This window comes from Aeromonas sp., from assembly GCF_051657805.1.
Lineage (GTDB): Bacteria > Pseudomonadota > Gammaproteobacteria > Enterobacterales > Aeromonadaceae > Aeromonas.
This window is the reverse complement of record NZ_JBOFLJ010000036.1, coordinates 56208-160327: the sequence shown is the minus strand read 5'-3', so window position 1 is coordinate 160327 and position 104120 is coordinate 56208. Positions and strand designations below refer to the sequence as shown.

At 60.4% G+C, this 104120-nt stretch carries 118 protein-coding genes (1 of these 118 only partly in view); 64 read left to right on the top strand and 54 right to left on the bottom strand.

Annotated elements, in window-relative coordinates; genetic code table 11:
* A partial coding sequence (locus ACRCYW_RS14460; protein ID WP_438550760.1) for a GPO family capsid scaffolding protein occupies positions 1 to 778 on the bottom strand: 778 nt, incomplete at its 3' end.
* A gap of 148 nt (positions 779 to 926) precedes the next feature.
* On the opposite strand from ACRCYW_RS14460, the gene ACRCYW_RS14455 reads away from it, so the two are divergent.
* Positions 927 to 2693 (top strand): terminase ATPase subunit family protein, encoded by a 1767-nt coding sequence (locus tag ACRCYW_RS14455; RefSeq protein ID WP_438550759.1) that lies wholly within the window; start codon positions 927 to 929, stop codon positions 2691 to 2693.
* A complete protein-coding gene (locus ACRCYW_RS14450) occupies positions 2693 to 3748 on the top strand; it encodes a phage portal protein (protein ID WP_438550758.1) in 1056 nt (351 codons plus the stop codon). The genes ACRCYW_RS14455 and ACRCYW_RS14450 overlap by 1 nt, the downstream gene beginning before the upstream one ends.
* A gap of 555 nt (positions 3749 to 4303) precedes the next feature.
* Here ACRCYW_RS14450 and ACRCYW_RS14445 read toward each other — a convergent pair.
* The 22 genes from ACRCYW_RS14445 to ACRCYW_RS14340 form a co-directional block, all read right to left on the bottom strand.
* A complete protein-coding gene (locus ACRCYW_RS14445) occupies positions 4304 to 4999 on the bottom strand; it encodes a hypothetical protein (protein ID WP_438550757.1) in 696 nt (231 codons plus the stop codon).
* Positions 5000 to 5141: 142 nt separating this feature from the next.
* Positions 5142 to 5513, bottom strand: coding sequence for a hypothetical protein (locus ACRCYW_RS14440; RefSeq protein WP_438550756.1), 372 nt, complete (start codon positions 5511 to 5513; stop codon positions 5142 to 5144).
* 143 nt (positions 5514 to 5656) lie between these two features.
* Positions 5657 to 6487, bottom strand: a complete 831-nt coding sequence (locus tag ACRCYW_RS14435; RefSeq protein ID WP_438550755.1) for a hypothetical protein — start codon at positions 6485 to 6487, stop codon at positions 5657 to 5659.
* 406 nt (positions 6488 to 6893) lie between these two features.
* Positions 6894 to 7502, bottom strand: coding sequence for a P22AR C-terminal domain-containing protein (locus ACRCYW_RS14430; protein ID WP_438550754.1), 609 nt, complete (start codon positions 7500 to 7502; stop codon positions 6894 to 6896).
* Positions 7503 to 7918: 416 nt separating this feature from the next.
* Positions 7919 to 8185: a hypothetical protein gene (locus ACRCYW_RS14425; protein WP_438550753.1), complete on the bottom strand. Its 267-nt coding sequence runs from the start codon at positions 8183 to 8185 to the stop codon at positions 7919 to 7921.
* 198 nt (positions 8186 to 8383) lie between these two features.
* Positions 8384 to 8707 (bottom strand): type II toxin-antitoxin system RelE/ParE family toxin, encoded by a 324-nt coding sequence (locus ACRCYW_RS14420; protein ID WP_438550752.1) that lies wholly within the window; start codon positions 8705 to 8707, stop codon positions 8384 to 8386.
* Positions 8682 to 8912, bottom strand: coding sequence for a TA system antitoxin ParD family protein (locus ACRCYW_RS14415; RefSeq protein ID WP_005308760.1), 231 nt, complete (start codon positions 8910 to 8912; stop codon positions 8682 to 8684). The genes ACRCYW_RS14420 and ACRCYW_RS14415 overlap by 26 nt, the downstream gene beginning before the upstream one ends.
* A 406-nt stretch (positions 8913 to 9318) precedes the next feature.
* Positions 9319 to 9660: a hypothetical protein gene (locus tag ACRCYW_RS14410; RefSeq protein WP_438550751.1), complete on the bottom strand. Its 342-nt coding sequence runs from the start codon at positions 9658 to 9660 to the stop codon at positions 9319 to 9321.
* Entirely contained in the window at positions 9657 to 10004 is a 348-nt protein-coding gene (locus tag ACRCYW_RS14405; RefSeq protein WP_438550750.1) for a hypothetical protein, read from the bottom strand. The genes ACRCYW_RS14410 and ACRCYW_RS14405 overlap by 4 nt, the downstream gene beginning before the upstream one ends.
* A gap of 1 nt (position 10005) precedes the next feature.
* Positions 10006 to 10218, bottom strand: coding sequence for a hypothetical protein (locus tag ACRCYW_RS14400; protein WP_438550749.1), 213 nt, complete (start codon positions 10216 to 10218; stop codon positions 10006 to 10008).
* Positions 10215 to 12752, bottom strand: coding sequence for a replication endonuclease (locus ACRCYW_RS14395; protein ID WP_438550748.1), 2538 nt, complete (start codon positions 12750 to 12752; stop codon positions 10215 to 10217). The genes ACRCYW_RS14400 and ACRCYW_RS14395 overlap by 4 nt, the downstream gene beginning before the upstream one ends.
* Positions 12753 to 12981: 229 nt before the next feature.
* Positions 12982 to 13350, bottom strand: a complete 369-nt coding sequence (locus tag ACRCYW_RS14390) for a hypothetical protein (RefSeq protein ID WP_438550747.1) — start codon at positions 13348 to 13350, stop codon at positions 12982 to 12984.
* A 77-nt stretch (positions 13351 to 13427) separates the two neighbouring features.
* Positions 13428 to 13685, bottom strand: coding sequence for a hypothetical protein (locus ACRCYW_RS14385; protein ID WP_438550746.1), 258 nt, complete (start codon positions 13683 to 13685; stop codon positions 13428 to 13430).
* Positions 13682 to 13903 carry a hypothetical protein gene (locus ACRCYW_RS14380; protein ID WP_438550745.1) on the bottom strand — a complete coding sequence of 74 codons (222 nt, stop codon included), beginning with the start codon at positions 13901 to 13903 and terminating at the stop codon, positions 13682 to 13684. The genes ACRCYW_RS14385 and ACRCYW_RS14380 overlap by 4 nt, the downstream gene beginning before the upstream one ends.
* Complete coding sequence (locus ACRCYW_RS14375; RefSeq protein WP_438550744.1) at positions 13900 to 14217, bottom strand: hypothetical protein; 318 nt, start codon at positions 14215 to 14217, stop codon at positions 13900 to 13902. Before ACRCYW_RS14375 ends, ACRCYW_RS14380 begins: the two co-directional genes overlap by 4 nt.
* Positions 14214 to 14399: a hypothetical protein gene (locus tag ACRCYW_RS14370; protein WP_438550743.1), complete on the bottom strand. Its 186-nt coding sequence runs from the start codon at positions 14397 to 14399 to the stop codon at positions 14214 to 14216. Before ACRCYW_RS14370 ends, ACRCYW_RS14375 begins: the two co-directional genes overlap by 4 nt.
* A gap of 63 nt (positions 14400 to 14462) precedes the next feature.
* On the bottom strand, positions 14463 to 14906 hold the full coding sequence (locus ACRCYW_RS14365; protein ID WP_438550742.1) for a hypothetical protein: 444 nt from the start codon (positions 14904 to 14906) through the stop codon (positions 14463 to 14465).
* Between the two features lie 15 nt (positions 14907 to 14921).
* Entirely contained in the window at positions 14922 to 15143 is a 222-nt protein-coding gene (locus ACRCYW_RS14360; protein WP_438550741.1) for a hypothetical protein, read from the bottom strand.
* Positions 15140 to 15364 carry an ogr/Delta-like zinc finger family protein gene (locus tag ACRCYW_RS14355; protein WP_438550740.1) on the bottom strand — a complete coding sequence of 75 codons (225 nt, stop codon included), beginning with the start codon at positions 15362 to 15364 and terminating at the stop codon, positions 15140 to 15142. The genes ACRCYW_RS14360 and ACRCYW_RS14355 overlap by 4 nt, the downstream gene beginning before the upstream one ends.
* 11 nt (positions 15365 to 15375) lie before the next feature.
* On the bottom strand, positions 15376 to 15885 hold the full coding sequence (locus tag ACRCYW_RS14350; protein ID WP_438550739.1) for a phage regulatory CII family protein: 510 nt from the start codon (positions 15883 to 15885) through the stop codon (positions 15376 to 15378).
* 28 nt (positions 15886 to 15913) lie between these two features.
* Entirely contained in the window at positions 15914 to 16132 is a 219-nt protein-coding gene (locus ACRCYW_RS14345; protein WP_438550738.1) for a hypothetical protein, read from the bottom strand.
* Between the two features lie 80 nt (positions 16133 to 16212).
* Positions 16213 to 16398: a Cro/CI family transcriptional regulator gene (locus ACRCYW_RS14340; protein WP_438550737.1), complete on the bottom strand. Its 186-nt coding sequence runs from the start codon at positions 16396 to 16398 to the stop codon at positions 16213 to 16215.
* 121 nt (positions 16399 to 16519) lie between these two features.
* Here ACRCYW_RS14340 and ACRCYW_RS14335 point away from each other — a divergent pair, with 121 nt between their 5' ends.
* From ACRCYW_RS14335 to ACRCYW_RS14320, 4 genes are all read left to right on the top strand, one after another.
* The gene (locus ACRCYW_RS14335; protein WP_438550736.1) at positions 16520 to 17170 is read left to right on the top strand and encodes a LexA family protein; all 651 of its coding nucleotides are present in this window, start codon (positions 16520 to 16522) and stop codon (positions 17168 to 17170) included.
* 41 nt (positions 17171 to 17211) lie between these two features.
* Entirely contained in the window at positions 17212 to 18789 is a 1578-nt protein-coding gene (locus ACRCYW_RS14330; RefSeq protein WP_438550735.1) for a KAP family P-loop NTPase fold protein, read from the top strand.
* 226 nt (positions 18790 to 19015) lie between these two features.
* The gene (locus tag ACRCYW_RS14325) at positions 19016 to 20065 is read left to right on the top strand and encodes a putative phage abortive infection protein (RefSeq protein ID WP_438550734.1); all 1050 of its coding nucleotides are present in this window, start codon (positions 19016 to 19018) and stop codon (positions 20063 to 20065) included.
* Positions 20066 to 20138: 73 nt separating this feature from the next.
* Positions 20139 to 21191 (top strand): site-specific integrase, encoded by a 1053-nt coding sequence (locus tag ACRCYW_RS14320; protein ID WP_438550733.1) that lies wholly within the window; start codon positions 20139 to 20141, stop codon positions 21189 to 21191.
* A 183-nt stretch (positions 21192 to 21374) separates the two neighbouring features.
* On the opposite strand, the gene ACRCYW_RS14315 is transcribed toward ACRCYW_RS14320, so the two are convergent.
* A complete protein-coding gene (locus ACRCYW_RS14315; RefSeq protein ID WP_438550732.1) occupies positions 21375 to 21743 on the bottom strand; it encodes a VOC family protein in 369 nt (122 codons plus the stop codon).
* Between the two features lie 484 nt (positions 21744 to 22227).
* Between ACRCYW_RS14315 and amt the strand changes: the two genes are divergently transcribed.
* The 3 genes from amt (at position 22228) to ACRCYW_RS14300 (ending at position 25985) form a co-directional block, all read left to right on the top strand.
* The gene (gene amt, locus ACRCYW_RS14310; RefSeq protein WP_438550731.1) at positions 22228 to 23652 is read left to right on the top strand and encodes an ammonium transporter; all 1425 of its coding nucleotides are present in this window, start codon (positions 22228 to 22230) and stop codon (positions 23650 to 23652) included.
* A 292-nt stretch (positions 23653 to 23944) separates the two neighbouring features.
* On the top strand, positions 23945 to 25297 hold the full coding sequence (gene rlmD, locus ACRCYW_RS14305) for a 23S rRNA (uracil(1939)-C(5))-methyltransferase RlmD (RefSeq protein WP_438550730.1): 1353 nt from the start codon (positions 23945 to 23947) through the stop codon (positions 25295 to 25297).
* Between the two features lie 175 nt (positions 25298 to 25472).
* On the top strand, positions 25473 to 25985 hold the full coding sequence (locus ACRCYW_RS14300) for a GNAT family N-acetyltransferase (RefSeq protein WP_438550729.1): 513 nt from the start codon (positions 25473 to 25475) through the stop codon (positions 25983 to 25985).
* A 224-nt stretch (positions 25986 to 26209) separates the two neighbouring features.
* Here the strand turns inward: ACRCYW_RS14300 and tppF are convergent, their stop codons facing one another.
* A complete protein-coding gene (gene tppF / locus ACRCYW_RS14295; protein WP_438550728.1) occupies positions 26210 to 26824 on the bottom strand; it encodes a type IVa pilus pseudopilin TppF in 615 nt (204 codons plus the stop codon).
* Positions 26825 to 26864: 40 nt separating this feature from the next.
* Here tppF and ACRCYW_RS14290 point away from each other — a divergent pair, with 40 nt between their 5' ends.
* From ACRCYW_RS14290 to deoD, 7 genes are all read left to right on the top strand, one after another.
* The gene (locus tag ACRCYW_RS14290) at positions 26865 to 27653 is read left to right on the top strand and encodes a TatD family hydrolase (RefSeq protein ID WP_438550727.1); all 789 of its coding nucleotides are present in this window, start codon (positions 26865 to 26867) and stop codon (positions 27651 to 27653) included.
* Positions 27654 to 27866: 213 nt separating this feature from the next.
* On the top strand, positions 27867 to 29141 hold the full coding sequence (locus ACRCYW_RS14285; protein ID WP_438550726.1) for a NupC/NupG family nucleoside CNT transporter: 1275 nt from the start codon (positions 27867 to 27869) through the stop codon (positions 29139 to 29141).
* A gap of 123 nt (positions 29142 to 29264) precedes the next feature.
* Positions 29265 to 29435, top strand: coding sequence for a XapX domain-containing protein (locus tag ACRCYW_RS14280; RefSeq protein WP_349919750.1), 171 nt, complete (start codon positions 29265 to 29267; stop codon positions 29433 to 29435).
* Positions 29436 to 29826: 391 nt separating this feature from the next.
* Positions 29827 to 30600 carry a deoxyribose-phosphate aldolase gene (gene deoC / locus ACRCYW_RS14275; protein ID WP_438550725.1) on the top strand — a complete coding sequence of 258 codons (774 nt, stop codon included), beginning with the start codon at positions 29827 to 29829 and terminating at the stop codon, positions 30598 to 30600.
* Positions 30601 to 30673: 73 nt separating this feature from the next.
* Positions 30674 to 32005 carry a thymidine phosphorylase gene (deoA, locus tag ACRCYW_RS14270; RefSeq protein WP_438550724.1) on the top strand — a complete coding sequence of 444 codons (1332 nt, stop codon included), beginning with the start codon at positions 30674 to 30676 and terminating at the stop codon, positions 32003 to 32005.
* A gap of 14 nt (positions 32006 to 32019) precedes the next feature.
* Positions 32020 to 33228, top strand: coding sequence for a phosphopentomutase (locus tag ACRCYW_RS14265; RefSeq protein ID WP_438550723.1), 1209 nt, complete (start codon positions 32020 to 32022; stop codon positions 33226 to 33228).
* Between the two features lie 143 nt (positions 33229 to 33371).
* Positions 33372 to 34085, top strand: coding sequence for a purine-nucleoside phosphorylase (deoD, locus tag ACRCYW_RS14260; protein WP_100858606.1), 714 nt, complete (start codon positions 33372 to 33374; stop codon positions 34083 to 34085).
* A gap of 98 nt (positions 34086 to 34183) precedes the next feature.
* Here the strand turns inward: deoD and ACRCYW_RS14255 are convergent, their stop codons facing one another.
* Positions 34184 to 35125, bottom strand: a complete 942-nt coding sequence (locus ACRCYW_RS14255; RefSeq protein ID WP_438550722.1) for a DUF2950 domain-containing protein — start codon at positions 35123 to 35125, stop codon at positions 34184 to 34186.
* The gene (locus ACRCYW_RS14250) at positions 35125 to 36822 is read right to left on the bottom strand and encodes a DUF3300 domain-containing protein (protein ID WP_438550721.1); all 1698 of its coding nucleotides are present in this window, start codon (positions 36820 to 36822) and stop codon (positions 35125 to 35127) included. The genes ACRCYW_RS14255 and ACRCYW_RS14250 overlap by 1 nt, the downstream gene beginning before the upstream one ends.
* Before the next feature lie 58 nt (positions 36823 to 36880).
* Between ACRCYW_RS14250 and ACRCYW_RS14245 the strand changes: the two genes are divergently transcribed.
* Positions 36881 to 37174: a hypothetical protein gene (locus ACRCYW_RS14245; protein WP_438550720.1), complete on the top strand. Its 294-nt coding sequence runs from the start codon at positions 36881 to 36883 to the stop codon at positions 37172 to 37174.
* Positions 37175 to 37274: 100 nt separating this feature from the next.
* Here ACRCYW_RS14245 and ACRCYW_RS14240 read toward each other — a convergent pair whose 3' ends face one another.
* Positions 37275 to 39530, bottom strand: coding sequence for a PAS domain S-box protein (locus tag ACRCYW_RS14240; protein ID WP_438550719.1), 2256 nt, complete (start codon positions 39528 to 39530; stop codon positions 37275 to 37277).
* A gap of 65 nt (positions 39531 to 39595) precedes the next feature.
* On the bottom strand, positions 39596 to 40204 hold the full coding sequence (locus ACRCYW_RS14235; protein ID WP_438550718.1) for an AhpA/YtjB family protein: 609 nt from the start codon (positions 40202 to 40204) through the stop codon (positions 39596 to 39598).
* Positions 40205 to 40381: 177 nt separating this feature from the next.
* On the opposite strand from ACRCYW_RS14235, the gene serB reads away from it, so the two are divergent.
* A complete protein-coding gene (serB, locus tag ACRCYW_RS14230) occupies positions 40382 to 41386 on the top strand; it encodes a phosphoserine phosphatase SerB (RefSeq protein WP_438550717.1) in 1005 nt (334 codons plus the stop codon).
* A 28-nt stretch (positions 41387 to 41414) separates the two neighbouring features.
* Positions 41415 to 42320: an alpha/beta hydrolase family protein gene (locus tag ACRCYW_RS14225; RefSeq protein ID WP_438550716.1), complete on the top strand. Its 906-nt coding sequence runs from the start codon at positions 41415 to 41417 to the stop codon at positions 42318 to 42320.
* 71 nt (positions 42321 to 42391) lie between these two features.
* On the opposite strand, the gene ACRCYW_RS14220 is transcribed toward ACRCYW_RS14225, so the two are convergent.
* On the bottom strand, positions 42392 to 44764 hold the full coding sequence (locus ACRCYW_RS14220; protein WP_438550715.1) for a PilZ domain-containing protein: 2373 nt from the start codon (positions 44762 to 44764) through the stop codon (positions 42392 to 42394).
* Positions 44765 to 44864: 100 nt separating this feature from the next.
* Here ACRCYW_RS14220 and radA point away from each other — a divergent pair, with 100 nt between their 5' ends.
* The gene (radA, locus tag ACRCYW_RS14215; RefSeq protein WP_438550714.1) at positions 44865 to 46232 is read left to right on the top strand and encodes a DNA repair protein RadA; all 1368 of its coding nucleotides are present in this window, start codon (positions 44865 to 44867) and stop codon (positions 46230 to 46232) included.
* Between the two features lie 74 nt (positions 46233 to 46306).
* Here radA and ACRCYW_RS14210 read toward each other — a convergent pair whose 3' ends face one another.
* Positions 46307 to 46687 carry a PilZ domain-containing protein gene (locus ACRCYW_RS14210; protein ID WP_438550713.1) on the bottom strand — a complete coding sequence of 127 codons (381 nt, stop codon included), beginning with the start codon at positions 46685 to 46687 and terminating at the stop codon, positions 46307 to 46309.
* Positions 46688 to 46788: 101 nt separating this feature from the next.
* The gene (gene rsd, locus ACRCYW_RS14205) at positions 46789 to 47271 is read right to left on the bottom strand and encodes a sigma D regulator (protein ID WP_438550712.1); all 483 of its coding nucleotides are present in this window, start codon (positions 47269 to 47271) and stop codon (positions 46789 to 46791) included.
* Between the two features lie 339 nt (positions 47272 to 47610).
* On the opposite strand from rsd, the gene hupA reads away from it, so the two are divergent.
* Together hupA and ACRCYW_RS14195 are read left to right on the top strand one after the other, a co-directional pair.
* Positions 47611 to 47883, top strand: a complete 273-nt coding sequence (hupA, locus tag ACRCYW_RS14200; protein WP_005305063.1) for a nucleoid-associated protein HU-alpha — start codon at positions 47611 to 47613, stop codon at positions 47881 to 47883.
* A 112-nt stretch (positions 47884 to 47995) separates the two neighbouring features.
* Entirely contained in the window at positions 47996 to 48421 is a 426-nt protein-coding gene (locus ACRCYW_RS14195; protein WP_438550711.1) for a hypothetical protein, read from the top strand.
* A gap of 69 nt (positions 48422 to 48490) precedes the next feature.
* Here ACRCYW_RS14195 and ACRCYW_RS14190 read toward each other — a convergent pair whose 3' ends face one another.
* From ACRCYW_RS14190 to ACRCYW_RS14170, 5 genes are all read right to left on the bottom strand, one after another.
* Positions 48491 to 48640: a hypothetical protein gene (locus ACRCYW_RS14190; protein ID WP_438550710.1), complete on the bottom strand. Its 150-nt coding sequence runs from the start codon at positions 48638 to 48640 to the stop codon at positions 48491 to 48493.
* A gap of 2 nt (positions 48641 to 48642) precedes the next feature.
* Positions 48643 to 49695 (bottom strand): tRNA dihydrouridine(20/20a) synthase DusA, encoded by a 1053-nt coding sequence (gene dusA / locus ACRCYW_RS14185; RefSeq protein WP_438550709.1) that lies wholly within the window; start codon positions 49693 to 49695, stop codon positions 48643 to 48645.
* Positions 49696 to 50111: 416 nt separating this feature from the next.
* Complete coding sequence (locus ACRCYW_RS14180) at positions 50112 to 51026, bottom strand: LysR substrate-binding domain-containing protein (RefSeq protein WP_438550708.1); 915 nt, start codon at positions 51024 to 51026, stop codon at positions 50112 to 50114.
* Positions 51027 to 51106: 80 nt separating this feature from the next.
* On the bottom strand, positions 51107 to 51313 hold the full coding sequence (locus tag ACRCYW_RS14175; protein ID WP_438550707.1) for a 2-hydroxymuconate tautomerase family protein: 207 nt from the start codon (positions 51311 to 51313) through the stop codon (positions 51107 to 51109).
* A gap of 10 nt (positions 51314 to 51323) precedes the next feature.
* The gene (locus ACRCYW_RS14170) at positions 51324 to 52061 is read right to left on the bottom strand and encodes an SDR family NAD(P)-dependent oxidoreductase (RefSeq protein ID WP_438550706.1); all 738 of its coding nucleotides are present in this window, start codon (positions 52059 to 52061) and stop codon (positions 51324 to 51326) included.
* A gap of 372 nt (positions 52062 to 52433) precedes the next feature.
* Here ACRCYW_RS14170 and zur point away from each other — a divergent pair, with 372 nt between their 5' ends.
* From zur to ACRCYW_RS14155, 3 genes are read left to right on the top strand one after another with little or no spacing between them, the layout of a single operon-like run.
* Positions 52434 to 52892 (top strand): zinc uptake transcriptional repressor Zur, encoded by a 459-nt coding sequence (gene zur / locus ACRCYW_RS14165; protein ID WP_438550768.1) that lies wholly within the window; start codon positions 52434 to 52436, stop codon positions 52890 to 52892.
* Positions 52882 to 53343 carry a chemotaxis protein CheX gene (locus tag ACRCYW_RS14160; RefSeq protein ID WP_438550705.1) on the top strand — a complete coding sequence of 154 codons (462 nt, stop codon included), beginning with the start codon at positions 52882 to 52884 and terminating at the stop codon, positions 53341 to 53343. Before zur ends, ACRCYW_RS14160 begins: the two co-directional genes overlap by 11 nt.
* 6 nt (positions 53344 to 53349) lie before the next feature.
* Positions 53350 to 53577, top strand: a complete 228-nt coding sequence (locus ACRCYW_RS14155) for a hypothetical protein (protein ID WP_438550704.1) — start codon at positions 53350 to 53352, stop codon at positions 53575 to 53577.
* A gap of 83 nt (positions 53578 to 53660) precedes the next feature.
* On the opposite strand, the gene brnQ is transcribed toward ACRCYW_RS14155, so the two are convergent.
* Both brnQ and ACRCYW_RS14145 read right to left on the bottom strand, forming a co-directional pair.
* Positions 53661 to 54923 carry a branched-chain amino acid transport system II carrier protein gene (gene brnQ, locus ACRCYW_RS14150; RefSeq protein ID WP_438550767.1) on the bottom strand — a complete coding sequence of 421 codons (1263 nt, stop codon included), beginning with the start codon at positions 54921 to 54923 and terminating at the stop codon, positions 53661 to 53663.
* 236 nt (positions 54924 to 55159) lie between these two features.
* Positions 55160 to 55870 (bottom strand): tRNA1(Val) (adenine(37)-N6)-methyltransferase, encoded by a 711-nt coding sequence (locus ACRCYW_RS14145; RefSeq protein WP_438550703.1) that lies wholly within the window; start codon positions 55868 to 55870, stop codon positions 55160 to 55162.
* Positions 55871 to 55997: 127 nt separating this feature from the next.
* Between ACRCYW_RS14145 and srmB the strand changes: the two genes are divergently transcribed.
* A complete protein-coding gene (srmB, locus tag ACRCYW_RS14140; protein WP_438550702.1) occupies positions 55998 to 57221 on the top strand; it encodes an ATP-dependent RNA helicase SrmB in 1224 nt (407 codons plus the stop codon).
* Between the two features lie 181 nt (positions 57222 to 57402).
* On the opposite strand, the gene yaaA is transcribed toward srmB, so the two are convergent.
* Genes yaaA through tapT form a run of 3 tightly spaced genes read right to left on the bottom strand, consistent with a single transcriptional unit; the run spans position 57403 to position 60379 of the window.
* Complete coding sequence (gene yaaA, locus ACRCYW_RS14135) at positions 57403 to 58176, bottom strand: peroxide stress protein YaaA (RefSeq protein WP_438550701.1); 774 nt, start codon at positions 58174 to 58176, stop codon at positions 57403 to 57405.
* 32 nt (positions 58177 to 58208) lie between these two features.
* A complete protein-coding gene (locus tag ACRCYW_RS14130) occupies positions 58209 to 59318 on the bottom strand; it encodes a PilT/PilU family type 4a pilus ATPase (RefSeq protein ID WP_438550700.1) in 1110 nt (369 codons plus the stop codon).
* A gap of 26 nt (positions 59319 to 59344) precedes the next feature.
* The gene (tapT, locus tag ACRCYW_RS14125; protein WP_438550699.1) at positions 59345 to 60379 is read right to left on the bottom strand and encodes a type IVa pilus ATPase TapT; all 1035 of its coding nucleotides are present in this window, start codon (positions 60377 to 60379) and stop codon (positions 59345 to 59347) included.
* Between the two features lie 39 nt (positions 60380 to 60418).
* Between tapT and ACRCYW_RS14120 the strand changes: the two genes are divergently transcribed.
* The 5 genes from ACRCYW_RS14120 to ACRCYW_RS14100 all read left to right on the top strand — a co-directional run bounded on the left by ACRCYW_RS14120 (position 60419) and on the right by ACRCYW_RS14100 (position 63481).
* The gene (locus ACRCYW_RS14120) at positions 60419 to 61138 is read left to right on the top strand and encodes a YggS family pyridoxal phosphate-dependent enzyme (RefSeq protein ID WP_438550698.1); all 720 of its coding nucleotides are present in this window, start codon (positions 60419 to 60421) and stop codon (positions 61136 to 61138) included.
* Positions 61139 to 61347: 209 nt separating this feature from the next.
* Positions 61348 to 62172, top strand: a complete 825-nt coding sequence (gene proC / locus ACRCYW_RS14115) for a pyrroline-5-carboxylate reductase (RefSeq protein ID WP_438550697.1) — start codon at positions 61348 to 61350, stop codon at positions 62170 to 62172.
* Between the two features lie 25 nt (positions 62173 to 62197).
* A complete protein-coding gene (locus tag ACRCYW_RS14110) occupies positions 62198 to 62749 on the top strand; it encodes a YggT family protein (protein WP_438550696.1) in 552 nt (183 codons plus the stop codon).
* Complete coding sequence (yggU, locus tag ACRCYW_RS14105) at positions 62749 to 63042, top strand: DUF167 family protein YggU (RefSeq protein ID WP_438550695.1); 294 nt, start codon at positions 62749 to 62751, stop codon at positions 63040 to 63042. The genes ACRCYW_RS14110 and yggU overlap by 1 nt, the downstream gene beginning before the upstream one ends.
* A gap of 19 nt (positions 63043 to 63061) precedes the next feature.
* Positions 63062 to 63481 (top strand): DUF4426 domain-containing protein, encoded by a 420-nt coding sequence (locus tag ACRCYW_RS14100; RefSeq protein WP_438550694.1) that lies wholly within the window; start codon positions 63062 to 63064, stop codon positions 63479 to 63481.
* A gap of 75 nt (positions 63482 to 63556) precedes the next feature.
* Here ACRCYW_RS14100 and ACRCYW_RS14095 read toward each other — a convergent pair whose 3' ends face one another.
* From ACRCYW_RS14095 to ACRCYW_RS14085, 3 genes are all read right to left on the bottom strand, one after another.
* On the bottom strand, positions 63557 to 64387 hold the full coding sequence (locus ACRCYW_RS14095) for a lysostaphin resistance A-like protein (RefSeq protein WP_438550693.1): 831 nt from the start codon (positions 64385 to 64387) through the stop codon (positions 63557 to 63559).
* 173 nt (positions 64388 to 64560) lie between these two features.
* Positions 64561 to 64851 (bottom strand): hypothetical protein, encoded by a 291-nt coding sequence (locus ACRCYW_RS14090; RefSeq protein ID WP_349919708.1) that lies wholly within the window; start codon positions 64849 to 64851, stop codon positions 64561 to 64563.
* Positions 64852 to 64902: 51 nt separating this feature from the next.
* Positions 64903 to 65277 (bottom strand): YacL family protein, encoded by a 375-nt coding sequence (locus ACRCYW_RS14085; protein WP_438550692.1) that lies wholly within the window; start codon positions 65275 to 65277, stop codon positions 64903 to 64905.
* 213 nt (positions 65278 to 65490) lie between these two features.
* On the opposite strand from ACRCYW_RS14085, the gene ACRCYW_RS14080 reads away from it, so the two are divergent.
* From ACRCYW_RS14080 to ACRCYW_RS14050, 7 genes are all read left to right on the top strand, one after another.
* Entirely contained in the window at positions 65491 to 66606 is a 1116-nt protein-coding gene (locus ACRCYW_RS14080) for a sugar diacid recognition domain-containing protein (protein WP_438550691.1), read from the top strand.
* A 119-nt stretch (positions 66607 to 66725) separates the two neighbouring features.
* Positions 66726 to 67988, top strand: coding sequence for a GntP family permease (locus ACRCYW_RS14075; protein WP_438550690.1), 1263 nt, complete (start codon positions 66726 to 66728; stop codon positions 67986 to 67988).
* A gap of 9 nt (positions 67989 to 67997) precedes the next feature.
* Complete coding sequence (locus ACRCYW_RS14070) at positions 67998 to 69131, top strand: glycerate kinase (protein ID WP_438550689.1); 1134 nt, start codon at positions 67998 to 68000, stop codon at positions 69129 to 69131.
* Between the two features lie 210 nt (positions 69132 to 69341).
* Positions 69342 to 69905 carry an NnrU family protein gene (locus tag ACRCYW_RS14065; RefSeq protein ID WP_438550688.1) on the top strand — a complete coding sequence of 188 codons (564 nt, stop codon included), beginning with the start codon at positions 69342 to 69344 and terminating at the stop codon, positions 69903 to 69905.
* Between the two features lie 66 nt (positions 69906 to 69971).
* The gene (locus ACRCYW_RS14060; RefSeq protein WP_438550687.1) at positions 69972 to 70508 is read left to right on the top strand and encodes a glutathione peroxidase; all 537 of its coding nucleotides are present in this window, start codon (positions 69972 to 69974) and stop codon (positions 70506 to 70508) included.
* A gap of 76 nt (positions 70509 to 70584) precedes the next feature.
* Complete coding sequence (locus tag ACRCYW_RS14055; protein WP_438550766.1) at positions 70585 to 71520, top strand: LysR family transcriptional regulator; 936 nt, start codon at positions 70585 to 70587, stop codon at positions 71518 to 71520.
* Between the two features lie 182 nt (positions 71521 to 71702).
* Positions 71703 to 72899: a NupC/NupG family nucleoside CNT transporter gene (locus tag ACRCYW_RS14050; RefSeq protein ID WP_438550686.1), complete on the top strand. Its 1197-nt coding sequence runs from the start codon at positions 71703 to 71705 to the stop codon at positions 72897 to 72899.
* A 425-nt stretch (positions 72900 to 73324) separates the two neighbouring features.
* On the opposite strand, the gene ACRCYW_RS14045 is transcribed toward ACRCYW_RS14050, so the two are convergent.
* Together ACRCYW_RS14045 and arfB are read right to left on the bottom strand one after the other, a co-directional pair.
* The gene (locus tag ACRCYW_RS14045) at positions 73325 to 73810 is read right to left on the bottom strand and encodes a methylated-DNA--[protein]-cysteine S-methyltransferase (RefSeq protein ID WP_438550765.1); all 486 of its coding nucleotides are present in this window, start codon (positions 73808 to 73810) and stop codon (positions 73325 to 73327) included.
* 31 nt (positions 73811 to 73841) lie between these two features.
* Positions 73842 to 74258: an alternative ribosome rescue aminoacyl-tRNA hydrolase ArfB gene (arfB, locus tag ACRCYW_RS14040; RefSeq protein WP_438550685.1), complete on the bottom strand. Its 417-nt coding sequence runs from the start codon at positions 74256 to 74258 to the stop codon at positions 73842 to 73844.
* Positions 74259 to 74459: 201 nt separating this feature from the next.
* Here arfB and glnK point away from each other — a divergent pair, with 201 nt between their 5' ends.
* From glnK to ACRCYW_RS14015, 5 genes are all read left to right on the top strand, one after another.
* Positions 74460 to 74798, top strand: coding sequence for a P-II family nitrogen regulator (gene glnK, locus ACRCYW_RS14035; protein ID WP_011704615.1), 339 nt, complete (start codon positions 74460 to 74462; stop codon positions 74796 to 74798).
* 247 nt (positions 74799 to 75045) lie between these two features.
* On the top strand, positions 75046 to 76053 hold the full coding sequence (locus tag ACRCYW_RS14030; protein WP_438550684.1) for a Fe(3+) ABC transporter substrate-binding protein: 1008 nt from the start codon (positions 75046 to 75048) through the stop codon (positions 76051 to 76053).
* A 39-nt stretch (positions 76054 to 76092) separates the two neighbouring features.
* Positions 76093 to 77718: an ABC transporter permease gene (locus tag ACRCYW_RS14025; RefSeq protein ID WP_438550683.1), complete on the top strand. Its 1626-nt coding sequence runs from the start codon at positions 76093 to 76095 to the stop codon at positions 77716 to 77718.
* A gap of 42 nt (positions 77719 to 77760) precedes the next feature.
* Positions 77761 to 78795 (top strand): ABC transporter ATP-binding protein, encoded by a 1035-nt coding sequence (locus tag ACRCYW_RS14020; protein WP_438550682.1) that lies wholly within the window; start codon positions 77761 to 77763, stop codon positions 78793 to 78795.
* A 348-nt stretch (positions 78796 to 79143) separates the two neighbouring features.
* Complete coding sequence (locus ACRCYW_RS14015; protein WP_438550681.1) at positions 79144 to 80049, top strand: Dyp-type peroxidase; 906 nt, start codon at positions 79144 to 79146, stop codon at positions 80047 to 80049.
* Positions 80050 to 80240: 191 nt separating this feature from the next.
* Here the strand turns inward: ACRCYW_RS14015 and argR are convergent, their stop codons facing one another.
* Entirely contained in the window at positions 80241 to 80711 is a 471-nt protein-coding gene (gene argR, locus ACRCYW_RS14010) for a transcriptional regulator ArgR (RefSeq protein WP_005308670.1), read from the bottom strand.
* Positions 80712 to 80911: 200 nt separating this feature from the next.
* Between argR and ACRCYW_RS14005 the strand changes: the two genes are divergently transcribed.
* The 6 genes from ACRCYW_RS14005 to ACRCYW_RS13980 all read left to right on the top strand — a co-directional run bounded on the left by ACRCYW_RS14005 (position 80912) and on the right by ACRCYW_RS13980 (position 85928).
* On the top strand, positions 80912 to 81652 hold the full coding sequence (locus ACRCYW_RS14005) for an ATP-binding cassette domain-containing protein (protein ID WP_438550680.1): 741 nt from the start codon (positions 80912 to 80914) through the stop codon (positions 81650 to 81652).
* Positions 81653 to 81676: 24 nt separating this feature from the next.
* Positions 81677 to 82417 (top strand): transporter substrate-binding domain-containing protein, encoded by a 741-nt coding sequence (locus ACRCYW_RS14000; RefSeq protein ID WP_438550679.1) that lies wholly within the window; start codon positions 81677 to 81679, stop codon positions 82415 to 82417.
* A 3-nt stretch (positions 82418 to 82420) separates the two neighbouring features.
* Positions 82421 to 83071, top strand: coding sequence for an arginine ABC transporter permease ArtQ (gene artQ / locus ACRCYW_RS13995; RefSeq protein ID WP_438550678.1), 651 nt, complete (start codon positions 82421 to 82423; stop codon positions 83069 to 83071).
* Between the two features lie 2 nt (positions 83072 to 83073).
* Positions 83074 to 83736 carry an arginine ABC transporter permease ArtM gene (gene artM, locus ACRCYW_RS13990; RefSeq protein ID WP_438550677.1) on the top strand — a complete coding sequence of 221 codons (663 nt, stop codon included), beginning with the start codon at positions 83074 to 83076 and terminating at the stop codon, positions 83734 to 83736.
* A 242-nt stretch (positions 83737 to 83978) separates the two neighbouring features.
* Entirely contained in the window at positions 83979 to 84914 is a 936-nt protein-coding gene (gene mdh / locus ACRCYW_RS13985) for a malate dehydrogenase (protein ID WP_438550676.1), read from the top strand.
* A 369-nt stretch (positions 84915 to 85283) separates the two neighbouring features.
* Positions 85284 to 85928, top strand: a complete 645-nt coding sequence (locus ACRCYW_RS13980) for a tetratricopeptide repeat protein (RefSeq protein ID WP_438550675.1) — start codon at positions 85284 to 85286, stop codon at positions 85926 to 85928.
* 70 nt (positions 85929 to 85998) lie between these two features.
* On the opposite strand, the gene hmpA is transcribed toward ACRCYW_RS13980, so the two are convergent.
* Positions 85999 to 87192, bottom strand: a complete 1194-nt coding sequence (gene hmpA / locus ACRCYW_RS13975; protein WP_438550674.1) for an NO-inducible flavohemoprotein — start codon at positions 87190 to 87192, stop codon at positions 85999 to 86001.
* A 111-nt stretch (positions 87193 to 87303) separates the two neighbouring features.
* On the opposite strand from hmpA, the gene ACRCYW_RS13970 reads away from it, so the two are divergent.
* A complete protein-coding gene (locus ACRCYW_RS13970; protein ID WP_349919680.1) occupies positions 87304 to 87771 on the top strand; it encodes an Rrf2 family transcriptional regulator in 468 nt (155 codons plus the stop codon).
* A 31-nt stretch (positions 87772 to 87802) separates the two neighbouring features.
* Here the strand turns inward: ACRCYW_RS13970 and ACRCYW_RS13965 are convergent, their stop codons facing one another.
* Positions 87803 to 89083, bottom strand: a complete 1281-nt coding sequence (locus ACRCYW_RS13965) for an HlyC/CorC family transporter (RefSeq protein WP_438550673.1) — start codon at positions 89081 to 89083, stop codon at positions 87803 to 87805.
* Between the two features lie 39 nt (positions 89084 to 89122).
* Positions 89123 to 89914, bottom strand: coding sequence for a cytochrome C assembly family protein (locus tag ACRCYW_RS13960; RefSeq protein WP_438550672.1), 792 nt, complete (start codon positions 89912 to 89914; stop codon positions 89123 to 89125).
* A 325-nt stretch (positions 89915 to 90239) separates the two neighbouring features.
* Between ACRCYW_RS13960 and ffh the strand changes: the two genes are divergently transcribed.
* The 5 genes from ffh (at position 90240) to rplS (ending at position 93759) form a co-directional block, all read left to right on the top strand.
* On the top strand, positions 90240 to 91616 hold the full coding sequence (gene ffh / locus ACRCYW_RS13955; protein WP_438550671.1) for a signal recognition particle protein: 1377 nt from the start codon (positions 90240 to 90242) through the stop codon (positions 91614 to 91616).
* 184 nt (positions 91617 to 91800) lie between these two features.
* Positions 91801 to 92049, top strand: a complete 249-nt coding sequence (rpsP, locus tag ACRCYW_RS13950; protein WP_010673084.1) for a 30S ribosomal protein S16 — start codon at positions 91801 to 91803, stop codon at positions 92047 to 92049.
* 24 nt (positions 92050 to 92073) lie between these two features.
* On the top strand, positions 92074 to 92595 hold the full coding sequence (rimM, locus tag ACRCYW_RS13945) for a ribosome maturation factor RimM (protein WP_438550670.1): 522 nt from the start codon (positions 92074 to 92076) through the stop codon (positions 92593 to 92595).
* A gap of 34 nt (positions 92596 to 92629) precedes the next feature.
* A complete protein-coding gene (trmD, locus tag ACRCYW_RS13940; protein WP_438550669.1) occupies positions 92630 to 93376 on the top strand; it encodes a tRNA (guanosine(37)-N1)-methyltransferase TrmD in 747 nt (248 codons plus the stop codon).
* 35 nt (positions 93377 to 93411) lie between these two features.
* On the top strand, positions 93412 to 93759 hold the full coding sequence (gene rplS / locus ACRCYW_RS13935) for a 50S ribosomal protein L19 (RefSeq protein ID WP_005313505.1): 348 nt from the start codon (positions 93412 to 93414) through the stop codon (positions 93757 to 93759).
* A gap of 105 nt (positions 93760 to 93864) precedes the next feature.
* Here the strand turns inward: rplS and ACRCYW_RS13930 are convergent, their stop codons facing one another.
* On the bottom strand, positions 93865 to 94194 hold the full coding sequence (locus ACRCYW_RS13930) for an isoamylase early set domain-containing protein (protein ID WP_438550668.1): 330 nt from the start codon (positions 94192 to 94194) through the stop codon (positions 93865 to 93867).
* Between the two features lie 83 nt (positions 94195 to 94277).
* A complete protein-coding gene (mutH, locus tag ACRCYW_RS13925; RefSeq protein WP_438550667.1) occupies positions 94278 to 94952 on the bottom strand; it encodes a DNA mismatch repair endonuclease MutH in 675 nt (224 codons plus the stop codon).
* A gap of 734 nt (positions 94953 to 95686) precedes the next feature.
* Here mutH and rppH point away from each other — a divergent pair.
* The 8 genes from rppH (at position 95687) to ACRCYW_RS13885 (ending at position 103391) form a co-directional block, all read left to right on the top strand.
* Positions 95687 to 96214, top strand: coding sequence for an RNA pyrophosphohydrolase (gene rppH, locus ACRCYW_RS13920; protein WP_438550666.1), 528 nt, complete (start codon positions 95687 to 95689; stop codon positions 96212 to 96214).
* Positions 96215 to 96227: 13 nt separating this feature from the next.
* Entirely contained in the window at positions 96228 to 98498 is a 2271-nt protein-coding gene (ptsP, locus tag ACRCYW_RS13915; protein ID WP_438550665.1) for a phosphoenolpyruvate--protein phosphotransferase, read from the top strand.
* A gap of 77 nt (positions 98499 to 98575) precedes the next feature.
* On the top strand, positions 98576 to 99403 hold the full coding sequence (gene lgt / locus ACRCYW_RS13910; RefSeq protein ID WP_438550664.1) for a prolipoprotein diacylglyceryl transferase: 828 nt from the start codon (positions 98576 to 98578) through the stop codon (positions 99401 to 99403).
* Between the two features lie 91 nt (positions 99404 to 99494).
* A complete protein-coding gene (gene thyA / locus ACRCYW_RS13905) occupies positions 99495 to 100289 on the top strand; it encodes a thymidylate synthase (RefSeq protein ID WP_438550663.1) in 795 nt (264 codons plus the stop codon).
* Between the two features lie 248 nt (positions 100290 to 100537).
* Positions 100538 to 101728 carry a Na+/H+ antiporter NhaA gene (nhaA, locus tag ACRCYW_RS13900; RefSeq protein WP_438550662.1) on the top strand — a complete coding sequence of 397 codons (1191 nt, stop codon included), beginning with the start codon at positions 100538 to 100540 and terminating at the stop codon, positions 101726 to 101728.
* The gene (locus ACRCYW_RS13895) at positions 101725 to 102129 is read left to right on the top strand and encodes a hypothetical protein (protein WP_438550661.1); all 405 of its coding nucleotides are present in this window, start codon (positions 101725 to 101727) and stop codon (positions 102127 to 102129) included. Before nhaA ends, ACRCYW_RS13895 begins: the two co-directional genes overlap by 4 nt.
* Entirely contained in the window at positions 102116 to 103048 is a 933-nt protein-coding gene (nhaR, locus tag ACRCYW_RS13890; RefSeq protein WP_438550660.1) for a transcriptional activator NhaR, read from the top strand. The genes ACRCYW_RS13895 and nhaR overlap by 14 nt, the downstream gene beginning before the upstream one ends.
* Before the next feature lie 40 nt (positions 103049 to 103088).
* Complete coding sequence (locus tag ACRCYW_RS13885) at positions 103089 to 103391, top strand: ArsR/SmtB family transcription factor (protein WP_438550764.1); 303 nt, start codon at positions 103089 to 103091, stop codon at positions 103389 to 103391.
* A gap of 49 nt (positions 103392 to 103440) precedes the next feature.
* On the opposite strand, the gene rpsT is transcribed toward ACRCYW_RS13885, so the two are convergent.
* A complete protein-coding gene (rpsT, locus tag ACRCYW_RS13880) occupies positions 103441 to 103704 on the bottom strand; it encodes a 30S ribosomal protein S20 (RefSeq protein WP_005308808.1) in 264 nt (87 codons plus the stop codon).
* A gap of 191 nt (positions 103705 to 103895) precedes the next feature.
* On the opposite strand from rpsT, the gene murJ reads away from it, so the two are divergent.
* Positions 103896 to 104120 carry the 5' portion of a murein biosynthesis integral membrane protein MurJ gene (murJ, locus tag ACRCYW_RS13875; RefSeq protein WP_438550659.1) on the top strand. Its footprint extends 1338 nt past the window's final position, so only the first 225 of its 1563 coding nucleotides appear in the window; the start codon lies at positions 103896 to 103898; its stop codon lies beyond the right edge, outside the window.

Sequence of the window (104120 nt, the reverse complement as noted above, 5' to 3'; positions counted from 1 at the left end):
TGTGGCTGAAATCTTCCTGGCCTTCCAGTTGGGTGGTGATGTCTGCCAGCGCCTTGGCTGTGGCGTCCAGCTTGCTGGTCAGCTCGGTGATGGTCTGGGCCTGTTCGGCAAATTTCTTCTGCATGCCAGCATCGAGGCTGGTGACCTCTTTTGCCACCGCTTCGACGGCTTGGTGTACATCGCTGAAATCGGCGTTGGATTTCTTCTTGTGGGTGGATAACAGCGCGGTGACCCGTTCCAGAATGCCGGGGCCTTTGTCGCCCTCTTCTGAGAGCTCAATTTCGGTCTCGATTGCCGAGCTGAACAAATTCGCCGGTTTTTGCTTGCGGGATGCCAGCGGGCTTTTGTCGCCAGCACCTGCGCAGAACTGCAGGTATTCGGTACCCAAACTGGCCGGACTGTCGGTGACGGCCAGACCGACCAGGTAGGCTTCGCCGGTGCCAGCAAAGTCGAGATCCAGCTCGATGGAGGTGTAAACCTTCTGGCGGGCTTTGGTCAGTTTGATCAGGTCGTCGGTGGGGTCTATTTCGGCAAACAGGGCCATTTTCTTTTCGCCGTCGATCTCGACTTCTTCGGCGTAGACGCTGCGCACGTCGCCATAGGCACGAAATGCGCTGTCGGGATAGAGACTGCGGAAGTGTTCGAGGTTGACGCGTGCGCCGTACTTTTCCTGGTTGTAGTTCTTGGCGGCCTGGGTGAGCCATTCCGGCGCGATAGTGCGGCCGTCGGTGGTTTGGCCTGCCACCGCGACGCGCTTGAATTTTGCTTTCTTCGCCATGAGCTGGGATCCCTTTGGTGATTAGGTGGTGATGTCGCGTTATGGTCTGGGTGACAGGCGGGATCGTGCAATCAACCGCCATTGTGTAATGGAGTTACACAATGGCGGCGGGGCGTTTGGTGTTGCCTGAGCTTGGTAGACTGGCGCCATGACGACAGCACCCTTAGTTTTTCCCCATATCGAGCCCCGCAGGCAGGCCATGCACCTGTTCTTCCAGGGCTACCTGCTCCGCACCATTGCTGAATTGCTGCAGACGCCGGAGGGGACAGTTTCGACCTGGAAGAAGCGCGATGGCTGGGATGACATCAAACCGATTGACCGGGTCGATTTCGCGCTGGAGGCGCGGTTGTGCCAGCTGATCGCCAAGGAGATGAAAACCGGCGGCGATTTCAAGGAGATTGACCTGCTTGGCCGCCAGTTGGAGCGGGTTGCCCGGGTCAACAAGTACAGCAACGGCGGCAACGAGGCCGACCTCAATCCGAAGGTGGCGAACCGCAACAAGGGGCCGAAGAAGGCCCCCGATCGGAATGTGGTGGATCCCGAGCAGCAAGAACGGCTGATCGAGCGGTTCGAGTCGACTATGTTCGGTTACCAGCGCACCTGGTACGAGGCCGGCAAGCATCACCGGATCCGCGACCTGCTCAAGTCGCGCCAGATAGGCGCCACCTACTTCTTCGCCTTCGAGGCCTTCATCGACGCCCTGGTCACCGGGCGCAACCAGATCTTCCTGTCGGCCAGTAAGGCGCAGGCCCATGTGTTCAAGCAGTACATCATCCAGTTTGCCAAGGATGAGGGAGTCGAGCTCAAGGGCGACCCCATGGTGCTGCCGAATGGGGCGCACCTCTACTTCCTCGGTACCAACGCCCGCACCGCCCAGAGCTACCACGGCAACATCTACATGGATGAGTACTTCTGGATCCACGGCTTCCTGGAGTTCCGCAAGGTGGCTTCCGGCATGGCGATGCACAAGAAATGGCGCCAGACCTACATCTCCACCCCGTCCAGCCTCTCCCATCCCGCCTATGCGTTTTGGTCCGGTGCCAACTTCAACCGCGGCAAGCCCAAGGCAGAGCGGGTCGAGATTGATCTGAGCCACACAAACCTGGCCAGCGGCAAGCTGTGCGCCGATGGCCAGTGGCGGCAGATCGTCACGGTCGAGGATGCGGTACTCGGTGGCTGCGACCTGTTCGACCTGGCCCAGTTGCGCGGCGAGTACTCCGAGGAGGAGTACCGCAACCTGCTGATGTGCGAGTTCATGGATGACACGTCGAGCGTGTTCCCGCTCGCCACCCTGCAGCGCTGCATGGTCGACAGTTGGGAGTTGTGGGACGACTACAAGCCCTTTGCCCTGCGCCCGTTGGGCAACCGGTCTGTGTGGATCGGCTATGACCCGGCCAAGGGCGGTCAGGGTGATAGCGCTGGCTGCGCCGTGCTGGCTCCGCCGGCGGTGCCGGGCGGCAAGTTCCGGGTGCTCGAGCGCCACCGCTGGAACGGGATGGACTTCGATGCCCAGGCGCGGGCCATCAAGGCCATGTGCGAGCGCTACAACGTGGGCTACATCGGCATCGACACGACCGGGATCGGGGAGGGGGTTTACCAGCTGGTGAAGCAGTTTTACCCGGCAGTGACCGCCATCCAGTACAACCCGAGCGTGAAGATTCAGATGGTGATGAAGGCCCAGGACGTGATGAACAAGGGGCGGCTGGAATTTGACAGCGGGATGACCGACCTGGCACAGGCCTTTATGAGTATCCGCCGCGCAGTGACTGCGGGCGGCAAGATGCCGACCTTTGAGGCCAGCCGGTCAGAAGAGACAAGCCACGCCGATATTGCCTGGGCAACGATGCAGGCCCTATTACATGAGCCGCTGGCAGGTGCCACCGGTGCCAATACCAGTTCTATGGAGTTTTTCTAATGAGCAAACGCCGCACTCGTCGACCCTCTTCATCCCCCACGCCACCGGTAATGGCCACCCAACAACCCGGAGGATCCATTGAGGCATTCACCTTTGGTGAAGCTGTGCCAGTGCTATCGCAACGGGAGGTATTCGACTATCTGGAGGCGATGCACAACGGCCGCTGGTATGAGCCGCCGCTCTCACTCAACGGGCTGTCGCGGATCTATCGGGCCGGGGTGCACCATGCCTCGGCCATCCAGGTGAAGCGCAACATCTTGCGCTCTTGCTTCATCCCGCACCCGAAACTGACCCTTGCCGCCTTCACCGGGTTGGCGCTGGACTACCTGATCTTCGGCAACGGCTACCTGCAGGTTGTGCAGAACCGGATCGGCGGGGTGCTGCGTTATGACCACCTGCGTGCCAAGTACACCCGGCGTGGGCTGAACCTGGATGCCTATTGGTGGATTGCCCAGCCAGGGCAGGAGCAGGCGCTGCCCGCGGGACGGGTGGGACATGTGCTGGAGGCCGACATCAACCAGGAGATCTACGGCATCCCCGACTATGTTGGTGGGTTGAACTCGACCCTGCTCAACGAGTCGGCCACCCTGTTCCGCCGCCGCTACTACGAGAACGGCAGCCACGCTGGCTTCATCATGCATATCACCGACCCAACACAGAACGAGCAGGACATCAAGGATCTTAAGGAGGCGCTACGCCAGAGCAAGGGCCCCGGCAACTTCCGCAACCTGCTGCTCTATACCCCAGGTGGCAGCAAGGACGGGGTGAAGCTGATCCCCGTCGCCGAGGTGGCAGCCAAGGATGACTTCCTCAGCATCAAGAACGTGAGCCGGGATGACCAGTTGGCGAGCCACCGGGTACCGCCCCAGCTGATGGGAGTCATGCCGAACAGCACCGGCGGATTCGGTGATGTGACCAAGGCCGCCCAGGTGTTCGACATCAACGAGATCGACAGTATCAAGGCCAGCCTGCTGGCGCTCAACGACTGGGCGGGGGAGGAGATCATCCGCTTCAACCCCTACCGACTGTCAGATCTGACAGTACAGGCGGAATAGGCGAGGCTAGAGTTACACGGAGCGCCTGGAGTTTGTGTGTGTTCATACGGCATAAGAAAAGCCCCCTCATCGAGGGGGCTTTGTTTTGTCTCTCATCTGGCGGCCTGAGCGCTCCGACACTGCATCGACTCGCTCACTGCGCCCGACATCTCCCCTGATCCTAGAACATCAACCTAGAGCGGCAGGCGTAGCCTGCAGCCCCCTGCCAGCACCGCTGGCGCGCAATCGGGACCCCGCCTCGCCTGCCCGCTTCATGTGTCGATTCCCATGCAGGTGAACGACTGGGGGGAGGGGACGGTGTCCCGCGCCAGCACTGGCCGCGCGGGGGAGACGGGATCCTCTTTGCGATCCTTCATTTTCCGTCAGATCCTTTCACGATTGAAGGGGAGAACACTGTCAGGTGTGGTAATAGCTGGGTGGCCGTCTTGTCGTTCGTCCACACACTGAGCAGTCAGCCAAGACGGCGAACCAACTGGTGCTAAAATCACTGACGGCGCAATGGGTGTCCCAGTATTCTTTCAGGCGTGAAGCGTTTGTTAACAGTATGCTTTCACCTTACTCTTCGACAATCACATGAATATCTATAGAGGAGCTAAGTGTAGACTTTTTGCGGCGATATTCGTTGATAGCATGATTGCTATTGATTTTATCTTTCGGAGGTACTGGTATCTCTGGTAATTCTTGAACCAAACATTTGCACTCTTTAGCGACTAAGCTGCGATCATTTAAGTCACAGATATTGTCCATTAACTTTAATAGTTCATCTTGAACATCATCAATTTTTTCAACAATCTCGGAAGCAAGCATAGTGCCGTTTGCGCCACTTTTAATTCTTTCTAGCTGATTCAATACCTTATGAATAGAGCCAATGATTCCAGTCCTAGCTTCAACCCGAATTACATCATGGTGTTTTGCTTTGGTTTGATACAAAGACTCCGATATGATTGCATCTGACAGCCACTTTGAATCCGAATAGAGCAGTTGAAGACCTTCTCTAAAATCTTTGTATGAGCTAATGCCTTGTAGTAGAAACATTAATGTACCGATAACAGTTACTCGTGTTTTAATCGATCCTTCTTCAAACTCAATATTTACATCAAGCCCTTCAGATAAGAAAAACTCTGTACGACTTAACGCAAAAGCTCTTATGCGTTCTTTGAACGCTTCAAGCTGTTCTTCAGTTTCAATTCCCGCTGGCTCAACGTGAATATACGCCTGACTAAGAATGTTTTTATTTATGTAATCAGCCACGAAATTTCCTCAATACTGTTAACGCCCGCTTAAGGGGCAGCCAACGCTACTACCAACTTACCGCATAACACCGTAATCACAAAAACCAACGCATAATAAAAATACCACGCGTTGGCTGTCCCTCTTGAAGCATTTGTTAGATTTATTGTGTCGAAAGTGGTCTGTTTTTAATGTAAACCCATCCTTCACGACCATCTTTTAAAGTGAAACCTCGAGCCTGAATTTCAATAAGCAAGCGACGGCATTCTTCAGGTTCTGCACCTGTAACTTTCGACAATGTTTCTAACGAGCGCCCCTCGCTGAATTTCTTGTCACTTAACATTTTATTAAGTAATGCTTTTCTCGCATCATCAATTGTTTTTTGCTGTTTATTCTGCATTTTAAAAATAATCACGTTACCTATGATTGCAATTAAAGCTCCTACAATGACACCGCCTAATCCGATCAAAGCAGTTAATATACTGATGTCCATTGTTATCTTGTCAGCAATAACAGCTATAGTTTTTTCGTCCAACTCTAATATTCTCCGTATAAAATCTAACGCCGCATTAAGGTGTGAGCAACGCTGCCACAAAACTTAATCATGCCACCGTAAACACAAAACCCACCGATGGAGTGAAAAATGCCAAGCATTGGGAATTACTCTTAAATGCTTTATTATGTTTCTGGCTCGAAAATGTGCATTTCAATATTTATTGGATTTTTGTCTTCTAACTGTTTAATTAATGAAATAACTCTCGGCTTAGAGATGCCAATAATTCGATTGTCTTTTTTATACTCTACACCAATGCCAATAAACCGAAATGAATCATCTAAAGAATCTTTCAATTTTTTACTCTTAGCAAATTGATACATAGCACCACCACTCATACCTTCTGGGCTTGGACCTGTTGCAAGCGTTCCTTTATATTTAAGTTCTGCATTTTTTCGGTCATATACGCCTGTTATATTTAAGGCATTCCGACCTTTAAATTTAGAGTCAATGGTAAAGTACTTAGCTGACTTGAAGTATATCTGACCATCTTCCTCCGTAACGTATTGTTGTTTTAAGCCTTCCGAAGATTTAGAACTATGGACTTTTTTAGTCTTGCACATACTGGATGGAAAACCAGTCCAAGAAAAATAATTTTTTTCAAACCCAATAAGTTTATCTTCATTTAGATTGAAATAATTTTTCCCGTCCAAAACTACGTTAAAACAGTCAATGACTATTAAGTCATCATCTTTATAGACTGCGTATGATGAGGCTATTTCAGTTAGTTGAAAAAACTGACCATCAGTTTGAAAAAAGTAGAACTGATCTAAACTAGCACCGCCATCAAGTGCGTGAGCAGCCATGAGAATATAGTGGCTTCCATTGTATCGAGCTAGCGTTGCAGTAGACGAGAATTGATACCCACCTAATTCATCTTGAATATACAAAGGAATTACAAACCTTTGAGCCTGACGCTCAAACTCATTTGATTGATATGTAAAATCATTACTCATTACTACCTCTTAATTTGAGCAAAAAAACTTTGAAACATAACAGTAATTAGATGGAAGGCGGTACTAATCCGTTAATCGAGCCTTCCATATAACTCCGAACCGCCCCGATAAAACTCGTTTTAAAGCATGACCTTCTCAGCCTGCCTCTGGTGCTGAACGTATCCGCAGCAGCTCCTCTTTTGGCTCCTATTTTTTTCGCGGCGCAACAATACACTCAAAGAGCTGCAATGGAAAGCGCTACCAAGCCTCGTCTTCGTGAACAAGTTCGGACTGTGATCGAGGCCACCTATCACATGGTGTAGCCGGCAAGATGTAGGGCGGCGGAGCGAGAGAGAAGGTAAAGGGAAGGGCCTGCTGGTACTCATACCTGCAGGCCCTGACCGGGCACATTACCGATTTTTGCGGGTTAGCTGTGCAGGTGGGGGAGCAGGCGCTGCCAGTCTCGGTCACCGTGGGTGGCGCTCTGAATATGGCGGGTCTTATTGGCCAGGATCTGCTGGGCGGCGGCCAGGGTCATCGGGTATTCGTGGATGATGGAGTAGTAGGTGCCGGCCTCGCGGTGTTCGGCCACCTCGAGCAAGGGATAGATGCGGCGGGCGGCCCCCATCATGTAATCGGCAGCGCGCCAGAGCCACGCCAGCGAATGCAGCTCGTCGTCGGTCAGCACGGTGAGGGGCTGCGGATGGGCAGCGGTCTCCCGGTCCAGCACATCGAGCACCCAGCGGCGGAACTCTTTGGCCAGTGCAGTGCGGGAGAACATGGCGATCAGATGAGCACCGCGCAGGGAGAATATGCGGTTTTCCATCTGCACTGAGCCGGTTTGCCTAACGACGGTCAAATTGACCGTCGTTGTCATATTAGGGGTAAATTCGTCTGCATTACGGCGGTAGATACGGCTCACGGCATCGTCGCTGGCATAGCCAAGGGCTTGGGCGATCTGGGCGGCGGTCAGCCAGGGTTGGCCGTGGTGGGGGATAACGCTGAAGTGGGTGTCATGGAAGCTGATGCTGTTCATGGTTTGGATTCCTTTGCTGTGAAGGTAATCGCCACCATCGACGCCAATCAACTGGTGACGAACTGAGCAAGGTTGGCGTACCGGCAGCAAAGACCCGGCGCCCCGAAGGGCCCCTGCCCAGCCCGCCATAACTGAGATTGCGGGTACAACTGGGCCGCACAAAAAAACACGCAGGCGCGTGTTGTGCGCTTCACTGATCGGGACGCCAATCCCGGCAACGGATTTTGCCGTTGCCCGTGCAGTATCGCGCAACAAAGCACGACCAGCAACACTCAATCAGCCCCAATAAGGCGGGATAAACCACAATTACCCCGCCCAGCAGCACAACACCGCCGGCAGGGTAACGGTTCTACACAGGAAGGGGGACGTCTGTTTTCTTGGAAGATAAACGTGAAGAATGGAGTCTGGAAGACTGATTAAAGTGCATTGGGTTGAAGGCTGATCTCGCCAACAATCCCCAGTGAAACAGTGATAACGGTCGCCTTGGCCCAACGCAAAATCGTGGTTTTAAGACTATTTATCATAGGCTTCTCCTTCTCATTTGGTGTTTTCAGGTCAGTTGTTTTGCTTTTTTTCATTGTTTCAGAGGGATTCGAACCCTCGCTATATAGACAGGCTTCTACGCTTACGTTTTCATTGCTGTACGTCAGGCAAACGCCGCTATCACCTTCATGCCAATGCACTCTAACTTCTCGACGCAACGCCGAGTGAGGCCCGTATGATGCCCTATGTCCGGCTTCATTTCAACCCTAGGTGTTAGGGGTAATTCAACCTGCTGTACATTACTCACACGGCACTCATGTCATTTTATCCTTAACATGCAGGTGGTAGTTGGGGTTGATTCCAGATAGAAAAATGGGCCCGAGAGGGCCCATTCAGGGTCAGCCGATCAGTTTCAAATCGGCCTTGCGACGCTCTTTGAGGGCGTCATAGAAGTTTTCATGGGGGCCAATGCTCAGCAGATATAGCTGCAGTTCTGCGTCTTTCCAAGCGTAGCCCAGCAGTACCAACTGTCCATTAAGCTTGAACTTGTGTACCCGTAGGTACGACAGGTCCCCCTTCTTCAGTTCTCCGATCTCGGGGTTGTTAATGACCCGTTCGATCTCGTCTTCCACTACTTTCAGGTCTTTCGTCGGGAGCTTATTGAGCTGCCTGGTAAACAGGTTTGACTCAAAAACCTCAATCTCGTTTTGTTCTTCTGACATAGCGGGTTACTTGCCCTTCTTTGACTTGCTCTGCGGCGAGCATCACGTCTTTGATAAAGCTAAAAGGCAGGTCCGGGTTGTCCTCGACCATACGGCCGATCTTGGACCAGTACTCAATCTGCTTCGGCAAAGAGCGATGTGCGGCAGACGCGTGGATCTTCACGTCGGCGATGAAGTCATCGTCTAAGCGTACTGTTTGAGCCATGTTCGGTATCCTAATTTTCGTCGGTTCGTCGGTTCGTCGGTTCGTCGGTTCGTCGGTTCGTTGATTCGTCGGTTCGTTGATTCGTCGGTTCGTTGATTCGTCGGTTCGTTGATTTGTCGGTTCGTTGATTCGTCGGTTCGTTGATTCGTCGGTTCGTTGATTTGTCGGTTCGTTGATTTGTCGGTTCGTTGATTTGTCGGTTCGTTGATTTGTCGGTTCGTTGATTTGTCGGTTCGTTGATTCGTCGGTTCGTTGATTTGTCGGTTCGTTGATTTGTCGGTTCGTTGATTCGTCGGCTTGTAGGCTCGTCGTGAGTATAACTTTTACTCAAAAATGAGCAACAAATTGTTGCGTGTAAAGACATGTTGTCTCACCTCTTCCTGAGGCCCAGCAGCTTTGTGACCGGTCACAGCGCCAAGGTTTTGGCTTCAGTGGTGTGCCAGCAGGCCGCCTCGTCCTTGAAAGTGCCGGCGCAGCCGCTCGGGAGCTGGTTGCCGCAGTGCTGGCAGGCTTGTGCGGCCAACTCCGCTTGTTGTTGCTGCCAACGTTCCCAGTCACGGCGCAGCAGGGTGCTGATGTACTCGTCGGCGCTGTAGGGTTCACCGGATCCGGCTCTGGCCTGGCGTAGGGTTTCCAGTTGCTCGCGCTCACGGGTGGAGAGCGCTACCTCCACCCGCTTGATGCCGAGGGCTGCCTGGCGCTTACGCTGGGCCTCCTTGCGAGCCCTGGCATCCTTGGCGAGTTTCATAATGGTCTCCTTGCATAGATGCCTCGGCGTGCCCGGGTGTCTTTGCCGATCTGGCGGTAATCGGTCACTGGTTCAATTGGTCGTCGTGCCTTCTTCGGTGGCGTGATGGTATCGACTTCGCCCTGGTAGAACGGGAACCATTCATCCTCGAACCGGATGACCCGCTCCAATCTGTCGAGCAATCGATCGCAGAGGTGGCGTTCGGCTGCTGGCAGCCCATCGAGCTCTCGGGTGATGGCGGCACGACCTGCCGATCCCGGCGGGTGCTGCTGGATAATGGGCCAAAGCCGCAGGCAGTACGGCTGCAAGCGTTCGATGGCGACACGGGTAATGGAGTCCTGCACGTTATTCTCCCTCTACATAGGGTGACCAAGTCGGTTTTGGTGGCACGTCGCTCGGGAACTCGTACTCATCCCGCTTGAACGTTGGGTTGAGCCAGTCACGGGCACCGGGATTTGCTTTGTCAAAGTGGCAGCCCTCGGCTATCCACAAGATCTTGCCGGTGGTGCCGCACAAAATGGTGCCGCCGTAGGCGACGACGACAGATTTTTTCTTCATGTCAAAGCGTCCTCTTCTTGCTGATAGGCCAGCGCAATGGTCAGTGCCCTTTGCTCTGTGTTCAGCTCCTCCAGACGGGTCAGCCGCTGGGCATAGTTGTGATTGCGCAGATCGGCAGCTTGCGACTTAAACGCCTCTTCGCTGAGCTGGCCTGCGCGGTGGGCACTTTCTAGTAGCGCCACGGCTCGTTCGACGGCGCGCAGAACGGTGTTCTCGTCGTGGCCATCGCCAATCTGTTTGAACTCGTCGCCCAAGCGGTTGTTGAGGTGGAGCAGTGCATCAGGCCAGAGTGCCAACGGCACAGGAGCCAGCCAGTCAGTGACTCGCAGAGTGGTGTCGGGGGTGAACAGGGGGGACAGATCCTGATAACAAACCGCGCGTTTCTTGGCATTGGCCTTTGCCAGCGCAGCCTCAACCTCAGCCTCCACTGGTGTCAGCATTCCCTTGCTGCAGTGTCCCGGCGCACTGGTTGCCCCTGGCCAGTTGCGACTCAAAATCAGCCGATCGCCGACCAGGCGCACATACTGACCTCCGGCGTTGATGATGCTGCCGTGTTGCAACAGGGCGGCATTGCTCTCATCAAGCCCCATTCGGACCAGCTCCTTAGCCAGAGCGGATCCTTTAACCCCCGATTTGGATCCTTCCGTACAGTTATTGACAGAACTCCGAGGGGGGCGGCTGCCGCCGCCTGACTGCAACTCGCTGCGCTCGCCCACTGCAGACTCGCGCTGCTCGCCCAAACCCGACCCGGTGACGCCCTTGCGCACTATCTGCCAGCCCTCGGTGCGGGTGACGGCTGTGGTCATGCCGATGTCTGTGATCAGCTCCATCAGCTTGAGGACGTCCTCGCCGTATTTGTTGGCGGCTTCATCGAGGCGCTTGGAGAGGCGGATCAGGTGCTCCTTGCGGGGCAGGTCGATGCCGCCCATGGCGTCGATGAAGTCGCCCCAGCGGTTGTTGTCGGCGGCGGTGCGGGCGGCTTCGAGGATGCAATCCCACTCGATCACCTCGTCCCCCAGGCGGCGCAGCTCGCGCCACACGCTCACGGCTGGGCCGCCGATCTGCTGAAACTGACGGATGCGCCAGCAGCTGGCCCAGGCGGCTACGGCGATGGTGGTGTGGTCGACGTGGGCTTCTGCCTCGTAGTCCATCCCGACCTTGTGGCCGTCGATGTTCTTGGCGATGTATTTGGCGATGTAGCCGGTGGCGCTGCCCTTGGTCGGGTCGATCACCTTCCAGTTCACTCTGGGGTTAAGCGCTTTTATGGTGTCCTTGTCGGTGATGTCGAGCAGATCAAAAACATCCTCGCCTTTGTTGCGCTTGGCTGTTTTGGCCAACTCATCCAACTTTGCTCCGTTTGGTAACTTCAGCTCTGCTCTATCAACGGCCGTAAAGTGGTATGCCAACTGGGTAAGCAGAACCTGCTCATGTGCTGGGTTGATAAATAAGAGGCAGTGCCAGTGCGGGGTGCCGTCGTGGTGCGGTTCCACCACCCGAAACCCGAAAGGGCGAATGTCCTCTCTGGCTAGTGCGGCGCGGACCCGCGCCCACTGCTTGCACAGCAGGCGGTTGGTTTCGGTCGGGGTGGCGCCGATGAACTTGTCGTTCTGGTAAGTCTTCGACTTGTCTTTGCTGCCCTGGCGCCACGCGTGATAGCTGGATGGTGCGGTCAGGGTCAGGAACAGGCCCAGCTTGCCCTGCTCCTGCGCCATGTCTTCAAACCCTCGCATGCGCACCATCAGCTCGTGGCGACGGATCTCCGGGTTGGCGACGGATGCCATGATGGCGTCAGCTAGGTCAATCTCTTGCCCCAGCTCCTCGTTGACGGCGCTCATGCCAGCCATCCATGCCTGTTGGGCAGCCTTGCGCTGGGTGAACTCGCGCACGGCGTGGAGGCTGGCGTAGGGGCTGACCCCCTTGCGCACCTGGCCGGTGAGGATGGCGATCAACTCGCAGTAGATGGCCCAGGCGCGGTTTATCTTGCGCAGCCACCAAGATTCGTCGAGCAGGCGCACCAGCAGGCTGGCCGCCGCCCCTTCGAACTTCTCCACCTCGTCGGCCAGATCGTCCCGCTCTTCCTGACTCAGGTGACGGCCCAGCAGGCGTTCTACCTTGGTGCGTGGGTGAACCGGCAGGGTGGGGCAGAAGTGCCACGCCCTGGCCTGGGCCCCAATATCCGCCAGCAACTCGGCGGCGGTGCACTCGTTACCGGCCCGCGCCAGCAACTGCTGGCAACGGCGAGCCCACTCGGCGGCGACCAACTCGCGGCGCATGTCGTTGCGTAGATCGATCACCGGCACCGGGAACCGGCTTTGGGCGGCGGCGCAAGCATCCACCATGCGGCGCAGCCAGATGTTGGCGGTCTTATGGTTGGCCGGGTAGCGGTGCAGGTAGTGCTTGGCCAGCGGCTTGGCGACGTGCCACTCTATGCGGGCCAGCTGTTCCGCCGCGCCGGCCATGTTGATGGCGTGGTGCCCGACCAGGTAGTGCTGGGGGAGCTGGATGCCGTGCAGGTTGGTGATGGCGTCGATCATGCCGCCACCTCTTTCGCTTCAAAGTGACGCCCTTGCTTCCCACAGGACCATGGCGCCCAACTGGCGCGCTCGTTATAGGTGGTCTGGCACAAGATCAAGTTGGCCGTGGTGATGCCGGTTGAATGGTCTGTGTGATGAAGAACCCCACGACGAGTGCAAACTAATTCCCCCCTGCTATTTGTTGCTTGGTGCTGGCAGTTAGCGCAGATCTTGGGATGACTCGGTTTTTTCATTTGCACACCCCGCATTTACGATCTGCATACTCGTTCGGCTGTAGATAGCGGCCGCAGCAGGTGCAAGCCGGTACCAGGTCCATGGACTCAAGCCGTTCAGACCAGCAGGTGGGTTCGCAGAAAGAGAGGCTGGTGAGGCGATTGCCGGCCAGGATGACCGGGCGAACATGGCCGAACTCACCGCAGCAGCTGCAGCGCATCGAGATGCGGGCAGTTTCAGCTTTCACCACGGTTTCGCTGGCGGCGCGGGCCAGTGGCCAGCAGGTTTCGACGCAGTAGGGATAGGCGCGGCGACCATGGCGGCCGGTGACTGGCAAGCAAACGGCCATCTGGCGGCACTTGGTGCAGGGCTCCAGGGTGACCATTTGCGATGGTGCTGGGCTGTTTGCAGGGCGCACGACGCCTAAAGCCGGGGCAAGCCCGGCTGGTTTTTGATGGGTCATTAGATGGCGCCCTCTTTAGATTTGCGGGCTTTGGCTAAGATCTCGCGGCAGCATTCGTTCCATCCATCCACGCGGCCTCTTAAGTAAGGCTCGTCGTCAAAGTCGTAATCGCCGTTCTCAAACTCGACATCGAAGTCAAGCTCATCAGGAGCGGGCGGAAGGTCCTGCACTATCGAATCAGCCACATCAATAACAAGGTTCTGCGCGTACATCAGCTTGATACGCATTTCCGGTGTGAGCTGGATAGTCATTTTCATACCGAGCCTCCGGTATAGAGGGACTGGATTTTGCGGGAGGCCTGGAGGGCGGCGGTACGGGCTTGGCGGCAAAGGGTCAGATGGGTTTTTGCCGGAGTGCGCTGACCGTGGGGGCCATCTTGGCGTAGCTCGAGCAAGTCAAGCTGCAGGCCGTGCAGGCGCGACTCGGCGTTCAGCATCTTGGTGACCCATTGGTCGATCAGTTGTTGATGGCTCATTTGATGGTCTCCCCCAGCCTGTGCAGCGGCTCGCACTCTGTCCACCACCCGGCAATCTCCTTGGCCAGTGCAACCTCGGCGGCGCCCAGAGCCAGCCAGTACACGGCGCGGATGGCGCCCAGGGCCAGCAGCTCTTGGGTGATGTTGCGGTTTCTCGTGGCGTCGCTGCCGGAGCTGTTGAATTCTTCTTGGGCTGCTTCCCAGTGCTTGGTCAGCGGGCTAACCGGTGCCGGCGGCTGCATATGGGCGGGGCCCGCCTCTGTGGTGCCCTGGTCATCCTGCGGGACTTCTAGCTCAAACAGGTGCTCAGTCATACTCGGGCCCCCTTGGCATTCATGTTCAGCCACAGCGAGCGCCAGGCATGGGCGTTGATGGCATTCGCCAGCGCAGCTTTATCGTCGGGCCGTTTGATGTGGCGGCGACCAGCGGCGTGGGCCAGCTGGCGGTTTAGAGCCTTCACATTGCGTAGTGCGGTGGGAATCGCTACAGTTCGCATGTCAGTCACCTCAAGTTGCTGATGGAAACCCCGCTGGTGCGTCAACACCGATAGCGGGGTTTTTTATTGGCCGTTTCCGGCCACCTTTCTCACTACCGCCAAGCGGCTTTCCAAAATGCCGGCCTGCTCGTTGAGCTCGGCCCGGCGCATGTTCTCGTGTTCTGCCTGTTCCAGCTTGTTGCGGCTCGGCCCCTCGATTCGGGTGGTGCGGTGCCACTCTCGGCGGTGCAGCACGTCGCCATCAAACTGGTGCAGAGTCGCCAGCAGTTCACCCAGGGCGAGGCGGATGACTTCCTGCTGCTCAAAGTCGAACTCCCTCAGCTCCATGCCCTTGTAGCGTTCGGGTGACAAGCCGGCGGCGTAGCAGATGACGGCGCGAGCCTTGATTGACAGACGTGACCAGCGGCTGGCCGCCCCATTGCGGCCGAACTGGGCGCGCATCTCTGCCAGCGCCACATCGGCGGCGCTGGGTTGTTGAACGAGCTCGATAACTTGTGCGGTGCTCATGGGGTGGCCCTCCGGTTATGCCTGCAGCAACTGGCTCAGCCAGTGTGGGCGGGGTTGCTGGCGTGGCTGGAAGCGCAGGGCGCCGCGGCGGCCCTGGCTGTCCTCCAGATAGCTGCCATCGAATCGAGTGGTGTTGCGCAGTACAGAATCCGCTGGCTCACACACCACCACGGAGCGGGTAAACAGCAGGGCAGGCAGCGGGATCAGCCCCGGCTGCTCGGCGCGAAGTTTGTTCATTGGGCCACCTCCTTCACCCGGCGGGGGACAAAGGGCAGCACTATGGCCGGGTTGGGCATTGCGCTGGGGCTGATGGTCGCGATGATCTCGAACCCCGCCTTGAAGGTATGGCCGCACTCGACATTGCTGCATTGATAGGTAGCGATACCACTTAGGGGGCTCATTCGGGTGGAAGTACGGGTACTGGCGCGGGCGCCGCAGTGTGGGCAAATCAATCTCATGGTCTGGTCTCCTATGCGCCGAGGGCTGCGCGGGCCATGTCGGCAGCACACGCAAGACCAGGGACGGCTTGAAATTTGTTCTCGACCTCGGTGGCGATCAGCACCAGGTGCTCGACGGTCGCCATCAGCGAGCCGACCAGCGCATTGCGCTGACCCTTGGTGACGCGGCCAGACTCGAGGACGTGCACGGCTTGTGCACCGACGCCCGCCACTTTGGCGGTGGCGTCGATCACACGATGGGAAATGGGGATATTGTCGCGAGAGGGGGTAATGGCAACCGCCGTCAGTTCACAATCAAACAGCAGACCATCAAACAGGGTATCATCACCGGTGGCGTGATAGATGGCGATAAGGTCCGTGGCGGTCAGCTTGTGCCGCTCCTGCGCCGGGTTGAACTTGTTGCGCAGCACATCCGCACTCATGCCAATTTGGGCGGCAATCTGGGCCAAGTTGTGCGCGGCAGCAAAGCGATCGCAGGCGCTGACAAATCCGGTGTGTAGGTTTGACTGATGGTTAGACACTCTGATTTCCCTCCAAAGGCCGCTATGGTTAGCTCGCGAGTGTGAATCGGGGGGCCAACACTGACCCCGCCATCTGCTTGGCGATGAACACATGTACCTTGACCATCACCAGCTCGTTGCCGCGTGTCTTTTCCATCACATCGAGGCGGCCGGTCTTGACCCAGTGGCGAGCGGTATCGACAGAGACACCTACCCACTCGGCAAACTTGGCGATGGGCATCAGCGGCGGAGTGTCGGGGGAGATCACGAGATTGATCGCACTGACGGCAGTCACTGGGATCGGCGAAACTGCAGGGTTGATATGACGAGGTGGCATAGGGTCGACCCTTATTGTGCAGAGCGAGGCTGGGAGGGCACGGCTTTCAGCTTGCCGCCAGTCAGTACTTCGATCTGATAGGCGCGGCCTTGGGGGACGTTATCGCCCCACTGGGATACAGCGCACTTGTGAATACCCAAGGCTCTTGCAAGAGCCACTTTTGAGCCGAAATATTCGACGGCATGGTTTGTTTTCATAGTCACACCCCGATGTACAGATTACTTAACCCGTTGTGATTTCCAAACAGGTCGAAGGTTAAGCTTTCACAACTATGGGTGTCAAGCATTCACAACTTCATATGGTTTATATTCCTTAACCATGAAAAGCGAACGCATCAAAGAACTTCGGAAAAAACATGGCCTTACCCAACAAAAGTTGGGTGAGTTAGTTGGCGTCAATAAGGCATCTATTTCGCAGTGGGAGCAGGGGGAGTACGCACCAAGTGGCGATAATCTCGTGGCTCTTGCGAAAGCCTTAGGCGTCTCTGCGCACTGGCTTGCAACTGGGAAAGGCTCTCCTGAGCTTTCAAACGTCGAGCCAGCCGCGATCCCCCAGGGGAATCGGGTGCCGATTCTGAGTTATGTTCAGGCTGGTAATTGGCGGGAGGTGTGCGAGCAGGCCACCACCTTCGATGGCAATGTCGAGTACGTGTCTGCCAGCGTCGATATCGGCCCTTGTGGGTTTGGCCTTTGGCTACGTGGCAACTCCATGACTCCATTTTTCAACGAAGGGGATCTAGTCATCGTCGACCCCGATGAGTCACCTCGCCCTGGTGACTATGTCGTGGCCAAGAACGGTGGTGAAGAGGCCACCTTCAAGAAGTACCGACCTCGTGGTATCGACGAGAACGGACAAGAGGTGTTTGAGCTGGTCCCCCTCAACGACGACTTCCCCACCATGCACTCCGACCGGCAGCACATAGAGATCATCGGCGTGATGGTCGAGCACCGGATCTTTAGAAAACGATAATGGCACTGTGGTGCTTTTTATGTTGAAACTAATGAGGAAATATGCCAATTCATATGGAGTTTGATTGGAGCGATGAACAAAGAGTTGATGACGTTTTATATGGTCCTGATTGTTTAGATAGAGCTAGATATGCCAGTTTTTTGACTAGGTTTTTAGTTGATCAAAAGAAAGAGAAATCATACGTCTTAAACCTTAACTCTGAATGGGGTACTGGTAAATCATATTTTCTCAAACGCTGGAAACATGAGTTACGCAATAAGCACCCCGTGATATATATTGACGCCTGGAAGGATGATCATTCTAACGACCCATTAATATCCGTAGTATCTAGCATTATTATTCAGTTACGAGACTTTACAGATAAAAAGGAAGGCAGTGCTCTAGATAAAGCACAACGACTAGGGGAAAAGCTAATTAAGGAAATTACACCGATCATCGTTGGTGGTGTCGTAAAGAAGCTAACCGGTATACCTCTAGACAAAATAATATTGACTGGACATGATGGAACAGAGCAGCCTAATGAAAGTAAAGATGTTGATCCATCCAAAGATAATAAAATGGATTTGGTAGCACAAAAAATAACAAGCGGACTGATTGATGAATATAAAAACAAATCATCATCAATTAACTCGATGAAAAAAGCAATGAGGGAATGGATCTCAGCAGTCATTGGGCAAAATAATGCTGAGGAAAAAAAATTTGATCATCCTACATTCATAATCATTGATGAGTTAGATCGCTGTCGACCAAATCATGCTGTAGAAATATTAGAGGTCGTTAAACACATATTCGATATACCGAGTGTTGTTTTTGTTGTCGCGACAGATACAGAGCAGCTTCAACATGCGATAAAGGCTGTATATGGACAAGAGTTCGATGCAAAGACATATCTCTCTAGATTCTTTGATGCTCGGTTTACCCTTCCTGCAAGCCCAATCGGAGAGAAAATATTTTCACATTGTGATACTGACATGTTTTCAGTTAGTTATCTGGAAGATAATCAAATTAAGTTGTGGCCTATTAGTGACTCAAATATAGAGAATATTGCTGCTGTAATCGATGCTTTTTGTATACCAGCAAGGAATGCCATTCAAATATTTGAGCGGATTTCTGCTGTGGTGAAATTCTTAAGAAAAGAAGAACGCCGTATAGATCTGATATGTCTAGCTACTTTATTTTGCCTCCAATTTAAAGATGATGATCTATATGACACCATCATCAATACGAAAGATAAACAGAATTATCAAAATTTGTCAGCCAGATGCCCTGCATTTAAATCTATCAATAGAATAAGCTTGCGATTATATGATGACCAGCATAATGGGTCCCATATAAATGAGAACGCAAGTCTAGCATCTTATTATGAAAATAAATTTATAGATTTTTGTAATGTTCTGGGTAATGGATTGTTTTATGCGCTCATTGCTAATGACCACAACTATACTAGAGATGAGTTGTATAGAAATACTATAGATACATACGATTATATTAGAAATGATAAGAGTGGCGATGAAAGAGATAAGAGTATTATATCAATATCTTATAGATTTTATGAGATGCAAGTAATGGACAAGATTATGTATAGAAATTTAGTAGAACTGGCAGTTTCATTCGATTAATAGGGTTGTCAATTAAGCTTGGTAAAGGTCATATACATGTCTTGGCTAATTTAACCAATATTTAGATGAGACGGCACATTACATGCGCAGTCAGTTTGTCACTAGGAGCAAAGTATTGATGTAGGAAAGCACATACCAGGGGGTGTTTTATAAAGCATAGAAGTAATTATCAGCAGCGTAATTGTAGTTAAATGTTTCAATTGCTTGTTCTTTAAGGGGGGGGGGGATGAAAGAAGAATGCAGGGGTTTTTGTAATGAACACCGTAGTCCTACTGTGAAGAATAATTCAAAAAAAAGCTCTAGATGGAGTTTCTCTCCAATAGGAATATTTAAATTTGCAATTATATTTGTGGTGGTGTTTTGGGTAGCTTACCCGAGCCTAGTTTGGTTTTTACAAGGCGTCAGTCCGGTCACAGAATATTCCGGGTTAGGCGAATTTGGTGATATGTATGGCTCATTAAATACGTTGTTCTCTGGGCTTGCGTTCTCAGCTGTGATTGCCACTCTCGCGCTTCAGAGAGAGCAATTGGTCACATCGCAGGAAGAGCTTAGATTGACTCGCGCAGAAATGGTATCTCAGAGCTCTCTATTTGCAGCGCAAACGGAAGTTATGAACCAGCAATTATTTGAGGGAACATTCTTTCAACTAGTTAAACTCTATCTTGAGAAATCATCGCTATTACTTGAAAGCAGCAATAAATTGAATGAAAGGTCTCCTGATAAATGGAACGCAATATATAGAATTTTTGAGCGCGGACTTAATTTTAATCCAAAGAAGGAACTGGATTATTCTGAATTTGATAAGGCTGTGCAATTTTCAGTCGTGCTCTCAGCGAAAAGTGCGATATCACTTTTCTTACAAACATTAAAATACATAGATGATTCAACGTTAATATCGAGTGATAGAAAGGCATTTTACGTGGAGCTTTTGAAGGGCAATACATCCAATGTGGAAATGTATGTCATAGCGATTTTTGTTGTCTATGACGAGAAGTTTAATAAATATCAATCCTATATAGAGAAATACTCCTTGTTGGATATGCTGGATACCACATACTTACTCCCCATCAATGTGTTCTGTGACTACAAGATGGCAGCATATAAATCATTGCGAAATGAAATATTTGATGTTTATGTGAACTTGATTGTTTCGTCTGGTATTTATAATGGACTGTACTCTTATGACCAAAACGAAAAAATATGCGATCTTAAACCACTATTAATGGCTGACTATCGCTATAATTATTTTGGTGACTACAACTGTATAATTAGTTAATTAAAGTTATGAATGGTTTGATATTATAGTAAGCTGTTGATGGGAAATGAAATTAGTAAGAGAGTGACTACTTATGACCGTCCGCAAACTTGGTGATGGCAAACTCAAGCTCTGGCTTGCCGAAGTCTATCCCCAGGGTCGGGATGGCCCGCGCAAGCGTAGGCGCTTTGCCACCAAGGGCGAGGCGTTAGCATGGGAAAAGCACATGCTAGCGCAGCCCTGGCAACAGCCAGAGGCGGGGAATGGGGATGAACGTCAACTGAGTGACTTGGTGGCACTCTGGTATGGCCGGCATGGCCAGACCCTGACTGATGGTGACCGGCGCCGCGACAAGCTGATCTGGTTGGCGGAGGCGCTAGGCAATCCCCTGGCGACCGAGTTCACCGCCCAGCAATTTGCGGCCTACCGTGAACGACGACTGGCGGGTGAGTTATATGTGCCCGGTCAACGCAAACAGGTTTCCCCGACCACCATCAATCGCGAACTGCTTTACTTACAGGCGGTGTTCAACGAACTCGGACGTCTGGGTGAGTGGAGCCATGGCAACCCGCTGGAAGTGCTGCGCCAGTACAAGGTGCAGGAATCCGAGCTGGCGTTCCTCAATCAGGATGAAATCGAGCGGTTGCTGGCGGCGTGTGCAGGGCTGAAAGACTTGTGGCTGATCGTGATGCTGTGCCTTTCCACAGGGGCTCGCTGGTCTGAGATAGAGAAACTGAGCCGTTCACAAATCGGTATCGGTCGGCTTACCTTCACCCGCACCAAGGGCAAGAAGAATCGCACCGTGCCGGTGGCTGGCTGGTTGCTGGCACTGCTGCCCAAGAGTACCGGTCGCCTGTTCGGTGACTGCTACGCGGAATTCGAGAAGGCGCTGCGCCGCGCTGGGATCACCTTGCCGGCCGGCCAACGCACCCATGTGCTGCGCCATACTTTCGCCAGCCACTTCATGATGGGCGGCGGCAACATCCTGGTGCTGCAACGCATCCTCGGTCATACCGACATCAAGATGACCATGCGCTATGCCCACTTCGCCCCGGACCACCTTGAAGACGCCGTCAAACTCAACCCGATCACCGCGCTGAAAGATGGCGGCAAAATGGCGGCAGCGCTCGCCAGCGACACCCAATGAGCCTCAGTCATCCACAAGCAAACCCCTGAAAATACTGCAAGTTATTGATTCAGAATGGCCCTCGATGGTTTCAAAATCCGCCGTTGCAAGACGTGTCGGTTCGAGTCCGACCCCGGGCACCATCCAATTTCATGACAAAAGGCCATCCTCAGGGATGGCCTTTTGCTTTTCTGCGCCCGCCACTCAGTCGATGTTCTGGGCGATGCGCCACAGCACGCCGGACGGGTCATACAGGCAGAACTCTTTCATCCGCCATGGCTGGATGACGAGTTCGGTGACCTTGACGCCGTAGCGGGCGGCGACGCCGCTCTCATTCACATGGGTCCACCAGGTCGCCACGTCTTCCACCAGGATGTGCATCATGAAGTGCTCGGCTAGGTTCTCGTGGCAGTGGTCCTGCAGCAGGAAGCTCACCTCCCCGAAGTGGAAGTAGGCGACACCACCGCCGTCCGAGGCCAGGGTGAAGCCGAGATCCTGATAGAACTGCCTGGACAGGGCGTAGTCGCGAGCAGGCACGAAGGCCTTGATTTCGGTGATGTTGAGATTGGTCATGGAGGCCTCTGGCGATGACGGATAGGGGATGGCGGATCCTAGCCAGTATCACCCGGATCATCCTATGCTCGCCAGCCTCTCCCTGCCCGTATGGGGGCCGGGGCCAACATCGCTGCAGTGCATCAGGCATCAGTACATTGGCAACACCTACCGTCAGCTCTATTTATCTCCGTATTCTGTGATCCCGTCCCATCTTGGTGCGACCCCCGGCGGCTGCACAGCGGGAGTGCGATCCCGTTCCTGTTTGTGGCCAGGCTGCGCCATCATGGTGCATTGCTCATCAACTTTCATTTCAAAACATTGAAATATAACGATTATATTTTCTGGCCTGCTTTATGCTTTGAAGCAATCATGTCGCCATGATGATCCCGCCGGGATCGGCAGAGGGGCAATACCGGTTTGACGATGTGAGTAAATAGCCAGTTTGACATTCATATCAGGAAATGGACCCGGACAGGTGCCGGGACGACAAGGAGAGGGCTGTATGTTCAAGAGACTCGTAATGACTGGCCTGCTGGCGCTGAGCGCCACCATGGCCGCCCCCGGTTGGGCCGAAGAGGTGGCCGCGCAGGCCGATGTGGTGCAGGCGGCGGCCGTCACCATCAACAAGGGCGACAACACCTGGCTGATGGTGGCCGCGACCCTGGTGATCCTGATGTCCATCCCCGGGCTGGCCCTGTTCTACGGTGGCCTGGTGCGGGCCAAGAATATGCTGAGCGTGCTGATGCAGGTGTTCACCCTGTTCTGCCTCATCACGGTGCTCTGGGTCGTCTATGGCTACTCCCTGGCCTTCACCGAGGGGGGGGCCTTCTACGGCTCCTTCGACAAGGTGCTGCTGATGGGGATCACTCCAGAGTCCATCGGTGCCACCTTCAGCAAGGGGGTGGGGATCAGCGAATTCATCTTCGTGGTGTTCCAGGGGGCCTTCGCGGCCATCACCTGCGGCCTCATCGTCGGTGGTTTCGCCGAGCGGATGAAGTTCTCGGCGGTGCTGCTGTTCGCGGTGATCTGGTTTACCTTCGCCTACATCCCGATGGCGCATATGGTGTGGTACTGGGCCGGCCCGGATGCCTATACGGATGCGGCCGCGGCCGAAGCGGCCGGTGCCACCGCAGGTTACCTGTTCCAGCACGGCGCCCTCGACTTTGCCGGCGGCACAGTAGTGCACATCAACGCGGCGGTCGCCGGTCTGGTGGGGGCCTTCATGGCTGGCAAGCGGGTGGGCTACGGTCGTGATCCCATGACCCCCCACAGCCTGACCATGACCATGATAGGCGCGGCCCTGCTCTGGTTCGGCTGGTTCGGCTTCAACGCAGGCTCCGCGCTGGAAGCGAACGGTACCGCCGGCCTGGCCCTGATCAACACCTGGGTGGTACCGGCCGCGGCCGCGCTGTCCTGGACCTTCGCCGAATGGCTGATGAAGGGTCGTCCCTCCCTGCTGGGTGCCGTCTCCGGTGCGGTCGCGGGCCTGGTGGCCATCACCCCGGCGGCCGGTTTCGTCGGTGTCGGTGGTGCCCTCATCATAGGGCTCTTGAGCGGCGTTGCCGGTCTGTGGGGGGTGCATGGTCTCAAGCGCCTGCTGGGGGCCGATGACAGCCTGGACGTGTTCGGCCTGCACGGAGTGTGCGGCATCCTCGGCGCCGTGCTGACCGGGGTGTTCGCCAGCCCGGATCTGGGCGGTACCGGGGTCTGGGACTATGTGACCAACCAGGTGGCTGAGGGCTACTCCATCCTGACCCAGGTGAAGATCCAGGTGATCGGCGTGCTGGTGACGGTGGCCTGGACTGCCCTGGTCTCCGCCGTGGCCTACAAGGCGGTGGATCTGCTGGTGGGCCTGCGGGTGAAGGAAGATGCCGAGCGCGAAGGACTGGATGTGACCAGCCACGGCGAGAAGGCCTACAGCTTGTAACAGAAGCTCCCATTGAGAAGCTTGCCGCCGGGCGCTGCCCGGCGGCTTTTTTATTCCCGGCGTTTCGTATCCCGTTGTCGTCTCTTCGGTTCTTCCAAGTCTCGCCTCGGCGGCTGCCCGGGGGCGGCCCGAAGCGCTCCTCCCCTCTCATCGCGAACGTCTCTTCATCTGCGCAACGACGCGTTTTTATGCCTGCATTTTGGGCGGATCTCCGCTAAACTCTGCCACCCTTTATTCGGGGTAGCCGGGTTAGCCCTGTTTCCATCCTTTATCTATGCCTTCGGAGCCGCTCATGCCGTTAGTGGGACACCAACATCAGATCGATATTCTGGAACTGACCGACAAAGGGGATGGCAAGGGACGCCTGTTCGATCGCCCCCTGTTTGTCGAGGGGCTGCTGCCCGGTGAGCAGGCCCTGGTGGAGCTGACCGAAGTCAAGCCGAACTACCTGCACGGCAAGCTGGTGGAGCTGACCCAGCCCTCCGCCGACCGGGTGCCCGATTTCTGCCCCAACACCGAGTGCGGTGGCTGCCAGGTGCGGCCGCTGGCCTATCCGGCTCAGCTCAAGCTCAAGCAATCCCTGGTGCAGGGCGCGCTGGAGCAGGCCGGGCTCATGACCCAGGTCAATCCCATCCTCGGCATGGACAGCCCGTTTGCCTATCGCAACAAGGCGCAATACGCGGTGCGTGGCACAAACGCCGGCGCCGAGATCGGCTTCTATCGCAAGCACTCCCACGACCTCATCACCGCAGATGACTGCGCCGTGCAGGACTCCCTGCACGTTGAGCTCAACGCCCGGGTACGCAATTGGATGCGCGAGCACGAGATTGCTGCCTATGACGAGGTGAACCACAGCGGCTGCGTGCGCAACCTGATGACCCGCAAGGGCTTCAAGAGCGGCGAGCTGATGGTGGTGCTGGTGACCCTGGGCGAAGAGCTGCCGTTTGAAGCCGAGCTGCTGGCCGCCCTGGCGGATCTGCCCATCACCACCCTGGTGCAGAACATCAACGACGAGCGCACCAACCGCATCCTGGGTGCGAACAACCGGGTGCTGCTGGGGGAGGGGGTGATCCGCGACAAGATCCATGATCTCGCGTTCGAGATCTCCCCGCTCTCCTTCTTCCAGAACAACCCGAGCCAGACCGATGTGCTCTACTCCAAGGCCCTCGACTACGCCGAGCTGACCGGCAGCGAGACGGTGTTCGACATCTACTGCGGCATCGGCACCATCTCCCTGTTCCTCGCGAACAAGGCGGCCAAGGTGGTCGGTATCGAATCGGTGGAGAGCGCCATCCAGGATGCCCGTCGCAACGCGGCCCTGAACGGCATCGAACACACCGAATTCCACGTGGGTAAGGCCGAGCAGCTGATGCCGGAGCTGCACGCCCAGGGGGTGAGCGCCGATGTGGTGGTGATGGATCCGCCCCGCAAGGGTTGTGACAAGGCGGTGCTGCAGACCCTGGTGGCCATGGCGCCGCGCCGGCTGGTCTATGTCTCCTGTAACCCCCAGACTCTGGCTCGCGACCTGGCCTGGCTGGTCAAGCAGGGCTTCGTGCTGGACGAGGTGCAGCCGGTGGACATGTTCCCGCACTCTATGCACGTAGAAGCCGTCGCCCGTCTGAGCCTGCCTGCCAAGGCCGATTGAGGCATGGTGCCGGTGGACCTGTTCCACCGGCACCATGCAGGTAGAAGCCGTCGCTCGTCTGAGCCTGCCTGCCAAGGCCTGAATTGAATTAGCCAGATGGCTCTGATAAAAAAGACTCCAAATGGAGTCGTTTTTTTATGGCCGTCACCGGGTGGCGGGGAAGGATCAATCAGGGATGAGCATTCGTTTGGCCGCCGTGGAAGACGCCGCCGCGCTGGACAGCTTCTTTCAGCAGTTGGACAAGGAGACCCGCTTCATGCTCTATGAGGCGGGGGAGCGGCCATCGGATGTCGAGGGACAACGCCAGCGCCTGACAGCCATGGTGGCCAGCCCCAACCAGCGCATCTGGCTGCTGGAACTGGCCGGGGAGATACAGGGCTTCGCCGTCATGATAGGGGGCGGCCTGCGGCGCAACCGGCACTGTGCTTTGGTGGTGATGGGCCTGCGTCAGAGCGCACGAGGTCAGGGCTGGGGTGAGCGCTTGCTGACAACCCTGATTGCGGCCGCGCCGGGGTGCGGCATCAGCCGGTTGGAGCTGGGCGTGATGGCGCACAATGAGGTAGCCCATGGCCTCTATCGCAAATGCGGCTTCGTTGACGAGGGGCTGCGGCGGCGAGCCTATCGGCTGGCAGACAGGGAGGTGGACGAGATCAGCATGGGCCTGTTGTTGCCATCGGGTCGTACATAATCTACCCGTAACGGCGTGACGACGGGCTAGTCAGGGGCAGACAGGCTGCCTGCGTTGGCAATAAGGAGCAGAAGATGAAAAGCGTGTTGCTGAATTGGCTGGCCCGCTACGATGCCTGGTGCCAGGAGTGGGGACTTGTCCCGGAGAACCGGCGCTGCTGCGTGCCGGTACGCCGGGATGAGGAGGAGGTCGGGGGACCAGTCACGACGGATGACCCTCATCCCTCATCGAAAGTTGCGAGTCACGGCGCCGGTGACGCTGTTGTAATCGAAGCCGAGCCCGTCCGGATAGGCGGGGAAGCGGCCGATGGAATCTCGCAGGATATAGCGGCAGTTGTCGTGGCGCAGGTTGCCAGCGGTTTGATGGTCAGCCGGGATAAGCCGGGAGATATAGTCGCTGTCCGAGTCGGTGTGGAGCTCATCGGCGACGGTCTGGTCGGTATTGAGCAGGCCGGTAAACAGGCTCTCGCAATCGTCCCGGCTGCTGACGGAAATCTGATCGCTGTCTCCCCCCGGGAATATGGTGTCCGGCCCCTGGCCCCCCTGATCCTCCTTGGTCCCCACCGGCCAGCCCAGGCTGTTGATGTCGAGATCCTGCCTGCCCATGCCGCTAAAGTTATAGAGTGCCAGTGGCTCTCCCTTCACCTTGACGGCCCAGCCCGCATGAGCCAGTTGCACGGCGCTGGAGAAGCTGCCCGCGGTCGCCGCCACGCTGCTCTTGAGCGCATCGTCCTGCACATTGATGAAGCGGGGGAGGGCGGTGACCGCCAGGATCCCCAGTACTATGATGACCAGCACCAGTTCTATCAGGGTAAAGCCCCGGGAAGCGCGTTTTGACATTGAATCAACCCATTAAATACGACAAACAGGTAAGCGTGACATGCATCTGATCGACACCCATTGCCACCTCGATTTTCCGGTCTTCGATGGGGATCGGGAGGCGCGGCTGGTGGCGTGGCGCCAGCTGGGGGTGGGGGAGTATATCATCCCCGCCGTGGGGGAGGAAAACTGGGACAGGGTGATGGGGCTGGCCGGGCGCCATGCCGGCATAGCCTATGGCCTCGGTATCCACCCCTGGTATGTGGGGGCCCAGACCGAGGGCGTGCTGGCGCGACTGCACGCCCTGCTGGCGACTGAGCCCCGCGGCCTGGTGGCCATCGGCGAGTGCGGGCTGGACCTGCGCAGCCAGGTGCCGCAGGTGGGGCAGATCGAATCGTTCGAGGCGCAGATAAGGCTGGCCATGGAGTTCGATCTGCCGCTCATCGTTCACTCGGTGCGGGCCAACGACACTGTCGCCAAGATCCTGCGGCGCTTCAAGCCGGCCCGTGGCGGCGTGATCCACGCCTTCGGCGGCTCCTTGCAGCAGGCGGAAGTCTTCTGGCGGCTCGGCTTCAGGTTGGGGATCGGGGGGGTCATCAGCTATGAGCGGGCCAACAAGACCCGGGAGGCGGTGCGGGAGATGCCGCTGGAGGCGCTGCTGCTGGAGACGGATGCCCCCGACATGCCGCTGCAGGGGCAGCAGGGGGAGCCGAACACCCCGGCCAGCCTGCTGACCATCATCCAGGAGCTGGCGCAATTGCGGCAACAACCGCTGGCGGATGTTGCTTCGGTGTTACGTGAATCCACCTTGCAGGCTTTCCCGCGGCTCAATATGGCAATTAACACCTGATTAACTATTGATAGCGCTGTGATGAAAAATAGGGCCCATAAAAATCGTTTGCGCTCTAATTAAACGATGTCCGGCCCATTTCGGGCTTATAAAATGTGACCAGCATTCTACTTTGTCGCACCGTAATTAGTATAATGCGCACCCTTGATTAACGGCTGCAAGACACAAAACGTTAACAAGCTGGAAGGTGCTACTTAAGAGGAAGTGTTAATAATGAATCTGATTATGGGTCTGGTAGGGATGGTCACGCTCATCCTTATCGCGGTGCTGTTCTCCAGCAATCGCAAGGCAATCAAAGTTCGTACCGTGGCGGGTGCCTTTGCCATTCAGGCTGGCCTGGGTGCATTCGTGCTCTACGTCCCGGTGGGCCGCGACATTCTGGTGGGCGTCTCCGATGCCGTCTCCAGCGTCATCGGTTATGGCCAGAACGGCATCGAATTCCTGTTCGGTGGTCTGGTCAGCAACAAGATGTTTGAAGTGTTCGGCGGCGGCGGCTTCATCTTCGCCTTCCGGGTTCTGCCGGTCATCATCTTCTTCTCCTCCCTGATCGCGGTTCTCTACTACCTCGGCATCATGCAGTGGGTGATCAAGCTGCTGGGTGGTGGCCTGCAGAAGGTGCTGGGTACCTCCCGGACCGAATCCCTGTCTGCGACCGCCAACATCTTCGTGGGTCAGACCGAAGCCCCGCTGGTGGTGCGCCCCTTCATCTCCAAGATGACCGACTCCGAGCTGTTCGCCGTCATGTGTGGTGGCCTGGCCTCCGTTGCCGGCTCCGTGCTGGCCGGCTACGCCTCCATGGGCGTCAAGATGGAATACCTGATCGCCGCCTCCTTCATGGCTGCACCGGGTGGCCTGCTGTTCGCCAAGCTGATCGTGCCGGAAACCGAGACCCCCAACTACGACGAGAACGCCGCCGATGGCGAGCTGGACGACAAGCCGGCCAACGTGATCGATGCTGCTGCCGCGGGTGCCTCCGCCGGTCTGCAACTGGCCCTGAACGTGGGTGCCATGCTGCTGGCCTTCATCGGCCTCATCGCCATGATCAACGGCATCTTCTCCGGTGTGGGTGGCTGGTTCGGCATGCCTGAACTGTCCCTGGAACTGCTGCTGGGTTGGCTGTTCTCCCCGCTGGCCTTCCTGATCGGGGTACCCTGGAACGAAGCCATCGTTGCCGGTTCCTTCATCGGTCAGAAGCTGGTGGTGAACGAGTTCGTGGCCTACCTGAACTTCGCTCCTTATCTGAAGGATGAGATGCTGATCAACGGCGTGGCCATGTCTGACCACACCAAGGCCATCATCTCCTTCGCCCTGTGCGGCTTCGCCAACCTGTCCTCCGTCGCCATCCTGCTGGGTGGTCTGGGCTCCATGGCACCGAACCGCCGCGGCACCATCGCCAAATTCGGTCTGAAGGCCGTACTGGCTGGCTCTCTGTCCAACCTGATGTCTGCCACCATCGCAGGCTTCTTCCTGGCACTGACCGCCATGTAAGATTTACCTGATACAAGGGTAAAGACGAACGCCACAGCGAAAAGCTGTGGCGTTCGCGTTTGGAGCGGTGACAACCGTTTTCCTGCTTAAACTAATAAAAAAATGAGTCAAATCGGAGGTTATATGAATGAAGTGCTACTGGCGATGGCAGCCGGCTTTCTCGTCGGCGTGTTGTTTTCTTTCCTCAAATTGCCTATCCCGGCACCACCGGTTCTGTCCGGTGTGATGGGCATAGTCGGGGTCTATCTGGGGGGGATTGCCTACTCCTGGATCCTGACCAAGTTCTTCTCTTAAGCACTTTCCAGACCCGGTTTTGCCAGATGTGAGGTACCTCTGAAATTGGCAAATCCGGCTTGCAAACACGGGGTATCTCGGCTGAAATAGGCGATGCCAGCAGGGTGCTGGCATTGACTAATACCCGCTCAAGTCGGGTGTTGGCGGTCAAATGGAATTGATTGGGAACTCGGGTCAGCGGTTGTCGGCCTTTCTCAAGTCTTCATGGAACCAAGTCCGCACTTTTGTAAGAAAGTGACAGGGCTCTTGCCTTATTTGCAGCCGTATTGCCTGTGCATTTTGCGCTGCAATTCCATATCCCCTTTACCCGGGATCTTCACTTGCCGATCCCGCTGGTTCGGCGGATGCTGATCGCTGGTATTGGGAATCATCGAGACTTTGGAGACATAGCATGACCGATCTGAAAGTGGCCGCCCAACGCGCCCTGAACCTGATGGACCTGACCACCCTGAACGATGACGACACCGATCAGAAGGTGATCGACCTGTGCCGCAAGGCAAAGTCTCCGGCCGGCCTCACCGCCGCCGTCTGCATCTATCCCCGTTTCATCCCCATCGCGCGCAAGACCCTGCGTGAGATCGGTGCCGCCGACGTGCGCATCGCCACCGTGACCAACTTCCCCCACGGCAACGACGACATCGAGATCGCCGTGGCCGAGACCCGCGCCGCCGTCGCCTACGGTGCCGATGAGGTGGACGTGGTCTTCCCTTACCGCGCCTTCATGGCCGGCAATGAACAGGTTGGCTTCGATCTGGTCAAAGCTTGTAAGGAAGCCTGCGGTACTCAAGCCCTGCTGAAGGTGATCATCGAGACCGGCGAGCTGAAGGAAGAGGCCCTGATCCGTCGCGCCTCCGAGATCTCCATCGATGCCGGTGCCGACTTCATCAAGACCTCCACCGGCAAGGTGCCGGTAAACGCGACCCCGGAAGCGGCCCGCATCATGATGGAAGTGATCAAGGCCAAGAACCCGAAAGTGGGCTTCAAGCCTGCCGGTGGCGTGAAGGACGCGGCCGTGGCCGGTCAGTACCTGGCCATGGCCGAAGAGATCCTGGGCAAGGACTGGGTCTCCCCGCGCACCTTCCGTTTCGGCGCTTCCAGCCTGCTGGCCAGTCTGCTGGCGACCCTGGGCCACGGCGACAAGCCGGCCAATACCAGCGGTTACTAAGCGATGGCAGGGGACGGCATGCCGTCCCCTATTTCGGTCTGTGTTCGTGCACGGCGCACGGAGGGAATGAAAGATGTTTTTGCCTCAAGAAATTATTCGCAAGAAGCGCAACGGTGAAGCGCTCAGTACCCAAGAGATTCAATTTTTCGTCCAGGGCATTACCAACAACACCATCGGTGAAGGGCAGATCGCGGCGCTCGCCATGGCGGTCTACTTCAAAGACATGACCATGGATGAGCGGGTCGCCCTGACCTGTGCCATGCGCGACTCCGGCATGGTGCTGAACTGGGATCACCTGAACCTAGGCGGCCCCATCGTCGACAAGCACTCCACCGGTGGTGTGGGTGACGTGGTCTCCCTGATGCTGGGCCCCATGGTCGCCGCCTGCGGTGGCTTCGTACCCATGATCTCCGGCCGTGGTCTCGGCCACACCGGCGGTACCCTGGACAAGCTGGATGCCATCCCAGGCTATCAGACCTCGGTCGACAACGATCGCTTCCTGAAGGTGGTGAAAGAGGCTGGGGTGGCCATCATAGGCCAGACCGGCGATCTCGCCCCGGCGGACAAGCGTATCTACGCGGTGCGCGACATCACGGCTACCGTCGAATCCATCGCCATGATCACCGGCTCCATCCTCTCCAAGAAACTGGCCTCCGGCCTCGAAGCCCTGGTGATGGACGTGAAAGTGGGCTCGGGCGCCTTTATGCCGACCTTCGAGGCCTCGGAAGAGCTGGCCAAGAGCATAGTCGCCGTGGCGAACGGCGCCGGCTGCCGTACCTCGGCGCTGCTGACCGACATGAACCAGGTGCTGGCCTCCAGCGCCGGCAACGCCGTGGAAGTGCGTGAAGCCGTGCGCTACCTGACCGGCGAGTACCGCAACCCGCGCATCCACGAAGTGACCCAGGCTCTGTGCGCCGAGATGCTGATCTCCGCCGGCCTCGCCAGCGATGACGCCGACGCCCGCGCCAAGCTGCAGGCGGTGCTGGACAACGGCAAGGCGGCCGAGATCTTCGGCCGCATGGTCACCGGCCTCGGCGGCCCCGCCGACTTCATGGAGCGCTACGACGCATACCTGCCCAAGGCCACCATAGTGCGCCCCGTGTATGCGACCCAACGGGGTTTCGTGACCGCCATGGATACCCGCGAGCTGGGTCTGGCCGTGGTCGCCATGGGTGGTGGTCGCCGCGCCGCCGGCGACAAACTCGATTATGCGGTCGGTCTGACCGACTTTATCCGCCTGGGTCAGAGCGTCGATGCTGACAAGCCGCTCGCGCTGATCCACGCTCAAACCGAAGAGCAATTCGCTCAGGCTGCCGGCATGGTGCAGGCGGCTGTCAGGATCGGCGATACCCGACCAGAGGCTCTGCCCGAGGTCTATCGTCGCATCGGCCTGGCTGATTTGTAACAAGGGGAAGTCCCATGAAACGTACCTTTATTCTGATGATGGACTCTTTCGGTATTGGCGCCGCCGCCGATGCCGAGAAGTTCGGAGATGTGGGCGCCAACACCCTTGGCCATATCGCCAAGGCCTGTGCCGCCGGTGAGTTCGAGGGCCGCGGCCCGCTGAACCTGCCGAACCTGAACAAGCTGGGCCTGGGCCATGCGGGGGAGCTTGCCTCCGGCATCTTCCCGGCTGGCCTGAAGAAGGACATCGAGGTGATCGGCGCCTACGGCTTCGCCCAAGAGCTCTCTTCCGGCAAGGACACCCCGTCCGGCCACTGGGAGATCGCCGGCGTGCCCGTGCTGTTCGACTGGGGTTATTTCCACGATCATCACAACAGCTTCCCGCAGGAGCTGCTGGATGCCATCGTCGAGAAGGCGGGCCTGCCGGGCTACCTCGGCAACTGCCACGCCTCCGGTACCCAGGTGCTGGACGATCTCGGTGAAGAGCACATGCGCACCGGCAAGCCGATCCTCTACACCTCCGCCGACTCGGTGTTCCAGATCGCCTGCCACGAAGAGACCTACGGTCTCGAGAAGCTCTATGAGCTGTGCCACATCGTGCGTGAGCTGCTGGAACCCTACAACATAGGTCGCGTCATAGCCCGTCCGTTCGTGGGCACCGGCAAGGGCAACTTCAAGCGCACCGGCAACCGTCACGACTACTCCGTGCTGCCGCCGGCGCCGACCGTGCTGGACTTCATGAAGGATGCGGGTGGCCAGGTGGTCTCCATCGGCAAGATCGCCGACATCTACGCCCAGCAGGGCATCACCAAGCAGGTGAAGGGCACAGGCCTGACCGAGCTGTGGGACAGAACCCTGGAAGAGGTAAAGGCCGCCGGTGACAACACCATCGTCTTCACCAACTTCGTGGACTTCGACTCCTCCTACGGTCACCGCCGTGACGTCAAGGGCTATGCGGATGCGCTGGAGTACTTCGACTCCCGTCTGCCGGAGCTGTTCGAGCTGCTGGAAGATGGCGATGTGGTGGTGCTGACCGCCGACCACGGTTGCGATCCGACCTGGAGCGGCACCGACCACACCCGCGAGTACATCCCTGTGCTGTTCTACGGCAAGCCGGTCAAGGCGGGCTCCCTCGGTCGTCGCGAGACCTTCGCCGACATCGGCCAGAGCATCGCCGCCTACCACGGTCTGCCGAAGCTGCAGTACGGTACCAGCTTCCTGTGAGGCAGGCTCCGGGCGGCGCCGCACGGACCGCCCGGGTTGCACGGCAGGGCCCGGGTCCTGTAAGTTACCCGCCCGCCGCCGCGAGGTGGCGGGCAACCCAATAAAGACAATAAAACTCAACCTAGTGTGAAGGAATTAAGAGAATGGCAACTCCTCATATCAATGCGAAAGATGGCGCCTTTGCTGACACCGTACTGATGCCGGGCGACCCCCTGCGTGCCAAGTACATCGCCGAGACCTTCCTGGAGAACGTGGAGCAGGTGTGCGACGTGCGCAGCATGCTCGGCTTCACCGGTACCTACAAGGGCCGTCGCATCTCCGTCATGGGTCACGGCATGGGCATCCCGTCCTGCTCCATCTACGCCAAGGAACTGATCACCGACTACGGTGTGAAGACCCTGATCCGCGTGGGCTCCTGCGGCGCCGTCCGTGAAGACGTGAAACTGCGTGACGTGGTGATCGGCATGGGTGCCTGCACCGACTCCAAGGTCAACCGTCTGCGCTTCAAGGATCACGACTTCGCCGCCATCGCCGACTTCGATCTGGTTGCCAATGCCGTGCAAGCCGCCAAGAACAAGGGCGTTGCCGTGCGCGTTGGCAACATCTTCTCCGCCGACCTCTTCTACACCCCGGATCCCTCCATGTTCGACGTCATGGAAAAATACGGCATCCTGGGGGTCGAGATGGAAGCCGCCGGTATCTACGGCGTGGCCGCCGAGTACGGCGCCAAGGCGCTGACCATCTGCACCGTTTCCGATCACATCCGTACCGGTGAGCAGACCACCTCCGAAGAGCGTCAGCTGACCTTCAACGACATGATCGAAGTGGCGCTGGACTCCGTGTTGCTGGGCGACTGATCCCAAGCCTCGGCTCCACGCAAGAACGGCGACCTCAGGGTCGCCGTTTTTTTTGTCTCATTTAGTAGGGGGGAAGCCCAGAGGGGAGATAGGGAGACCTAATCACCCTCCTTGCTAACTACCAGCGACCAGCTTTTGTCGGGATCGAACAGCTGGATCGCCTCAACGGCCGTTGCCGTGTCGGTGCCCAGATCCTTTTGATAAACCCGCCCCTCGTGATTCACCATGAAGGTCATCACCCCACTGGCGGCATAATCGGCCGGCCAGGCGATCAGGGCGACACCGTCTCGTAATTGCCCGTCGACAAAGTACTCTTTCGCCCCCCCATCGGCAGCGGCTCCCTGGGCATACAGGATGCGGTAGTAGTAGCCATGATAGGGGGTGCGTTGACCGACCACTGCCTTGTAGCCCTCTGCCGCGGCACTGACGACCTCCTCTCCGGCCGGGCTTGCTGGTTCCCCCTTGCCCACGGGCCAATAGAGTCCATTTTGTTGCCCGGCATCACTGCGCAGCTTTGCCGCAAAGAGCCCCGCCGTTTGGCCATCATGTCCCACGGCGGCGTACTCTAGCTGTGCGTCGATGAAGCCACGGCACACCGCGATCGCCCCCAACTCATTTCGACCGATGCGGCGATAGACGATCTCTTTGGCACCTGCGGCGCCATCGAGATACCACTTGCCATCTGCGGCCACGAGAGGGATTGGCAGTGGCCAATCAGACTCCCCCACGACCAGTATCATTTTATCCTTACCTTCGGCCACTAGCTGGTGCTTGCTCTTGAAGCTTGCGACGAAGGCTGCGCGATCATTGGCATCGGCCACCTCATCCCCCGAGCTGATGGCCTCCTCACTCTTTTCGCCGAGCAACTGCGTCAGTGCGCTGACATCGTTCTTCTCCAGGGCCGTGATCAGGGCTTGCACTGCCTCATCCGGGGTGGCGAAGGTGCGCGGTGCCATGGCGCTCGCACCGCTGGCGCAGACCAGGGCCAGCAGGGCCAAACCCCATGAGGGGGCCCAACTCCATTTCAACAAACGCTTCATTATCGCGTACTCCGTCTGGGTTGAGTGTTGCGCCCGGTATGCGCTCTATTAGCCATACTTTCGCGCCCACGTTGGCTGGCGGCACGCTCGGTTCTGCCCGTGTTATGTACCCCCTGGAAGGCACTCCTCGAAGTTGGGGCAGAGGCCACAGGTGCCCTGCGGGTTGCAGTCTGTGCCGTGATCTTGTTGTGAGTGGCACGTGGTTGGACATAGCCGCGGTCACGGGCTCCTGCGGTCTGTGGCGTGATTTGCTGCCGCTTGACCCTGTCTCCTGCGTAGTTGCCCTGGCGTGGCGTGCGTTGGGCCACATTCGCCTCCCTGTTCGCCTGTCTAGCATCGCGCGTCACCTTGGCACTTTCGCTGTTGAGTTGGCGGTTGGCCCCCGCATAGGTTCCCTTCGGCGCGGTGACGCGAGCCTCCCTGTTCGCCTCATTGACGGCGCGCGGTGCGCCAGCGTATTCGCCTTTAGGCTGGCGATTGATCCCCGCATAACTCCCCTTCGGTGTGACACCTCGCTGTCCCACCTCCACCTCGTTATTGCGCGAGCGTTGTCCCAGGGTCGCCAGCTCGGAGCGGTTGGGACGGGCCGCCGTGATGGGGCTGTTGGCTTGGCGCAGGTAGTTATTGGGGCCGCGTTCAAACTTGTTGAAGTAATCGTTCCCCTGGGCGTTGATATAAATATTGTTGTTAGAGCCCCGCTGATAGTTGACCGGACGGTTGTACCCGCTGGTGGGACGAAAACCATTGCCATAGTTGGGGTGGTAAGGATAGGGAGCGTAACCGCTGGGATAACCCGCTCCCCACCTTGGGTAGTAATAATCGTCATCATCATCGTCGTTGAAGACCTCGTTGACCAACATGCCCGCGCCAAAGGCGAGCAAGCCCGTCACGACCATATCACCGCGGTCGTATTCGTCATCGTCGTCGTGATCGTCATGTTCCACCACTGTCGTGGTCGTTGTCGCAGGCACGGTCGTTGTGGTGGTTGCTGTGGTCACCGGTGCCGAGGCCGGCCCGGCAGCGGGCGGGCTATAGACGGCGCTCGGGTCGTATTGCGGGACATAAACGACGTCAGGGTTGGCAGGCGCAATGGTGACGATCTGCTGATTGTTCTGCTCATCCTTGGCCACTTTCATCTGCTCCGAGTCTTTCAGGTTGCCCACCTCCATCGCCTGTTGGCGCAGGCGTTGAACGGCGGCCAGTACGCCCGGTTCATCGGCCAGGAAGGCACTGCCCAGCTCAGTCGTCCAATCCATCTTCAAGCACATCATGTCCATGACGGTCGGGAAGTGCATCAGCGACATGGTCGGCGGCGTAAAGCCCAGTGGCGCAATGGCGGCGGTCAGCTCTTTCCCTTTGAGATTGGGGTGGGCGACCAGCCAGTTGCCGGCATCGAGCACCTCTTGCGGATTGGTGGCGCTGGCCAACACCTGAGACAATACCGCATCCGGGTAAAGCGCTACGGGCGCGAGCAGGGTCTCGAGCGCCTCCGGGGTATATTTCGATGCGGGTGCGCTAACGGGCTGCCCTTGCGGTGCGATCGCCGGGCTGGCAGCGCTGGTTGGGCTGGCGGCAGAGGCCGCGCTGGGTTGAGCATTTTGCGTGACGGCAGGCGGCTCCTCTTTGCAGGCAGCCAATACCGTGCTGAGGGCGATCACGGCCGCCAACACGCCATGGCGAAATCTGGGTTGCTTCATGATCTTGCTTCCTTCTGCTGGAGTGGCTGATGCACCTCTTGCCCGATGATTTCCACAAATGTTGTATCTCATCGCATTCAATGCGGGGGTTGCATACCGAAAACATAAACCACGAATCGGGATCACACCCAAAACCGGCTGGAAAGGCGTGAAAAATGCGTTTGTTTCTGTCTCAAGCCAAGCCAGAACAACTTGTCGTGGCACACTGACGGCGGTGCGGGAGGGGACCCGCAGCAACGGCCGTTACTGCCGCGAGTTCCGGCAGACCATCACGGTGGGGGGCAGGAAGGAGGATGCTTTCGGCACCGCTTGCCAGAAGCCAGACAGTTCCTGGGAGATCGTCTCGGATTGAGTTCTTGAGGCACCGCTGAGACAGGTCAGTTCGTGCAGTCTGAGGATAATGCTGGGTAACAAAACAGGGAGGCATGATGCCTCCCTGTCTATTTGAGGCCTTATGCCCGGCCGAGGTCGAGGGCGAAGCGCCCCTTGCCAGCCTGCTTGGCCCTGTACATGGCGGCGTCGGCCCGGTGCAGCAGATCGTCGATATGGCAGAACTGCCCCGACGGGCAGAGTGCGCCCCCTATGCTGCCAGCGAGGGGCAGCGCGTGGCCGGCCACGTCGGCGGGGACGGCCATGGCCGCCAGCAGCCGCTCGCAGAGGGCGGGCAACTCCTGCTCCGGCTGGCGCAGGGCCGGCAATATGATGGTGAACTCGTCGCCGGCGAGGCGGGCCACCATGTCACCGGGGCGCACCTCGGCATTCAATACGCTGGCGAAGCGCTGCAGCAGGGCGTCGCCGACATGGTGACCCAGCCTGTCGTTGATCCCCTTGAAACCGTCGAGATCGAGAAACAGTAGGCCCAGGGGGGCGCCGTTCTGGTGGACGCGTTCCAGCTCCCGGGAGAGGCGCAGGGTAAAGGCGCGCCGATTGGGCAGGGCGGTGAGGGGATCGTGGGCCGCTTCGTGCTCCAGCTGGTTCTGCAACGCCCTGAACTCCGTGATGTCGCTGCCGAGGATGTAGACGCCGGGCTCGTCACTGCGGCTCGGGATCAGGGTGATCCTGAGGTCGCGGGTGCCGATGGGCAGGGTGAACCTGTGCTCGAAGCTCACCTGCTCGCCGGCCAGGGCCCGCGCCACATGGGCCATAGCCATGTCATGGCTCTCCGGGCCTATCACCTCCCTGATGCTCATCTCCCGCATCGAATCGGCATCCAGTCCGAAGTAGTGGCAATAGGCCTGATTGGCAAACAGGTAGCGCCCCTCGGGCGAGATCATGCTGATGGTCACCGGCAGGCCGTCGGTGATGGCCCGTAGCCTGGCCCGGCCACGCTCTATCTCGGCCAGCACCCGGCGGCGCGCCGTGATGTCATGCAGGAACAGGGCGAGTCGCACCTTGCCGTCGAACTGGTAGCGTTCGGCGATCACCTCGACCGGGATCCGCTGGCCGCTGCGCGTGCCCAGATCGCACTCCAGGCGCCGTGGCGGGCTTTGCGGGGTCTCCAGCAGGGCGAGCAGGGGGTGCCTGGCCTCAAGCAAGCGGGGCAGATGCTGGCCCAGCACCTCCTCCGCATGCCAGCCGAGCAGGGTGGTGGAGGCGGGATTCCAGCCGGTGACGACGAGGGATTCGTCGAGTTCCAGGAAGGCGTTGCTGGTGTGTTCCAGCATGTATTGCAGGCGGCGCTGCTCCTGCCACAGGCGCTGCTGGACGGCGCCGCGCTCCTGCATCTCGAGGTGCAACTGTTCCACCGTGTTCGATAGCTCGCGGGTGCGCTCGCGCACCTGCTGCTCGAGGCCGAGCTGAAGTCGCAGCAACTCGGCCTCGGCCTGCTTGCGTTCGGTGAGATCGGCAAACACGGCGATCATGTGGGGAGCCGCGGTGCGGCCCTGGCACAGGGTCACGCTGAGCTGTACCCAGCACAGGCTGCCGTCGGCCCGGATCATCCGCTTTTCCAGCCGGTAGTCCTGGCTCTCCCCCGCGACCAGCGCATTGAACAGCGACTGTTCCCGCGGCAGATCCTCGGGGTGGGTCATGGTGTGCCAGGTACGTCCCAGCATCTCCTGCTCGCTGTAACCGAGCAGTCGCTCCAGCCCCGGATTGGTCCTCAGCCACCTGCCTTCGAGGGAGGAGTGGGCCATGCCCACCGACGACTGGTTGAAGGTGAGGGTGAAGAGGTGCTCCTTGTCCTCCAGTGCCTGGTTCAGGCTGCGAACCTGATGGCGTCGCTCCAGATCGTGCAGGGTGTTTTCCACCAGGTGGCCGAAGTCATCGAGATCGCGGCAGGCGTCGTCGTCGAGGCGATGGGACTCATGGCCCACCAGGCAGAGGGTGCCGAGGACCACCCCATCGAGGGCGCGTAGGGGGCGGCCGGCATAGAAGACGACCCTGGGATCCCCTGTCACCAGCGGGTTGTCGGCGAAGCGGGGATCGAGGCGGGCATCCGGCACCTGCATGATGTCGGGTTGCAGGATGGCGTGGCCGCAGAAGGATTGTTCCCGGCTGATCTCGCACAGGCTGATCCCGGTACGGGCGAGGAACCACTGCCGGTTCACGTCGGTCAGGGAGACCATGGCGATGGGTTGCGAGAAATGGCGGGTAATGAGCCGGGTGAGGCGATCCAGCTGATCGATGGGCTCTCGGTCGAGCAGGCCGAGGAGACGCAGTCGTTCCAGTCGACTGTGCTCGTCCAGCGGCAAGGGGGGGGCAATCATGTGGCTCTCCTGCCAGTCATCCTGTCAGAGTTATATACAAGGTGGCTGGTGCGATCTACCCCCCTTTATTGTGGCGCTGCAGGTTTGCTCTGCTTCTTGTGCTTGCGCACCCGCATGTAGTTGCGGCGCACGCCGTAGGAGATGAGCAGGCCGGCCAGCAGCATCACCAGCAGCATCAGCCGCTGCTTTTCCTGGTTCACCTTGAGGTGGGTATCCTGCCTGGCCAGCAGCTTCTGCTCCTCCAGGGTGATCCTCAGGTAGCCCAGGGTCAGGTTGCCATCCTGCACCTCCTGCACGAACTGGATGCGCCCCTTGCCCTGCTCCGGCAGGGACTTGTTGTCCGCGCCTATGGGCAGCAGGCTCTCCAGAGGGACGGCCTGATCCGACTGGGCGAGGGGGATACCGCGGGCATCGTAGAGGGTGACGTCCAGGATCTCTGGCTCGGCGGCCAGATCCTGGGCCAGCCGCTCCAGCTCGCTCTCATTGTCTTCCTTGATCCAGCGCCCCATGTCGCGGGCGGCATAGGAGACCAGGGCCTGGGCGCGGTCACGGGCCTCGCTGTGCAGGGCGGCTTGGCTCTCTCCCTGCATGTGGATGAGCAGCACCAGCACCCAGAGGCCGAGCAGGGTGCCGGCCGCCAGACTGATGACGCGTTTGATGGGAAGATGACGCAAAGCCCGAACCTCTTGCGATGGGTGATGCCAGGAGCGTGCCGGTGGCAAACCACCAGCGACCCGATCTGACACTGTTCACCCTGGCGGATCAATGGCGGGATCTTGGCGCTTGCCTGTACAAAAAGCAATACGCTACTCTGGGCCAGCATTTTGAACCCCAAGGAAGGCGTCTCTCTTATGTTGTTGTCCCAGCTCCCCCCCACGCTGTCTGCCTGGCCGGCGGCCCTGTGCTCCGCGCCCCACTGGCTGCTGACTCCCGAAGCCTTGCTCCCCGTGGACGAGCCGCTGGATGCCGCCTGGCTGGTCCTGTTTGGCAAAGGACTGGAGGCTCACCATCTGGATCGGCTGGCCGCCCTGCTGGCCCGTCATGGGGTCAGTGCCGGCCTCTACCCTCCGGGAGAGCAGGCGGGCGTTCCGCTGTTGCTGCTCGGCACCAGTCACTTCTCCTCCGAACTGGTGCAGGGGATCAAGGCCGAGCCATGGGATATCGATCTCTGCCATCTGCCCGTCCTGCCGAGCCTGAACGAACCCGGCCTGCTGGTGATGGACATGGACTCCACCGCCATCCAGATCGAGTGCATCGACGAGATCGCCCGTCTGGCCGGGGTGGGAGAGCAGGTGGCCGCCGTGACGGCGGCGGCCATGCAGGGCAAGCTGGAGTTTGCCGACAGCCTGCGCAATCGGGTCGCCCTGCTGGCGGGGGCGCCGGTGGCCATTCTCGACGAGGTGGCGGGGAACATGCCCTGGATGCCGGGGTTGCGATTGATGGTCGATACCCTGAAGGGTGCGGGTTGGAAGGTGGCGATCGCCTCCGGCGGTTTCACCCGCTTCGCCGGTGAGCTGCAGCGGGCCCTGGGGCTGGATGCCATCTTCGCCAACGAGCTGGCTCTGGACGGCGACAACCTGAGTGGCAAGGTGAGCGGCCGCATCGTCGATGCCACCGTCAAGGCTGAGGTGTTGCAGCAACTGGCGGCAGAATACGGCATCTCCCCAACCCAGACGGTGGCGGTGGGGGATGGGGCCAACGATCTCAAGATGATGGGGGCGGCGGGGCTCGGCATCGCCATCCATGCCAAGCCCCTGGTGCGGGCGCAGGCAGCCGCCACCCTCAACCACCACGACCTCGAGGGGGTGATCTGCCTGCTCGGGGCCCTGGCCTGCCGCGATTTGCGCTGGTGCTGACATCGGTCAAGGAGGACCGGAACTCAAGATGGAACTGTTGCAACAATCCCTGTTTATCCCCTGCGGCGAGCATCAACTGCATGTGCGCCACATTCACCCCGGCGTGGCGGTTCATGCGGACCCCATCCTGATGGTGCACGGGGCCATCGAGAATGGCCGCATCTTCTACACCGAGTCGGGCAAGGGGCTGGCCTGCTACCTGGCACGGCACGGCTATCAAGTCTATGTGGCGGACCTGCGCGGTCGGGGGCTCAGCACCCCCGCCATCGCCGAGCGGGCCGGTCATGGCCAGCATGAACTCATCACCGAAGACATCCCCGCCCTGCAACAGTGGGTGGCGGCGCGCCACCCGGGCGCCAGAGTGCACTGGATGGCGCACTCCTGGGGCGGGGTCATCATGGCCTCGACCCTGGCTCGCTTCCCCGAGATGGCGGATGGGATCGCCAGCATGGTGTTCTTCGGCACCAAGCGGGGGGTCTCGGTGCAGAACCCGGAGCGCTGGCTGAAGGTCGATCTCATCTGGAATCGGCTCGCTCCCTGGCTGGCCCGCAACAGAGGTTTCCTGGCGGCGCGCAGGCTGAAGATGGGCGCCGATGACGAACCGCTGCGCTACCTGCAGGAGACCATTCCCTGGGTGAAGTGCGGCCCCTGGCAGGATCCCCACGACGGCTTCGCCTACGGGGAGGCGGCGGGGCGGGTGTCCTGGCCGCCGCTATGGATGATCTCGGCAAGGGCCGACAAGGTGCTGGGCCACCCCATAGACGTGCGTCGGTTCAGTGGCGAGATGGGCTCGGCGACCCGTCATACCCGGCTCGGACGGGACAATGGCAACCGGCTTGACTACGACCATATCAACATGCTGACCGCCCCCCAGGCCCAAGAGGATCACTTCCCCCAGATCCTCACCTGGCTCGACAACCCGCAGGCGACCTGAGGCGGCATTGACATGAAGAGGGCGGCCCTGTGGCCGCCCTCTCTCCTGATGATGTATCGCCCTTGTGCTGCCTAACCCGCCGGTGGCCTGATGCCGAGGCGGAACAGGGTGGCCTGGCTGGTGTCCGTCAGCTCACCCACCCCCACCACGCTCCACAGCTCCTCTTCCAATTTCTTGGCCTTGTGAATGGCAAACTTGGCGATGTAATCCAGCTCGTTGGCGATGAAGCTGGTGTCCGGTCGGCCGGTGCGGGAGATGCCGACCAGCACGGAGTAGAACTGCCCCTGTTGCAGGGCGAGCTCCACGAAGCGGCGCTTGTCCACCAGGGTCGGGAAGCTGCTCGCCAGTCGGCTGAGGAACAGGGGCGTTCCCCCCTGGGAGTGGAGGCTGGCGATATAGACCTCCTCCTGGGCGGGCTTGTCTTCCCGCTCTATGGTGCGCAGGGGATTGAGCAGCAGGGTCTTGAGCAGTCCCCCCTGGAACAGGGGGTAGAGGTTGACCTGCCCCTCCTGTTCGGCGCAGGAGTGCAGCAGCTTGCTGAGGCTGCGGGGCCGGGGGGAGAGGCCCGCCGCCGCCAGCTGGGGCGCCGCCTTCTGCTTGTTGACGTAGACGGGGGTGTCGAACAGGTGGTGGGTGAAGATGTTGCGCAGCGCCCGCGCCATGCCGCGGTAGCGCCTGTGCTCCCGGGTGGCCTTGAGCTTGTTCTGGTTGCTCTCGATCAGCAGGCTGAAGAACTGATGGCCGGTGTGACGCTCGGGTGCCCCCTCGATGCACAGGTGAAGCACGGTGCGGCTGAGGTTCTGGCTGACCAGCCGGTAGGGCAGGCGCTGCAGATCCATGCTCTTGGAGAGCTCCTGCAGCCGGGGCAGGGCGACTTGGACTATATCCCCCTTCTCCCCGTCGAGGGGCTCCTCCAGTTCGACCTGCATGCCGTGGGCCGAGATGTCCCGGGTCCAGCCGAGCCAGGCCCTCTCCTTGTGGCGGATGACGATGGCGGTCTTGTGGACGTAGCGGGCCTCCTTGCGCAGTTGCACATAGTGCAGCGTCTCGATCTCGAAGGGGGCGGCCTCCAGCCCGTGGCCGAAGCGCTGCAACTCGTTGGCGTTGTGATGTTGGCTGGCGTCGTAGCCGAACTCCTCGCGCTGGCTGTCGAGGCCGATCTCCTGCAACACCCCCACATAACCTATCTGTTTCAGCCTCTCCCGCAGCAGCATATCCTGCAACTGATGAGGTTCTCCCTGCTGGCTGTCGAGATCGGCCTCGGGGAGTGAACAAGCCTCCAGGCTGAACTTGTAGACCCGCCAGCTGGGACGGCGGGCCCCGACCTGGAAGAAGAGGGCGGTCAGGCCGCTCTGCTGCAGCTCTTCCCGGGTGGCGGAGAAGAAGTAGAGGTGGCTGCGTACCGAGTGGGTGAAGCTGTAGATCAGGGTCTCTTTCAATCCGCCGCTCCGGGGCAGCAGATCGCGCATCCGGGCCGGCGAGAAGAGGCTGGCGAGCATGTCCCGGTTCTTGGCGTCCCGCCAGTACTCGAGCAGGTGCTGATTGTTCTCGGTACGCAGGGCTATCTCCAGGCCTGGACTCTCCCCGGTGCCGAAAAAGAGCGGCATGCCGGTCATGCGCGGCAGGTAGAACTGCTCATAACCCTTGATGATGGCCGCCGACAGCAGGTAGTCGACGCTGACCCTATAACGACTGCGATTGTGCTCGATGAATTCGCCGAGAAAGCGCTCGAAGGCGGGGTGATCGCCGCTCTTGACCAGGCGTAGCCAGAATTTTCCCTCTTTCTGCTCTTCCCCCAGGATCTGGTAATCGATGGGCTGGCGCAGCAGGGGGTTGGCGGACTCCCGCTCCAGACCGGTGAAGATGACCTCGATCTGTTCCCCGGTCTGGTAGTCGGGCAGGTAGGGTACCGAGACCCGGATCCCGCCGAGGGAGAGATCCGAACTCTTGGCAAAGACCTTCTCCCCGCTGGCCAGCCTGAGCACCATGGGGGAGCTGAAGTGCATCCGCTCCTCCTGGCGGCCATAGTGGCTGGCGAAGGGGATGGCGTTGACGTCGAAGGGATGAAACGGGCTGCTGGGCAGGGAGAGGCGATCCATGCGCCCCTGATTGAGCTTGTACCAGGTCTGCAATGCCTCGTAGACCCCCAGCGTGTAGCCGTCCCGGTAGAGGTAGCACTGGGACTGGAACAGGGCGATGGCCTCTGCCGGCATGAAGTGCGTAATGCCCTCCGACTCGTACACCTGACAGAGCTCGCCCAGTTCGCTGCGCATGTCCACGACCCGTCGGCAGGGGGTGCACTTGCGCTTGAGCTCCATCTTGAGCAGGAAGCGGCTGTTGGTATTTTCGTTCTGGGTCAGACGGTTGAAGATCTCGTCGAAGTCCTTTTCCCGAAGCAGGGGGACAAGCTGTTCTATCAGGTGTAGGGGCTGTTCTGAATCCATGTAATCCTGCCGCGGAGAGTCACTTTTCCGAATCTGGGTTTGATCTGTCGGTCGCAAACAAGTATATCAAGCAGGAATTCATCCTGTCCCCGAGTTATCCATGGCCAAAAACAAAACCGCCTATGTTTGCACCGAATGTGGCGCCGACTTCACCCGCTGGCAAGGTCAGTGCAGCGAGTGCAAGGAGTGGAACACCATCAGCGAGGTCCGGCTGGGGGTGAACACCCCGGGTCGCAGCACGGCCCGCTACAGCGGCTATGCCGGTGCCGTCGGCAGTCAGGTACAGACCCTGGCGGAGATCGCCACCACCGAGATCCCCCGCTTCGGCTCGGGCTTCAAGGAGCTGGATCGGGTGCTCGGCGGCGGCGTGGTACCAGGCTCGGCCATCCTCATCGGCGGTAACCCGGGGGCGGGCAAGTCGACCCTGCTGCTGCAGACCATGTGCGGGCTGGCAGAGCGGATGAAGACTTTGTACGTGACCGGGGAAGAGTCCCTGCAGCAGGTGGCGATGCGGGCCAGCCGACTGGGGCTGCCCACCGACAAGCTGCGCATGCTGTCCGAGACCTCCGTCGAGCAGATCTGCCTCATCGCCCAGCAGGAGCAGCCGCAGATCATGGTCATCGACTCCATCCAGGTGATGCACGTGGCGGATGTACAGTCCGCGCCGGGATCCGTCTCCCAGGTGCGCGAGTCCGCCGCCCTGCTCACCCGCTACGCCAAGCAGAACCACGTCGCCATCTTCATGGTGGGCCACGTCACCAAGGACGGCACCCTGGCGGGCCCCAAGGTGCTGGAGCACTGCATCGACTGCTCCGTGCTGCTGGACGGGGGTCACGACTCCCGCTTCCGTACCCTGCGCTCCCACAAGAACCGCTTCGGGGCGGTCAACGAGCTTGGCGTCTTCGCCATGACGGGGCAGGGGATGAAGGAGGTGAGCAACCCCTCCGCCATCTTCCTGAGTCGGGGGGAGGAGCAGGCACCTGGCTCCATCGTCATGGTGATCTGGGAGGGGACCCGACCGCTGCTGGTGGAGCTGCAGGCGCTGGTGGATTACTCCCAGCTCTCCAACCCGCGCAGGGTGGCGGTGGGGATGGATCACAACCGTCTCGCCATGCTGCTGGCGGTGCTGCATCGCCACGGCGGGCTGCAGATGGCAGATCAGGACGTCTTCATCAACGTGGTGGGCGGGGTCAAGGTCGAGGAGACCAGCGCGGATCTGGCGCTCCTGCTGGCCATGGTCTCCAGCTTCCGGGATCAGGCCCTGCCCAAGGATCTGGTGGTGTTCGGCGAGGTGGGCCTCTCCGGCGAGATCCGGCCCGTCCCCTCCGGTCAGGAGCGGCTGCAGGAGGCGGCCAAGCATGGCTTCCGCCGTGCCATCGTCCCCCACGCCAACGCGCCCAAGCATCCCATCGAGGGGATGGAGGTGGTGCCGGTGAAGAAGCTGTCCGATGCCCTCGAGGCCTTGTAGCGACAACTGAATCACGGCAAGGAAAAAGGAGCGCATGGCGCTCCTTTTTCTTTTGAACTCTGTGGCAGGGCTGCTCAGGGCTGGGCGTGATCCTGATGCTCCTGCAGCAACTGCTCGAGCTCGCGATAGAGCAGCTGCTCTTCCCCCACGTTCAGCTGGATCATCCGCTTGAGGTGGCTGGCGCTGTCGATGTCGATGTGATGGCAGTAGAACCCCAGCTTCTTGCTGGCCTCGTGAGTCAGTTCAACCTGCATCTTGATTTCGATGTCGCTGCCGCCGAGCACGAAGCAGATCTCGTACTCCTTGTCGTCGCTGGGGGACCAATCTTCCGGCCTGAGCAGCAGGGCCCCCTGCAGGGAGACATCGACCAGCTGGGTGCGCCACTGGCGCGCCCCCTGGCTCAGCCTGGCGGCGGTCAAATAGAAGATCCGGGTAAAATGACGGCGCTCTGGCATGTTCGTCTCCGGTAGGAAGGCAGATACGGGGCTGAAAAGGTTGCCTCAGATTGTAATCCAGCTTGAGCCGCAGGATCTTGAACTGGCTCCGGTATTGACCATCACCCTTGCTGGTGACTGAGGGATTCCACCACCTGCAACGCCTTCACCAGACGATCCTCCTGCTTGAATCTGTCTTCCAGCACGGGGCCCAGGTGATTCAGGTCATCATCGAGCAGCAGCAGCTGAGCCTCGTCGGCGTTGCTGTACTTGTCGTTGAACTCCAGGGCGAACTCGGTACAGGCCCGGATGTGGGGATAGATGCGCTTGGCCAGCTCCAGCTTGTCGCCGCTGGCCTGCTCGAAGGCGGTCACCACGTGGTTGTAGATCTCGAAATGACCGGCGCTGACGTAATCGACCAGCTGTTCGCAGAAGCGCTGCAACTCAATGTGGCTGGGGAGGGAGCGCTGCTTGGCCCTGGCGGGTTTGAGGCCGGCCAGCCGGATATATTCGACCAGCAAGGCCTGGCGCGCATCGAGCCAGTCGTCAATGGCCCTGTGCTTGCCTGCCAATGCGCGCTTGGTGTTTTCCAGTTCAGTTAACATAGACCCTCCATGGGCATGGCCTGTGACGCTATGGCGACAGGCCTGCGGTCATTCCATCGACTGACGACACTCCCTATAACTAGGGAAAATCCTGTTGACCGTCAATAGGAGTGTGGGGATATTGTTACATCAGATGGGGGTTTGCGTACAAGTCCCCATCGGTTGTGCGCCGCCGTGTCGTCGCTAAAGACGATGAAGGGGCGAGATATGTGACTATTTCCGCAGATCTTGATGAAAACCCCAGCATTCAAGCCAACGGGGCTGATAAAGCCTTTGCCTGAGTGTTTTTTTTTGAATAGAGTGGCCCGGTGCTAAATGCCCGATCATAAAGGAAATGTTATGAACAAAGCTCAACTTGTCGATGCAATTGCCGCCAAAGCAGACCTGAGCAAAGCTCAGGCCAAAGTTGCTCTGGAAGAGATCATCAATGGTATTACCCAGAGCCTGAAAGAGGGCGATGCCGTTCAGTTGGTGGGTTTTGGTACCTTCAAGGTCAACCATCGTGCGGGCCGTACCGGTCGCAACCCGCAAACTGGTAAAGAGATCCAGATTGCAGCCGCCAATGTGCCGTCCTTTGTGGCAGGCAAGGCGTTGAAAGACGCCGTCAAGTAATAGCGTCAAGTAATCCTGTGAACCCGGCATCTGCCGGGTTTTTTCTTGCCATCGCCGGCGAAATTTGTTTCAGATACACTCAGGATATGGCAGTCGCTGTAGCGAGGTGGATATGGAACAGAAGAATGCCATTCGGCAGGTGGCCGTGCCCTGGGCACCTTCCCGCCAACTTCCCCCCGGCCTGGTCGTGGCCGAACTGCATCAGGATATCTGGAGCGACACCCTGACCGTGGTGCTCGGCCGCGCGCGCAGCATAGATCTGCCGCCTCAGCCGCTGTGCAGAGTCAGCTTTCGTCACATCTTCGCCGTGCGGGTCATGGAGGACTGCGATCTGGCGGAGGGACGCGACAGCCACACCCTGGAGGAGCAGATCCAGCTGATCACCCCCTCCCGTTTCGCCAGCTGGTTCCATCAGGAGTCCGATGGCCTTCATCTGGACGAGGATCTGCAGCACTACCGCATCTCGACCTGGGACTATTGCGCCGACGTGCTGACCTCCCTGCCTCCCGAGCTGCAGTTCGTCGAGGCGACCGAGTAGCCGCAGCCCCAATGAAAAAGCCGGAACGACAAGGTTCCGGCTTTTTTGTGCCTGCTGGCGGAGTCTGCCTCAGCCCAGCAGCTGATCCCTGTGCAGCCCGATCACCACCAGCAGCCCCAGCAGATAGAAGGGGCTGATCTTGATGCCTAGGATGGCGAGCAGGCCGGCGCACAGGCGCACCAGGGCCTTGTGCAGCCAGGAGCCGGTGAAGCGATACATGCTTATTCCACCGACTCGGTCTGGGGGAACTCCGGCACCTTGGCCATGGCGTCCAGAACCACCTGGATGCCGGCACCCTGCTTGCAGGCGTTCTCGCTCAGGTGGCGGCGCCAGGCGCGGGCCCCCTGCATGTTCTGGAACAGGCCCAGCATGTGGCGCGTCATGTGGGAGAGGTAGTTGCCCTTGGCGAGCTCCTGCTCCATGTAGGGCAGCATCATGCGTACCACCTCGTGGCGGCTCGGCACCGCCTTGTTCAGGCCGAACAGCAGGTTGTCCACCTGGGCCAGCAGGTAGGGATTCTGATAGGCCTCGCGTCCCATCATGACGCCATCGACATAGTGCAGATGTTCGAGGGTCTGCTCCAGGTTGGTGACGCCGCCGTTGAGGGCTATGGTGAGGTTGGCGTAGTCCTGCTTGACCTGGTAGACACGCGGGTAGTCCAGGGGCGGGATCTCGCGGTTCTCCCGGGGGCTCAGGCCGCTCAGCCAGGCCTTGCGGGCATGGACGATGAAGGTGTCGCAGCCAGCATCGCGGACCTGCTCGATGAAGGCCTGCAGGAATTCGTAGGAATCCTGATCGTCGATGCCGATCCGGGTCTTCACCGTCACCGGAATAGCCACCACATCCCGCATCGCCTTGACGCAGTCGGCGACCAGGGCGGGTTCCCCCATCAGGCAGGCGCCGAAGCGGCCGTTCTGCACCCGATCCGAGGGGCAACCTACGTTCAGGTTGATCTCGTCATAGCCGCGTTCCTCGGCGAGCTTGGCGCAGCGGGCCAGATCCGCCGGGTTGCTGCCCCCCAGCTGCAAGGAGATGGGGTGCTCCTGCTCGCTGTAGCCCAGATAGTCCCCCTTGCCGTGGATGATGGCGCCCGTGGTGACCATCTCGGTATAGAGCAGCGTCTGGCTGGTCATCAACCGGTGGAAATAGCGGCAATGCCGATCGGTCCAGTCCAGCATGGGGGCGATGGAGAATCGTTGGGCGCTCGGGGTACCCGGGGATGGCGGGGTGAGCCGAGCGTCGTCTTGTGTATCGGAGATCTGTGCGTGAGCCATGCTTAACCGTTTTCAACCTGTTTCAGACTAGCGATATCAGTACCCGGCGAGCCGATCGTGGGGCTGGCCGGGTTGCACCCTGAGGTGCGTAAAAATAGGGGGGATGGCCACCGCGCCTGACGCGTCGACCCTGCCCGCAGAGCGCGACAGTTTAGCCTGAATCGCCGGTTTTTGGCAGGAAAACCGGCGATTGAGTAGAGGAAGCGCCCGATCCGGCCCGGGTCCGCATTGCCAAGTGCCCGGAAAGGGAACCTGGGAAGGGGGCCGAGATCGGCGCCGGTCCGGTCGGTTGTCAGCTCACCCCCTTGGCCTGATATCGCAGCTAATTGAGTGTCGGGCCACCTTGTCACAGCTTCGGACTCGAAAGGTTGGGTCTGAGCCTGGGCTGCCCAGCCTTGGGTGGCCATATGCCCGGCTCAGGGCTGACGTAACTCAGCCAGCAGAAAGTCCACGAAGACCCGCACGCAGAAGGGCATGAAGCTGGCCTGGGGATAGACGAGGTAGAAGGGGCGGGTGGCGCCGTTGCAGGAGGGCAGCACTTCCTGCAGTTCACCGCGAAGCAAGGCATCCGCCACCACGAAGCGATACATCTGGTAGATGCCGGCGCCCCCCCTGGCCAGGGAGAGGCCGCCGAGATAATCCTCGGAACAGAGGGCGCCGCCGCCGACGGCAATGTCTCGTGCCTCGCCGTCTACCTTGAGCAGCCAGGGGGCGGGGCGCCCGCTGCCCGGCAGGATGAAACCGAGGCACTGATGGTCGGCGAGCCCCTGCCAGCTCTTGATGGGGGGATGCCGGGCGAGGTAATCCGGCGAGGCCACCATCACCAGCTCGGCGTCCTCCAGCTTGCGGGCAATCAGGGTCGAGTCCGCCAGCTCGCTGCCGCGAATGGCCAGATCGTAGTCGTCGCGGGAGACGTTGACGCTGTGGGTGCTGATGTGAAACTCCAGCTCGACCAGGGGATAGCGCTGCTGGAAGCGGGCGATGCGGGGGAAGAGCCGCCAGTGGGCATAAGGGGCGGGCAGGCTGATGCGCACCTTGCCGGCGGGGATCTGCCGGGCCCCCATGGCCTGCAGCTCGGCCTCGTGCAGCAGCGCCAGGGCCGCGCGGCACTGGGCGGCATACTGGCGTCCCGCATCGGTCAGGCGCACCTGGCGGGTGGTGCGGATAAACAGGGGAATACCGAGCCGCTCCTCCAGCCGCATCATGGTCCGGCTCACCGCCGCCGGCGAGATGCCGGCCTCCTGGGCGGCCACCGTGAAGCTCTGATGCTCGGCGGCGAGGCAGAACAGGTCGATGCTGCTCAGCATGATGTCGCTCAAGTTGTGTTGCATACGGCGTCGGCTCCCCTGTGATAACGCGCCCATTCTATCAGGGGTGAGGGCCCTGTCCCTTCAAACTCGCCCCTTTCGCCCTATTTTCCCTGCCGGCGGCGCAGGGCTGAGACGGTCTCGCCGCCCACTCCCCAGTTGTCGGTCGCGACCTCGTCGATGACCACGAAGGTGGTGGCCGGGGGCTTGCTCAGCACCCGCTCCAGCAGGCTGGTGACCCCCTCTATCAGCGCCTGCTTCTGCTTTGCCGTCACCTGCTCGTCGGTGATCCTGATGTTGACGTAGGGCATGGCGTTCCCCTTACCACTTGCCGGCGGTGGAGCCGCCATCCACCACCATGATGCTGCCGGTGACGAAGCGGGCGTCGGTCAGATACATCACCGCCTGAACGATGTCTTGCACCTCTCCCACGCGATGGGTCGGCGCCATCGACTTCAGGGCTTCCAGCACTTTCGGATCCTGGCCGTGCATCGGGGTGGCTATGATGCCGGGGGCGACGGCGTTGACCATGATGTTGGACTCCGCGAGCTCCAGCGCCAGTCCGCGCACGGCCTGGTTCAGCCCCCCCTTGGCCATGATGGGCAGCAGGGCCGGGACATTCACATTGGGCTGCATGGCGAGGGCTGCCGTGATGGCGATGATCTGCCCGCCACCATGGGCCCGCATGTGGGCGGCGGCGGCCTGGGAGGGGTAGATGAACCCCTTGAGGTTGGTGCCCAGCATGGTCTCGATATCGGCCTCGTCGTACTCGGCGATCGGCTTGGAGATGAAGACCCCCGCATTGTTCACCAGCAGATCCACTCGGCCGAAGCGCTGCTCCGCCCGGTCGAACAGGGTGCTCGCCGTCTCGGGCCTGGCGATGTCGCCGGCCACCAGCAGCAAGTTATCCGGTGCGCCGAGGCGCTCGGCGGCCTCTGCCAGATCCGCATCGGTGCGGGCATTGGCCACCACGTTGTAGCCCCGCGCCAGGTAGGCCTCGGCAAGGGCAAAGCCGATACCGCTCGAGGCGCCGGTCACTATCACTGTCTTGCTCTTCATCTTTACTCTCCTTCCAACGATTATTACATTGCGTGCAGTGTAAGCCGGTATGGATGAGGGTTGGATGGCGTCGAGGTTGCATCTTTTATTACTTGAAGGAACAAATAGGGCATGCCGTTTGGCATTGTCGGGAGAGGGCCGGGCAGGCGCTGTTCCCGTTGTGGTGTGGGGATAAACCAGGAGCCCCTCTCCCCGCTGCCCTGGCTCGCAGGGCGAGAGATGGGGATCAGTAGGGGTGTGATGGTGGCGCGAGCGTGTGGGATACACGCCCGCTCGCGAGGCTGTGAGGGGGGCCGGGAAAATGAATTTTGTCCCCGCGCGGGCGAGGCCCTGTGATAGTATCCGGCTAATTGACAGGGTAGCTGCGTGATGATGAATCAAGACCAACTCTTACTAAGGGCGGAACGCCTCTGCGAACAGCGCGGGATCCGCTTCACCCCCACCCGGCGCCAGGTGTTTCGCCTGCTGGCGGCTCACGGCAATGCCATCAGCGCCTACGATCTGCTCGCCCAGCTGCAGCAGACCGAGGCCCATGCCAAGCCGCCGACCGTCTACCGGGCCCTCGATTTCCTGCTGGAGCAGGGGTTTGCCCACAAGGTGGAATCCCTCAACGCCTTCATCTTCTGCTGTCACTTCGACCACGCTCACCCGATGCAGCTGCTGATCTGCGATCGCTGCGGCGACGTGGTGGAGCTGCACGACGACGCCATCGACGGCGCCTTTTCCGAGCAGGCTCGCCAGCATGGCTTTACTATTACCAACAAGACCATAGAGGCTCACGGCCAATGCGCCCGTTGCGCCGAGACCCCGGGGAGTCACGATGAAGGCTGATTTTGTAAACCCGTTCCTGCTCTCCCTGCTCAACGTGATCTCCACCATGGCGCAGCTGGAGCTCAAGCCCGGTGCTCCCAAGCGCAAGACGGACGAGCTGGCGCGCGGGGATGTCTCCGGCCTCATCGGCATGGTGGGCCCCCAGACCCGCGGCTCCCTCTCCATCAGCTTCGAGAAGGGGCTGGCGCTGGAGATCATGCGCCGCATGCTGGGGGAGGCGCCGACCAGCCTCAACGAGGAGGTGACCGACATGGTGGGAGAGATCACCAACATGGTGACCGGCGGGGCCAAGCGGATGCTGGGGGAGAAGGGCTACGAGTTCGACATGGCGACCCCCATCATCGTCTCGGGTCCGAACCATACCATCACCCACAGGGCGGACGGCGCCAAGATCATGATGCCGTTCGATTCCGACTACGGTCGTGCCACCATCGAAATCTGCTTTGAGTAACCCATCATGTGGAAAGCGTTGAAATGGAGTTTCATCGCGGCAGTCCTGCTGCTGATCCTGTCGGACATCCAGCTCAAGACCTCCATCTACAAGTATGAGGACAACAGCGTCCTGATCAGCTTCCCGCGCTGGCAGCCCAAGCAGCCCTGGGGCACCCTCAGCTGGCATGCGGGCCGGATAGAGCATCACTGGTACGGCCTGGCCGGCAAACCCAAGCCGGCATCCGTGCTCTAGCGCTACGGATTTTCCTCGGCAGTCAAAACGAAAGGGGCCAGCAGATGCTGGCCCCTTTCTTGTTGTGCGTGTGCGGTGGACTATCAGGCGGCTTCGGCAGCCAGCTTGTCACCGGAGCGGATCATCACACCCAGGCCACAGGCCAGCAGGGTCGGCAACAACCAGGCCAGTCCCTTGTCGAACAGCGGCAGGAAGGCGAATGCATCCATCTTCATGCCGGCGGCACCCAGACCATCCAGGCAGCCGAACAGGAAGGCGACCAGCAGCACGGAGCGGAACACCAGGCGCGGACGACCGAAGTAGCCCTTCAGGAAGGTGACCAGCACCAGGGCCACGGCCACCGGGTAGATGGCGACCAGCACCGGGATGGAGAGGCTGATGAGCTGGCTCAGGCCGACGTTGGCGACCACGGCGCAGATGACCCCCAGCAACACCACCAGCTTCTTGTAGCTCATGCCGGTCAGGTTGTGGAAGAAGTCGGAGCAGGCGGAGATCAGGCCCACGGCGGTGGTGAAGCAGGCCAGGGTGATGATGGCCGCCAAGATATATTGACCCGGTTGACCGAACAGGCTCAGCACGTAGGCGTTGACGATGGCGCCGCCGTTGCTGACGTCGCTGGCCACACCGGCTGCGGTGTTGCCGAGCTGGAACAGGGAGACGTAGACCACGGACAGGCCGATGGCGGAGATGATGCCGGCGATGGCCAGGTACTTGAACTGGCTCTGGTAGTCGGTGATGCCCTTCTGGCGCAGCAGATCGACGATGAGGGCGCCGAACATCAGGGACGCCAGGGTGTCCATGGTGTTGTAGCCTTCCAGGATCCCTTTCACGAAGGGACCGTTCTGGTAGTCACCGGCGGCGGCAGGCATGGTGCCTTGCGGCGCGATGAAGACGCCGACGGCCAGGGTCAGCAGCAGGATCATCAGCACCGGGGTCAGGTACTTGCCGATGGCGTCCATCAGCTTGCCCTGGTTCATGGAGACCAGGATGGCGATGCCGAAGAAGATGACGGTATAGGCGGCGAGACCGGCCTGACCCATGTCACCGATGAAGGGCTTGAGACCCATCTCGTAGGCCACCAGGCCGGTACGGGGGGCGGCGAAGGCCGGGCCTATGATGATGTAGATGGCGACCGCCAGGGCGGTGGCGATGCCGGCGGGCAGCAACTTGGTCATGCCGGCCCAGCCGTTGCCGGCCTTGGCGACGGCGATGATGGTGATGAGGGGCAGGCCCACGGCGGTGACCAGGAAGCCCAGCATGGCGAGGGAGAGGTGTTCACCCGCCAGATAGCCGGCCAGGGGCGGGAAGATGATGTTGCCGGCGCCCAGATAGAAGGCGAAGGTCATAAAGCCCAATCCGAGTACGTCGGACGTCGTGAGTGATTTCGTCAAGTTCAACCTCGTCTGTCTTGTAAACTATTGCTTGTTATAGTTTTTTATTGGTCAGTGACCCAGGCCCCTCGGGGATAAAAAAAAGGAGCCCCGCTGATTTTTTCATCGCGACCAGTGGTTTTGGCTGGTCTGGAGCGGGTGCTCGTTTAAGAGTCAGCATAATGATGTGGAAAAATTCTTCAAGGCAAAATTTACATCTTAAAATAGAAGGGGTGGGTTAGTTGGATATATCTGTCGGAATAGCCTCCGGTAGCAGAATGGATCACAATTTCACCCCGTTCACACCTGTTTAATCCTCTGCCAAGTAGCAATAAAACGCGATTTGCCTCTTTCCCTTCCCTGGTGATAACAGCTGTATAACAACTGGCCTGCAGCTCATAATTCGCCGAAATGCATAAAATTTCATCGGCCATGGGAGTGGGCAGCACCAGAGCGACCCGGCCACTCGGAGCCAGCAGGCGCTGACAGGCGGCCAGCAGCGCCCGGGGATCCAGGGCGCCGGTGTGCCGGGCGAGGGCCCTGGCCGGGTCGCTGAAAACCTGGCCTGCCACGAAGTAGGGGGGGTTGGAGACGATGAGATCATAGGGGGCCGCCCGGTGATCCTGGATGGCCGCTTCCACTATGTTGACCCTGTGGGCCCAGGGGGAGGCAGCGACATTCTCTTTGGCCTGACCGGCTGCATCTTTATCCAGCTCCACCCCGTCGATCCGGCAGTCGTTTGTGCTGCGCTGAGCCAGCATCAGGGCGATGAGGCCGCTGCCGCAGCCGATGTCCAGCACCCGGCGGGCCCCAGCCAGGGGCGCCCAGGCGCCGAGCAGTATGCCGTCCGTGCCCACCTTCATGGCACAGCGGTCATGGGCGACGTGAAATTGTTTGAAGGTAAAGCCGTTGCTGCGCCCCATCTGGCCCTCTATCCCGTCTGCTATACAAAAAATGGTCGGCGATTATAGCGGCTAAGGTGCCAGCGCCATAGGAGCCGGCGGCATAATCGCCTATAATCTGCCGCTTCCTAAATGACCGAGTATTGCCATGAGCCAGTCCTTTGATGATTTCGACCTGAATCCCGCCCTCAACCGGGCCTTGGCCGAGATGGGTTTCACCCGCCCCACGACCATCCAACAGATGGTGCTGGAGCCAGCCCTGGACGGCCGCGATATCCTGGCCTCCGCGCCGACCGGTACCGGCAAGACCGCCGCCTTCCTGTTGCCCGCCATGCAGCACCTGCTGGACTTCCCGCGCCGCAAGCCGGGCCCCTGCCGTATGCTGATCCTGACCCCGACCCGGGAGCTGGCGCTGCAGGTCAGTGCCCACGCCAAGGCGCTGGCGGTGCACACCCACCTCAGCATCGAGACCATCATCGGCGGCGTCAGCCATGAGGAGCAGCTGCCGGCGCTCACCAAGACCACCGATATCGTCGTGGCCACCCCGGGTCGCCTGCTCGAGTACATCGAGAAGGAAGAGTTCGAGAGCCACGACATCGAGGTGCTGGTACTGGATGAGGCTGATCGCATGCTGGACATGGGCTTCATCAAGGACGTGAACCGCATCGTCGAAGAGGCGCGCTACCGCAAGCACACCATGCTCTTCTCCGCCACCCTGGAAGGGGCCGGTCTCACCAAGTTTGCCAACGAGATCCTCAAAGATCCGGTGGAACTGCACGCCGAGCCCCCCCGCAGCGAGCGCCGCCCCATTACCCAGTGGGTGCATCTGGCCGACGACGCCGCCCACAAGCTGGCGCTGCTGGTGCACATCCTGAAGGATCCGCAGACCCAGAAGGCCATCGTCTTCGTCAAGACCCGTGAGCGGCTGGCCGAGCTCTCCGGCCAGTTGCAAGCGGCGGGCGTTCCCTGTGCCTGGATCCGCGGCGAGATGGAGCAGGCCAAGCGTATCGAGTCCATTCGCAAGTTCCACGAAGGGGAGGTGCCCTTCCTCATCGCCACCGACGTCGCCGCCCGTGGCATCGACCTGCCGAACGTCAGCCATGTCATCAACTACGACATGCCCTACGGCACCGATGTCTATGTGCACCGCATCGGCCGCACCGGCCGCGCCGGTAACCGGGGCTGTGCCATCAGCCTGGTGGAGGCTCACGACATGGCCATGGTGGCCAAGATCGAGCGCTACACCGAGGAGCGCCTCAAGCGCCGGGTGATCGACGAGCTGCGTCCCAAGCACAAGGAAGCCCGGGTGCCGGTGAAGAAGAAGAAGCCGAAAGACGGCAAGAAGAAGTCTGCCAAGAAGAAAAAGAAATAATCGCTGACACAAAGGCCACCCCGGGGTGGCCTTTGTGTTGATGGGGATCCTGACAGGATCCCGCCGGATCGCGGACAGAAAAAAGCCGACGCATAAACGTCGGCTAACAAAAAAGTGCTTACAACAGAGGATTCATAGGTTCAGACCCGAGGATCCCGTGGTTGGTTCACTTTTTTTGTAATTAATTTTCAGCGCGCTTGAACATCAGGGTGTGCTGGTCCGACTCTTCGGGCACGAAACGGTAGCCGCCGTCGTTGAAACCGGTCAGCTGTTCCACCTCGGTAAGGCGGTGCTTGATGATGTGGCGGGCCATCATGCCGCGAGCCTTCTTGGCGTAGAAGCTGATGATCTTGTACTGGCCGTTCTTTTCGTCCTTGAACACCGGGGTGATGATCCGCCCCTTCAGTGCCTTGGGTCTTACCGACTTGAAATACTCGTCGGAGGCCAGGTTGATCAGCACCTCGTCCCCCTGAGCCGCCAGCGCCTTGTTCAGGTGCTCAGTGATGACATCTCCCCAGAATTGATAGAGATCCTTGCCGCGCTCGTTGTCGAGGCGGATCCCCATCTCCAGCCGGTAGGGCATCATCAGATCCAGCGGGCGCAGCACCCCGTAGAGACCGGACAGCATGCGAAGATGTGCCTGGGCGAAGTCGAAGTCCCCCTCGCTGAAGTCCTCCACCGCCAGACCCGTATAGACATCTCCCTTGAAGGCCAGCAGCGCCTGGCGGGCGTTGGCCGGGTTGAAGTCCGGCAGCCACTCGCTGAAACGGGCGGCATTGAGTCCCGCCAGCTTGTCGCTGATCTTCATCAGGCTGGCGATCTGGGCCGGCGTCAGCTGGCGGGCGCGGGTGATGAGCCGGGCGGAGTGATCCAGCAGCTCGGGCTGGGTGAAACGGGAGGTCACCAGCGGCGACTCGTAATCCAGCGTCTTGGCCGGGGAAACCACAATCAGCATAACTTTCCTTCATTCGCGGCGGCGACGCCCCCTCATTCGTCCAGGGTGGCGTTGTCCAGTGAACCTGTGCCCAGCTGCTCGCGACCGGAGAGTTTGATCTGCAGCCTCAGGTCGTTGGCGGAGTCCGCATGGGCGAGGGCCTCACTGTAGCCAATTTGGCCGGCGCAGAACAGGGCGAACAGCGCCTGATCGAAGGTTTGCATGCCGAGCTCGGTGGATTTGGTCATCACCTCCTTGAGTCGATGGACCTCCCCCTTGCGGACGATGTCGGTGATGAGGGGGGTGTTGAGCAGGATCTCGAAGGCGGCGATGCGGCGCTGGCCGTGCAGGCTGGGCAGCAGTTGCTGCGCGACGATGGCACGCAGGTTGAAGGAGAGATCGAACAGGAACTGGCGGTGCTTCTCCTGAGGCACCAGGTGGAGGATGCGATCCAGCGCCTGGTTGGCGTTGTTGGCGTGCAGGGTGGCGAGGCAGAGGTGGCCGGTCTCGGCGAACTGGATGGCCAGCTCCATGGTCTCCTGAGTGCGGATCTCGCCGATCAGGATCACATCCGGCGCCTGGCGCATGGAGTTTCTGAGGGCTACATCGAAGGAGTCGGTGTCTATGCCCACCTCCCGCTGGGTGACCAGGCAGCGGCCATGGCTGTGTACGAACTCCACCGGATCCTCCACCGTCAGGATATGGCCGTCACCATGCTGATTGCGAAAGCCGATCATGGCGGCCTGGGTGGTGGACTTGCCGGCACCTGTGGCCCCCACGAACAGCACCAAGCCGCGCTTGGCCATGGCGACATCCTGCAGTATGGGGGGCAGCAGCAGCTCCTCGAAGCCGGGGATCCGGGTCTCGATGCGGCGCAGCACCATGGCTGGTTGATCCTGCTGCCAGAAGGCGCTGACCCGGAAACGCCCTATCCCCTCGCGCGCGATGGCGTAGTTCGCCTCTCGGGTGCGCAGGTAGCGATCGAAGTGCTCCGTATCCAGGCTATCCCTGACCAGGGCCAGGGCCGCCTGCTTGTCCAGCGACGCCTCGCCGAGGGGCACCAGGCGGCCGTTGACCTTGAGGGTGGGGGGGGCACCGACCGTGATAAAGAGATCCGAGCCCTTTCGTTCAACCAGTGCAGCCAGCAGAACATCCATGTTCATAGCGTCTCCTTGGGTTTGAGGTCGTATTAAATGCTGTTGGGGTCGGTCGCCTTGGCCTTGGCGTCCAGGGCGGCCACGACTCCGCGGTTGACCAGCTGCTTGAGGCTCTGGTCCATGGTCTGCATGCCGTGGGTCATCCCGGTCTGGATGACGGAGTAGAGCTGGGCCACCTTGTCCTCCCGGATGAGGTTACGCACCGCCGGGATCCCCAGCATGATCTCGTGAGCCGCCACCCGGCCGCCGCCGATCCGCTTGAGCAGGGTCTGGGAGATGACGGCCCGCAGGGATTCGGACAGCATGGAGCGCACCATGTCCTTCTCCGAGCCCGGGAAGACGTCGATGATACGGTCTATGGTCTTGGCCGCCGACGAGGTGTGCAGGGTACCGAATACCAGGTGGCCGGTCTCGGCGGCAGTCAAGGCGAGGCGTATGGTCTCGAGGTCGCGCATCTCCCCCACCAGTATGATATCCGGGTCTTCCCGAAGGGCCGAGCGCAAGGCGTTGGTGAAGCTCTTGGTGTCGCGATGCACCTCGCGCTGGTTCACCAGGCAGCGTTTGTTCTCGTGCACGAATTCGATGGGATCCTCGATGGTGAGGATGTGCTGGTGGAAGTTGTCGTTGATGTAGTCAACCATGGCCGCCAGGGTGGTGGACTTGCCGGAGCCCGTCGGTCCGGTCACCAGCACCAGGCCGCGGGGGAACTCGGCAATCTTGCGGAACATCTCCGGCGCCCCCAGCTCTTCGAGGCTCATGACCTGGCTGGGAATGGTACGAAACACGGCGCCCGAGCCGCGGGATTGCTGGAAGGCGTTGACCCGGAAGCGCGCCATGCCGGGTACCTCGAAGGAGAAGTCCACCTCGAAATGCTCCTCCAGCTCCTTGCGCTGGTGGTCATTCATGATGTCGTAGATGAGGGCGTGCACTTCCCTGTGGTCCAGGGCGGGCAAATTGATCTTGCGAACCTCCCCATCAACCCTGATCATCGGAGGAACCCCGGCCGAGAGGTGTAGATCCGAGGCCTTATGCTTTACACTGAAAGCCAATAACTCTGTGATATCCATAGATTTGTTATTCTCCCATCACAAGATCACGAACGAAATATGAGCCAGATTGCCCAGCACCTGCTTCAGGTAAAGGAACGTATTGTACAGGCGGCCCGACGGGTTGGCCGCGGTGCCGATCCTATCTTGCTGCTCGCGGTCAGCAAGACCAAACCCCTCGAGGATATTCAGGCCGCCTATGCCGCCGGCCAGCGCCGCTTCGGCGAATCCTATGCCCAGGAGGCGGCCACCAAGATCGACACCCTGCGCGCCCAGACCGAACAGACGGCGGGCGCAGACTACGCAGACATAGAGTGGCACTTTATCGGGCCGCTGCAATCCAACAAATCCAGATTGGTGGCGGAGCGATTCGACTGGGTTCAAAGTGTCGATCGCGACAAGCTGATCGAGCGCCTGAACCATCAGCGTCCGGCCGGGATGGCGCCGCTAAATGTCTGTCTGCAAATCAATATTAGCGGAGAGAGCAGCAAATCCGGTACGTCGGAGCAAGAGATTTTCCGGCTGGCTGCCCTGGTGGCCAACTGCGAGCGGCTGCGGCTGCGTGGCCTGATGGCCATCCCCGAGCACACCAGCGACGAGGCGGTACTGGCCGGACAGATGCGGCGCATGCAGGCTCTGTTCACCGAGCTTGCGCGACAATACCCGAGTGTCGATACCCTCTCCATGGGCATGACCGAGGATCTGGAGCCGGCGATCGCCCATGGCAGCACCATGGTGCGGGTCGGCACCGCCATCTTCGGCGCCCGCGACTACTCATAGCGAGCATGACAGGCTGGTACTCCCGGCGGACAAGACGGGCGCCATCACCTCGTGCCGCAGATCCTGGTTGCCGAAAGGACTCTGCCCGTCATGGGCCGGCCGCCGGGGATACCATCAGTTTCAGGAGTCTGTGATGCCCCATGGGGCGCCCGACGGGTCGGCGCCGGCATGACAGAGTTTCCCAATCACATCGACCACAGGAGTGCGTGATGCAACACAGAATTCTTGCCTTCATCGGCGCAGGCAACATGAGCCGCAGTATCATTGCCGGCCTCATCCAGGCGGGTTATCCCGCCGACTGCATCCTGGCCGCCAACCCGAGCCGCCCCAAGCTGGATGAGCTGGCCAACCAGTTTGGCATTCGCGTCACCCAGGACAACGCCGAGGCGGCCAGGGCGGCGGACGCCATAGTGCTGGCGGTCAAACCCCAGCTGATGGGGGCCATGCTGGCGGCGCTGGTCGCGGAGCTCGGGTCGCTGGAGGGCAAGCTGCTCATCTCCATCGCCGCCGGTATCCGGGTAGAGCGCCTCAAGGAGATGGCCGGCGGTCATGGCCGCATCGTGCGCACCATGCCGAACACGCCATCCCTGCTGGGGCTCGGCATGACGGGCCTCTACGCACCGGCCGGGATAGATCAGGCCGACCGCGACTTCGCCGAACAGATGATGCAGTCCGTGGGCAAGACCCTCTGGACCGAGCAAGAGGCGGGGATCAACGGCGTCATCGCCGCGGCGGGCAGCGCGCCGGCCTACTTCTTCCTGTTCATGCAGGCCATCGCCGAGGAGGCCGAGGCCATGGGCTTTACCCCGGAACAGGCCCGCCTGCTGGTGCAGCAGACCGCCCTCGGCGCCGCCGCCATGGTGGAGCGCAATCCCGGGCTCTCCCTGCAGACCCTGCGGGAGCAGGTGACCAGCAAGGGGGGCACCACGGCCGAGGCGGTCAAGACCTTCCAGGAGCAGGGGCTGATGCCGCTCACCGCTCGCGCCATGCAGGCGGCCGTGACCCGCGCCGCCGAGATGGAAACCCTTTTTTGAACACAGTCCTTAACCGGGAGCCCAGATGAATACCGCTTACTTTCTGATTAACACGATTTTTGATCTCTACCTCATGGTGGTGCTGCTGCGCGTCTGGCTGCAGTGGGCCCGTGCCGATTTCTACAACCCCATGAGCCAGATGGTGGTCAAGCTGACCAACCCGCTGGTGGTGCCCCTGCGCCGCATCATTCCGGGCTTTGGCGGGCTGGACATGGCCTCGGTGCTGCTGGCGCTGCTCATCGCCTTCGCCAAGCTGGCGCTGCTCAAGAGCATGAACGTGCTGCTGGCTGACTGGCTCACCCTCAGCCTGTTTGCCTTCCTCACTGTGTTGAAGAAGGCGGGCTCCATGATCTTCTGGATCCTGCTGATCCGCGCCATCCTGAGCTGGGTCAGCCAGGGTCGCAACCCCATCGAATACGTGATGCACCAGCTGACCGAGCCCTTCCTGGCCCCCATCCGCCGCATACTGCCGGCCCTGGGCGGACTGGATCTCTCCGTGCTGGTCGCCTTTATCGCGCTGCAGGCCATAAACTATCTGTTGGGGGATCTGTTCGGCCAGCTGTGGTGGATGATCTGATGCCGGCCGTCCTGCGTGAAGGGGACGACCTGATACTGCATCTGATGATCCAGCCCAAGGCGAGCCGGGATCAGATCGTCGGCTTGCACGGCGATGAATTGAAGGTAGCCATCACGGCGCCGCCGGTGGATGGCCAGGCCAACGGCCATCTGATCAAGTATCTGGCCAAGCAGTTCAAGGTGGCCAAGGGGCAGGTCAGGATAGTGCGGGGGGAACTCGGCCGGCACAAGACGGTGGCCATAGAGGCGCCGAGGCAGATCCCCGCCGAGATAGATGCCCTGCTGGAAAGCTGAACACGAGAAGGATGACATCATGAAAACGGTCTGGATGAGCTGCCTGCTGGCGCTGCTGATGGTGCTGCCACTGCGGGCCGAACAGATGAAGGAGCTGGGACCCTGGCAGGTGCACTACAGCGCCTTCAATTCCAGCTTCCTCACTCCCGAGGTGGCCAAGGCCTACGGCCTGGAGCGCAGCCGCTACAACGGCATCGTCAATATCGCGGTGCAGAACAAGCAGGGGGTGGCCCAGGCGGTCGGCATCAGCGGGGAGGCCAAGAACCTCACCGGTACCATCCGCACCCTGAGCTTCCAGGAGGTGAAGGAAGGAGAGTCCATCTACTACCTGGCTGTGCTGCCCTATCGCAATGAGGACACCTACCAGTTCACCCTGACGATCATGGGGGAGGGGCAGCAACAGACGCTGACTTTCCAGCAGACCTTCTACGTCGACTGAGCCCGCCCTTCGCAAAAAAAGCCCCGAACTGGTTCGGGGCTTTTTTTATCTGCGATGTACTGACGTGCCCGACGTTTAGCGGCTGGCTAGCGGGTAGGTGAAGAAGGCGAGGTGGGCGAAGTTGAACAGGAAGTGCAACAGGATGGCGACGCCGAGCCGTCCGCTCAGCTGGAACGCCAGCCCGTAGCAGGCCCCTGCCAGGGCGGCGAACAACACCAGCAGCGGCCCGCCGGCCAGGTGCGCCACCCCGAACAGCAGGCTGGCGACCAGGATCCCCAGCCAGACCCGACTGCGCCGTGCAACGGCCTGCTGGATGAAGCCCCGAAACAGCGCTTCCTCCGCCACGCAGGTGAACAGCAGGTTGTTGAACGCAAACAGCCACCACCAGTGGGGCAGCCCCACCTCGGGCCTGAGGGCGCCGAGTTGCCAGGCGACCAGCAGCAGGGCCGCCAGCGGCAGCACCAGCAGGGCTAGGGGGCGCCAGCGCAGGGGGCCACCCTGACCGAGCAGGGGGGGCCAGGCCAGCAGCAGGCCGAAGAAGATCAGCGGCTTGTCCAGATTGAGGTAGAGGGTGAAGGGGACGCTGGCGGGGCCGGCCTGTACCTTGTCCAGCACCCGCAGATTGTCAAAGCCCGGGACCAGGTGCAGGGTGAGGGCCAGGGCCCAGAGCAGCACCAGGGCGAGGGCCGCTGGGCGCCAGGGTTGGGGCAGGCTGGGGGTACGCCAGGCCAGCAGCAGGCCGGCGAGGCTGATGAGCAGGGCCAGGGGCGTGATGTGGCCGAGGACGAGGGCCGCACTCAGGGAGACCCCGAGCAGGAAGAGGCCGGGTGTGCGTTGGCGGGCCAGGCAGAGCAACACGGCCAGGGCCAGTGCCCCCCAGATCAGGGCATCAGGAAGCGGTAACATGGAGTCTCCTTATGGGTCTAGGGGAGGCACCTTACCGGCTCCCCCCGCCGTGACACAAGGGTCAATAGACTGGTCGGATCCCGGGGAAGCCGGCTTCTTTGCTGCCGGCGGGCCATAAAAAAACCGGAGCAGAGGCTCCGGCTTCTTGTTCGATATGGCGCAGAGGCGCTGGCTTATCGGCCGGATTCGGCGATCACCCGGGCGATGATGTCGGCGCGTTTGGTGGCTTCCAGCTCACCCAGGGCGATCAGGCCGGCCTTGAAGATGACGTTCTTCGGCAGGCTGACGTCGTCCAGGGTGGTGATGGCCTCCACGTGCATGCCGTTCAGACGGCTGGCATCGCGCGGGCTCAGGTTGACCTGGGTGTTCAGCACCTGCTTGCCCTTCTTCTTGGCCGGGGCGGCTTTCTTCGGTTGATCCTGCTCGTCTTCCGGCAGTTCGTCATCAAAATCGTAAATAGACATAGTCAATCCTGTTGGGTTGTGGCGGGCGCATTCGCCCGGCCTATAAGGTTCCTAGCCAATATCCTCGTTACGGATAAAGGCGCGCCAGGAGGCGAGCACCTGGGCAAAATCTTCCAGCCCGCACATGGCCAGCTGTTCATCATCGTAGTAGGCGAGATCGTCGAGATCCTCGCCCAGCTCGATATTGAGGACGTTGGCCTTCACCTCTGCCTCCTCGTGGGTGAGCAGCAGGGAGTAGTCGCCCCCGGCCAGCTGATACTCGACGCGGGCACGGCTGGAGAGCTCGTCGATGATGGAAAACAGCAGATCGAGCTTCTCCTCATCCTTGCCCACCTCGTCGATCAGCCACTGACCGATGGCTTCGTGGCCCATGGAAAACCGGGCGCGATAGCCACCGAACGGGTCGCGGCGAAATTCATAGTCCATAGCGGCGTCCATCAGATAACGGCAGGCTCATCATCAGGAGATCCCGTCAAATCCGTGATCCCTGGTGGGGCACACCTGAGGTAAAGTGGCCTATTCTAGCGATCCCCCCCTCGCTTGTCTTGATGATGTGGCATCTTTGCGCTGCCACCCGGCGTTTACACGGAGACCCCATGGCATTCCTATCCCGTTCCCCCTCACTCGACTGGAGTCCCCATGCAGCTTGATGAGAGCCTGGCGCGGCAGATCGTCAGCCGGGCCATGAAGATATTGTCCTTCTCGGTCAACGTCATGGATGAACACGGCCTCATCATAGCGTCCGGCAACCCGGAGCGGCTGCACCAGCGTCACGAGGGGGCCGTGCTGGCCCTGACCGAGAACCGGGTGGTGGAGATCAGCGAGGCGACTGCCCAGCAGCTCAAGGGGGTGCGCCCCGGCATCAACCTGCCCATCGCCTATCAGGGGGAGCTGCTCGGGGTCATCGGCATCTCGGGGGATCCGGACGAAGTGCGTGCTTACGCCGAACTGGTGCGCATGACCGCCGAGCTCATCCTGGAGCAGGCGGCCCTCACCGAGCAGTTGCAGTGGGACAAGCGCCACAAGGAGGAGCTGGTGCTGCAGCTCATCCGCGGCGAGGGGCGGGTGGATCAGCTGCAGCAAGCGGCCCGCTTCCTCGACCTGGATCTGGCCCAGCCCCGGGTGGTGGCCGTGCTGGCACTGGAGGAGGCGGATCCCGCCCGCCTGCGGGAGCTGGTGCACCTGCTGGAAAACCCGGAGCGGGACAACCTGGTGGCCATCAACGGCCTGGACGAGATAGTGGTGCTCAAGCCGGCCCAGCTCAGCGACGGGATCTGGCAATCGGATCAGGAGCGCAGCCGCATCAAGCAGCTGCTGGCCCGCATTCCCCACTTCAGGATGCGCATCGGGGTGGGTGATTACTTCGCCGGCACCGACGGGCTGGCGCGCTCCTACCAGACGGCGCGGGATACCCTGCGCCGCGGCATGCGTCAGGCACCGCGCAAGCAGGTCTACTTCTTCGAGGATTACCGGCTGCCGGTGCTGCTCGGCAGCCTGGCGGACTCCTGGCAGGCGGATCAGCTGCGGGCCCCCCTGCAGAAACTGGCGAGGGAGGACGCCAAGGGGGTGCTGCAGAAGACGCTGCGCCAATATTTCTTGCAGGACTGTGATCTGCATCCCTGTGCCGATTCACTCTTCATTCATCCCAATACCCTACGCTACCGCCTGACCCGGATAGAGCAGATAACAGGGTTAAGTTTCAACAAGTTAGATGACAAGTTCCTGCTCTATCTCGGCCTGAATTTCGAGAGCTGATTTGTTCTATTGAATAAAAATCCTTGCTTTCAATCGGCAAGTTTTGGCTTTTCTACCAAAGCTTTCCCGACGGGGATCCCCATAATGGCGGCCACTAACGACAACAAAAGGTGCCCGTCATGATCCCTGTATCCGCGCTCGGCGCTCTCGCCGCGCTCTCTATCGCCATCTTCCTCATCCTGAAGAAGGTGCCGCCTGCCTACGGCATGATCGTCGGCGCCCTGGCCGGTGGCCTGATCGGCGGTGCCGACCTGACCCAGACCGTCGCCCTGATGATCGGCGGCGCCCAGGGGATCACCACAGCCGTGATGCGGATCCTGGCGGCCGGCGTGCTGGCGGGTGTCTTGATCGAATCGGGCGCGGCCACCACCATCGCCGAGACCATAGTCAAGAAGCTCGGCGAGACCCGGGCCCTGCTGGCCCTGGCGCTGGCCACCCTGATCCTGACCGCGGTCGGCGTCTTCGTGGACGTGGCCGTCATCACGGTCGCCCCCATAGCGCTCGCCATTGCGCGCCGCGCCGATCTCTCCAAGGCGGCCATACTGCTGGCCATGATAGGGGGCGGCAAGGCGGGCAACGTCATGTCTCCGAACCCGAACGCCATCGCGGCGGCAGACGCCTTCCATCTGCCCCTCACCTCCGTCATGGCGGCGGGCATCATCCCGGGTCTGTTCGGTCTGGTGATGGCCTACTGGCTGGCCAAGCGCCTGAACAACAAGGGCTGCAAGGTCGCGGCCGATGAGGTGGTGAGTGTCGATGACACCAAGCTGCCCGGCTTCCTGGCCGCCATCAGTGCGCCCCTGGTCGCCATCCTGCTGCTGGCCCTGCGCCCGGTCGCCGGCATCGTCGTGGATCCCCTCATCGCCCTGCCCCTCGGTGGCCTGGTGGGTGCCCTGATGATGGGCAAGTTCGGCAAGGTGAACCAGTTTGCCGTCTCCGGTCTGGCGCGCATGGCGCCGGTCGCCATCATGCTGCTGGGGACGGGTACCCTGGCGGGCATCATAGCCAACTCCGGTCTGAAGGACGTGCTGATTAGCGGCCTGACCGCCTCCGGCCTGCCTTCCTACCTGCTGGCCCCCATCTCGGGTGCCCTGATGTCCCTGGCGACCGCCTCGACCACGGCCGGTACCGTGGTCGCCTCCAACGTGTTCAGCTCCACCCTGATCGAGCTCGGCATCAGCAGCCTGGCGGGGGCCGCCATGATCCACGCCGGGGCCACCGTGTTCGACCACATGCCCCACGGCTCCTTCTTCCATGCCACCGGGGGCAGTGTCCACATGGGTGTGAGCGAGCGTCTCAAGCTCATCCCCTACGAAACTGCCGTCGGTCTGACCATAGCTGCCGTCTCCACCCTGATGTTTGGCGTGTTCGGTCTCGCCTAAGGAATCGATATGAAAATTGTGATCGCCCCGGATTCATTCAAGGAGAGCCTGAGCGCCATGGCGGTGGCTGACGCCATCGAGGCAGGTTTCAAGCAAGTGCTGCCCGACGCCACCTACGTCAAGCTGCCCATGGCAGACGGCGGCGAAGGGACTGTGCAGTCCCTGGTGGATGCTACCGGCGGCCGCATCCTGCCGGTGGAGGTGACTGCACCCCTCGGCAACAAGGTGCAGGGCTTCGTCGGTCTGCTGGGTGACGGCGAGCGCGCCGTCATCGAGATGGCGGCCGCCTCCGGCCTGCATCTGGTGGTGCCGGAGCAGCGCAACCCCCTGCTCACCTCGAGCTGGGGCACGGGGGAGCTGATCCTGGCCGCCCTGGAGATGGGAGTGACTCACCTCATCCTCGGCATTGGTGGCAGCGCCACCAACGACGGCGGCGCCGGCATGATCCAGGCGCTGGGCGGCAAACTGCTCAAAGCGGACGGTACTCCCATAGCGCCGGGGGGCGGCGGCCTGAGCGAGCTGGCGAGCATCGACCTCAGCGGGCTGGATCCCCGCCTGACCGGGATCCACATCGAGGTGGCCTGTGACGTGAACAACCCGCTGTGCGGCCCCAAGGGCGCCTCAGCCGTGTTCGGTCCCCAGAAGGGGGCGACCCCAGAGATGGTGGCGCAGCTCGATGCCAACCTGGTCCACTACGCCCACTGCATCGAGCAGGCGCTCGGCAAGCAGGTGAAAGAGATCCCGGGGGCCGGCGCCGCCGGTGGCATGGGAGCCGCCCTGGTGGGGCTGCTCGGCGCCGAGCTGAAACCCGGCATCCGGATCGTCATCGAGGCGCTGAAACTGGCGGATGCGGTGGCGGATGCGGATCTCGTCATCACCGGCGAGGGGCGGATCGACAGCCAGAGCATCCACGGCAAGACACCTATCGGGGTGGCCCGCTGCGCCAAGCAGTTCGGCAAACCGGTGATCGGCATCGCCGGCTGCCTCACCGATGATTGCGGCGTGGTGCACGAGCACGGTCTGGATGCGGTCTTCGCCGTGGTCAACCGCGCCATGTCCCTGCCGGAGGCGCTGGCCACCGCCACCACCAATCTGGAGCTCACGGCCCGCAACGTGGCCGCCCTCTACCTGCTGCGCAAATAAACCTCATTCGGCCGGTGCCTGGCACCGGCCAACCCCGCCCCGTGTAGCGGATGTGGCTGGTTGCCTGGCTCCAGACCCTCTGACGCACCTTGCCGATCCCTGATCGGCTTTTTTCATTATCCCGCTGTCTTCTCTATGGTTTTTCTATTCTCGCCCCAGCCTTTGCGGCATAGTGATCCCCCATGAAGGGCAAGGTGCGAGGAGACGCCCATGATCCTGCTGACCCTGGGGGTAGCGCTGTTTACCCTGATTCACCTCTACCCCTGCTTCGCCCCGGCCCACCGTGCTCGCCTGCGCGAACGGCTGGGAGAGAACCGCTACAAGGGGCTCTTCTCCTTGGTGGTGTTCGTGGCCATCGGCTGCATCATCGCCGGCTGGCGCATGTCCAGCCCCATGCCGCTCTATTTCCTGCCCGCCTGGGGCCCCATGCTGGCCATGGGGAGCATGCCGGTCGCGCTGATCCTGCTGTGCGCCGGTCAGGGGGCCAATCACTTCAGACGCTATCTGGTGCATCCCCAGCTCATCGGCGCCCTGCTGTGGTCGGGCGGCCATCTGGCGGTGAACAGCGAGGCCCGCTCCCTGGTGCTGTTCGGTGGCCTGGGTCTGTGGGCACTCATCAGCATCGTCTGGATTTCGGTGCGGGACTGGCGGCAGAAGCCGCGTCCCGCGGCGACCTGGCAGGGGACGGGGATCAGCCTGGGGGCGGGACTGGCCGCCACGGCCCTGCTCATCTTCTGGGGGCACGGCTGGCTCACCGGCATACCGCTGCACTGAAGCCCGGGCTGAACCAAACTTCAGTTCTGCGCGTATGACCCTCATCTAGCCGGAAGGAGCCCTGCGATGAAATGGATGCTGCTGCTGCTATTGTTCGGTGCGGGCGCAGTTTTTGCCGCCTGCCCCGACTATTTCAACCTGGAGCAGCGGGAGCTTAACGGCACTCAGCGCCACAACCTCTGCCAGCTCACCGAGGGCAAGGTGGTGCTGGTGGTCAACACCGCCTCCTATTGCGGCTATCGCGGTCAGTTCGCGGATCTGGAGCGGCTCTACCAGAGCTACAAGGATAAGGGTCTGATCGTGCTGGGTTTTCCCTCCAACGACTTCTGGCAGGAGTCCGCGGACGAGGGCAAGACAGCCACTGTCTGTCGCCGTGACTACGGGGTCACCTTCCCCATGTTCAACCGCATCGCCGTGCGCGGCTCGGATGCCAGCCCGATTTACCGGGGACTGGCGGCCGCCGCCGGTGGCGACGCCCCCGGCTGGAACTTCCACAAGTACCTGATCGGGCGTGATGGCAAGCTGATCGGCAGCTATGGCGCCAACCAGGCGCCGGGAGAGGATCCCTTGCTGGGCGAGCTGAAACAGGCGCTCGGGCGCTAGGCTCAGGCGGGCCGCTCTGGAATAATGGCGGCCTCTCCCTTCATCTGGACATCCCGTGCTGCAACGTCTGCCCCAAATGGTGATCTTCGATGCCCTGGTCCGTGAGCAGGGCATCTCCGCGGCCGCGCGCCGGCTCGGGGTCTCCAAGTCCCACATCAGCAAGCAGCTGGCCCTGCTGGAGACCGAACTCGGTGCCCAGCTGGTGCAGCGCACCACCCGCCGCTTCGCCCTGACCGACCTCGGCCAGGAGTATGCCCGCCACTGCCGCGCCCTGGTGGCGGTGGCGCTGGAGGCCGACTCCATGGTGGCGGAGCGGCGCGGCAAGGTGAGCGGGGTGTTGCACCTCGGGGTCGGCCAGTCCTTCGGCCGGCTGCACGTGATCCCGCGGCTCAAGGCGTTCCAGGATCGTTACCCCGAGCTGGAGCTGGAGGTCTCACTGTTCGATCACCGCACCAACCTGGTGGACGAGGGGCTGGATCTCTGGATCACCACCTATGAGGACAAGCCGGAAGCCCTGGTGGGGCAGCGGCTGGCGGACATCGGTTTCGTGCTGGTAGCCTCGCCGGATTATCTGCTGAGCCACGGTACCCCGCTGCAACCCAAGGATCTCGCCCAGCATAACTGCATCACCTACCAGAGCCGAGAGCGGCGCTACCACGAGTGGTCGTTTCGCCAGGGCAAGGAGCGTCAGACGGTGCAGGTGGCGGGCAACTATCGGGTGGATCTGGCGGAGGCGGTGCGGGACGCGGCCCTGGCCGGGCTCGGCATCGCCTATGTGGCCAACTACTTGTTGGACAAGGAGTTGCAGACCGGCCAGCTGATCCCCCTGCTGCCCCAGTGGCGGCCGAACCAGAAGATGGCGGTGCACGCCGTCTATGCGAGGCGGGAACACCTGGATCCCAAGATCCGCCTGTTCATCGACTTCCTCAAGGAGAGCTTCGGCCCCCACCCCTACTGGGAGCAGCATCTCGCCCCCTGGCTCGGGGGCAAATTGTCCGGCAGGGAGGAATAATCGTTTCCATATAAGAACACTGGCTTTCGCGTGATATCAAATATCAGCGAAATCAGCAGCTTGCCGCAACCGGTATCGTGCAAACGTTTTTGCTAACAAGGCTGTAACCAAGCGGGCTTGCAGTGACGGAGGAGGGGGCGCAGAATCCGCGCCCATCTTTCAGCTCACCCGATGGACCCCCTATGATCGCCCTGCTCGGCATACTGAGTATCCTGGCCCTGGCCGCACTCTGTTCTGATAATCGTCGTCGTATCCCGTTGAGAACAGTGGGCCTCGCCCTCTGCCTGCAAGTGCTCTTCGCCGCCCTGGTGCTCTGGCTGCCCGCCGGCCAGCACGTGCTGAACGGCGTCAGCGAGAGCGTCAGCAGCGTGATCGGCTACGGTCAGGAGGGGATCGCCTTCCTGTTCGGGGATCTCGCCAAGTTCAAGCTGGGCTTCATCTTCGCCTTCAACGTGCTGCCGGTGATCATCTTCTTCTCCGCCCTCATCGCCATCCTCTATCACATCGGCCTGATGCCCAAGGTGATCGCCCTGCTGGGCGGCGGCCTGCAGAAGCTGCTGGGTACCGGCCGGGCCGAGAGCCTCTCCGCCACCGCCAACATCTTCGTCGGCATGGTGGAGGCGCCCCTGGTGGTCAAGCCCTACCTCTCCAAGATGTCCGACTCCCAGTTCTTCGCGGTGATGAGCTGCGGCCTGGCCTCCGTGGCCGGTGGCACCCTGGTGGGTTATGCCAGCATAGGGGTCGAGCTCAAGTACCTGATCGCGGCGGCCTTCATGTCCGCCCCCGCCGGTCTGGCCATGGCCAAGATCCTGGTGCCGCCCACCGAAGAGGAGGTGGATCATCATCAGGACGTGGAGATCCCGCGCTCGACCAACGTCATCGAGGCGGCGGCCGATGGGGCCATGGCTGGCCTGAACATCGCCGTGGCGGTGGGGGCGACCCTGCTGGCCTTCGTTGGCGTCATCGCCCTGCTCAACGGCCTGCTGGGCTGGGCCGGGGATCTGGTGGGGCTGGACTTGAGCTTCCAGATCATCCTTGGCTGGCTGTTTGCCCCCGTCTCCTGGCTCATCGGTGTGCCTTGGGGTGAGGCTCAGGCGGCAGGGGCCCTTATCGGTACCAAGATCGTCATCAACGAGTTCGTCGCCTTCATCGCCCTGGTGCAGGATCAGACCCTGAGCGAGTCGAGCAAGGCCATCGTCACCTTCGCCCTGTGCGGCTTCGCCAACATCTCCTCCATGGCGATCCTCATCGGCGGCCTGGGGGCCATGGTGCCGGAGCGCAAGGCCTTCATCGCCCGTTACGGCATGCGAGCCATCCTGGCGGGGGTGCTGGCGAATCTGATGAGCGCCTCCCTGGCGGGTCTCTTCCTGGCCCTCTGATTGACCCCGAAGCTAGCACCTTCCGGTCAGAGCCCGCTTCGGCGGGCTTTTTTGTGGGCAAACGACGGCCAGAAAAAAAGCGCCTCTGGGGAGGCGCGGGGAAAAAGACAGATTGGAAGCGTCACATGGGTGCTACCTGGATGAGGGATGAGCCATGCCACCCAGGTACAGGGCCATCATGCCTGCCACTCTCTGAAGCCCTTCTGAGGCGATTCTTCATACTGTGTTCATTTTGATAAACGCTGCCGCCAGCCCATGCGGCATGCGTCTGATGCTGTGTTTATTTAAATAATCAGCGTTTTATTTTGAATGGCCCCAATTTCACGGCGCGACCAAGAGATCCCGCCTCCCTGAGACAGGGAGGGCTATGCCCCCGAATCCCTGCGGTTGTAGTGGGGGCCATCCCTGCCCAGTCATTGGGTCAGTCAGGGGGTGAGGGTGAAGTCACGGCCTTCCAGCGCCAGCAGCCATTGCTTGATGGGCAGGCCGCCGCCGTAGCCGACCAGCTTACCGCTGCGCCCTATGACGCGATGGCAGGGCACTATGATGCTGAGGGGGTTCTGGCCGTTGGCGGCCCCCACGGCGCGCACCGCCTTGGGATTGCCGATGGCGTTGGCGATATCGAGGTAGCTGACGGTCTCGCCATAGGGAATGTCGCACAGGGCCTGCCAGACCGCTTGCTGGAAGGCCGTGCCTCGGGCGGCCAGAGGCAGGTCGAAGCACTGCAGGCGGCCGGCGAAATAGGCCTCGAACTGGGCGACAAAGGGGGCCAATGCCTGGTCATCCCTCAGCCACTCCGGTGCCGGCTGGATGGGGCGCTCCCCCTGCACAAATTCCACGTGGCGTAAGCCATCCTTGTCGATGGCGACGAGCAGGGGCCCGATGGCACTGTCACAAAAACCGTATCGTATCTGCACTGTTTCCCTCTGATGGGTAAAGGGGCTAGTCCAGCCCGGGTTTGCCGCGGGTGGATTTTATCTCCCCCTTGCGCTTCTTGGCGTCGACCCGCTTGCGCTGGGAGCTGCGGGTCGGCTTGGTGGCGTGACGCGCCTTGGGTCGCCAGGCGGCCTTCTTCAGCAGCTCCACCAGACGGTTCATGGCCTCCTTGCGGTTCATGTCCTGGCTGCGGTGGGTCTCGACCCTGATCTGGATGAAACCATCGTGAACCCGGCTGTCGGCGAGCCGCTCCAGCCCCTCCTTGTAGAGGGGGGTCAGGCTGGGGGAGTCCCGGTAATCGAAGCGCAACCAGACGGCGGAGTCGGTCTTGTTGACGTGCTGGCCGCCGTTGCCCTGAGCGCGCATGGTCTGGAACTGCAGCTCATGCCAGGGAATGGTCACGCTGTTGGAGATGACTAACATGGGGTGATGCTCTCATTTGGTGCATCAAGGGAGTCTGGTGCAGCTTGGTGCCTCATTATGGGGCGAGTTGCGCTTCCTTGGTGATACCGGGCCCTAATGGCCCAAGGGTTAAAGCCTATCTTTATGAAAATAAAAAATAAAAATACTTGGCACAAGAATTGATGACTCTTGCAAGACATACCATGGATTGGGAGCAACCAGATGAAGCTGATTACTGCGATTATCAAACCCTTCAAGTTGGACGACGTACGCGAGGCCATCGCCAACCTGGGGGTCGAGGGCCTGACCGTGTCCGAGGTCAAGGGTTTCGGCCGCCAGAAGGGTCACACCGAATTATACCGGGGAGCCGAGTATCAGGTCGACTTCCTGCCCAAGGTGAAGCTGGAGATCGCCACCGCCGATGACAACGTGGAAGGGGTGATCGAGGCCATCTGCAAGGCGGCCTACACAGGCAAGATCGGTGACGGCAAGATCTTCGTCTACGATCTGCTGCAGGCGGTGCGGATCCGTACCGGCGAGAGCGACGACGAGGCTCTGTGATCCCGACAGCCGGATCCCCCGTTTCACGGGTCTGAATGGGGATGGGCAGCAGGACGTGTCAGGCAAGCCAAAATATCGAGTGAATTATCATCGAGAGGCCGGATGGGACACCATCCGGTCTCTTTTGTTTGGTCGATGTTTGAATATGTGATCCTGCCTCCCTGAATCGCCTTGATCCCTGGGTTGCGCCTCGGGCAGAATGCAAAAAAAAATAATTATCAATGACACGCAACACAAGGAACGGACGATGAAAATGAAGATGCTGGCGCTGGCCTTCTCCACCCTGGTCGCCCAGTCGGCCTTTGCCGCCGGGGAAGTAAATGTCTACTCCAACCGCCAGGATGAGCTGATCAAGCCCATCATCCAGCAGTTCGAGAAGGAGACGGGGATCAAGGTCAACGTGGTGTTCGCCAAAGAGGGGCTGAACGAGCGTCTGGAGCGGGAAGGCAAGCTCTCCCCGGCCGACCTGATGCTGACCGTCGACATCAGCCGCCTGACCGATCTGGTGGACAAGGATCTGGTGCAGGCCGTCGACAGCAAGACCCTGCAGCAGAACATCCCCGCCATCTATCGGGATCCGGACAACAAGTGGTTCGCCCTGACCACCCGGGTGCGCGCCATCTACTCCAGCAAGGACCGCCTCGGCAAGCTCGACACCATCCGCTACGAAGATCTGGTGAAGCCTGAGTTCAAAGGGAAGATTTGTACCCGCAGCGGCAAGCACGAGTACAATGTGGCCCTGGTCTCCTCCATGATCGTCCACCACGGCATGGCCGACACCAAGACCTGGCTGGAAGGGGTCAAGGCCAACCTGGCGCGCAAGCCCCAGGGCAACGATCGGGATCAGGTCAAGGCGATCAAGGACGGCATCTGTGACCTGTCGCTGGGCAACAGCTACTACCTCGGCGCCATGCTGAAGGATCCGGCGCAGAAGTCCTGGGCCGATGCGGTGGAGATCAACTTCCCGAACCAGGCCGATCGCGGTGCCCACGTCAACGTAAGCGGAGTGGCCATGACCAAGTACGCCAAGAACAAGGAGGCGGCCCAGAAGCTGATGGAGTTCCTCTCCAGCGACACCGCCCAGCACATGTACGCGGACGTGAACGCCGAGTACCCGGTTAAGGCCGGTGTGGAGCCGTCCGCCATGGTCAAGTCCTGGGGCAGCTTCAAGTCTGACGCCCTGCCGGTCAGTGACTACGCCAAGCACCGCAAGGATGCCTTGCAGCTGCTGGATGAAGTGAAGTTCGACCTCTAATCGGATGGGGCCGCCGGCCCCATCAACTTCTGTGATCTCATGAAACATCCTGGTTGGATTGCCGGCAGTTGGGCGAGCGCCCTGCTGCTGGGTTTACCCGTACTCGCCCTCGTCTTCTCCGCCTTCTCGGCGGACGGGGAGCTGTTCTCCCATCTCGCCGATACCGTCTTGCCGGACTACCTCGCCAACACTGCCTGCCTGGTGCTGGGGGTGGTGGGGCTCAGCCTGCTGTTCGGCGTACCCACCGCCTGGCTGGTGGCCATGTGCCAGGTGCCAGGGCGCCGTGCCCTGCAGTGGGCGCTGATGCTGCCCATGGCCATGCCCTCCTATATCGTCGCCTACGTCTATACCGACTTGCTCGACTACTCGGGCCCCTTGCAGGGGGGGCTGCGCACCCTGTTCGGCTGGCAGAGCCCGGCGGATTACTGGTTCCCGGCCATTCGTACCCTGGGGGGCGCCGCCTGGGTGCTGGCCCTGGTGCTCTTCCCTTATGTCTATCTGCTGGCACGTGCCTCCTTTCTAGAGCAGTCCGTCAGCCTCATTCACTCCAGCAGACTGCTCGGCTGCAGCCCCTGGCAGAGCTTTCGCCGCCTTAGCCTGCCTTTGGCTCGCCCCGCCATCATGGTGGCCGCCTCCCTGGTGGCGATGGAGACACTGGCGGACTTTGCCACCGTCCACTTCTTCGCCCTCAATACCCTCACCACGGCCATCTACGATACCTGGCTCGGCTACGGCAGCCTGGCCACCGCCGCCAAGCTCTCCTGTCTGATGCTGCTGGCCGTGGTGCTGCTGATCGCGCTGGAGCGCCGCTCCCGCCGGCGCCAGCAGGTGTTCCAGAAGTCCATGGGTCATGAGGCGCCCCTGAGCTACCCCCTCAAGGGCTTGCCTCGCCTGCTCGCCGGCCTCTGGTGCTGGGGCCTGGTGCTGGCGGGCTTCGCCCTGCCGTTCGCTATCCTGCTCGACTACGGGGTGCGCTACTTCGCCCTCTCCTGGACGCCGGAGTTTGTGCGCTTCGCCGGCAACAGCCTGCTGATCTCGGCCCTGACCGCCCTGCTGGCCATGGCCGTTGCCCTGCTGCTCGGCTTCTGTCGCCGCCTCGATGGCAGTACCCGCAGCCTGCTGCCCCTGCGCATCGCCGCCATGGGTTACGCCATGCCGGGTACCGTGCTCGCCATCGGGGTGCTGGTGCCGTTGACGGCGCTGGATTTTGGCATCAACGATCTGGCCGACTGGCTCGGGATGCAGGGGCCGGGCTTGCTGCTGACCGGCACCCTCACCGCCATCGTCTTCGGCTATCTGGTGCGCTTCGTGGCCATCGCCATCGGCTCGGTGGAGAGCAGCATGGGCAAGATCTCCCCGAGCCTGGATGCGGCGGCCCGCTCCCTGGGGCAGGGGAGCGGGGGCATGTTGCGGCGGGTGCACCTGCCCCTGGTGCGGCGTGGCTTGTTCGCCGGTGCCCTGCTGGTGTTTATCGAATCCATGAAGGAGCTGCCCGCCGCCCTGTTGCTGAGGCCGTTCAACTTCGAGACCCTGGCGACCCACGTCTATCAGTTCGTCTCGGACGAGATGCTGGAGCGGGGGGCGCTCGGCGCCATCGTCATCGTGCTGGTGGGCCTGGTGCCCCTCATCTGGATCAACCGCAGCCTGGACAGCCAGGGCCACTGAGCCCATGTCCGGTCTGGCGTCAAAGAACAAAGGAGACGAGCCTTGTCTTGCCTGAATATCGAGAAGGTCAGCTGCCACTACAACGGTCGCCCCGTGCTGGAGCAACTCTCCCTGCGAGTGGCCGACAACGAGATCGTCTGCCTGCTGGGTGCGAGCGGTTGTGGCAAGACCACCTTGCTCAAGGCGGTAGCCGGCCTGCTGCCGCTGGCACAAGGAGAGATCCGGCTCGGCGAGACCCTGCTGGACGGGCCGGGGACTAGCCTGGCGCCGGAGGCGCGCAACATCGGTATGATCTTCCAGGATTACGCCCTGTTTCCGCATCTGACGGTGGCCGATAATGTCGGCTTCGGCCTGACTCGACTCGACCGTAGTACCCGCCAGCAGCAGGTGGAGGAGGCGCTGGCCCTGGTCAACCTGCAGGGGCTGGGGGAGCGCTATCCCCATCAGCTCTCCGGTGGTCAGCAGCAGCGGGTCGCCATCGCCCGCGCCCTGGTGTGCAAGCCGCGGCTGATGCTGCTGGACGAGCCCTTCTCCAACATCGATACCCAGGTACGGATGAAGCTCATCCTAGAGATCCGCGCCCTGCTCAAGCGCCAGGGCATAGGGGCCATCTTCGTCAGCCACAGCAAGGAGGAGGCGTTCGCCTTCGCCGATCGGCTAGCGCTGTTTCGGGCCGGCCATATCGAGCAGGTGGGGGAGCCGGAACGGCTCTACCGCCGTCCAGAGAATCGCTTCGTGGCGGAGTTTCTCGGCGGGGTCAACTACCTGGCCGCCGAGGTGGTGGACGAGCGCTGTGTCGAAACGGCCCTGGGGCGGATCTGCGGTCAGGAGCCCCACGGCCGCGCCGTCGGCGAGCGGCTGCAGCTGATGCTCAGGCCCCAGCAGCTGGCGCTGACGGCGGCAGTCGAAGGGGGGCTGGTGATACGGGAACAGCAGTTCCTCGGTCACCACTGCCGGGTGCTGCTGGCGTGCGGGGAACAACTGCTGGAGGCCAGCACGGGGGAACCCGTCGAAGGGGAGAGGGTGAGGGTGACGGTCGCCCCCCATGCCTTGGTGCTGTTCGACTCTTTGCCCTAGGGTCTGTTGCCGTCTCGGCGTAAACTGCGTTGTCGCGTCAAATGGCGCCAGGCTAGGCGCTGGAAACCGGCAATGGCCATTCCCTTGCCAAGTCCAGCAACGAGGCATGGCATCATTTGCCGCACAACCCGCAGGGACGGGGGTGTTTTTACGCATGACGTCGATGCTTGATGGCTTGTTTGGACGACCAGGCTGGCTCCTTAAGGTCGGGTGCAGCGTAAAAACAAACCCAGTCGCGGTCGTGTCGAGATGGGAATAGACCCTATATAGCGATGTGAAATCAAGGAATTGACCCGGTTCCGGTTTATAATCCCGCCACGCCCTTAGCCAATGTCTTTGGAGAGATAAATGAAAGCCCAAGCCGGGATCTGCGCAGAGCCGAATCTGCACGCCCTCTATCTGATGTTCAATCGCACCGGTGATGGCGCTGAGCTGGCGGCCCGTCTGGCCAAGCTGCCGCTGCTGTGGGATGCGGTGAGTGCCGACTTCCCCGATGCCGGTTTCAGCGGCCTGGTGGCCGTGGGCGCCGAAGGCTGGGATGCCATCTATCCGGCCGCCCGTCCGCCCCAGTTCCGTGGCTTTATGGCCCAGTCCGCCAACGGTCAGGAGGCGCCGAGCACCCCCTTCGATCTCTTCGTGCAACTGCGCGCCGACCGGGTGGATGTGCTGCATCACGCCGGTCACCGCGTCATGGCGCTGCTGGCGGGTCTGGTGGAGTTGGCCGAAGAGGTGCGGGGCTTCCGCAACCTGGATTACCGGGATCTCACCGGCTTCGTCGATGGCACCGAGAACCCGCAGGACGGGCACAGGGCCGAGGTGGCACTGCTGGAGGGTGGCGAGTTCGCCGGTGGCTCTTACATCCACGTGCAGCGCTGGGTCCACGCCCTGACCGACTGGCAGAAGCTGGCGACCAAGGAGCAGGAAGACATCATTGGTCGTACCAAGGTGGACAACATCGAGTATGAGTCCGCCGACAAGCCGCTGACCTCCCACATCAAGCGGGTCAACCTCAAGACTCCCAAGGGGGAGTCCATGGAGATACTGCGCCAGAGCATGCCCTGGGGCACCATGCAGGAGCAGGGGCTCTACTTCATCTCCTGCTGCCGCACCCCGCTGCACTTCAACGCCATGCTGGCGAGCATGTACAAGGGGGAGGGCAGCCACTACGATCACCTGCTGCGCTTCACCAAGGCGGTGACCGGGGTGGCGCTGTTCGCACCCTCGCAAGATTTCCTGCTGTCGCAGGGTAAATAAGGGCGCGAACACGTTGAAGGAATGCGCCGAACTGGGCGGCCCGTGACGGGCTCCGACCTGTCGACCCATCTCTGGCGCCGGGCAACCGAGCCCGGCTATTCGTCAGGTGGCCAGCAGGCCGCCCAGATAACAAAAATCCCGGCCTAGGCCGGGATTTTTCGTTCAGGTCACGGGCCGGGAGGCCAGCCTGATCAGGGGGTCTGTTCGAACAGCTCGAGGGCCGAGAGGTAGAGTTCCTCGATATCGGTGTCGCTGGTCGGGGTGATGAAGATGGTATCGTCACCGGCTATGGTGCCGAGGATCCCTTCGGCCTTGCCGAGGGAGTCGAGCAGGCGGGCGATCAGCTGGGCGGCACCTGGGCTGGTGTGGATCACTACCAGGGCGCCGTTGTGGTCGACGTCCAGCACCAGGTTCTTGAGGGGGCTGGAGGTGGTCGGCACACCCAGTTCCACCGGCAGGCAGTAGACCATCTCCATCTTGGCGTTGCGGGTGCGGACGGCGCCGAAGCGGCTCAGCATGCGCGAGACCTTGGATTGGTTGATGTTCTCGAAGCCCATCTCTTGCAAGGCGGTGACTATCTCTGCCTGGGAGCCAAAACGCTCCTCTTTTAGCAGGGCTTTAAAGGCCTTGGCCAGTTTTTCTTGCTTGTCGTTATGTTTCATCTTGGACTCACGAATGAGGGGTGTGGCCGCCTGTCACGCTCAGGCGGCAGATACGAACAGCGCTGCTATTTTGCATTCATATGCCGGTTTTGGCAAGGAAGCGGCGCTTCTTCTGCATATTGATTCAAATATAGCTTGCATCCACTTATGCCGGCGCTAGAATCAGGACGAAATTTTGAAAACTTATTCAATTAGGTCGTATGGGTATTGAATTAATCGGCATCGAGAAATCCTGGCACAAGGTGCAGGTACTGCAGCAGGTCAGCTTCAAGACCGCTCCCGGCGAGACCTTGGTATTACTGGGCCCGAGCGGTGCGGGCAAGAGTTCGCTGCTGCGCATGATGAACCTGCTGGATACCCCGGATGCCGGTGTGCTGCGCATCGCTGACAGTGAATTTTCTTTCCCGAGCGACCTCTCCCCGGCGGAATTCAATCGCCAGGCCCAGGCCCTGCGTCGCAAGGTGGGCATGGTGTTCCAGCAGTACAACCTCTGGCCCCATCTCACCGTGATGGAGAACCTCATCGAGGCGCCGGTCAAGGTGCTCGGTATGAGCCGTGAGGCCGCCATCGAGAAGGGCAGTTATCTGCTGACCCAGTTGCAGCTTGCAGACAAGCGCGACGCCTGGCCGGCGCGTCTGTCCGGCGGCCAGCAGCAGCGGGTGGCCATCGCCCGCACCCTGATGATGGATCCCCAGGTGCTGCTGTTTGACGAGCCCACCGCGGCGCTCGATCCTGAAATTACCAAAGAGGTGGCGGAGATCATCCGCACCCTGAGCCAGACCGGCATCACCCAGGTGGTGGTGACCCACGAGGTGGAGTTCGCCCGCAAGGTGGCCAGTCAGGTGATCTATCTGGAGAAGGGGCGGATCATCGAGTCCGGTAGCGCCGCCATCTTCCAGGCCCCGCAAACCAGCCGGTTTGCCGAATTCTTGATGCATTGATATTGAATCGATAAGGAAGCTGTCATGAAAAAGAGTCTGTTGCTGGTTGCGGCCATGGGCCTGCTGAGCACCTCGGTGCTGGCCAAGGAGATCAAGTTCGCCACCGAGGCGACCTACGCACCGTTCGAATACCTGGACGACAAGAACGAGTTCCAGGGCTTCGACATCGACCTGGCCCGCGCCATCTGCGCCCAGGCCAAGCTGGAGTGCAGCTTCCACAACCAGGCCTTCGACAGCCTGATCCCGAGCCTCAAGTTCCGTCGCTATGACGCCGCCATCGCCGCCATGGACGTGACCCCGGAGCGGGCCGCCCAGGTCGACTTCTCCGACATCTATTACCAGAACTCCGCCGTGTTCGTGGCCAAGAAGGGCGCCTTCAAGGGGCCGGAAGAGATGGTCGACAAGACGGTCGGCGTGCAGAACGGCTCCTCTCACCAGTCCTATCTGGTGGATAACTGGATCGGCAAGGGTCTGCTGACCGTGCCGTACGCCAGCTACCAGAGCGCCTTCCTCGACATGATGAACGGCCGCACCGACGGCGTCTTCGCCGACACCGCCGTCGCCGCCGACTGGCTGAAGCAGCACAAGGATTACGGTGTGATAGGTTCCCCGGTGACCGACACCAAGTACTTCGGTACCGGCTTTGGCATCGCGGTGGCCAAGGACAACAAAGAGCTGCTGGCCCAGCTGAACAAGGGGCTGGCCGAGATCAAGGCCAACGGCACCTATCAGAAGATCTATGACAAATACTTCGCGCAGCAATAAGCCATGTTGAGTCTGTTGTTGGATGCGGCCTGGATGACGCTGGGGCTGGCCCTGGCGTCTCTGGTGGGCGGCATGGTGCTGGCGCTGGGATTCAGCGCCGCCGAGCTCAGCAAGCGGAATTGGTTGGTGTGGCCAGTGGCCACCCTGACCACCCTGATCCGTGGCCTGCCCGAGCTGCTGGTGGTGCTGTTCATCTACTTCGGCTCGACCCAGGTGCTGTTCCTCATCACCGGCGAGTACGTGGAGTTCAGCCCCTTCGCCTGCGGCGTGCTGGCGCTCTCCCTGCTGTTTGCCAGCTATGCCACCCAGACCCTGCGGGCGGCCCTCAATGCGGTGCCGGCCGGTCAGCGGCTGGCGGCCATGGCCCTCGGGCTTGGCAAGGGACACATCTTCTTTCGCATCGTGCTGCCCCAGGCCTGGCGCCACGCCCTGCCCGGGCTCGGCAACCAGTGGCTGGTGCTGCTCAAAGACACGGCCTTGGTCTCCCTGATCGGGGTGAACGAGATGATGCGCCAGGCGCAGATGGCCTCGGCCAGCACCTATGAACCCTTCACCTGGTATGCCGCCGCGGCCCTCATCTACCTGGCCATCAGCCTGGTGAGTGAATTCGGCCTCAAGCAGGCTGCCCGCTATACCCGCCGCTACGGAGGTTGACCATGCAGGATTACCTCATGACCCTGCTGGGGGGGCTGGCCATCACCCTGCAGCTCACCGCGTTCAGCCTGCTGCTTGGCGTGCTGCTGGCCGCCGCCATGACCTGGGTGCTGGAGCGCCGCATTCCGGTCGCCACCCAGCTGGTGCAGCTCTGGGTGCTGGTCTTCACCGGCACGCCGCTGCTCATCCAGATCTTCCTCATCTACTACGGCCCCGGCCAGTTCGAGTGGCTCAAAGCAAGTCCGCTCTGGCCGCTGCTCAAGCAGCCCTGGTTCTGCGCCGTGCTGGCGCTGGGCTTCAATACCGCGGCTTATTCCACCCGGCTGTTCAAGGGGGCGCTCGATGCCATCCCCGCCGGCGAGGTGGAAGCCTGCCGGGCGCTCGGCTTCTCCGCCGGCCAGACCCTGTGGATGAAGGTGCGTCATGCCGCCCGCCGGCTGGTGCCTGCCTACTCCAATGAGGTGATCCTGGTACTCAAGGGCAGCTCGCTCGCCAGTACCATCACCATCATGGATATCATGGGGCTGGCCCAGCGTCTCAACGCCCAGACCTATGACACTTTGGCTGTGTTCACCGTGGCCGGTGCCCTCTACCTGACCTTGAATGGATTGTTAACAATTGGTTTCCGCTGGTGCGAGCGCAGGGCACTGGCATTCCAGGCATAGGGCAGTCGTTTTTACCTCTTAATGGTGAGGTGAGCACAGAAAATCTGTGCTTTTCCTCCCATTAATCGCATATTCCTCTCTGTTTTCCTCGTCGCTGCTCCCTGGCTCACAGAACCTGTGATTACAACTGTTATCAGATTGTTTTTTACCAGGGGATCCTTTAAGGTGATGCCCACAATAAGAAGCCGTCTTAATCCCAACAAGAAACAACCTTAAACCTACGCTTGAACATGGAGTTGATCATGAAAGTTGCCGTTCTGGGTGCCGCCGGTGGCATCGGCCAAGCCCTCGCTCTGCTGTTGAAAAATCGCCTGCCTGCCGGTTCCGAATTGAGCCTGTATGACATTGCCCCGGTCACCCCGGGTGTTGCAGCCGATCTGAGCCACATCCCGACTGACGTGAAAGTAAAAGGTTTCTGCGGTGAAGATCCGAGCCCGGCTCTGGTCGGCGCCGATGTTGTGCTGATCTCCGCCGGCGTGGCTCGCAAGCCCGGCATGGATCGTTCCGACCTGTTCAACATCAACGCCGGTATCGTCAAGAATCTGGTGGAGAAGTGTGCGGCCAGCTGCCCGAAGGCGCTGATCGGCATCATCACCAACCCGGTCAACACCACGGTCGCCATCGCCGCCGAAGTGCTGAAGAAGGCCGGTGTCTATGACAAGCGTCGCCTGTTCGGCGTCACCACCCTGGACGTCATCCGTGGCGAGACCTTCGTGGCCGAGGCCAAGGGCCTGAACGTCGACAAGGTTCGCATCAACGTGATCGGTGGCCACAGTGGCGTGACCATTCTGCCGCTGCTGTCCCAGATCGAAGGGGCCAGCTTCAGCGCCGAAGAAGCGGCTGCCATGACCAAGCGCATCCAGAATGCCGGTACCGAAGTGGTGGAAGCCAAGGCCGGTGGCGGTTCTGCCACCCTGTCCATGGGTCAGGCGGCCTGCCGCTTCGGTCTGTCCCTGATCAAGGGTCTGCAGGGCGAAGCCAACGTCATCGAGTGCGCCTATGTGGAAGGCAACGGCGAGCACGCCACCTTCTTCGCGCAGCCTGTGCTGCTCGGCAAGAACGGTGTCGAGTCCGTGCTGGACTATGGCAAGCTGAGCGCCTTCGAGCAAGAAGCCATGAACAGCATGCTGGCCACCCTGAAGGCCGACATCCAGCTGGGTATCGACTTCGTCAAATAAGCCGTTTGAGTCGTCACAAGGGGAGCCTCGGCTCCCCTTTGCCATTTCTGGTGAGGGGCTAACGAAACGGGGGAGGCGGCCGATAACAGGAGGCAGCAGGAGATCCCTATGATAAAACCCAGTTCCCTCGTCGGCCTTATCTGTCTATGCAGCCTCCCCTTGCAGGGGGCAGAGAGTGTCTCGGCTGCCCCGGCCACCCTGAGTCCGGCATCCTCCGCAGCGCCCTCCCTGGCCGCGACACCGGCCTCGTCTGCCGTCTCGACGGCCTTGTCTTCCACTAATGCTGCGCCAGCCCCCGTTGCCCCCAGCACGGACAATCTCGCCGCCCCCATTTCATCGCCCATCATGGCCCCCGGGGTGGCAGGAGCCATGGCGGTGCCTCCGGCCCAGGCCGCGCCGATCTCGGCCCAGGCTTCGGCGCCACAGCCCAAGCCCGTCGTTCCCGCTCCCATCGCCACGGGTGAGCTGAAGGCGGTGCCGCTCTATCGGCAGGATGAGCTGCTCAACTGGATAGAGCAGGGACGCCATCTGACCCAGGTGAAGCAGGACAGGTGCCAGCTGACCCAGGATATCGAGGCACGTGCCTCGGTGATGAAGATCCCGGCCTATCAGTTCCTGTGGGGGGACATGCTGGCCTGGGGAGTCTGCATCAAACCCGATGCCGAGATAGGGGTGCAATATATGTGGGAGGCGGCCAATCAGGGGTTGGCTCCCGCGTTGGAGCAGCTCGGCCGCTATTACTGGAAGGGCATACTGGTGCAAAAGGATCTGGTGCGCGCCGAGACCCTGATGCGGGAGGCGGCGAGCCTGGGTTTCTTGCGGGCACAGATCGAATGGGTCGAGATGCTGCTGCAGGGGATGGGGAGTCCGCTGGATTATGAGGAGGCCTATCACTGGCTGCACGGCGCCGTCATCGGCGACAAGGCGACGCACCAGAAGGCGGCCAGCCTGCTGAGCAGGCTCGGCAATCGTATGCCGGCCAATGCCATCGCCCGCGCCAAGGCGATGCGCTGAGCCCGCTTTGATGTGACAAGGCCCACGCAGTGCGTGGGCCTTGTTGTATGCGGGGGTTGCTTGGCCGGTATCAGAGATCCTGATGGGGGCCGAACACCTCGTAATGCATCTTGTCGGCAGGTACGCCGAGGCAGCTCAGCTGTCCCTTCACCGATTTCATGAAGCCGAGGGGACCGCAGAAGTAGAAGTGGGCATTGGCCGGGATGAGGGCGCTGACCTGTTCAATATCCAGGGTGCCGGCGAAGTCATAGTCCTTCCCTTGCTCGTCCTGCACCGCCGGCTCCCGATACCAGACCCGGCTCTCCAGCCTGGCATGCTGCCGGCTCTTCTCGCGTATCTCCTCCTTGAAGGCGTGCAGGGCGCCGTGATCGCAGGCGTGCAGCCAGCGGATCTCGGCGTCATGGCCGTTGGCCAGCAGCTGGTTCAGCATGCTCAGCATGGGGGTCAGACCCACACCGGCGGAGAGCAACACCACGGGCGTGCGGGTATCGGCCTGCAGGAAGAAGTCACCTGTGGGTGGCATCAGCGACACCTCGTCACCGACTTGCAGCACGTCGTGCAGCAGGTTGGAGACCTGGCCTTCTGGCTCGCGCTTGACGCTGATCCGGTAGTCACGGCCGTTGGGCGCATCCGAGAGGGAGTACTGGCGGATCTCCTGATACTCGAGTTCGGAGTGATTGAGCTGGATGCTGAGGTATTGGCCAGGTTTGAAGGTGAGCACAGGTTTGCCATCGGCGGGAACCATCACGAAGGAGGTGATGAGCTCGCTCTCCTTGCGCTTCTCCCGAATGATGAAGGGGCGGGCACCTTGCCAGCCGCCTTGCTGCGCCGCCTTCTCCCGATAGATCTCGCTCTCGCGGCCGATGAAGATGCTGGCCAGCACCCCATAAGCCTTGCCCCAGGCGTCCAGCACCTCGTCGGTGACCGCTTCGCCACCCAATTCTTTGAGCGTGGCCAAGAGATGACTACCCACAATGTGATATTGTTCCGGTTGAATCAGGAAACCCGTGTGCTTGTGGGCGATGCGTTCCACCGCGCCGGACAGGGCACCCAGGTTGTCGATATTCTTGGCGTAGGCCGCGACGGCGTTGAACAGGGCCAGGGGTTGGCCACCGCTGCGCTGGTGCGCCAGGTTGAAAATATCCTTCAGCTCGGGGTTGTGGCTGAACATGCGCTGATAGAAGTGCTGGGTGAGGGCGGGGCCCGCCGATTCGAGCAAGGGAATGGTACTTTTGATGACGGCGATGGTGGCTTGATCTAACATAGGGATCCTTTCTAATTGAACATCTAGAATGTCATTTAATAAGTGGCATCCTAGATGTTTAATTGATCTGAATCAATAACCAATTTTTCTGCGCTATGCGCCACAGGCATTATGAGACTGACTAGCTATACCGATTTTGGATTGAGAGCCCTGCTCTATCTGGCCACACTGCCGGAAGGGGAGCTGTCGAGCGTGGCCAAGGTGTCCGCCTTGTACGACGTGTCCCGCAACCACATGGTGAAGGTGGTGAACCAGCTGGTGAAGCTGGGCTATCTGCAGTCCCAGCGTGGCAAGAATGGCGGGATCCGCATGGCCTGTGCACCGGAGGAGGTGAACATAGGCCAGGTGATCCGGGCGCTGGAGGGCAACCTGGACGGCATCGACTGCAACTCGCCCGTCTGCCACATCGTCTCGGTCTGCCTGTTGAAGAGCGCCCTGAAGGAGGCGATGAACGCCTTCCTGGCGGTGATGGATGGCTACACCCTGAAAGACTTGCTGGCCAATCGCGACGAGCTGCAGCGAGTGTTCGGGGAGATGATCCCGACCCTGGTGCTGGAACCGGACGACGAAAACGAATGAGACGAAAAAGGCTGCCATCGGCAGCCTTTTTTCAATCCTCGTAACCCGACTCGTTACGGTATAGATGCGGCATGATCCGCGCCATCTTCACCATGTTGTTCTCCACTTCGAGGATCTCGATGGGATAGCCCGCGAGGCGGACGCTGATGTTGGGCTGGGGGATCTCCTCCAGGTATTCCAAGATGGCCCCGTTGAGGGTGCGCGGACCGTCCATGGGCAGATGCCAGTTCATCTCCTTGTTCAGCTCGCGGATATTGGCAGAGCCTTCCACCAGGAAGGAGCCGTCGGGCTGGGGGTGGATCTCGTCGCTCGGTGCCGGCGCCATGGAGGTGGTGAAGTCCCCGACTATCTCTTCGAGAATGTCGTCCAGGGTGATCAGCCCCTGAATATCCCCGTACTCGTCGACGATCAGCCCGATCCGCTCCTTGTTGCGCTGGAACTTGGCCAACTGCACGTTGAGGGGGGTCCCTTCAGGAATGAAGTAGATGGGATCCACTTCCCGGAGCAGGCTGGACTTGCTGAACTGATCCCTGGCCACCAGTCTGAGTGCATCTCTGACGTGAAAAAAACCGACAACATCGTCGATGTTGTCGCGATAGAGCAGGATCTTGGTGTGAGCACAGTGGGCCAGCTGGCGTAGTATGGTCTTCCAGTCATCGTTGATGTCGATGGCGGAGATCTCGTTGCGCGGCACCATGATGTTCTCCACCGTCATCTTGTCCAGATCCAGGATGCTGATCAGCATCTCCTGATGACGCTGAGGAATGAGGCTACCCGCCTCGTTCACTATGGTGCGCAGCTCCTCGGTGTTGAGGGAGTCATCCTTGCGGTGATCCAGCCGCATCAGCTTGAGCAAGAGATTGGTGATGCCGTTGATTAGCCAGACGAAGGGGGAGAGGGGAACCATCAACCCCTTGAGCACCCAGGAGGCGGGATAGGCGATGCGCTCTGGGAACATGGCCGCCAGGGTCTTGGGGGTCACCTCCCCGAACACCAGCACCACCAGGGTCAGGCCGAAGGTGGCGATGGCGACGCCGAGATCCCCGAACAGCCGGATGCAGACTATGGTGGCGATGGCGGAGGCCAGAATGTTGACCAGGTTGTTGCCGATGAGGATGAGACCGAGCAGGCGATCCGGCCTCGCCAGCAGTTTTTCAACCCGGCGGGCGGCCTTGTGCTTGGTCTGGGCCAGATGCCGCAACTTGTAGCGGTTGAGGGACATCAGACCGGTTTCGGAACTGGAGAAGAAGGCTGACAAGAGGATCAAGATAACGAGCACAATCAGTAATGTACTCGTTGAGATACTGTCCAAGAAGGGCTCCTGTTGAGTAATGAGGGGAGGGCTGAGCCGTCAGCTCAGCAAGACTTCCTTGACGAAGCGGCTACCAAAGTAGGCCAGAGTCAGGATGACGCTGCCGATGAGGCTCAGCGTGATGACCTTGCGACCGCGCCAGCCGCGGGTATGGTGGCCCCACAGCAGCAGTACATAGACGCACCAGGCCAGGATCGAGAGCACCGCCTTGTGGGACTTGCCCTGAGCGAACATGTCCTCGAGGAAGAAGAGGCCGGAGGCGATGGAGAGGGTCAGCAGGAAGAGGCCGGCCGAGATGAGCTGGAACAGCCGCCGTTCCACCGTCATCAGCGGAGGCATGGCAGGCAGGCTGCTGATTTTTCTGGATTTAAGCTGTCTGTCCAGGCAGGCGAGCTGAAGGGCAAACAGGCAGGCGATCATCAGCACCGAGTAGGCCATCAGGGCCAGGCCTATGTGCAGCAGCAGCTGGGGATGGGCTTCCAGATGGGTGATGTAGCGACCCGGGATGAGGGCGCTCGCCGCCAGCAGCAAGGCGGAGAAGCTGTAGACCACGGGGAGCAGGATCCAGCCGTTGAAGCGGCGGGTGACGCAGGTCATGAAGCAGCTGATGATGAGGCTGACCAGGGAGGCGACGTTCAGCATGCTGAGGTTCTGACCCGACTGGGTGGCCAGGACTTCGCTGCCGACCGCGACGCCATGGGCTGTCAGGGCCAGGCCGACACAGGCGAACAGCGAGACTTGCCCGACGGGCTTGGCGCTGAGCAGCAGGTGCAGCGAGGCGATGATGGCCAGCAGATAAAACGCCAGGGCCAGGATAGAGATCACGATCATAACCAGGTCGTTGTTAGGCAAGCTTTATGGAATAAGAGAGGCAGTATACCTTGCACAAGATATGCTCGCCAGTTGTGCTGCCGCCGATCTGCCCATATATAGGCAGGATTCGGGGGCAATCGCGGAGGGCTGACCACAGCCGTGCGGTGAATAATCGTCCTTACTGGACTGTGTTAGGTATGAGGTATAATGCCCCCCCCGATTTATTACTTGCTGCGCTTGCTTGTAAGCCGGTCGCCATCGCTCCTTGCGGTGAATAATCGTCCCACAGGGCTGACTGGGGTATAATGCCCCCCAATTGTTACGCCAAGAACCGGAATGCGTCATGTTTGAGAATTTGACTGAACGACTCTCGCGCACCCTGCGCAATGTCAGTGGCCGTGGTCGACTGACCGAAGAGAACATCAAGGATACCTTGCGTGAAGTGCGCATGGCGCTGCTCGAGGCGGACGTCGCCCTGCCGGTCGTACGTGATTTCGTGGCGCGGGTCAAGGAGCGAGCGGTCGGCCAGGAAGTGGCCAAGTCCCTGAGTCCGGGCCAGGCCTTCATCAAGATAGTCCACGGCGAGCTGGTCTCCGTGATGGGGGAGGCGAACGAGCAGCTCAATCTCGCCGCCCAGCCGCCGGCCATCATACTGATGGCGGGTTTGCAGGGGGCCGGTAAGACGACCACTGTGGGCAAGCTGGCCAAGCTGCTCAAGGAGCGCAGCAAGAAGAAGGTGCTGGTGGTCAGTGCGGACGTCTACCGTCCGGCGGCCATCAAGCAGCTGGAAACCCTGGCGGGCGACATCGGCGTCGACTTCTTCCCGAGCGACGTGACCCAAAAGCCGGTGGCCATCGCCACCGCCGCCATCGATCAGGCGCGCAAGAAATTCTATGACGTGGTGATCGTCGATACCGCCGGTCGTCTGCACGTTGACGGGGAGATGATGGCGGAGATCCAGGATCTGCACGCCACCATCAAGCCGGTCGAGACCCTGTTCGTGGTGGACGCCATGACCGGTCAGGATGCCGCCAACACCGCCAAGGCGTTCAACGAGGCGCTGCCGCTCACCGGTGTCATTCTCACCAAGGCGGACGGCGATGCCCGCGGCGGTGCCGCCCTGTCCGTGCGCCACATCACCGGCAAGCCGGTCAAGTTCATCGGTATGGGGGAGAAGACAGACGCGCTGGAGCCCTTCCACCCGGACCGTCTCGCCTCCCGTATCCTCGGCATGGGAGACGTGCTCTCCCTCATCGAGGAGGTGGAGCGCACCGTCGATAAAGAGAAGGCCGCCAAGCTGGCCAGCAAGGTCAAGAGCGGCAAGGGCTTCGATCTGGAAGACTTCCGCGAGCAGCTGGCCCAGATGCGCAACATGGGCGGCATGATGGGTATGCTCGACAAGCTGCCCGGCATGTCCGGCCTGCCGGACAGCGTGAAGGATCAGATGGATGACAAGCTCACCGTGCGCATGGAGGCCATCATCAGCTCCATGACCCCGAAGGAGCGCGCCCATCCCGATCTCATCAAGGGCTCTCGCAAGCGTCGCATCGCCGCCGGCTCCGGCATGCAGGTACAGGACGTGAACAAGCTGCTCAAGCAGTTCACCGAGATGCAGCGCATGATGAAGAAGATGTCCGGCAAGGGTGGCATGCGCAAGATGATGGGGCAGATGAAGAACATGTTGCCGCCGGGCTTCGGTGGCGGTCGCGGCCCCTTCTAATCCCAGGGGAACAGCCGACTATGCAAGGGCTCACCAGAGGTGAGCCCTTTTCATTCCCATCCTTGTGCAAAAAGTGGCTGGCTTGGTTGCAATTATTACGAATCCAAGTAGAATTACGCGGCTTATTTTAAGCTAGGGTCCGCGTATTTGCGGGCCTTGTTCATTAGATGTTTATGAGGACGATATGGTAACCATTCGTTTACAACGTGGTGGCGCGAAAAAGCGTCCGTTCTACCAGGTAGTAGTTGCTGACAGCCGTAACGCCCGCGACGGTCGTTTCATCGAGCGCGTTGGTTTCTTCAACCCGGTTGCTGCTGGTAACGCTGAAAAGCTGAACCTGGACCTGGCTCGCATCGAGCATTGGGTTGCTACTGGTGCCGCTGTTTCTGACCGCGTTGCCAAGCTGATCAAAGACGCTGCTAAAGCTGCTTAATCAGCCAAACGGTAGGGAGTTAAGGTGGAAAAACCTGTAGTTCTGGGCACCCTGGGCACCGTTTACGGTATCAAGGGCTGGCTTAAAGTGAACTCCTTCACCGATGTTGCCGAAGCGATTTTCGATTACAACCCCTGGCTGATCAATCAGAACGGGGCGTGGCGTGAGATCCGGGTTTCGGCCTGGAAGCGTCACAACAAGGGTCTGATCTGCAAGCTCGATGGTATCGATGTGCGCGAGGATGCCCTGGCATTGACCAACGTCGAGATTGGCGTTAACGCCGATCTGTTGCCCGCGTTGCCCGAAGGTGAATTCTACTGGCGTGACCTCATCGGTTGCACCGTGAAGACCACCAAGGGATACGACCTGGGCAAGGTGACCGAATTGATGGAAACCGGCTCCAACGATGTGTTGGTGGTTGAGGCCAATGTAAAAGATGCCTTCGGTGCGAAGGAGCGGTTGATTCCGTTCCTGGAAGAGCAGGTGATCAAGCATATTGATCTGACTGCTCGCACAATCGAAGTTGATTGGGATCCTGGTTTCTAGTTTCCCGCGCTAACACGGGTGCCGGAGGTTTCTTATGTGGATTGGGGTGATTAGCCTCTTCCCGGAAATGTTCCGAGCCATTACCGAGCACGGGGTAACGGGTCGGGCCGTCAAGAGTGGCCTGCTGCAGATTGAGTGCTGGAACCCTCGGGACTTTACCCACGACAAACACCGTACGGTCGATGATCGTCCTTATGGTGGTGGGCCCGGCATGTTGATGATGGTTCAGCCGCTGCGTGATGCGATTCATGCGGCCAAGCAAGCGGCGGGAGACGGGGCGAAAGTCATCTATCTCTCCCCTCAGGGACGCAAGCTGACTCAAGCGGGCGTAACCGAGTTGGCGACGAATCAGAAATTGATTCTGGTAGCCGGTCGATACGAAGGTATCGATGAACGCGTGATACAAACCGAAGTCGACGAAGAGTGGTCTATCGGGGATTACGTGTTGAGTGGTGGCGAACTGCCTGCCATGACCCTGATCGACGCGGTTTCGCGTCTGGTCCCCGGGGTCTTGGGCGATCAGGCCAGTGCCGAGCAGGACTCCTTCACGGATGGCCTGCTGGATCATCCCCACTACACTCGGCCGGAGTTGTTGGATGGATTGGCGGTGCCCGAGGCGCTGACAAGCGGCAATCACGAAGTGATTCGGCGCTGGCGACTCAAGCAATCGCTCGGACGAACCTGGCAGAGAAGGCCGGAACTTATTAACAACCTAGCTCTGACTGACGAGCAAGAAGTACTTCTTGCCGAGTATGTCCGCGAAGTGCGTGACAGCGTTTAGTAGAGTTTTCAGTTTATCCTAGGTAAGGAAAGACAATGAGCAAGATTATTCAGCAGCTTGAACAAGAGCAACTGCGTACCGACATCCCGGCTTTTGCCCAGGGCGACACCGTACGTGTTCAAGTTCGTGTTAAAGAAGGTGGTAAAGAGCGTCTGCAGGCTTTCGAAGGCATCGTGATTGCCAAGCGTAACCGCGGTCTGCACTCTGCTTTCACCGTTCGCAAGATCTCCAACGGCGAAGGTGTTGAGCGTGTATTCCAGACTCACTCTCCGCTGATCCACAGTGTAGAACTGAAGCGTCGTGGTGATGTTCGCCGCGCCAAACTGTACTACCTGCGCAACCTGTCCGGCAAAGCTGCTCGTATCAAAGAGAAGCTCAACTAATTCGATTCGAATTGGTGTCGGTATGTCGACGAATAGCTCGACAGGTAGTGAAAAGGCTCGCCATTGGCGAGCCTTTTTTGTCTCTGCGGTGTGGCAACCCGGGCTTCAACTCGGCTGGCTGACCCGCACCACCGAGTTGTCCCGCCCGAAGGGGCCGGGCACATAGTCATCTGCCGCCCAGTCGTTGTCGTAATGGGTTTCCCCATCCGGCTGCACCAGCTGATAGCAGAATTCGAAATGGCTGGGGCCATCGGTGGGCAGGTTGAGGGTGGTCTTGAACTCCCCACTCTTCATCCGCTTGAGTTCGATGGGGTGCCACTGGCTGAACTCCCCCAGCAGCCAGATCTGCTCCGCCTCACCGGCGGCCTCTTTTTCCACTGCAAAGGTCACCTTGACCTCGGGACGGGACTTGAGAAACTGCTTGTTGATCGGCATAACGCCTCCTTGTCATTGACTGCGAAGAAAGTACTTCTGGTTGTTTTTATACCAGCTTATGACAGGAATGTTGATAGCTAGGGTCAAATGGGCAGGGCGAAGTGGCGTTGCAGCAGGCCGTGGGTGAAGCCTATCTTGAGGTAGAAGCCCCGTGGCAGGGTCTGGATCGGTTGGCCGTTGCGGCCGATGGCGCGGGTCAGGGCCTTGTTGTTGGCCGCCTTGGGACGCAGTTGCATGACCTGGCCATGGCGAGCGCTGATCTGCTCCACCTCCCCAAGCACTATCATGTCCATCAGCTCTTCCCAGTCCTGGCGTAGCAGGTCGTCTTCCTCCTTGCTCGGACTCCACAGCAGCGGCATGCCGATCCGGCGCTCGCCGATGGGGATCTCGCGGCTGCCTTCCACCGGGATCCAGAGCACCCGTGACAGCTTGTTGCGCACGTTCGACTCCTCCCAGCGCTGGCCGCTGACACCGATGAGGGGGGCCACACAGACGAAGGTGGTCTCGAGCGGCTTGCCCGCCGGATCCACCGGGATCGTCTTGAGCTCTATGCCGAGATCCGGGAAGTCCTGCTCCGGCTTGCTGCCCGCGCTGGCCCCCAGCTGCCATTCGATCAGCTGGCCGACCCAACCCTTGTCGCGGCGCAGATCCCGCGGCACCGGGATCCCGGCGCTGGCCGCGAGCTGGGCCAGCGGCAGGCCCGCCATGGCATAGGCGCGGGTCAGCAACTCTTGCTCTGACTGGGGATTGCTGGGCATCTGGGGCTCCTGATCCGGGGCGCTCACTCCAATTCCTGGGATCCGTCGCGAGGATCGCTGTTTTTGTAACCGATCCTCGCCCGGCTATGCACAGGGGGGGAATGAATGCCGATAATGATTTATCTGGATGATTTTAAAGGGAATTGATGATTTTTTCCAGTTCTGGAAAGTGCAGGATCCCGCTGGAAATGAGTTGTCCAAGGGTTTGGCCTGGCTGTTGCACATAGTTATCCACAGAAATCTTGGATAACTGACATAAAGGGATCAATCCTGGGCCATGGATAGAAATAAATGTGAGAACCCACCGATTTTACCCGCCATATCGGTGCAGATAATGCACCGAGCTTGTGGATAAACTAGCCTTGGTGGATCTTTGAGCAGCGGAACTTGTTCACAAATACCGATGAGGATCCTTGCCCCCAAAAGACATGGATCTTGATCCAGCACTTAAATATTAACTATATGTATTTAAATGAATATTTTGTTTTTTCATAGTTGGGGTATGATAGCGGCTGATTTGGCACCCTGAGAGAAAAGTACTGTATATACCTGTTTGATCACAGGTTTATGCACAACCTGGGTGGGCAACTTGGCGAACTCGCGTCGTGAATTTGTTTATAACTTGGCTTGAAATGGCAAGTTATTCATGAATGTAAGATGACAGTCCCTGTTTGCTGCCACGGGGTGAATGTGGAACAATCCCTTTATAGATTCAGCCTTTATATGGTGATCACGTGATAGATGGCGACGGATTTCGTCCCAATGTCGGCATCGTGATCTGTAACCGTGACGGACAAGTTTTGTGGGCTAAGCGCTATGGGCAGCACTCCTGGCAGTTCCCGCAGGGGGGAGTTGATGATGGTGAATCGCCGGAACAGGCCATGTATCGTGAGCTGTATGAGGAGATAGGCCTCAAGCCCGACGATGTGACCATCTTGGCGACCAGCCGCAACTGGCTGAAGTACCGCTTACCCAAACGACTCGTTCGCTGGGACAGTTCACCGGTCTGTATTGGCCAAAAGCAGAAGTGGTTTTTGTTGCAGTTGAACTCGGGCAAGGAGTCCAGGATCCAGTTTGGCTGTCATGGCCATCCGGAATTTGACGACTGGCGCTGGGTCAGCTTCTGGTACCCGGTGCGTCAGGTCGTCTCCTTCAAGCGGGAAGTCTACCGCCGGGTGATGAAAGAGTTTGCCCCGCTGGCGATGCCGGTGCCGGTGGTGCAGGTTAATCGAAAGGATGGGCGGCGTAACCGCTCTCGCTAAGGAGCACAGCTAGTTGCTGACGGAACTCAGACGCATCGTCGAAAGCATGGCCGAGGCCAATACCCTCGAGCAGGCCTTGCAGGCATTGGTGAGCCAGACCCGGCTCGCCATGACGGTGCACTGCTGCTCCGTGTACGTCGCCGAGCCCGAGATGCGGCGCTATCGTCTGGCGGCGACCGACGGTCTGGCCGAGTCGGCGGTGGGCAAGGCCACCCTGCCGTTCGAGCAGGGCATCGTCGGCCTAGTGGGTCAGCGCGAGGAGCTGATCAACCTGGCGGATGCCCCCTCCCACCCGAGTTTCAAGTTCCTGCCCGACGTGGCCGAGGAGGCGTTTCGTTCCTTCCTCGGCGCGCCCATCATGCATCAGCGCCAGGTGGTGGGGGTGCTGGTCGTCCAGCAAAAAGAGAGCCGGCTGTTCGATGAGGGGGAAGAGTCCTTCATGGTCACTCTGGCGGCCCAGCTGGCGGCGCGCATCGCCCAGGCACAGGCCAAGGGTTGGTTGCAGAAGACCGACTGGAGCAAGCCTCTGCGCGGCATCGCCGGGGCCAGCGGCATCGCCATCGCCAAGGCCTGGGTGTGGCGCCCGCGCAAGGCGCTGAACTCCATCACCCCCCGTAAGGACGAGGATCACGGCAAGCAGCTCGCTCGCCTCGAACTCGCTATCGAGGAGGTGCGCCACGATCTGGAGAGCCTGGCCCTGCGCTTTCGCGAGAGCTACAGCCAGGATTCGGTCGCCATCTTCGACATCTACCTGCACCTGCTGGACGATCCCGGCTACATCAAACCTATTCGCAACAAGGTCGGCAAGGAGCATTGGACGGCCATCTCAGCGGTCAAGCTCATCAGCGACCGTTTGATCGAACAGTTCAAGGGGATGAAGGATCCCTACCTGCGCGAGCGGGCCGCCGATGTGAAGGACATCGCCCTGCGCCTCATCAGCCGGCTGGTGCAGGATGAGCCGGAGCAGCTCACCATAGGGGAGCCCGTGGTGCTGGTCGCCGACGAGGTGACCGCCACCATACTCGCCGAGATCCCGCGGGAATTCCTGAGCGGGGTGGTGTCGCTCAAGGGGGGGACCAACTCCCACGCCGCCATCCTGGCCCGTGCCATGGGGGTCGCCGCCATCATGGGGGTGGATCTGCCCCTCGGCGACATAGGCGGTCGCACCCTGGTGGTGGATGGCTACAGCGGCGATCTCTTCATCGAACCCAATCAGGTGATCCTGACCGAGTACCGGCAGCTGCTGAGCGAGGAGCAAGCCCTCGATACCCTGGTGCGCAGCGTCGACAACCTGCCTTCCGAGACCGCAGACGGCACCCCTGTCTCCCTGCTGCTCAACGCCGGCCTCAGCGCCGATACCGAGATAGCCCTCAACGCGCTGGCGGACGGGGTGGGGCTCTATCGCACCGAGATCCCCTTCATGCTGCAGGAGAGTTTCCCCTCGGAGTGGGAGCAGACGGCGCGCTATCGCGGCATCCTGGAGACCTACAGAGACAGACCTGTGTGCATGCGCACCCTGGACGTGGGGGGGGACAAGCAGCTGCCCTACTTCCCCATCGTGGAGGAAAATCCCTTCCTTGGCTGGCGGGGGATCCGGCTCACCCTGGATCACCCCGAGCTGTTCCTGGTCCAGCTCAAGGCCATGCTGAGGGCGAGCGAGGGGCTGGACAACCTGGCCATCATGCTGCCGATGATCAGCAGTGTCGGCGAGATCCGCGCCTCCCGCCGGTTGCTGGATCAGGCCTGGCGCGAGGTCTCCGAGGAGGCGGCCAGCCGCAATGCCGAGATCAAGTATCCAAGCCTGGGGGTCATGATAGAGGTGCCCTCGGCCCTCTATATCCTGCCGGAGATGGCCCCCCTCATCGACTTCTGGTCCGTGGGCAGCAACGACCTGACCCAGTACCTGCTGGCGGTGGATCGCAACAACGCCCGGGTCGCCAGCATCTACGACGCCTTCCACCCCGCGGTGATCCGCGCCCTGCAACTGCTGGTCGATGCTTCCCATCGCTACCAGAAGCCGGTGTCGGTGTGCGGCGAGCTGGCCGGGGATCCGGTGGGGGTGCTGCTGCTGCTGGCCATGGGCTATCGCCGTTTCAGCATGAACACCCACAACATCTCCCGCATCAAATACGTGCTGCGCCAATCCCATCTCGACGAGCTGACGGCCCTGATGGCCGACGGTCTCAAACACGACAATCCCCACGTGCTGCGCGGCCTGTTTGCCCGCTATCTGGAAGAGCACGGCCTGGGCGGTCTGCTGCGGGCCGGCCACAAGACGAAGTAAGGCGATTGATAATCATGCCTTGTTCCTGCTGACAAATGATCGGAGAATGCGGCTTTTCTCATGATTGAGGCCGCGCCATGCAGCACGACGGATATTGGGTTTTCTCGCAGATCGATCCCGTAGCATTCAGTTTGGGACCATTGTCGGTACGCTGGTATGGGCTCATGTACCTGTTCGGCTTCGCCTTCGCCATGTGGCTGGCGGGTCGCCGCGCCGATGCCCCCAACAGCGGCTGGACCCGCAACGAGGTCTCCGATCTGCTGTTCTACGGCTTCCTCGGGGTGATCCTGGGTGGCCGCATCGGTTACGTGCTGTTCTACAACTTCGATCTCTTCCTGGCGGATCCCACTTACCTCTTCAAGATCTGGACCGGTGGCATGTCCTTCCACGGCGGCCTCATCGGGGTCATCACCGCCATGATCTGGTTCGCCCACAAGACCCAGCGTCACTTCTTCACCGTCGCCGACTTCGTGGCGCCCCTGATCCCGTTCGGGCTGGGGGTGGGCCGCATCGGCAACTTCATGAATGGCGAGCTCTGGGGTCGGGTCACCGATGTGCCTTGGGCCATCATCTTCCCGGAGGCGGGCCCGGAGCCGCGCCATCCGTCCCAGCTCTACCAGTTCGCCCTGGAAGGGGTGGTGCTCTTCATCATCCTGAACCTGTTCTGGCGCAAGAACCCGCCGCGGGGCGCCATCTCCGGCATGTTCCTGCTGTTCTACGGCCTGTTCCGCTTCCTGGTGGAGTTCGTACGCCAGCCGGACAGCCAGCTCGGCCTCTACTTCCACGAGATCAGCATGGGCCAGATCCTCTCCACCCCGATGATCATCATCGGTGCCCTGATGATCTGGGTCGCCTACAAGCGGCCACAGCTGTTCGGTAACGGCGTCAAGGAGGCAAAGCAATGAGGTCCTGTCTCGGTCTGGTACAGAAGATCCTGCCGCAACCTGCCTGTGTGGCCGTGAACCCGTTTGGTGAGACCCTGAAGGAGGCAAAGCAATGAGAGCCTATCTCGACCTGATGCAGAAGATCCTGGACGAGGGGACGGTCAAGTCCGACCGCACCGGCACCGGTACCGTCTCCCTGTTCGGTCACCAGATGCGCTTCAACCTGGCCGAGGGCTTCCCCCTGGTCACCACCAAGAAGTGCCACCTGAGATCCATCATCCACGAGCTGCTCTGGTTCCTGAACGGCGACACCAATACCGCCTACCTGAAGGAGCACGGTGTCAGCATCTGGGACGAGTGGGCCGACGAGCACGGCGATCTGGGCCCTGTCTACGGCGCCCAGTGGCGCTCCTGGCCGGCGGCCGATGGCAGCGTCATCGATCAGATCCAGAAGGCGGTGAACGACATCAAGCACAACCCGGATTCCCGCCGGATCATAGTCTCCGCCTGGAATGTGGGGGAGCTGGACAAGATGGCCCTGGCCCCCTGCCACGCCTTCTTCCAGTTCTACGTGGCGGACGGCAAGCTCTCCTGCCAGCTCTACCAGCGCAGCTGCGACGTCTTCCTCGGCCTGCCGTTCAATATCGCGAGCTACGCCCTGCTGACCCACATGATGGCCCAGCAGTGTGATCTCGAGGTAGGGGACTTCGTCTGGACCGGTGGCGACGTGCATCTTTATTCCAACCACATGGAACAGACCGCACTGCAGCTCAGCCGCGAGCCGCGCCCGCTGCCGACCCTGGTGATCAAGCGCAAGCCGGATTCGATCTTCGACTACAGATTCGAGGACTTCGAGATCCAGGGCTACGATCCCCATCCCGGCATCAAGGCCCCCGTGGCCATCTGACGACGCCTGATTGGTATCATGGATAAGAGAGGCGCCTGATGGCGCCTTTTTTCATGCCGTTATCTGTGTATTTATGCGAAAAATTGAATGGTGACCTGGGCGGAGAAAGGGAGTAAAACGGTGCTTATAGCAGGTCTTAGCCGGTTTGCCTTCGGTTTTCCCGTTGTTAATGGCAATTAGAAACGATTTTTCATCGACTCACTCCGACTCTAGACTGAAAAAAATGCAATGTTATGGATAGTCAGACCATGAGTGATGTATTCAAGCGCTTTCTCAAGCTGGAGTCCGCCTCCGGCATCATCCTGATCCTGGCCGCCCTGCTGGCCATCGCCCTGGCGAACTCGGCGCTGGCGGAGTATTACCAGAGTTTCCTCAATACGCCGGTGCAGGTGCGCATCGCGGCCCTCGACATTGACAAGCCGCTGCTGCTCTGGATCAACGACGGCTTCATGGCGATCTTCTTCCTGCTGGTCGGCCTCGAGGTGAAGCGCGAGCTACTGGAGGGGGCGCTCTCCTCCCGGGTGCAGGCCACCTTCCCGGCCATCGCCGCCGTGGGGGGCATGCTGGCCCCCGCGCTCATCTATGCCTTCTTCAACTACGACGATGAAGTAACCCGGGCCGGCTGGGCCATTCCGGCGGCGACCGACATCGCCTTCGCCCTCGGGGTGATGGCGCTGCTCGGCAAGCGGGTGCCGACCAGCCTCAAGGTGTTCCTGCTGGCCCTGGCCATCATGGACGACCTCGGCGTCATCATCATCATCGCCCTCTTCTATACCCAGCAGCTCTCCCTGGGGGCGCTGGCGGTCGGTGTCCTGGCGACCCTGACACTGCTGTGGATGAATCGGCGCGGGGAAGACAGGATCGGCCTCTACATGCTGGTCGGCCTGGTGCTCTGGGTGGCGGTGCTCAAGTCCGGCGTCCACGCGACGTTGGCCGGTGTCATCGTGGGCTTCATGATCCCGCTGAACGGCAGGCGCTACGCCTCGCCCCTCAAGCACCTGGAGCATGCGCTGCACCCCTGGAGTGCCTACCTTATCTTGCCGCTGTTCGCCTTCGCGAACGCCGGCGTCTCCCTGGACGGGATCGGGCTCTCCTCCCTGCTGAGCCCGGTGCCACTCGGCATCATGCTGGGGCTCTTCGTCGGCAAGCCCCTCGGGATCTTCACCATCAGCTGGCTGTCGGTGAAGCTGGGGGTCGCCCAGTTGCCGAGCGGGGTCAACTTCAAGCAGATCTTTGCCGTCAGCATCCTGTGTGGCATTGGCTTCACCATGTCGATGTTTATCGCATCGCTGGCGTTCGAGCATGGCGGATTGGACTACGGTAGCTACTCGCGCCTCGGGATCCTGGTGGGGTCCACTCTGGCGGCCGTGGTCGGCTATCTCGCCCTGCGGATATCCCTTCCCAACCGGGAGGCGGATCAGAGCACGGAGGGGTTATGAAAAAACTAGGATGGCTGGCCCTGCTGGTGAGCCCGGCGATATGGGCGAACAACCTGGCGGATTGTCAGCAGGATGCGACCTCGCCCGGCTGTTCCGCCTACCTGAACGGGGTGGTCGACAGTGCCATCATGCTGGGGGACAAGCAGGCCAAGGCCCAGTTCGGTGAGACCTTCAGCGAGCGAGCCCTCAGCAGCCGGGCGGGGGAGCGGGTCAAGAAGTCCAACAAGCGCTACTGCGGTGAGCGGATGCCGGATCCGGCCAGCCTGAAACTGGTGCTGCAAAAGCAGTTCAGCGCAAACAAGGTTGACTCGATCAGCGACATGTATGACATTCTGGCAGTTGAACTCAGCTGCTACCGGAGCCCGCCTGCCGCGGGAACCCCATCGGATGTCACACCTTAATTACAATCACCTCTATTATTTTTGGATGACACAGAAGAAGGGCTCCGTCACACAAGCGGCGGAAGCCCTTTTTCTTACCCCCCAGACGGTCACCGGCCAGATCAAGCTGCTGGAGCAGCGTTTGGGCGGCAAGCTGTTGATCCGCAAGGGCCGCTCCCTCGAGGCCACCGAACTCGGCCAGCTGGTGTTTCGCTACGCCGACAAGATGTTCAGCCTCTCCTACGAGATGCTGGATATCGTCAACTACCGCAAGGAGAGCCAGATCCTGTTCGACGTCGGCATCGCCGATGCGCTCTCCAAGCGCCTCGCGAGCCGGGTGCTGCTCTCCGTCATCCCGAACGATGGTTCCATCCACCTGCGCTGCTTCGAATCGACCCACGAACTGCTGCTCGAGCAGTTGAGCGAGCACAAGCTCGACATGATCCTCTCCGACTGTCCGGTGGACTCCAGCCAGCATGCTGGCCTGCTCTCCAAGCGCCTTGGTGGCTGTGGGGTCAGCTTCTTCTGCAAGGCCCCCCTGCCGGAGAAAGGCTTCCCTGCCTGCCTGGAGGAGCGCAAGTTGCTCATCCCGGGCCGGCGCACCGCCATGGGCCGCCAACTGACCCAGTGGTTCGAGCAGCAGGGGATCTCCCCCAGCATCCTCGGTGAGTTCGACGATGCGGCCCTGATGAAGGCGTTCGGCTTCTTCAACCAGGGCATCTTCATGGCACCCACCATCTACCGGGAGGAGATCCTGGAGGGGGAGGAGGTGATGCTGCTGGGAGAAACCCAGGATCTGATGGAGGAGTATTACGTCATCTTCGCCGAGCGGATGATCCAGCATCCGGCGGTGAAGCGGGTCTGCGAGAGTGACTTCTCCTTCCTGTTTGCCGGAGAGGAGAACCTCTCCACCATCCAGCCCGCCAGCCTGTCGTTTTAACAGGGTGGGGGACGACATGAAAACCGGGCAGGGAGAGGGGATGCGACTGGAGGAGATGGCGGTGAATGCCGGGCGTGCGGTCACTCTGCTCAAGGCCCTGGCCAATGAACGGCGTCTGTTTATCCTGTGTCAGCTGCTGGAGCGGGAACTGTCGGTGGGAGAGCTGAACGAACGGCTCGGTCTGAGTCAGTCGGCCCTGTCACAGCATCTGGCGGTGCTGAGGCGAGATGAACTGGTGGCGACACGAAAGGCGGCCCAGACGGTCTACTATTCCCTGCGAAGCGTCGAGGTGCGGGAGATGATTGGCCTGCTGCACCGGCTCTATTGCAGCGAACCCAAATAAAAAACCGGCCAAGAGGCCGGTTTTTTTAGCTTTATGCAGCCGAAGCTGATTAAGCCATAGCTTTGATCTGGGCAGACAGGCGGCTCTTGTGACGAGCAGCTTTGTTCTTGTGGATCAGGCCTTTGGTCGCCATACGATCCATGATCGGCTGAGCAACAGCGAAAGCGGCAGTGGCAGCAGCCTTGTCGCCAGAGGCGATGGCAGCGATCACTTTCTTCAGGTAGGTACGGGTCATGGAACGACGGCTGGCGTTGTGCTGACGACGTTTCTCTGACTGAAGAGCACGCTTCTTAGCAGATTTGATGTTAGCCAAGGTAAAACTCCTAAAACTGTCTTAGCGAGTGTATTGAAAAGGCCCGGAAATATGCCTTCCCAACCACATATTGTCAAATGATTTGTGCAAATAAACACCGCCCCCCGGTGGTGTGTCAGATGGGAGACGGTTAAACTGTCGGCCGATTCTACCAGCATTCTTTTCTTTCTGACAGTTCCAGAGGCCTCGTCTTGAGTAAGAAATTGATCAAATCCGGCATGATAGTGTCCGGAATGACGCTGGCGTCCCGTGTGATGGGCTTGGTGCGTGACGTGGTCATCGCCAATCTGCTCGGTGCCGGGGTTGCCGCAGACGTCTTCTTCTTCGCCAATCGCATTCCCAACTTCTTGCGTCGCCTGTTCGCCGAAGGGGCTTTCAACCAGGCCTTTGTGCCCGTGATGACGGAGTACAAGAAA

Excerpts from the sequence above, each read along its gene's own strand:
- ACRCYW_RS14455 (WP_438550759.1), top strand. The coding sequence starts at position 927 with ATGACGACAGCACCCTTAGTTTTTCCCCATATCGAGCCCCGCAGGCAG.
- ACRCYW_RS14450 (WP_438550758.1), top strand. The coding sequence starts at position 2,693 with ATGAGCAAACGCCGCACTCGTCGACCCTCTTCATCCCCCACGCCACCG.
- ACRCYW_RS14435 (WP_438550755.1), bottom strand. The coding sequence starts at position 6,487 with ATGAGTAATGATTTTACATATCAATCAAATGAGTTTGAGCGTCAGGCT.
- ACRCYW_RS14430 (WP_438550754.1), bottom strand. The coding sequence starts at position 7,502 with ATGAACAGCATCAGCTTCCATGACACCCACTTCAGCGTTATCCCCCAC.
- ACRCYW_RS14420 (WP_438550752.1), bottom strand. The coding sequence starts at position 8,707 with ATGTCAGAAGAACAAAACGAGATTGAGGTTTTTGAGTCAAACCTGTTT.
- ACRCYW_RS14415 (WP_005308760.1), bottom strand. The coding sequence starts at position 8,912 with ATGGCTCAAACAGTACGCTTAGACGATGACTTCATCGCCGACGTGAAG.
- ACRCYW_RS14410 (WP_438550751.1), bottom strand. The coding sequence starts at position 9,660 with ATGAAACTCGCCAAGGATGCCAGGGCTCGCAAGGAGGCCCAGCGTAAG.
- ACRCYW_RS14400 (WP_438550749.1), bottom strand. The coding sequence starts at position 10,218 with ATGAAGAAAAAATCTGTCGTCGTCGCCTACGGCGGCACCATTTTGTGC.
- ACRCYW_RS14395 (WP_438550748.1), bottom strand. The coding sequence starts at position 12,752 with ATGATCGACGCCATCACCAACCTGCACGGCATCCAGCTCCCCCAGCAC.
- ACRCYW_RS14390 (WP_438550747.1), bottom strand. The coding sequence starts at position 13,350 with ATGGTCACCCTGGAGCCCTGCACCAAGTGCCGCCAGATGGCCGTTTGC.
- ACRCYW_RS14385 (WP_438550746.1), bottom strand. The coding sequence starts at position 13,685 with ATGAAAATGACTATCCAGCTCACACCGGAAATGCGTATCAAGCTGATG.
- ACRCYW_RS14380 (WP_438550745.1), bottom strand. The coding sequence starts at position 13,903 with ATGAGCCATCAACAACTGATCGACCAATGGGTCACCAAGATGCTGAAC.
- ACRCYW_RS14375 (WP_438550744.1), bottom strand. The coding sequence starts at position 14,217 with ATGACTGAGCACCTGTTTGAGCTAGAAGTCCCGCAGGATGACCAGGGC.
- ACRCYW_RS14370 (WP_438550743.1), bottom strand. The coding sequence starts at position 14,399 with ATGCGAACTGTAGCGATTCCCACCGCACTACGCAATGTGAAGGCTCTA.
- ACRCYW_RS14365 (WP_438550742.1), bottom strand. The coding sequence starts at position 14,906 with ATGAGCACCGCACAAGTTATCGAGCTCGTTCAACAACCCAGCGCCGCC.
- ACRCYW_RS14360 (WP_438550741.1), bottom strand. The coding sequence starts at position 15,143 with ATGAACAAACTTCGCGCCGAGCAGCCGGGGCTGATCCCGCTGCCTGCC.
- ACRCYW_RS14355 (WP_438550740.1), bottom strand. The coding sequence starts at position 15,364 with ATGAGATTGATTTGCCCACACTGCGGCGCCCGCGCCAGTACCCGTACT.
- ACRCYW_RS14340 (WP_438550737.1), bottom strand. The coding sequence starts at position 16,398 with ATGAAAACAAACCATGCCGTCGAATATTTCGGCTCAAAAGTGGCTCTT.
- ACRCYW_RS14335 (WP_438550736.1), top strand. The coding sequence starts at position 16,520 with ATGAAAAGCGAACGCATCAAAGAACTTCGGAAAAAACATGGCCTTACC.
- ACRCYW_RS14330 (WP_438550735.1), top strand. The coding sequence starts at position 17,212 with ATGCCAATTCATATGGAGTTTGATTGGAGCGATGAACAAAGAGTTGAT.
- ACRCYW_RS14325 (WP_438550734.1), top strand. The coding sequence starts at position 19,016 with ATGAAAGAAGAATGCAGGGGTTTTTGTAATGAACACCGTAGTCCTACT.
- ACRCYW_RS14320 (WP_438550733.1), top strand. The coding sequence starts at position 20,139 with ATGACCGTCCGCAAACTTGGTGATGGCAAACTCAAGCTCTGGCTTGCC.
- ACRCYW_RS14315 (WP_438550732.1), bottom strand. The coding sequence starts at position 21,743 with ATGACCAATCTCAACATCACCGAAATCAAGGCCTTCGTGCCTGCTCGC.
- amt (WP_438550731.1), top strand. The coding sequence starts at position 22,228 with ATGTTCAAGAGACTCGTAATGACTGGCCTGCTGGCGCTGAGCGCCACC.
- rlmD (WP_438550730.1), top strand. The coding sequence starts at position 23,945 with ATGCCGTTAGTGGGACACCAACATCAGATCGATATTCTGGAACTGACC.
- ACRCYW_RS14300 (WP_438550729.1), top strand. The coding sequence starts at position 25,473 with ATGAGCATTCGTTTGGCCGCCGTGGAAGACGCCGCCGCGCTGGACAGC.
- tppF (WP_438550728.1), bottom strand. The coding sequence starts at position 26,824 with ATGTCAAAACGCGCTTCCCGGGGCTTTACCCTGATAGAACTGGTGCTG.
- ACRCYW_RS14290 (WP_438550727.1), top strand. The coding sequence starts at position 26,865 with ATGCATCTGATCGACACCCATTGCCACCTCGATTTTCCGGTCTTCGAT.
- ACRCYW_RS14285 (WP_438550726.1), top strand. The coding sequence starts at position 27,867 with ATGAATCTGATTATGGGTCTGGTAGGGATGGTCACGCTCATCCTTATC.
- ACRCYW_RS14280 (WP_349919750.1), top strand. The coding sequence starts at position 29,265 with ATGAATGAAGTGCTACTGGCGATGGCAGCCGGCTTTCTCGTCGGCGTG.
- deoC (WP_438550725.1), top strand. The coding sequence starts at position 29,827 with ATGACCGATCTGAAAGTGGCCGCCCAACGCGCCCTGAACCTGATGGAC.
- deoA (WP_438550724.1), top strand. The coding sequence starts at position 30,674 with ATGTTTTTGCCTCAAGAAATTATTCGCAAGAAGCGCAACGGTGAAGCG.
- ACRCYW_RS14265 (WP_438550723.1), top strand. The coding sequence starts at position 32,020 with ATGAAACGTACCTTTATTCTGATGATGGACTCTTTCGGTATTGGCGCC.
- deoD (WP_100858606.1), top strand. The coding sequence starts at position 33,372 with ATGGCAACTCCTCATATCAATGCGAAAGATGGCGCCTTTGCTGACACC.
- ACRCYW_RS14255 (WP_438550722.1), bottom strand. The coding sequence starts at position 35,125 with ATGAAGCGTTTGTTGAAATGGAGTTGGGCCCCCTCATGGGGTTTGGCC.
- ACRCYW_RS14250 (WP_438550721.1), bottom strand. The coding sequence starts at position 36,822 with ATGAAGCAACCCAGATTTCGCCATGGCGTGTTGGCGGCCGTGATCGCC.
- ACRCYW_RS14245 (WP_438550720.1), top strand. The coding sequence starts at position 36,881 with ATGTTGTATCTCATCGCATTCAATGCGGGGGTTGCATACCGAAAACAT.
- ACRCYW_RS14240 (WP_438550719.1), bottom strand. The coding sequence starts at position 39,530 with ATGATTGCCCCCCCCTTGCCGCTGGACGAGCACAGTCGACTGGAACGA.
- serB (WP_438550717.1), top strand. The coding sequence starts at position 40,382 with ATGTTGTTGTCCCAGCTCCCCCCCACGCTGTCTGCCTGGCCGGCGGCC.
- ACRCYW_RS14225 (WP_438550716.1), top strand. The coding sequence starts at position 41,415 with ATGGAACTGTTGCAACAATCCCTGTTTATCCCCTGCGGCGAGCATCAA.
- ACRCYW_RS14220 (WP_438550715.1), bottom strand. The coding sequence starts at position 44,764 with ATGGATTCAGAACAGCCCCTACACCTGATAGAACAGCTTGTCCCCCTG.
- radA (WP_438550714.1), top strand. The coding sequence starts at position 44,865 with ATGGCCAAAAACAAAACCGCCTATGTTTGCACCGAATGTGGCGCCGAC.
- ACRCYW_RS14210 (WP_438550713.1), bottom strand. The coding sequence starts at position 46,687 with ATGCCAGAGCGCCGTCATTTTACCCGGATCTTCTATTTGACCGCCGCC.
- rsd (WP_438550712.1), bottom strand. The coding sequence starts at position 47,271 with ATGTTAACTGAACTGGAAAACACCAAGCGCGCATTGGCAGGCAAGCAC.
- hupA (WP_005305063.1), top strand. The coding sequence starts at position 47,611 with ATGAACAAAGCTCAACTTGTCGATGCAATTGCCGCCAAAGCAGACCTG.
- ACRCYW_RS14195 (WP_438550711.1), top strand. The coding sequence starts at position 47,996 with ATGGAACAGAAGAATGCCATTCGGCAGGTGGCCGTGCCCTGGGCACCT.
- ACRCYW_RS14190 (WP_438550710.1), bottom strand. The coding sequence starts at position 48,640 with ATGTATCGCTTCACCGGCTCCTGGCTGCACAAGGCCCTGGTGCGCCTG.
- dusA (WP_438550709.1), bottom strand. The coding sequence starts at position 49,695 with ATGGCTCACGCACAGATCTCCGATACACAAGACGACGCTCGGCTCACC.
- ACRCYW_RS14180 (WP_438550708.1), bottom strand. The coding sequence starts at position 51,026 with ATGCAACACAACTTGAGCGACATCATGCTGAGCAGCATCGACCTGTTC.
- ACRCYW_RS14175 (WP_438550707.1), bottom strand. The coding sequence starts at position 51,313 with ATGCCCTACGTCAACATCAGGATCACCGACGAGCAGGTGACGGCAAAG.
- ACRCYW_RS14170 (WP_438550706.1), bottom strand. The coding sequence starts at position 52,061 with ATGAAGAGCAAGACAGTGATAGTGACCGGCGCCTCGAGCGGTATCGGC.
- zur (WP_438550768.1), top strand. The coding sequence starts at position 52,434 with ATGAATCAAGACCAACTCTTACTAAGGGCGGAACGCCTCTGCGAACAG.
- ACRCYW_RS14160 (WP_438550705.1), top strand. The coding sequence starts at position 52,882 with ATGAAGGCTGATTTTGTAAACCCGTTCCTGCTCTCCCTGCTCAACGTG.
- ACRCYW_RS14155 (WP_438550704.1), top strand. The coding sequence starts at position 53,350 with ATGTGGAAAGCGTTGAAATGGAGTTTCATCGCGGCAGTCCTGCTGCTG.
- brnQ (WP_438550767.1), bottom strand. The coding sequence starts at position 54,923 with ATGACCTTCGCCTTCTATCTGGGCGCCGGCAACATCATCTTCCCGCCC.
- ACRCYW_RS14145 (WP_438550703.1), bottom strand. The coding sequence starts at position 55,870 with ATGGGGCGCAGCAACGGCTTTACCTTCAAACAATTTCACGTCGCCCAT.
- srmB (WP_438550702.1), top strand. The coding sequence starts at position 55,998 with ATGAGCCAGTCCTTTGATGATTTCGACCTGAATCCCGCCCTCAACCGG.
- yaaA (WP_438550701.1), bottom strand. The coding sequence starts at position 58,176 with ATGCTGATTGTGGTTTCCCCGGCCAAGACGCTGGATTACGAGTCGCCG.
- ACRCYW_RS14130 (WP_438550700.1), bottom strand. The coding sequence starts at position 59,318 with ATGAACATGGATGTTCTGCTGGCTGCACTGGTTGAACGAAAGGGCTCG.
- tapT (WP_438550699.1), bottom strand. The coding sequence starts at position 60,379 with ATGGATATCACAGAGTTATTGGCTTTCAGTGTAAAGCATAAGGCCTCG.
- ACRCYW_RS14120 (WP_438550698.1), top strand. The coding sequence starts at position 60,419 with ATGAGCCAGATTGCCCAGCACCTGCTTCAGGTAAAGGAACGTATTGTA.
- proC (WP_438550697.1), top strand. The coding sequence starts at position 61,348 with ATGCAACACAGAATTCTTGCCTTCATCGGCGCAGGCAACATGAGCCGC.
- ACRCYW_RS14110 (WP_438550696.1), top strand. The coding sequence starts at position 62,198 with ATGAATACCGCTTACTTTCTGATTAACACGATTTTTGATCTCTACCTC.
- yggU (WP_438550695.1), top strand. The coding sequence starts at position 62,749 with ATGCCGGCCGTCCTGCGTGAAGGGGACGACCTGATACTGCATCTGATG.
- ACRCYW_RS14100 (WP_438550694.1), top strand. The coding sequence starts at position 63,062 with ATGAAAACGGTCTGGATGAGCTGCCTGCTGGCGCTGCTGATGGTGCTG.
- ACRCYW_RS14095 (WP_438550693.1), bottom strand. The coding sequence starts at position 64,387 with ATGTTACCGCTTCCTGATGCCCTGATCTGGGGGGCACTGGCCCTGGCC.
- ACRCYW_RS14090 (WP_349919708.1), bottom strand. The coding sequence starts at position 64,851 with ATGTCTATTTACGATTTTGATGACGAACTGCCGGAAGACGAGCAGGAT.
- ACRCYW_RS14085 (WP_438550692.1), bottom strand. The coding sequence starts at position 65,277 with ATGGACTATGAATTTCGCCGCGACCCGTTCGGTGGCTATCGCGCCCGG.
- ACRCYW_RS14080 (WP_438550691.1), top strand. The coding sequence starts at position 65,491 with ATGCAGCTTGATGAGAGCCTGGCGCGGCAGATCGTCAGCCGGGCCATG.
- ACRCYW_RS14075 (WP_438550690.1), top strand. The coding sequence starts at position 66,726 with ATGATCCCTGTATCCGCGCTCGGCGCTCTCGCCGCGCTCTCTATCGCC.
- ACRCYW_RS14070 (WP_438550689.1), top strand. The coding sequence starts at position 67,998 with ATGAAAATTGTGATCGCCCCGGATTCATTCAAGGAGAGCCTGAGCGCC.
- ACRCYW_RS14065 (WP_438550688.1), top strand. The coding sequence starts at position 69,342 with ATGATCCTGCTGACCCTGGGGGTAGCGCTGTTTACCCTGATTCACCTC.
- ACRCYW_RS14060 (WP_438550687.1), top strand. The coding sequence starts at position 69,972 with ATGAAATGGATGCTGCTGCTGCTATTGTTCGGTGCGGGCGCAGTTTTT.
- ACRCYW_RS14055 (WP_438550766.1), top strand. The coding sequence starts at position 70,585 with ATGGTGATCTTCGATGCCCTGGTCCGTGAGCAGGGCATCTCCGCGGCC.
- ACRCYW_RS14050 (WP_438550686.1), top strand. The coding sequence starts at position 71,703 with ATGATCGCCCTGCTCGGCATACTGAGTATCCTGGCCCTGGCCGCACTC.
- arfB (WP_438550685.1), bottom strand. The coding sequence starts at position 74,258 with ATGTTAGTCATCTCCAACAGCGTGACCATTCCCTGGCATGAGCTGCAG.
- glnK (WP_011704615.1), top strand. The coding sequence starts at position 74,460 with ATGAAGCTGATTACTGCGATTATCAAACCCTTCAAGTTGGACGACGTA.
- ACRCYW_RS14030 (WP_438550684.1), top strand. The coding sequence starts at position 75,046 with ATGAAAATGAAGATGCTGGCGCTGGCCTTCTCCACCCTGGTCGCCCAG.
- ACRCYW_RS14025 (WP_438550683.1), top strand. The coding sequence starts at position 76,093 with ATGAAACATCCTGGTTGGATTGCCGGCAGTTGGGCGAGCGCCCTGCTG.
- ACRCYW_RS14015 (WP_438550681.1), top strand. The coding sequence starts at position 79,144 with ATGAAAGCCCAAGCCGGGATCTGCGCAGAGCCGAATCTGCACGCCCTC.
- argR (WP_005308670.1), bottom strand. The coding sequence starts at position 80,711 with ATGAAACATAACGACAAGCAAGAAAAACTGGCCAAGGCCTTTAAAGCC.
- ACRCYW_RS14005 (WP_438550680.1), top strand. The coding sequence starts at position 80,912 with ATGGGTATTGAATTAATCGGCATCGAGAAATCCTGGCACAAGGTGCAG.
- ACRCYW_RS14000 (WP_438550679.1), top strand. The coding sequence starts at position 81,677 with ATGAAAAAGAGTCTGTTGCTGGTTGCGGCCATGGGCCTGCTGAGCACC.
- artQ (WP_438550678.1), top strand. The coding sequence starts at position 82,421 with ATGTTGAGTCTGTTGTTGGATGCGGCCTGGATGACGCTGGGGCTGGCC.
- artM (WP_438550677.1), top strand. The coding sequence starts at position 83,074 with ATGCAGGATTACCTCATGACCCTGCTGGGGGGGCTGGCCATCACCCTG.
- mdh (WP_438550676.1), top strand. The coding sequence starts at position 83,979 with ATGAAAGTTGCCGTTCTGGGTGCCGCCGGTGGCATCGGCCAAGCCCTC.
- ACRCYW_RS13980 (WP_438550675.1), top strand. The coding sequence starts at position 85,284 with ATGGCGGTGCCTCCGGCCCAGGCCGCGCCGATCTCGGCCCAGGCTTCG.
- hmpA (WP_438550674.1), bottom strand. The coding sequence starts at position 87,192 with ATGTTAGATCAAGCCACCATCGCCGTCATCAAAAGTACCATTCCCTTG.
- ACRCYW_RS13970 (WP_349919680.1), top strand. The coding sequence starts at position 87,304 with ATGAGACTGACTAGCTATACCGATTTTGGATTGAGAGCCCTGCTCTAT.
- ACRCYW_RS13960 (WP_438550672.1), bottom strand. The coding sequence starts at position 89,914 with ATGATCGTGATCTCTATCCTGGCCCTGGCGTTTTATCTGCTGGCCATC.
- ffh (WP_438550671.1), top strand. The coding sequence starts at position 90,240 with ATGTTTGAGAATTTGACTGAACGACTCTCGCGCACCCTGCGCAATGTC.
- rpsP (WP_010673084.1), top strand. The coding sequence starts at position 91,801 with ATGGTAACCATTCGTTTACAACGTGGTGGCGCGAAAAAGCGTCCGTTC.
- trmD (WP_438550669.1), top strand. The coding sequence starts at position 92,630 with ATGTGGATTGGGGTGATTAGCCTCTTCCCGGAAATGTTCCGAGCCATT.
- rplS (WP_005313505.1), top strand. The coding sequence starts at position 93,412 with ATGAGCAAGATTATTCAGCAGCTTGAACAAGAGCAACTGCGTACCGAC.
- ACRCYW_RS13930 (WP_438550668.1), bottom strand. The coding sequence starts at position 94,194 with ATGCCGATCAACAAGCAGTTTCTCAAGTCCCGTCCCGAGGTCAAGGTG.
- mutH (WP_438550667.1), bottom strand. The coding sequence starts at position 94,952 with ATGCCCAGCAATCCCCAGTCAGAGCAAGAGTTGCTGACCCGCGCCTAT.
- lgt (WP_438550664.1), top strand. The coding sequence starts at position 98,576 with ATGCAGCACGACGGATATTGGGTTTTCTCGCAGATCGATCCCGTAGCA.
- thyA (WP_438550663.1), top strand. The coding sequence starts at position 99,495 with ATGAGAGCCTATCTCGACCTGATGCAGAAGATCCTGGACGAGGGGACG.
- nhaA (WP_438550662.1), top strand. The coding sequence starts at position 100,538 with ATGAGTGATGTATTCAAGCGCTTTCTCAAGCTGGAGTCCGCCTCCGGC.
- ACRCYW_RS13895 (WP_438550661.1), top strand. The coding sequence starts at position 101,725 with ATGAAAAAACTAGGATGGCTGGCCCTGCTGGTGAGCCCGGCGATATGG.
- nhaR (WP_438550660.1), top strand. The coding sequence starts at position 102,116 with ATGTCACACCTTAATTACAATCACCTCTATTATTTTTGGATGACACAG.
- ACRCYW_RS13885 (WP_438550764.1), top strand. The coding sequence starts at position 103,089 with ATGCGACTGGAGGAGATGGCGGTGAATGCCGGGCGTGCGGTCACTCTG.